Origin of the sequence: Pseudomonas sp. 21, from assembly GCF_000955805.1 — a bacterium.
In the GTDB taxonomy this organism is placed as follows: Bacteria; Pseudomonadota; Gammaproteobacteria; order Pseudomonadales; family Pseudomonadaceae; genus Pseudomonas.
In genome coordinates, this window is record NZ_JYOA01000011.1 from 1 (window position 1) to 91,513 (window position 91,513).

Annotated in this window: 84 protein-coding genes; 25 read left to right on the forward strand and 59 right to left on the reverse strand. The window is 66.8% G+C overall.

Features of this window, described 5'->3' with window-relative positions:
* Positions 1-512: 512 nt before the first annotated feature.
* The gene (locus UB43_RS25535) at positions 513-1,508 is read left to right on the forward strand and encodes an Ldh family oxidoreductase (protein ID WP_045217290.1); all 996 of its coding nucleotides are present in this window, start codon (positions 513-515) and stop codon (positions 1,506-1,508) included.
* Between the two features lie 308 nt (positions 1,509-1,816).
* On the opposite strand, the gene UB43_RS25540 is transcribed toward UB43_RS25535, so the two are convergent.
* The 9 genes from UB43_RS25540 to UB43_RS25580 form a co-directional block, all read right to left on the reverse strand.
* A complete protein-coding gene (locus tag UB43_RS25540; protein ID WP_045216983.1) occupies positions 1,817-3,394 on the reverse strand; it encodes an aldehyde dehydrogenase (NADP(+)) in 1,578 nt (525 codons plus the stop codon).
* Between the two features lie 230 nt (positions 3,395-3,624).
* A complete protein-coding gene (locus UB43_RS25545; RefSeq protein WP_045216985.1) occupies positions 3,625-4,542 on the reverse strand; it encodes a dihydrodipicolinate synthase family protein in 918 nt (305 codons plus the stop codon).
* 107 nt (positions 4,543-4,649) lie between these two features.
* On the reverse strand, positions 4,650-5,681 hold the full coding sequence (locus UB43_RS25550; protein ID WP_045216987.1) for a proline racemase family protein: 1,032 nt from the start codon (positions 5,679-5,681) through the stop codon (positions 4,650-4,652).
* A gap of 89 nt (positions 5,682-5,770) precedes the next feature.
* Positions 5,771-6,493, reverse strand: a complete 723-nt coding sequence (locus UB43_RS25555) for an amino acid ABC transporter ATP-binding protein (RefSeq protein WP_045216990.1) — start codon at positions 6,491-6,493, stop codon at positions 5,771-5,773.
* On the reverse strand, positions 6,486-7,136 hold the full coding sequence (locus UB43_RS25560) for an amino acid ABC transporter permease (protein WP_045216992.1): 651 nt from the start codon (positions 7,134-7,136) through the stop codon (positions 6,486-6,488). The genes UB43_RS25555 and UB43_RS25560 overlap by 8 nt, the downstream gene beginning before the upstream one ends.
* Positions 7,137-7,147: 11 nt before the next feature.
* The gene (locus tag UB43_RS25565; protein ID WP_045216994.1) at positions 7,148-7,813 is read right to left on the reverse strand and encodes an amino acid ABC transporter permease; all 666 of its coding nucleotides are present in this window, start codon (positions 7,811-7,813) and stop codon (positions 7,148-7,150) included.
* On the reverse strand, positions 7,813-9,531 hold the full coding sequence (locus tag UB43_RS25570; RefSeq protein ID WP_045216996.1) for an aconitase X: 1,719 nt from the start codon (positions 9,529-9,531) through the stop codon (positions 7,813-7,815). The genes UB43_RS25565 and UB43_RS25570 overlap by 1 nt, the downstream gene beginning before the upstream one ends.
* A 70-nt stretch (positions 9,532-9,601) precedes the next feature.
* Positions 9,602-10,408, reverse strand: coding sequence for a transporter substrate-binding domain-containing protein (locus tag UB43_RS25575; protein ID WP_045216998.1), 807 nt, complete (start codon positions 10,406-10,408; stop codon positions 9,602-9,604).
* A gap of 448 nt (positions 10,409-10,856) precedes the next feature.
* Entirely contained in the window at positions 10,857-11,636 is a 780-nt protein-coding gene (locus UB43_RS25580; protein ID WP_045217002.1) for an AraC family transcriptional regulator, read from the reverse strand.
* Positions 11,637-11,771: 135 nt separating this feature from the next.
* On the opposite strand from UB43_RS25580, the gene UB43_RS25585 reads away from it, so the two are divergent.
* Together UB43_RS25585 and UB43_RS25590 are read left to right on the forward strand one after the other, a co-directional pair.
* A complete protein-coding gene (locus UB43_RS25585; RefSeq protein WP_045217292.1) occupies positions 11,772-12,461 on the forward strand; it encodes a YafY family protein in 690 nt (229 codons plus the stop codon).
* A gap of 88 nt (positions 12,462-12,549) precedes the next feature.
* Positions 12,550-12,915, forward strand: coding sequence for a VOC family protein (locus UB43_RS25590; protein ID WP_045217295.1), 366 nt, complete (start codon positions 12,550-12,552; stop codon positions 12,913-12,915).
* 25 nt (positions 12,916-12,940) lie between these two features.
* Here UB43_RS25590 and UB43_RS25595 read toward each other — a convergent pair whose 3' ends face one another.
* The 23 genes from UB43_RS25595 to eat form a co-directional block, all read right to left on the reverse strand.
* Positions 12,941-14,188 (reverse strand): FAD/NAD(P)-binding oxidoreductase, encoded by a 1,248-nt coding sequence (locus UB43_RS25595; RefSeq protein WP_045217005.1) that lies wholly within the window; start codon positions 14,186-14,188, stop codon positions 12,941-12,943.
* Entirely contained in the window at positions 14,185-14,421 is a 237-nt protein-coding gene (locus UB43_RS25600; RefSeq protein ID WP_045217008.1) for a 2Fe-2S iron-sulfur cluster-binding protein, read from the reverse strand. Before UB43_RS25600 ends, UB43_RS25595 begins: the two co-directional genes overlap by 4 nt.
* The gene (locus UB43_RS25605; RefSeq protein ID WP_045217011.1) at positions 14,414-15,526 is read right to left on the reverse strand and encodes an FAD-binding oxidoreductase; all 1,113 of its coding nucleotides are present in this window, start codon (positions 15,524-15,526) and stop codon (positions 14,414-14,416) included. The genes UB43_RS25600 and UB43_RS25605 overlap by 8 nt, the downstream gene beginning before the upstream one ends.
* Entirely contained in the window at positions 15,523-16,467 is a 945-nt protein-coding gene (locus UB43_RS25610) for a 4-hydroxyproline epimerase (protein WP_045217014.1), read from the reverse strand. The genes UB43_RS25605 and UB43_RS25610 overlap by 4 nt, the downstream gene beginning before the upstream one ends.
* A gap of 112 nt (positions 16,468-16,579) precedes the next feature.
* A complete protein-coding gene (locus UB43_RS25615; RefSeq protein WP_045217017.1) occupies positions 16,580-17,254 on the reverse strand; it encodes a GntR family transcriptional regulator in 675 nt (224 codons plus the stop codon).
* 131 nt (positions 17,255-17,385) lie between these two features.
* Positions 17,386-18,273 (reverse strand): (2E,6E)-farnesyl diphosphate synthase, encoded by an 888-nt coding sequence (ispA, locus tag UB43_RS25620; protein ID WP_045217020.1) that lies wholly within the window; start codon positions 18,271-18,273, stop codon positions 17,386-17,388.
* On the reverse strand, positions 18,270-18,515 hold the full coding sequence (locus UB43_RS25625; protein WP_024764669.1) for an exodeoxyribonuclease VII small subunit: 246 nt from the start codon (positions 18,513-18,515) through the stop codon (positions 18,270-18,272). The genes ispA and UB43_RS25625 overlap by 4 nt, the downstream gene beginning before the upstream one ends.
* Before the next feature lie 128 nt (positions 18,516-18,643).
* Positions 18,644-19,273 carry an START domain-containing protein gene (locus UB43_RS25630; RefSeq protein WP_045217022.1) on the reverse strand — a complete coding sequence of 210 codons (630 nt, stop codon included), beginning with the start codon at positions 19,271-19,273 and terminating at the stop codon, positions 18,644-18,646.
* Positions 19,274-19,395: 122 nt separating this feature from the next.
* A complete protein-coding gene (locus UB43_RS25635) occupies positions 19,396-20,169 on the reverse strand; it encodes a hypothetical protein (protein WP_256205355.1) in 774 nt (257 codons plus the stop codon).
* A 468-nt stretch (positions 20,170-20,637) separates the two neighbouring features.
* The gene (gene ppa, locus UB43_RS25640; protein ID WP_017521720.1) at positions 20,638-21,168 is read right to left on the reverse strand and encodes an inorganic diphosphatase; all 531 of its coding nucleotides are present in this window, start codon (positions 21,166-21,168) and stop codon (positions 20,638-20,640) included.
* 80 nt (positions 21,169-21,248) lie between these two features.
* A complete protein-coding gene (locus UB43_RS25645; RefSeq protein WP_045217023.1) occupies positions 21,249-22,067 on the reverse strand; it encodes a zinc-dependent peptidase in 819 nt (272 codons plus the stop codon).
* A 7-nt stretch (positions 22,068-22,074) separates the two neighbouring features.
* Positions 22,075-22,734, reverse strand: coding sequence for a DedA family protein (locus UB43_RS25650; RefSeq protein WP_045217026.1), 660 nt, complete (start codon positions 22,732-22,734; stop codon positions 22,075-22,077).
* A 194-nt stretch (positions 22,735-22,928) separates the two neighbouring features.
* Positions 22,929-23,813: an ABC transporter substrate-binding protein gene (locus UB43_RS25655; protein WP_045217028.1), complete on the reverse strand. Its 885-nt coding sequence runs from the start codon at positions 23,811-23,813 to the stop codon at positions 22,929-22,931.
* A gap of 101 nt (positions 23,814-23,914) precedes the next feature.
* Positions 23,915-24,379 carry an N-acetyltransferase gene (locus UB43_RS25660; RefSeq protein WP_045217031.1) on the reverse strand — a complete coding sequence of 155 codons (465 nt, stop codon included), beginning with the start codon at positions 24,377-24,379 and terminating at the stop codon, positions 23,915-23,917.
* Positions 24,380-24,501: 122 nt separating this feature from the next.
* Complete coding sequence (locus UB43_RS25665) at positions 24,502-24,963, reverse strand: type IV pilin protein (protein ID WP_045217033.1); 462 nt, start codon at positions 24,961-24,963, stop codon at positions 24,502-24,504.
* A complete protein-coding gene (locus tag UB43_RS25670; protein WP_045217036.1) occupies positions 24,960-28,397 on the reverse strand; it encodes a pilus assembly protein in 3,438 nt (1,145 codons plus the stop codon). Before UB43_RS25670 ends, UB43_RS25665 begins: the two co-directional genes overlap by 4 nt.
* Positions 28,384-28,929, reverse strand: a complete 546-nt coding sequence (locus UB43_RS25675; RefSeq protein ID WP_045217038.1) for a hypothetical protein — start codon at positions 28,927-28,929, stop codon at positions 28,384-28,386. Before UB43_RS25675 ends, UB43_RS25670 begins: the two co-directional genes overlap by 14 nt.
* Entirely contained in the window at positions 28,926-29,672 is a 747-nt protein-coding gene (locus UB43_RS25680; protein ID WP_045217041.1) for a PilW family protein, read from the reverse strand. The genes UB43_RS25675 and UB43_RS25680 overlap by 4 nt, the downstream gene beginning before the upstream one ends.
* The gene (gene pilV / locus UB43_RS28895; protein WP_082085910.1) at positions 29,669-30,274 is read right to left on the reverse strand and encodes a type IV pilus modification protein PilV; all 606 of its coding nucleotides are present in this window, start codon (positions 30,272-30,274) and stop codon (positions 29,669-29,671) included. The genes UB43_RS25680 and pilV overlap by 4 nt, the downstream gene beginning before the upstream one ends.
* Entirely contained in the window at positions 30,265-30,783 is a 519-nt protein-coding gene (locus UB43_RS28900) for a GspH/FimT family pseudopilin (protein WP_082085911.1), read from the reverse strand. The genes pilV and UB43_RS28900 overlap by 10 nt, the downstream gene beginning before the upstream one ends.
* 189 nt (positions 30,784-30,972) lie before the next feature.
* Positions 30,973-31,779, reverse strand: a complete 807-nt coding sequence (gene eutC, locus UB43_RS25695) for an ethanolamine ammonia-lyase subunit EutC (RefSeq protein WP_045217043.1) — start codon at positions 31,777-31,779, stop codon at positions 30,973-30,975.
* Positions 31,780-31,804: 25 nt separating this feature from the next.
* The gene (locus UB43_RS25700) at positions 31,805-33,199 is read right to left on the reverse strand and encodes an ethanolamine ammonia-lyase subunit EutB (protein ID WP_045217046.1); all 1,395 of its coding nucleotides are present in this window, start codon (positions 33,197-33,199) and stop codon (positions 31,805-31,807) included.
* A gap of 11 nt (positions 33,200-33,210) precedes the next feature.
* Positions 33,211-34,575, reverse strand: coding sequence for an ethanolamine permease (gene eat, locus UB43_RS25705; protein WP_045217049.1), 1,365 nt, complete (start codon positions 34,573-34,575; stop codon positions 33,211-33,213).
* 361 nt (positions 34,576-34,936) lie between these two features.
* Here eat and UB43_RS25710 point away from each other — a divergent pair, with 361 nt between their 5' ends.
* On the forward strand, positions 34,937-35,989 hold the full coding sequence (locus UB43_RS25710) for an AraC family transcriptional regulator (RefSeq protein WP_045217051.1): 1,053 nt from the start codon (positions 34,937-34,939) through the stop codon (positions 35,987-35,989).
* Positions 35,990-36,192: 203 nt separating this feature from the next.
* On the opposite strand, the gene UB43_RS25715 is transcribed toward UB43_RS25710, so the two are convergent.
* Positions 36,193-37,713, reverse strand: a complete 1,521-nt coding sequence (locus tag UB43_RS25715; protein WP_045217053.1) for an aldehyde dehydrogenase family protein — start codon at positions 37,711-37,713, stop codon at positions 36,193-36,195.
* A gap of 323 nt (positions 37,714-38,036) precedes the next feature.
* Here UB43_RS25715 and UB43_RS25720 point away from each other — a divergent pair, with 323 nt between their 5' ends.
* The 4 genes from UB43_RS25720 to UB43_RS25735 all read left to right on the forward strand — a co-directional run bounded on the left by UB43_RS25720 (position 38,037) and on the right by UB43_RS25735 (position 42,611).
* Entirely contained in the window at positions 38,037-39,947 is a 1,911-nt protein-coding gene (locus UB43_RS25720) for a sigma-54-dependent Fis family transcriptional regulator (RefSeq protein WP_045217056.1), read from the forward strand.
* 402 nt (positions 39,948-40,349) lie between these two features.
* A complete protein-coding gene (mpl, locus tag UB43_RS25725) occupies positions 40,350-41,702 on the forward strand; it encodes a UDP-N-acetylmuramate:L-alanyl-gamma-D-glutamyl-meso-diaminopimelate ligase (RefSeq protein ID WP_045217059.1) in 1,353 nt (450 codons plus the stop codon).
* A 2-nt stretch (positions 41,703-41,704) separates the two neighbouring features.
* On the forward strand, positions 41,705-42,334 hold the full coding sequence (gene ubiX / locus UB43_RS25730; protein ID WP_017521701.1) for a flavin prenyltransferase UbiX: 630 nt from the start codon (positions 41,705-41,707) through the stop codon (positions 42,332-42,334).
* Entirely contained in the window at positions 42,324-42,611 is a 288-nt protein-coding gene (locus UB43_RS25735; RefSeq protein ID WP_024764688.1) for a YceK/YidQ family lipoprotein, read from the forward strand. The genes ubiX and UB43_RS25735 overlap by 11 nt, the downstream gene beginning before the upstream one ends.
* A 217-nt stretch (positions 42,612-42,828) precedes the next feature.
* On the opposite strand, the gene UB43_RS25740 is transcribed toward UB43_RS25735, so the two are convergent.
* From UB43_RS25740 to UB43_RS25750, 3 genes are all read right to left on the reverse strand, one after another.
* Entirely contained in the window at positions 42,829-43,470 is a 642-nt protein-coding gene (locus tag UB43_RS25740; RefSeq protein WP_045217062.1) for an oxidoreductase, read from the reverse strand.
* A gap of 30 nt (positions 43,471-43,500) precedes the next feature.
* Entirely contained in the window at positions 43,501-45,231 is a 1,731-nt protein-coding gene (locus tag UB43_RS25745) for a C13 family peptidase (protein ID WP_045217065.1), read from the reverse strand.
* Between the two features lie 93 nt (positions 45,232-45,324).
* Complete coding sequence (locus UB43_RS25750; RefSeq protein WP_045217066.1) at positions 45,325-45,780, reverse strand: MaoC family dehydratase; 456 nt, start codon at positions 45,778-45,780, stop codon at positions 45,325-45,327.
* Positions 45,781-45,959: 179 nt separating this feature from the next.
* Here UB43_RS25750 and UB43_RS25755 point away from each other — a divergent pair, with 179 nt between their 5' ends.
* The 3 genes from UB43_RS25755 to UB43_RS25765 are packed head-to-tail and all read left to right on the forward strand — an operon-like array spanning position 45,960 to position 47,644.
* Positions 45,960-46,322, forward strand: a complete 363-nt coding sequence (locus tag UB43_RS25755; RefSeq protein ID WP_045217069.1) for a CidA/LrgA family protein — start codon at positions 45,960-45,962, stop codon at positions 46,320-46,322.
* A complete protein-coding gene (locus UB43_RS25760) occupies positions 46,322-47,035 on the forward strand; it encodes an LrgB family protein (protein WP_082085912.1) in 714 nt (237 codons plus the stop codon). The genes UB43_RS25755 and UB43_RS25760 overlap by 1 nt, the downstream gene beginning before the upstream one ends.
* Before the next feature lie 18 nt (positions 47,036-47,053).
* The gene (locus UB43_RS25765) at positions 47,054-47,644 is read left to right on the forward strand and encodes an LON peptidase substrate-binding domain-containing protein (RefSeq protein WP_045217074.1); all 591 of its coding nucleotides are present in this window, start codon (positions 47,054-47,056) and stop codon (positions 47,642-47,644) included.
* Positions 47,645-47,901: 257 nt separating this feature from the next.
* Here UB43_RS25765 and prpF read toward each other — a convergent pair whose 3' ends face one another.
* The 5 genes from prpF to UB43_RS25790 all read right to left on the reverse strand — a co-directional run bounded on the left by prpF (position 47,902) and on the right by UB43_RS25790 (position 54,784).
* Positions 47,902-49,089: a 2-methylaconitate cis-trans isomerase PrpF gene (gene prpF, locus UB43_RS25770; RefSeq protein WP_045217077.1), complete on the reverse strand. Its 1,188-nt coding sequence runs from the start codon at positions 49,087-49,089 to the stop codon at positions 47,902-47,904.
* Between the two features lie 131 nt (positions 49,090-49,220).
* A complete protein-coding gene (gene acnD / locus UB43_RS25775; protein WP_045217080.1) occupies positions 49,221-51,830 on the reverse strand; it encodes a Fe/S-dependent 2-methylisocitrate dehydratase AcnD in 2,610 nt (869 codons plus the stop codon).
* Between the two features lie 2 nt (positions 51,831-51,832).
* A complete protein-coding gene (gene prpC / locus UB43_RS25780; RefSeq protein WP_045217082.1) occupies positions 51,833-52,993 on the reverse strand; it encodes a 2-methylcitrate synthase in 1,161 nt (386 codons plus the stop codon).
* 184 nt (positions 52,994-53,177) lie between these two features.
* Positions 53,178-54,065, reverse strand: coding sequence for a methylisocitrate lyase (prpB, locus tag UB43_RS25785; RefSeq protein WP_045217084.1), 888 nt, complete (start codon positions 54,063-54,065; stop codon positions 53,178-53,180).
* Complete coding sequence (locus UB43_RS25790; protein ID WP_045217085.1) at positions 54,062-54,784, reverse strand: GntR family transcriptional regulator; 723 nt, start codon at positions 54,782-54,784, stop codon at positions 54,062-54,064. The genes prpB and UB43_RS25790 overlap by 4 nt, the downstream gene beginning before the upstream one ends.
* Before the next feature lie 242 nt (positions 54,785-55,026).
* Here UB43_RS25790 and UB43_RS25795 point away from each other — a divergent pair, with 242 nt between their 5' ends.
* A complete protein-coding gene (locus UB43_RS25795; protein ID WP_045217087.1) occupies positions 55,027-55,638 on the forward strand; it encodes a class I SAM-dependent methyltransferase in 612 nt (203 codons plus the stop codon).
* On the opposite strand, the gene UB43_RS25800 is transcribed toward UB43_RS25795, so the two are convergent.
* The 3 genes from UB43_RS25800 to UB43_RS25810 all read right to left on the reverse strand — a co-directional run bounded on the left by UB43_RS25800 (position 55,617) and on the right by UB43_RS25810 (position 57,257).
* The gene (locus tag UB43_RS25800) at positions 55,617-55,874 is read right to left on the reverse strand and encodes a hypothetical protein (protein ID WP_045217089.1); all 258 of its coding nucleotides are present in this window, start codon (positions 55,872-55,874) and stop codon (positions 55,617-55,619) included. The two genes, UB43_RS25795 and UB43_RS25800, sit on opposite strands and share 22 nt — an antisense overlap.
* Before the next feature lie 125 nt (positions 55,875-55,999).
* On the reverse strand, positions 56,000-56,242 hold the full coding sequence (locus tag UB43_RS25805; protein WP_045217092.1) for a hypothetical protein: 243 nt from the start codon (positions 56,240-56,242) through the stop codon (positions 56,000-56,002).
* A 121-nt stretch (positions 56,243-56,363) separates the two neighbouring features.
* The gene (locus tag UB43_RS25810) at positions 56,364-57,257 is read right to left on the reverse strand and encodes an NmrA family NAD(P)-binding protein (protein WP_045217095.1); all 894 of its coding nucleotides are present in this window, start codon (positions 57,255-57,257) and stop codon (positions 56,364-56,366) included.
* A gap of 137 nt (positions 57,258-57,394) precedes the next feature.
* On the opposite strand from UB43_RS25810, the gene UB43_RS25815 reads away from it, so the two are divergent.
* Both UB43_RS25815 and UB43_RS25820 read left to right on the forward strand, forming a co-directional pair.
* Entirely contained in the window at positions 57,395-58,399 is a 1,005-nt protein-coding gene (locus tag UB43_RS25815) for an AraC family transcriptional regulator (RefSeq protein WP_256205356.1), read from the forward strand.
* A 176-nt stretch (positions 58,400-58,575) separates the two neighbouring features.
* Entirely contained in the window at positions 58,576-60,300 is a 1,725-nt protein-coding gene (locus tag UB43_RS25820) for a hypothetical protein (protein ID WP_218187705.1), read from the forward strand.
* A 69-nt stretch (positions 60,301-60,369) separates the two neighbouring features.
* On the opposite strand, the gene UB43_RS25825 is transcribed toward UB43_RS25820, so the two are convergent.
* From UB43_RS25825 to ada, 10 genes are all read right to left on the reverse strand, one after another.
* Positions 60,370-60,819 carry a hypothetical protein gene (locus tag UB43_RS25825; protein WP_045217097.1) on the reverse strand — a complete coding sequence of 150 codons (450 nt, stop codon included), beginning with the start codon at positions 60,817-60,819 and terminating at the stop codon, positions 60,370-60,372.
* A 223-nt stretch (positions 60,820-61,042) separates the two neighbouring features.
* Positions 61,043-62,377, reverse strand: coding sequence for a sigma-54 dependent transcriptional regulator (locus UB43_RS25830; protein ID WP_045217100.1), 1,335 nt, complete (start codon positions 62,375-62,377; stop codon positions 61,043-61,045).
* Positions 62,374-64,263 carry an ATP-binding protein gene (locus tag UB43_RS25835; protein ID WP_045217309.1) on the reverse strand — a complete coding sequence of 630 codons (1,890 nt, stop codon included), beginning with the start codon at positions 64,261-64,263 and terminating at the stop codon, positions 62,374-62,376. Before UB43_RS25835 ends, UB43_RS25830 begins: the two co-directional genes overlap by 4 nt.
* Before the next feature lie 347 nt (positions 64,264-64,610).
* Positions 64,611-66,284 carry a gamma-glutamyltransferase gene (ggt, locus tag UB43_RS25840; RefSeq protein ID WP_045217103.1) on the reverse strand — a complete coding sequence of 558 codons (1,674 nt, stop codon included), beginning with the start codon at positions 66,282-66,284 and terminating at the stop codon, positions 64,611-64,613.
* Between the two features lie 83 nt (positions 66,285-66,367).
* Entirely contained in the window at positions 66,368-67,102 is a 735-nt protein-coding gene (locus tag UB43_RS25845; RefSeq protein WP_045217106.1) for an amino acid ABC transporter ATP-binding protein, read from the reverse strand.
* Positions 67,099-67,767 (reverse strand): amino acid ABC transporter permease, encoded by a 669-nt coding sequence (locus UB43_RS25850; protein WP_139093055.1) that lies wholly within the window; start codon positions 67,765-67,767, stop codon positions 67,099-67,101. The genes UB43_RS25845 and UB43_RS25850 overlap by 4 nt, the downstream gene beginning before the upstream one ends.
* Entirely contained in the window at positions 67,764-68,510 is a 747-nt protein-coding gene (locus UB43_RS25855) for an amino acid ABC transporter permease (protein WP_045217112.1), read from the reverse strand. The genes UB43_RS25850 and UB43_RS25855 overlap by 4 nt, the downstream gene beginning before the upstream one ends.
* A 194-nt stretch (positions 68,511-68,704) precedes the next feature.
* The gene (locus tag UB43_RS25860; protein WP_045217115.1) at positions 68,705-69,613 is read right to left on the reverse strand and encodes a glutamate/aspartate ABC transporter substrate-binding protein; all 909 of its coding nucleotides are present in this window, start codon (positions 69,611-69,613) and stop codon (positions 68,705-68,707) included.
* 238 nt (positions 69,614-69,851) lie between these two features.
* Entirely contained in the window at positions 69,852-70,466 is a 615-nt protein-coding gene (locus tag UB43_RS25865; RefSeq protein WP_045217118.1) for a phosphatase PAP2 family protein, read from the reverse strand.
* Between the two features lie 70 nt (positions 70,467-70,536).
* Entirely contained in the window at positions 70,537-71,598 is a 1,062-nt protein-coding gene (gene ada, locus UB43_RS25870; protein WP_045217120.1) for a bifunctional DNA-binding transcriptional regulator/O6-methylguanine-DNA methyltransferase Ada, read from the reverse strand.
* A 135-nt stretch (positions 71,599-71,733) separates the two neighbouring features.
* Between ada and UB43_RS25875 the strand changes: the two genes are divergently transcribed.
* The 5 genes from UB43_RS25875 to UB43_RS25895 all read left to right on the forward strand — a co-directional run bounded on the left by UB43_RS25875 (position 71,734) and on the right by UB43_RS25895 (position 78,106).
* Positions 71,734-74,085 carry an ATP-binding protein gene (locus UB43_RS25875; protein ID WP_045217123.1) on the forward strand — a complete coding sequence of 784 codons (2,352 nt, stop codon included), beginning with the start codon at positions 71,734-71,736 and terminating at the stop codon, positions 74,083-74,085.
* Between the two features lie 99 nt (positions 74,086-74,184).
* The gene (locus tag UB43_RS25880) at positions 74,185-75,366 is read left to right on the forward strand and encodes a two-component system response regulator (protein WP_045217125.1); all 1,182 of its coding nucleotides are present in this window, start codon (positions 74,185-74,187) and stop codon (positions 75,364-75,366) included.
* A gap of 72 nt (positions 75,367-75,438) precedes the next feature.
* Positions 75,439-76,335, forward strand: coding sequence for a PA4780 family RIO1-like protein kinase (locus UB43_RS25885; RefSeq protein WP_045217128.1), 897 nt, complete (start codon positions 75,439-75,441; stop codon positions 76,333-76,335).
* Positions 76,336-76,340: 5 nt separating this feature from the next.
* On the forward strand, positions 76,341-76,892 hold the full coding sequence (locus UB43_RS25890; RefSeq protein ID WP_045217131.1) for a nucleotidyltransferase family protein: 552 nt from the start codon (positions 76,341-76,343) through the stop codon (positions 76,890-76,892).
* A gap of 329 nt (positions 76,893-77,221) precedes the next feature.
* Positions 77,222-78,106 (forward strand): EamA family transporter, encoded by an 885-nt coding sequence (locus tag UB43_RS25895; protein ID WP_045217134.1) that lies wholly within the window; start codon positions 77,222-77,224, stop codon positions 78,104-78,106.
* Positions 78,107-78,204: 98 nt separating this feature from the next.
* On the opposite strand, the gene cueR is transcribed toward UB43_RS25895, so the two are convergent.
* The 3 genes from cueR to UB43_RS25910 all read right to left on the reverse strand — a co-directional run bounded on the left by cueR (position 78,205) and on the right by UB43_RS25910 (position 81,643).
* Complete coding sequence (cueR, locus tag UB43_RS25900; protein WP_045217136.1) at positions 78,205-78,606, reverse strand: Cu(I)-responsive transcriptional regulator; 402 nt, start codon at positions 78,604-78,606, stop codon at positions 78,205-78,207.
* Positions 78,607-78,654: 48 nt separating this feature from the next.
* Complete coding sequence (locus UB43_RS25905; RefSeq protein ID WP_045217139.1) at positions 78,655-81,060, reverse strand: heavy metal translocating P-type ATPase; 2,406 nt, start codon at positions 81,058-81,060, stop codon at positions 78,655-78,657.
* Between the two features lie 103 nt (positions 81,061-81,163).
* Positions 81,164-81,643, reverse strand: a complete 480-nt coding sequence (locus UB43_RS25910; RefSeq protein ID WP_052969605.1) for a hypothetical protein — start codon at positions 81,641-81,643, stop codon at positions 81,164-81,166.
* Positions 81,644-81,796: 153 nt separating this feature from the next.
* Here UB43_RS25910 and UB43_RS25915 point away from each other — a divergent pair, with 153 nt between their 5' ends.
* Entirely contained in the window at positions 81,797-81,994 is a 198-nt protein-coding gene (locus UB43_RS25915) for a heavy-metal-associated domain-containing protein (protein WP_045217143.1), read from the forward strand.
* Positions 81,995-82,030: 36 nt separating this feature from the next.
* Here UB43_RS25915 and UB43_RS25920 read toward each other — a convergent pair whose 3' ends face one another.
* Positions 82,031-82,663, reverse strand: coding sequence for a TetR family transcriptional regulator (locus UB43_RS25920; RefSeq protein WP_045217146.1), 633 nt, complete (start codon positions 82,661-82,663; stop codon positions 82,031-82,033).
* A 155-nt stretch (positions 82,664-82,818) separates the two neighbouring features.
* Between UB43_RS25920 and UB43_RS25925 the strand changes: the two genes are divergently transcribed.
* The 3 genes from UB43_RS25925 (at position 82,819) to UB43_RS25935 (ending at position 88,543) form a co-directional block, all read left to right on the forward strand.
* Positions 82,819-84,003: an efflux RND transporter periplasmic adaptor subunit gene (locus tag UB43_RS25925; protein WP_045217148.1), complete on the forward strand. Its 1,185-nt coding sequence runs from the start codon at positions 82,819-82,821 to the stop codon at positions 84,001-84,003.
* A gap of 12 nt (positions 84,004-84,015) precedes the next feature.
* The gene (locus tag UB43_RS25930) at positions 84,016-87,168 is read left to right on the forward strand and encodes an efflux RND transporter permease subunit (RefSeq protein ID WP_045217151.1); all 3,153 of its coding nucleotides are present in this window, start codon (positions 84,016-84,018) and stop codon (positions 87,166-87,168) included.
* A 199-nt stretch (positions 87,169-87,367) separates the two neighbouring features.
* Positions 87,368-88,543 carry a multidrug effflux MFS transporter gene (locus UB43_RS25935; protein WP_045217154.1) on the forward strand — a complete coding sequence of 392 codons (1,176 nt, stop codon included), beginning with the start codon at positions 87,368-87,370 and terminating at the stop codon, positions 88,541-88,543.
* Here the strand turns inward: UB43_RS25935 and UB43_RS25940 are convergent, their stop codons facing one another.
* Entirely contained in the window at positions 88,544-88,723 is a 180-nt protein-coding gene (locus tag UB43_RS25940; RefSeq protein WP_045217315.1) for a hypothetical protein, read from the reverse strand.
* Between the two features lie 292 nt (positions 88,724-89,015).
* Between UB43_RS25940 and UB43_RS25945 the strand changes: the two genes are divergently transcribed.
* Both UB43_RS25945 and UB43_RS25950 read left to right on the forward strand, forming a co-directional pair.
* Entirely contained in the window at positions 89,016-90,911 is a 1,896-nt protein-coding gene (locus tag UB43_RS25945) for a propionyl-CoA synthetase (protein ID WP_045217157.1), read from the forward strand.
* A 155-nt stretch (positions 90,912-91,066) separates the two neighbouring features.
* Positions 91,067-91,501, forward strand: coding sequence for a response regulator (locus UB43_RS25950; protein ID WP_045217159.1), 435 nt, complete (start codon positions 91,067-91,069; stop codon positions 91,499-91,501).
* Positions 91,502-91,513: the final 12 nt, after the last annotated feature.

A 91,513-nucleotide genomic window follows, 5' to 3' on the forward strand; every position in this document is an offset into this window, starting at 1 on the left:
AGCTGGTAACGCCAGTTCCCTGATACGCCGGCCTCGATTCGTTGTCGATGGCGTCGTCCAGGGAGTAAAAGATGTTATGAGTGTTCCCTACAATATTATTCATAAACTCACAGTTCTATTTTGCTGGGTTTTAAGAATCAAGTGCTTGTATCGCGTGCCCGGATTCTTGTTCCGATCGTGGTTGTGGCGCGTGTTTCTCGCCCGGTAATACGGATATTGGGCAAGCCGAGATTCGCTATATGACCCGCAACGCCAGTAGCGGTGGTGCTTAGGCGAAAAGCGGTCGATGCCTAGGCTGTCACCTTCGTTTAACCGATCACTTCCAACCATTTAGTCACTACGCATTGATGCGTGGGATTTATCTGATGTGTTGGCCTGTGCCGCTTTCGTCATCCGGCATGGCGATTAGGCACAAGCGTCGCCGGCCTCTGCCCAGCACAGTGGGACGATTAGGTTCCTGATTGGGGGCCTGTTAACGACCCTTTCCGTCTAAGGAGAAGCCTGTGACCCATGTGACTGTGGAAGAACTGCGTCAATTGTCCGAGGCGATCCTGCGCCATCACGGTTTCAGCGAGCCCCATGTGCAGGGCGTGACCGAGACGGTGCTGGCGGGCGAACGCGATGGCTGCACGTCCCACGGCGTCTGGCGGCTGTTGGGCTGTATCCATACGGCGCGCGCCGGCAAGGTTTCGCTCGATGCCGTGCCGGAGCTGTCTGAACCGGCTCCGGCACTGGTGCGGGTGGACGCCAAGGGCGGGTTCTCGCAGTGCGCCTTCGACCTCGGGCTGCCGAAGCTGGTGGAGAAGGCGCGCAGCCAGGGGATCGCCGCGATGGCGGTCAACCATTGCGTGCACTTCTCGGCGCTGTGGGTGGAGATCGAGCGGATCGTTGCCCACGGCCTGGTCGCCCTGGCCGTTACGCCGGCCCAGGCCTATGTGGCGCCCGCGGGCGGGACGCGGCCGCTGTTCGGCACCAACCCCATCGCCTTCGGTTGGCCGCGTGTCGGGCAGAATCCCTATGTCTTCGATTTCGCCACCACGGTCGTGGCGCGCGGTGAAATCCAGCTGCACGAGCGCGAGGGCAAGTCCATTCCGCTGGGCTGGGGTATCGATGCGCAGGGCAACCCGAGCACCGATCCGAGCGCCGTGCTCGATGGCGCCATGCTGACTTTCGGCGGGCACAAGGGCTCGGCGCTGGCGACCATGGTCGAGCTGATCGCCGGCCCGCTGATCGGCGACCTGACGAGTGCCGAGTCCTCGGTGTTCGACGAGGGCACCAAGTCCTCGCCACACCACGGCGAACTGCTGATCGCGCTGGACCCGGCGCGCTTCCTCGGCGCGGACGCCCCGCAGCATCTGGCGCGGGCGGAGACGCTGTTCGAGTCCATCGTCAACATGGGCGCGCGCCTGCCGTCGCAACGCCGCTTCGCCGCGCGTGAGCGCAGCCTGAAAGAGGGCGTGGCGATCAGCGATTCGCTGTATGCCGATCTGCGCGCGCTGCTGGAATAGTTCGAGATCGGCTGGCCTTCACGCCTGCCCAACGCGTAGGGCGAATAACCTGGAACAGGTTATTCGCCGTTGGTTCGATGGCGGATAACGCTGGCGCGTTATTCGCCCTACGAGCGCGCTGCACGGCGCGGCTTTTGTAGGTGCGGACTTTGTCCGCGATGGGTTCCGGTGCGTGATGAGACCATCGCGGACGGAGTCCGCTCCTACGGGAGTCCCACTATCGAACGCATAAAAAAGCCCCGGCGCAAGGCCGGGGCTGAGCATCGGCGCGGGACTGGCCGACAGTTCACTCCCGCGCCGACGAACCCTCAGCGAGTCGCCGCGCTGCGGGTCGTCTCGCCCTCCACCAGCCGCGCGATGCCCAGCGGGTTGGCGTCCTTCAGTGCATCCGGCAGCAGCGCATCCGGGTAGTTCTGGTAGCACACCGGGCGCAGGAAGCGGTCGATGGCCAGGCTGCCGACTGATGTGCCGCGTGCATCGGAAGTCGCCGGGTACGGCCCGCCGTGGACCATCGCGTCGCAGACTTCCACGCCGGTCGGGTAGCCGTTGATCAGCAGGCGCCCGGCCTTGCGCTCCAGCACCGGCACCAGGGCGGCGAAACGCGAGAGGTCGTCCGGTTCGGCGATCAGCGTGGCGGTGAGCTGGCCGTGCAGGCCGTCCAGCGCGCGGCGCAGTTCGGCTTCATCGGCCACTTCGACGACGATGGTGGTCGGGCCGAAGACTTCTTCCTGCAGCAGCTCCTCGCCTTCCAGCAGCAGGCTGGCCTTGGCCTGGAACAGTTGCGGGAAAGCTTGCTTGCCTTCCTGCGGATGCCCGGCGAGGTGGCGCAGGCCGGGGTGGGTAAGCAGACGGGAAACGCCCTTTGCATAACTTTTAAGCGTGCCGGCGTTGAGCATGGTCTGCGCCGGGCGCTGGCCGATCTCGGCGATCAGGTTGGCGGTGAACAGGCTGAAGGCCGGCGAAGCGATACCGATCACCAGGCCGGGGTTGGTGCAGAACTGGCCGCAACCCATCACCACGGAATCGACCAGCTCGCGGGCGACTTTCTCGCCGCGCGCTTCCAGTGCGGCGGGCAGGACCAGCACCGGGTTGATGCTGCTCATCTCGGCGAATACCGGGATCGGCTGCGGGCGCGCGGCGGACAGGTCGCACAGTGCGCGACCGCCCTTGAGCGAGCCAGTGAAGCCGACCGCCTGGATCGCCGGGTGCTTGACCAGCGGCTCGCCGACGCCGGCGCCGTAGATCATGTTGAACACGCCGGCCGGCATGCCGGTGGATTCGGCGGCGCGAACGATGGCTTCACCGACGAACTCGGCGGTGGCCATGTGGCCGCTGTGGGCCTTTACCACCACCGGGCAACCGGCGGCCAGCGCGGCGGCGGTATCGCCACCGGCGGTGGAGAAGGCCAGCGGGAAGTTGCTGGCGCCGAACACGGCCACCGGGCCGACGCCGGTGCGGTACTGGCGCAGGTCCGGCCGGGGCAGCGGCTGGCGGTCGGGCAGGGCGCGGTCGATGCGCGCGCCGAAGAAGTCGCCACGGCGCAGCACCTTGGCGAACAGGCGCATCTGGTTGGCGGTGCGGCCGCGCTCGCCCTGGATGCGTGCGGCGGGCAGGGCTGTCTCGCGGCAAACGATGGCGATGAAATCGTCGCCGAGTGCTTCGAGTTCGCTGGCGATGGCGTCGAGGAACTGCGCGCGGCGTTCCGGCGACAGCGCATTGTAGGCCGGGAAGGCGGCTTCGGCGGCGCGGGCGGCGGCGTCGACTTCGGCCTCGGTGGCCTGGAGGAATTCGCGGGGCAGGGCTTCGCCGGTGCTGGCGTCGAGGCTCTGCAGGCGGATGCTGCCGGTGCCGACGCGCTGGCCGGCGATGAAGTTCTGGGCGGTCATGGGATGGGTTCCATAGTCTCCGGTGGGCTTTGTGCGGGAGCAAAGGCCCCTCTCCCTAACCCTCTCCCTGAAGGGAGAGGGGACTGGTTCAGCGTGATGCGCAACGGAGTGCTTCTCCTGATTCCACTGAGTCAGGAGAGCGGTGGAGCGTCATCTTGCTCGGACACTCCCTCTCCCTTCAGGGAGAGGGCGGGGGAGAGGGTTGCCCCGGGCACTCGGTACGACTCGGCTCAGAGCCCCACATCCGGCAGCTTCGGCCGATTCGCCAGTGCCTTGGCCATGATCGTTTCCACGTGCTGGCGATCCGCACCTTGCAGCGCCAGGCGCGGCGGGCGGGTGAGGGCGGTGCCGCGGCCGGCGATCTCTTCGCAGAGCTTGATGCACTGCACCAGGTCCGGACGGGCGTCGAGATGGAGGATCGGCATCAGCCATTCATAGATCGGCATGGCTTCTTCGTAACGGCCGGCCTTGCACAGGCGGAAGATGGTCTCGCCTTCCTGCGGGAAGACGTTGGACATCCCCGAGATCCAGCCTTCGGCACCCACGGCGATGCTTTCCAGCACCACGTCGTCGAGGCCGGCGAAGAGGATGAAGCGGTTGCCCACTTCATTGCGCACGTCGATGAAGCGGCGGGTGTCGCCGGAGCTGTCCTTGAAGCAGACGATGTTCTCGCAGTCGGCCAGGGAGATGAGGATGTCCGGGGTGACGTCGTTCTTGTAGATCGGCGGGTTGTTGTAGACCATCACCGGCAGGTCGGTGCTGGTGGCCACGCTGCGGAAGTGCGCGGCGGTCTCATGGGGCTTGGAGGAGTAGACCAGTGCGGGCATCACCATGATGCCGTCGACGCCGACCTTCTGCACCGCCTTGGCCACCTGCGAGGCGCCATGGCTGGTGAACTCGGCGATGCCGCAGATCACTGGCACGCGGCCGCCGGAGGCATCCTTGGCGACCTCGGTGACGGCCATCTTCTCCTCGATGGACAGCGAGGTGTTCTCGCCGACGCTGCCGCACACCACCAGGCCCGAGACGCCGTCGCGCACCAGGTTGGAGATCACCTTGTGGGTGGCTTCCAGGTTGACCGAGAAATCGTCGTTGAACTGAGTGGTCACCGCGGGGAAAACGCCACTCCAATTGACCTTCTTGCTCATGTTTTTCTCCAATTGTCGTATTTCGTATACGAAACATCTGAGGGAAATCCCGCAGCATTTCGTCGTCGGGTGCCGCTACGCGGCGAATCAGGGTTGAAAGGGGGAAATCAGTAACCGTTGGGCCAGGTGTCCGAGAGTCGATAACCCTCAGGCCAGGGATCGCTTGGGTCGAGCAGGTGCTGGTGGGTGCCGGTGATCCAGGCGCGGCCGGAAATGCGCGGGTGGATCGCCGGTTTGCCGCCGACGCTGGTCAGCCCGTCGATGCGACAGTGGAACTGGGAATCGATGATCGAGTGGCCGACGAAGCGCTCGCCGTCCTTCAGCTGGCCCTTGGCATGCAGCACCGCCATGCGCGCCGAGCAGCCGGTGCCGCAGGGCGAACGGTCGATCTTGCCGGGGCGGATGACCACGGCGTTGCGGCCGTGCAGAACGCCCTCTTTTCTTTCGACAGGCGCGGTCAGCTGGCAGAAGGAGATGTGCGCCCAGTCGTGGTTTTCCGGGTGCTTGAAGCCCAGTTGCTGGTTCGCCGCCTGGGTGATCTTCAGGCCGGTGGCGACCAGGTCGGCGGCCTCCGAGGCGTGCAGGGTGAAGCCCAGGGCATGGGCGTCGGCGAGGACGAAGCTGTCGCCGCCGTAGGCGGTGTCCACCTGCAGCGAACCGAGGCCTTCCACTTCGATCCAGGCATCGAGCTGGTCGGCGAAGGAGGGCAGGTTGCGTACTTCAACGCGCTGCACCTTGCCGTCCTTGCAGTCGGCCACGACCTCGATCAGGCCGCCGGGGGCTTCCAGGGTCAGGCGTGTCTGCGGCTCCTGCATCGGCAGGATGCCGCTGTCGAGCAGCACGGTGCTGACGCACAGCGAGTTGGAGCCGGACATGGGGGGCACGTCCGCCGGCTCCATGATGATCCAGGCCATCTGTGCGCGCGGGTCTTTCGGCGGCACCAGCAGGTTCACATGGCGGAACACGCCGCCGCGCGGTTCGTTGAGGACGAAGTTGCGCAGCACGTTGTCGCTGGCGATGAAGCGCGATTGCGCCCACACGGTGTCGCCCGGCGGCGGGGCGACGCCGCCGACGATGACATCGCCGACCTCGCCTTCGGCGTGGCAGCTGACGACGTGGATGATCTTGCTCGAACGCATGTCTGTCTCCTGGTTCTTTCGCGGCCCGTTTTTTCCCTCTCCCCCAACCCTCTCCCTTCAGGGATAGGGTTGGGGGAGAGGGGCTCTTGTCAGTTCACCGACCTCAGAAACTCCGCCGTCTCCGCCCGCTGCGGGTTGACGATCACCTGGTCCGGCGTGCCGATCTCGTGCACCAGGCCTTCGCGGAAGAACGCCACGCGGTCGGACACATCGCGGGCGAAGCGGATTTCGTGGGTCACCAGGACCATGGTCATGCCCTCTTCGGCGAGCAGGCGCATGGTGTCGAGCACCTCGCCCACCAGTTGCGGGTCGAGCGCCGAGGTGGCTTCGTCGAACAGCATGTAGTCCGGCGACATGGCCAGCGCGCGGGCGATCGCCATGCGCTGCTGCTGCCCGCCCGAGAGCTTCTGCGGGAACACCTTGAGCTTGTCGCCCAGGCCGACGTGCTTGAGCTGCTTCACCGCCATCGCCTCGGCTTCTTCCCTGGACAGGCCGAGCACCTTGCGCGGGGCGAGCATGACGTTCTCCAGCACGGTCAGGTGCGGGAAGGCGTTCCACTGCTGGAAGACGATGCCGATCTTCTGCCGCAGCTTGTTCAGGTCGGTGGTCTTGGCGTGGACCTCGATGCCGTCGACACGGATCTTGCCGCGCTGGATCGGTTCCAGGCCGTTGATGCACATCAGCAGGGTGGACTTGCCCGACCCCGAGCCGCCGATGATCGAGACCACCTCGCCCTTCTTCACGGTCAGGCTGACGCCCTTGACCACTTCCAGATCGCCGTAGGCTTTGTGCACGTTGTCGATTTCAATCATTTTCCTGCCACCTTTGTTCCAGCCGGGCGCCGAGGCGCGCCACGACCCAACTCATGAGGTAATAGATGACCCCGGCGATGCACAGCACCAGCAAGGGTTCCTGGATGCGCGTCACGATGGTCTGCGAGGCGCGGAGCAGTTCGACGATGCCGATCCACATGACCAGCGCGGTGTCCTTCATCACCCCCAGCACCAGGTTCAGCCAGCCGGGGAAGGCCACCCGCGCGGCCAGCGGCAGCACGATGTAGCGCAGGTCCTGCCAGTAGGTCAGGCCGAGCGAGCGGCTGGCGCGGCGGATGTTCGGGCCGACGGCGAGGATGCCGCTGCGGATGATCTCGGTGCAGAACGCCGCCGCGTACACGCCCAGTACCAGGCAGCCGACGGTGAAGGCGCTCCAGTTCAGGCCGACGATGCTTTTCAGCGAGTTGAACAGCACGAACTGGATCAGCAGCGGCACGCTGCGGAAGATGTCGAGGAACCAGCCGACCGGCATCGTGGCGCGCGGCAGGGTGGCGCGCAGCCAGCCCAGCACGACGCCGGCGAGGGTGCCGATGAGCATGGCGCCGACGGTCAGCTTGACGGTGACCCAGGCCCCTTGCAGCAGGAACATCAGGTCATTGACGGTGAAGCTCGTGGAAAACATGCGTGCTTCTCCTAGTAGCGGAACAGCCGCCAGCTCAACAGGCGGGCGACCGCCACGATGACCTTGGCGATGATGTAATAGAGCACCGCGGCCAGGGCGAAGTACTCGAAGGTGCGGAAGGTGCGCACGTTGAAGTCCTGGGTCACGCCGGTGAGGTCGTTGTTCAGGCCCACCACCACGCCCAGCGAAGTCATCAGCACCGCCCAGACCATCTGGTTCGTCAGCGGGTAATAGACGATGCGCAGCAGCTGCGGAACGATGATCATCCGGTACGCCTGGAAGGCGCTCATGCCCAGCGAACGCGCGGCGCGCATCTGGGTGTCCGGCACGGCCTTGAGGCCGCCACGGAAGTTCTCCGCGAGGTAGCCGGCGTTGTTGAAGGTGATCCCCGCCAGCAGCGCCACCCAGGAGCTGACGTGCAGGCCGAAGGAGCCCAGGCCGAAGTACAGGATGTAGATCTGGAACAGCGACGGGGTATTGCGCGCGATGGATACCCAGGTGTCGGCGAAGCCCTTGAGCAGCGGGTTCTTCATCTGCCGCATGACGGTCAGCAGCAGGGCGATGAGCACGCCGAGGATCATCGACAGCGCGGCGGTTTCCAGGGTTACCCAGGCGCCGCCGAGCATGTCCGGCAGGGCCTTGAAGGCGGAGCGCCAGTGGAAGCTGTAGTTGAACATCAGCGCACCCCCTCGCTCAGCCAGCTCGGCACACCAGCGTCACCGCGCCCGCTGCAGGCCGCCTCGACGCACGCGGCCAGGCTGCCGAAATGCACCTGGCGCCCGGCCAGGCCCGGACCGTAGTGGGCGTACTTCGCCGAATTGGTGATCAGCGTGGTGCAGGCCGGCGGGATCACCGGCTCGCCGATCATGCACCAGCAGGTGTCGTTGAGCAGTTGCGCGCCGAAGTCTTCCAGCACCTTCACGTCGCCGGCGGCGCGGGCCTTCTCCTGCACCGCGCGGCCGAGGGCGACGACTAGCGCGACGTCCGGATGCTTGCGGCGCCCGGCGACCAGCCTGGCCAGCTCGGCACACTCGCTGGCGGAGAAGTGCGGGTTGCCCAGGGACACCAGTTGCACGCTGGGTTCTGCCGCGTGGTCCAGCTCGCGCCAGGAGGCAATCAGGTCCGCCGGGGTGACGCGCAGGTGTTGCTGCGGTGCCTTGCCGCCCAGTGCGCTGGCGACGTCCGGCGCTTCCGGCGTAACGCCGACGATGTGGAACATCGGGGCGGCGGAGGTGGTGGCGAAGGCCGCGCCGAAGGCTTTCAGCGCGTCGCTGTCCGGCGCCAGCGGCTGCAGGCCGTCGACCACCGGGATGCGCGAGCCGCACAGCTCGCCGATGTGGTAGCCGAGCAGCGGGAAAATCGATTCGTCGTGTTCGGCTGGCAGCTCGACATCGATCCGCAGCACGGCCAGCCGGCCCTCGTCGCGGTGGCTGCCGACGTTCGGCGCGCGGCCGGTGAGGGCGATGCAGATATCGAGGTAATCCGGGTATTTCAGGGTGCGCGCGCCGAGCACGCTGTTGGCGTACACCACGGCGTTGGACTCGGCCCACACGACCTGTTCGCCGAGGCTCGGCTTGCTGTCCAGCAGGTAGGGGGCGCAGGTGTAGCTCATCTGCGCGCCCATCTCCATGTAGGCATCGCCCAGCGCGGCGGCAGGCTCGCCGAAGGCCTTGTCGACGCCCAGCTCGCGCCAGCGGCGGTGGTCCACGGAGATGGAGTTGAGGGTGGTCGGCACCCGCACCTGGCCGCCCCAGTCCGCCAGTTGGCGGGCGAAGCGCAGGCTGGCGGGGCCGGTATAGATGCAGCCGTCGATGTGCGCCTGGGCGATGTCCAGCAGGTCCTTCGCGCCTTGCAGCGCGGCCATGCGCAGGACGATCTGCATGGCGGCCTGGGCGGCCTTGCCGTGCTGGCCATCGAGCAGTTCATGGTCGCCGGCGGTGAGCGCCAGGCCTTCCGGCAACGGGCCGGCATCGCTGGCCATCACGCCCTGCCAGCCATCGGCAGGGCGCTCGGCGGTGAGTGTTACCTGTCCGTCTTCGACACGGGCCCAGCCGCCTGCGGACAACTGCTCGAAACCCTCGTGCCCCAGGCACAGCACTGGGATGGAGCGGCCGAACAACGCCTGCGCCACCAGCACACCCAGAGTGAGGATCTCGTCCGGCTCGGCCAGCAGCAGGGCTGCCGGCGCATGGCCATTGAGCAGTATTTCCAGCATCACGCTGCTGCCGGTACAGGAGCCGCGTCCGCTGGGAATCGCCAGCACCCGCCCGGGCAGGAAGCTGCCGGAGAGCGGATGGTGGCGGTCGATGACCTCGCCCGTGAAAGGCTCGACGCCTCCCCAGAAGCTCAGCCCGGTGTCGGCATGGAGTAGCGCCCCTTCGGCGCTACCCCCCATCAGGACCCGCCCTGTCAGGCGTGAGTCCCGCACCCGTGAAGCCTGCATCGAAGACATGTTGCGCCCGCCGTCAGTAGTACACGTGGGGAACGGTGAGATCGACCGGGGCGCCGCCGACCCACTTCTCGTACAGCTCGGCGTAGCGGCCGGTGCGGACCTGCTGGTTGACGAAGAGGTTGAGGTAGTGGATCAGGCCGTACTCGTTGCGCGCGGCGGCCAGCGAGACGTAGTCGATCACGTAGGGGGCGTTGCCGACGACCTTCAGGCCCTTGTACTTGCCGGACTTGAGGGTGGAGGCGGCGACGGTGTTGGTCACCACGGTGGCGTCGATGTGGCCCTGGGCGACGGCGAGGATGGTGTCGTTCTGGCTCTGGTAGGCGCGGAAGCTGCCCTTGCCGGCCCATTTCTTCACGTCCTTCTCCAGGGCGATGGCTTCATAGGTGCCGCTGGTATTGCCCACCGGGCGGTCCTTGAGGTCGTCGTACTTGGTGATGCCGGTGTCGTCGCGGGTCAGTACCACCATCTGGAAGGCGAAGTAGGGGATGGTCATGGCGACCGTCTTGGCGCGCTCGAGGGTGTCGGAAGTGGAGGCGACGATCACGTCGGCGCGACCGGACACCAGCGCGGGGATGCGGTCCGGGAACGGCGTCTCGACGACTTCGGCGGTAACACCGAGGACTTTCGCCAGGTCGTTGCAGTAATCCACGTCGAACCCGACCGGGTTGTTCTGCGCGTCGCGCGAACCCATGGGCGGGAAGTCCAGGGTCACGGCGCAGCGCAGCTTGCCGGATTCGATGATGTCGTCGAGCTTGTCGGCCTGGGCCTGGCCGACGAGAAACACAGCGGTGAGGGCTAGAGCAATTCGGGTGAATTTCATGGGGGCCTCTCTGAGTCAGTGTTGTGCAGCGATTTTTGTATTATGGATTTCGTATACGATATTTCTTAGAGCAAGGCATGTGCCAGAAATCACTCGGGTGTGACCCATGGGTCGCAAAGCCCGGTTTTCGCGGGGTTGGTTACTGGGAGCCTTCCGAATTAACTGTAGGCGGGTTCCGGGCGCTGTTACCAAATGAAGCAGGAACGTGTTTCGTTGCCCCGTATGGGAGCACTCGGTGGCGCAGCGGGCGCGACCTTGTCGGCACGGGTTTATTCGCGATGCTCTTGCGCGGCGGATACCGATCGCGGACGAAGTCCGCTCCCACGCACGGATGATGATTCGAGGCGGATTCAACTTGTAGGAGCGGGCCATGCCNNCGATCGCGCCCATGGGGCGCTCGTGCAGGGAGCATCGGTGCTGGTCGGGGCAGCGAGCGGGCAGGTGCTCGTCAGTTGGGTGCGGTTTGCGACTCGCGATACTGCGTCGGCGACAGCCCGGTCAGCGCGCGGAACTGCCGGCTGAAGGCGCTGTGATCGGTGTAGCCGCAGCGCAGGGCGATCTCGGTGATTGGCAGGTCTTCGCCCAGCAGGCGGGTCGCCGCGCCCAGGCGCGCCTTGTGGATCATCTGTCGCGGGGTGAGCTGGAAGATGCGCTTGCAGTGGCGCTCCAGTTGGGCGACGGAGAGGCCGGCCAGCTCGGTCAGCTCGGCGAGGTTGATCGGCTTGTCGAAGTGCTCGCGGATGTAGGCGTCCACCGCGGCCAGGCGCTGGTAAGCCGGGTGCGTGGACTGCGCCGCCTGCAGGTCGCTGGAAATCCCCGCCATGCCGATCACGACGCCTTGCGCATCGCGCAGCGCCAGCTTGTGGGTCAGGCACCAGCCCGGCAGCCGGCCGGGGTAGAGGTGCAGCTCCAGCTGGTCGCTGAGCTGGCCACCGGTTTCCAGCACGCGGCGGTCCTGCTCGGTGTAGATCGGGCCGAAGCGCGAGGGAAAGACTTCCTCGGCGGTGCGCCCGAGCAGCTCGCGGGCATCCTTCACGCCGCAGCGCCGCGCCAGGGTCTGGTTGACCAGCACGTAGCGCGCCGCGGTGTCCTTGATGAAGAACACCACGCCGGGCATGGCATCGAGCAGCGGGGAAATCTGCGCAAGGGTCTGCAGCAGGCTGTCCAGGTCGCGGGCGCCCTGGGGAATCAGGTCGTGCATCGGGAGGCGAGTCGGCTGTCGGAACATCGCGAGGATACGGGGCAATCAGGTTGTGGGAAAGGGCATCGCTGCGGCTGGGGCGAGAGCAGACGACGTTGCGGTTGTTGGCCGGGCCTCGGCGTGCTGGACTAGTCGGCCGACATTAGCCTTCGAGTGATCATCATGTCCCGAGCCCAGCGGCTGCTCGACCTTCTGCAGATACTGCGGCGCCATCGTCTTCCGGTGTCGGGCCGGCAACTGGCCGATGAGCTGGGCATCAGCCTGCGCACGCTGTACCGCGACATCGCCACCCTGCAGCAGCAGGGCGCCCATATCGAGGGTGAGGCCGGCGTTGGCTACGTGCTGCGCCCCGGTTTCGAGCTGCCGCCACTGATGTTCTCGCTGGAGGAGATCGAGGCGCTGGTGCTGGGCATGCGCTGGGTGAGCCGGCATGGCGACCAGGGCCTGGTATCGGCGGCGCGGGATGTGCTGGCGAAGGTCGGCTCGGTACTGCCGGCCAACCTGCGCCTGGAGTTGGAGAGCAATGCGCTGCTGGTGGGTAGCCGGCCATCCGAGCGAGTGGCGGACGGGTTGCTGGGCCAGGTTCGAGACAGCATTCGCCGGCAGGGCAAGCTGCAGTTCGCCTACCGGGATGCCGGCGGACAGTTCACCGAGCGGGTGGTCTGGCCGTTCGGCCTGGGCTACTTCGAGCAGGTGCGCGTGGTGATGGCCTGGTGCGAGCTGCGCCAGGACCTGCGGCACTTTCGGCTCGACCGCATGGAGCAGGTCAGCAGCCTGGCGGAGCGCTACCCGCGCCAGCGGCAGGCGTTGCTCAAGGACTGGTACGCGAGGCACGACATCCCCGCGCAGTGAATGACTGCTGCCGGAAACTGACACGGGTACGCCATAGCCTGCGATGACCGGCAACGAAGCCGGTTCATTCAACAGCAAGGAGTTTTCCATGGTCAGCCCGAACATGATCATTTTCTACGTCGACGATGCCCAGCGCAGCGCCGGTTTCTACGCGGAGCTGCTGCAGCGCGACCCGGTGGAAAACAGCGCGACCTTCGCCTTGTTCGTCTTCGACAATGGCCTGAAATTCGGCCTCTGGACTCGCGCTGGTGTGCAGCCGAACGCCGTAGGGCAGGCTGGTGGCAGCGAGCTGGGTATCCCCGCGCAGAGCCACGCCGACGTACTGCGACTGCACCGTGACTGGCAGCAGCACGGCGTTGAGATTATCCAGGCGCCGACCCAGATGGATTTCGGCTACACCTTCACCGCGCTCGATCCGGATGGTCATCGCCTGCGCGTCTTCTGCTTGAGCTGAGCATTCCCTGCCATGGCGGGTCCCTTCAGTCGTCGGCGAGCTGCAGCAGGGTTTCCACCCGCGCCGGGCTGAAGGGCGGGCGCGGCGCCGGTGGTTGCCAGCCGAACAGTTGCTTCACCGCCGCACCGCACACGCGGCCCTGGCAGGCGCCCATGCCGCAGCGGCTGGCGAGCTTGGCGGCGGTCCAGTCCGGTTTGCCGACGAGCGCCGAGTAGGGCACGTCTTCGCAGCGGCAGACGAGTGTGTCCGGTTGAGCGAGCTGGTTCAGATGCAGGCCGAGGGCGAAGTCGCGTTTCAGTGCGTCGGCGAAGCCCCGCCAGCGCTGGCGCTGTGACCAGAGTTCGCGGGCGCGGTCGTGTTCCCCCACGGCGGCGTGGCCGGCGATGCGGCCTTCCACCAGGGCTTTCTCCGAGCCGCCGAAGCCAGTGCATTCGCCCGCGGCGTAGACTCCCTCGCGGCTGCTTGCCTGCCAGGCGTCGACGCGGATCGCGCCGTCGTCCACCGTGCAACCCAGCGCCTGGCCGAGTTGCACGTTGGGGATCAGACCGAAGCCGCAGGCCAGCCGGTCGCAGGCGATTTCCTTCAGCTTGCCGCCCTGGTTGATGCGCACGCCCTCCAGGTGAGCGCTACCCAGGGCGGCGACCACATGGCTGTCGGCGCGGTAGGCCGGGTCGTACAGGCCGAAGGACTGCAGCAGCTTGTTCGGCCAGCGCGGCAGCTTCAGGGCGAAACGCGCAAGCGCCGGCCAGGACGCCTGTTCGGCGATGCGCAGGATCTTCGCGCCGTTGGCGCGGGCGGTGGCGGCGCTGGCGAGCAGCAAGGGGCCGCTGCCGGCGATCACCAGGCGCTGCCCGTCGACCGGCATGCCGCCCTTGACCAGCGCCTGCAGGCCGCCCGCGCCGGTGACACCGGGCAGCGTCCAGCCGGGGAAGGGCAGCAGCAGCTCGCGGGCGCCGGTGCAGAGGATCAGCTTGCGGTATTCCAGACGCCAACCGCGTTCGAAGTCTTCCAGCAACAGGCCGCGCTCGCCAGCCAGCGCGACCACGCGCGTGCCGTTGTGAATCTTGATGTTGGCGCAGGCGGCGACCTGCTCGCGCAGTTCGACGGCGGCGCGCGGCAGGTGCGCAGTGGGCCCGTCGCGCCAGATCTGCCCGCCAGGCAGCGGGTTGTCGTCGAGGATGACGATGCTGGCGCCGCTCGGCGCGGCAGCGAGGGCGGCGGACAGGCCCGCCGGCCCGGCGCCGATGATGACGATATCGGCCACAGCGATCATGGGCGCGTCTCCACCTGCATGCCGTCGCGGCACAGGGTCTGGCAGGCCAGGCGACGCTGGCCGTCGATGCTCACCCGGCACTCCTGGCAGACGCCCATGCCGCACAGCGGCGCGCGGCGCTGGCCGCTGACCGAGGTGCGGGTGGTGCCGTCGCCGCCTTGGGCGAGCGCTGCCGCCACCGTGGTGCCGGCGGCGACGCGCAGCGGGCGGCCATCGAGGATCAACTCAGGCATGGGCGGTGGCTCCGAGGAAACGGCGCGGGGAATAGGGTTCGGCCGGCAGCGGCAAGGGCTCGTCGCACAGCTGCGCGGCGAGCAGGTCGGCGGTGCCTGGCGCGGTGGTTACGCCCAGGCCTTCGTGGCCGACAGCGAGCCACAGGCCAGGGCGCTGTGGATGTTCGCCCACCAGCGGCATGCCGTCCGGGCTGGCGGCGCGGAAGCCCGCCCAGCTGCGGATCACGTTGAGGTGGGCCAGGCCGGGCATGTAGTCCACGGCGCGGCGCAGCATCTTCGCCAGCATCCAGCCTTCCACCTGCGGGTCGGTGGTGCCGAACTGCCGCGAGGCGCCGATGAACAGCTGCCCAGTGGGGCGCGGCTGGATGTTGCAGGCTACCGAGGGGCCACTGGCGTTGTGCGCGCTGGTCACGTAGCCCAGCTCGACCAGGGTGCGGCGCACCTTGCCGGGGTAGCGGTCGGTGATCAGCAGGTGGCCCTTCTTCGGCTCGATGGGCAGACCGGGACACAATTCGCCGGCCTGGATGCCGTTGGCCAGGACGATGGCCTTGGCGCTCAGCCACTGGCCGTTGTCGAGGCGCACGCGGGGTTCGTCGATTTCCACCACTTTCGCCTGACGCTGGCGAATCGGTTTCAGTGCCGAATCCAGCAGCCACGCGGCGGCGCGCGGGGCGTAGAGAATGCCGTCGCCGGTGATCTCCAGCCCGCCGTGCAGGTCGTTGCGCAGCTCGGGCTCTTCCTGTTGCAGCTCGGCGCTGTTCAGCAGCTTGGCGGCGACGCCGTGCTCGCGCAGTACGGCGTACTTGCGCTCGGCTTCGGCCATTTCTTCGTCATTGGCTGCCAGCCACATCGTGCCGTTGCTGCGGTACGCGCACTCGGCGGGCATGTCGTGGCCCCACTCGCGCCAGCGCTGCAGCGAGTAGTTGCTCAGCGCCAGTTCGGCGGCGTTGTCGTCGAGCACCAGCAGGTGGCCCATGCCGACGGCGGTGGCGCCGGGCAGGCGCGCGTCCAGCACCAGCACGTCCAGCCCGCGACGGGCAAGGGCGTGGGCGCAGGTGGCGCCGACGATGCCGGCGCCGATGACGATGACGTCCGCGTCGCTCACGGGCGGATGCCCCAGGCGAAGGGATCGTCCTCTTCCAGCAGCAGGGTGGCTTCGGCGCTGATGTTGGCGCGGCCACGGATGGTCGGGATGATGCGCCCTTCGGCCGGCTCGCCGACCCACTCGAAGAGCCCTTCGAACTGGCTGCCGATTACGCTGGCCTGGCGCCAGGCGGCCCCTGCGGCGAGCTTGCCGTCGGCGGCCAGGCACGCCAGCTTGGCGCTGGTGCCGGTGCCGCAGGGCGAGCGGTCGTAGGCCTTGCCGGGGCAGAGCACGTAGTTGCGGCTGTCTGCGTCGGGGTCGTCGGCGAACAGTTCGATGTGGTCGATCAGCCCGCCGTCTTCGCCACGGATGCCCTGGTCTTCCAGCGCCTTCTGCACGGCGACGGTGTAGGCGGTCAGCTCATCGAGATTGTCGCCGGCGACGCGCAGGCCATGCTCGGCAATCAGGAAGAACCAGTTGCCGCCCCAGGCGATGTCGCCGTGTACCCGTCCATGGCCGGGCACGTCGACGGGAACCTGCTTGCGGTAGCGATAGGAGGGGACGTTGCGCACGCTCACCGAGCGGTCGTCATGCAGCGTCGCTTCGACGGTGCCCACCGGCGTCTCGATCTTGTGCGTGCCGGGGCCGATGCGCCCCAGGTGCGCCAGCGAGACCACCAGGCCGATGGTGCCGTGACCGCACATGCCCAGGTAGCCGGTGTTGTTGAAGAAGATCACCCCGGCACAGGCGCTCGGGTCCACCGGCTCGCAGAGCAGCGCGCCGACCAGCACATCGCTGCCGCGTGGCTCCAGCACGGTCGCGGCGCGCCAGCTGTCGTGCTCCCTGGCCAGCAGCGCGCGGCGCTCGGCCATGCTGCCCTTGCCCAGATCGGGAAAGCCTTCGAGCACCAGGCGCGTGGGCTCGCCGCCGGTGTGGGAATCGAGAACCTGGATGCGTTTCATGCTGCCCCCTGGGGTGTCTTGTCGTTGACCCTAGGGTGGCGCGGGGCGGGAATCGGGGCTTGAGGGTTTTCCGCCGGGCCGATGATGAAATCGGCACAGCGGTACTTTTCGATCAGCTCGGCGTCGGCCGGTTTGGCAGGTGCTCGTAGAGCGTGCGGCAGACGCCGTTGATGTGCTCTTCCAGCAGGCGCGCGGCAAGGTCGGCGTTGCCGGCACGGCAGGCGTCGAGGATGTCGTGGTGCTCGTGGTCGGCGCGCTCCTTGCCGTCGGACATGCTCATCTGCAGGCGCAGGTAGCGTTCCACCTTGTCGTGGATCGAGCGGATCAGCCCCACCAGGTACGGCCGCTGTGCCGGCTCGTAGAGGCAGGCGTGCAGCTCCCAGTTCAGTTCGGCCCAGCGGCCGATGTCATCTTCGCCGACGAACTCGGCACAGATGCTCTCGGCACGGGCGAAGGTCTGTGCGCTCATGTTCGGGATCGCCAGGCGCAGTGCCTGGACTTCCAGGACCACGCGCACCTCGAACATCTGCGCCAGTTCCGGCTCGGAAATCTTCGTCACCAGCGCGCCCTTGTTGCGCTGGAACTCCACCAGACCCTCGGCTTCCAGGCGCTTGAGCGCCTCGCGCACGGGGATTTTGCTGACGTTGAAGATCTGCGCGATGTCGTCCTGGCGGATCGGCTCGTGTTCCGCCATCTGGCCGGAAATGATCGCTTCGCGCAGGTGCTTGGCGATGGTCTCCGAGGCGGAGGGGACGATACCCAGGTTGGGGGCGTTGCGTAGCGGCACGATGCGGTCCGGTCAGGTGGCTATTGTCGGATATGGTATACGAAATCCCTGTGATGCAGTGAAGCACCGGCAAGCGGTCATCGCAATGGGTGACTCACGGGATTTGCACACGCAATGCGCGTGCCGGGAAATCAGTGGCGGCGTTCGACGATATAGCGGGCGAGGGCGCGCAGCGGTTCGGCGTTGTCGCCAAAACCTTCCAGCGCGGCCAGTGCCTGGTCGCGTAGCGCCAGGGCATAGGCCTTGGCGGCGTCGAGGCCGAGCAGCGCGGGGTAGGTCGGCTTGTCGTGGGCCTGGTCCTTGCCCTGGGTCTTGCCGAGGGTGGCGGTGTCGCTTTCCACGTCGAGGATGTCGTCCTGCACCTGGAACGCCAGGCCCACGGCCTCGGCGTAACGGCGCAGGGCTTCCAGCGCATCGGCGTTGGCGCGGCCGCTGGCCAGGGCGCCGAGCTGCACGCTGGCCTCGATCAGCGCGCCGGTCTTGTGCCGGTGCATGGTTTCCAGCGCCGCCTGGTCGATCTTGCGGCCCACGGACTCCAGGTCGATCGCCTGGCCGCCGACCATGCCGGCGGAACCGGCGGCGCGGGTCAGGGCCAGCAGCATGTCCAGACGGGTCTGGGCATCCTGCGGATTGAGTCGTGCGTTACCGATCACCTCGAACGCCAGCGCCTGCAGGCCGTCGCCGGCGAGGATCGCGCAGGCTTCGTCGAAGGCGATGTGGGTGGTCGGCTGGCCGCGGCGCAGGTCGTCGTCGTCCATCGCCGGCAGGTCGTCGTGCACCAGGGAATAGGCGTGGATCAGCTCCACCGCGCAGGCCGCGCCATCGGCGCGTTCGGCCTCGCCACCCAGGGCTTCGCAGGCCGCGTAGGCCAGCAGCGGACGCACGCGCTTACCGCCGTTGACCACGCTGTAGCGCATGGCGGCATAGATACGGGTGAGTTCTTCACGGGGGGCGACGAAGAGTTTCTCCAGCGCAGCATCGACACGCGCCGTACAGCGCGCCTGGTACGCGGCGATCATGCGTCTTCGCCTTCCGGATCGAAGGGCGCTTCGCTCAGCTCGCCGTCGCGTTCCAGCAGGATCTGCACCTTCTGCTCCGCCTGGGTCAGCGCTGCCTGGCAGTCGCGTGTCAGGCGGATGCCCTGCTCGAAGGCACCCAGCGAGTCCTCCAGCGACAGCTCGCCGCTTTCCAGGCGCTCCACCAGCGTTTGCAGCTCGGCGAGGGACTGTTCGAAGTCGAGGGAAGCTTTCTTGCGGGCCATGCGGACATCTCGGCGGGGGTATTCGGAAACCTCGCGACACTAGCAGAGACGGGCTTTGCGGGCAAATCTTCGGTCATCTGACGGATGTCCGTGCAAGCGCCTCGGTCGGCGCCTTCCGGCAGGCTGCCCTAGTAGCCGCCGTCGCGGACGCCCTGGTGCTCCGCCACCAGTTTCAGCATGCGCAGCGACTCGAAGGGAGCGTCCACCACGAACTGGTTCGCCAGCCAGGACGGCACGCTGCCGCCAGGCTCGCCGCGCATTTCGTAGGTGACCTCGGTGAGCTTCGGGCCCTTGGGGACCATTTGCCAGGTGCCGGAGACGCTGGGCACGCGGATACGGTCCTTCACCTGTGGGATGTAGTCCGGCGCGGCCTGCAGGTGGCGGATCATGCCGCCGTCGGGAGTTTCCTCGGTGCTCACCTTCAACACCAGGTCGCGCGGAGCGGCGGGCCAGGGGAGTTTGGTATCGAGGTAGACCCAGATGGCTTCGTCGCTGTACTTGAGCAGGCGCATCTGCGCGCAGGCGTAGAGCCACGCGCAGGAGACGCGCAGGTTTTCCTGCAGGTGGCCGAGCGTGGCGACGTCGGCTTTCACCAGCGTCACGCCGCGAAAGCTCTTGTAGCGTGAACCGGGCACCTCGCTCAGGTAGACCTTCACGCCGTCTTCGTCTTTGGCGAGCTTCCAGTCAGCCGCTTGCGCATGGGCAAGCGCAGGGGCTGTAAGCACCAGGGCGAGCAGGAGGAACGAAGGGCGCGTCATGGCAGCGGACCGCGGAGGGAATGATCCGATCTTATGCCTGCCTCGTGACAGCGGCGCATTGGCCGGCGAGCGGTCTGGCGCCGTGTTCGACGCCTTCGGGCCAGGGGGTTCCCACTCGGAGATTACTGCAGGGCGACGTCGGTGAACTTGAGGATCTGGGTTTCGCTGTTCCGGTTGCTGAACACCAGTTTGATGGCGGGAGTGCGGGTCAGTTTGTCGTTCGCGCGCTGGAATGTGAGCGTGGCGCGGGTGGGGACATTGCGGACCAGTTGGAACTGCGACCCATAGTAGTCCTCGACCTGGCCGACCCGAATGCTGGCGGGTTGCAGCGGACCGCCAGTCTCATCGAACAGGCGAGTGGCCCCGTCGAAGCGGAAGTCCCTGTCGACATCCAGGTTGGTCAGTTCGAAGGTGCAGGTCGGCAGGCGGCCAATGTTCTCGCAGCCCGACAGCTCGACTCGCACATTGTCCAGCACCTCCATGCGCTTGCCGAGCAGGTTGGCACCTTCGTTCTCCACGATCTTCGATTGCACCTTGGCGAACTCGAAGGAGGGTTTGGCGTACTCGGTGCCCAGGATGAAGAAGATCGCCGATAGCCCTGTAATCAGCAAAAATTGCATCGAGCCGCGCAGCATTGCCGGCAGGTTGCGCATCTGCCAACTGATCGACAGGGCGCCCAGGACGGTGAAAGTGCTTACCAGAAGCACGACGTTCTTCCAGTTGATGAAGCTGAATCCGAAGACGCTGGGGTCGGGCACTACGTAGGTGATCAGTGCCCACATCAGGCCAAGGACGACCCCCAGGCCTGTCATGATCCGAGCGACCAGCGAGGCGACCTTGCTGGCGGGTGCCGGCGCGGAGGGGGCGGTGGGGAGGGGAAGATCCTGCTGCGTCATGTTGGGCTCCATTTCCATTCCTCGGGTCCTGTCCAGGTTCCCTTGCGGCAAAAGCTCGATACCGGGGTTGCCGCTGTGGTGGTCTGATTAGTGGCGGGTGGCCATTATCCAGTTGGAGGCGGATTGGTAAAGACTTGCCTGCCACTGCAGGGGGCGGAAAAGTGCCGGGACGCGGTAGCGCGCTCGAATGCCTTGGCGGTGAAGGAAGCTGCTGGTGCAATAGCGCGCGGCTGGCAGGAGGGATGGGCAGATTATCGCGGGCAATAAAAAAGCCGGCTTGTGGCCGGCTTTCAGGGGGTAGTCCAACCTTACTTCTGGTAGGGCGGACCGCCTTGATTCTGTGGCGATGCAGTGAGCTGCTCGCGGGGCGCAGATGGTAGCAAAGTCGGGACGAAAAGCCTAATCCCGGTCATGAAAAAGCCCCGCCGTGGCGGGGCTTTTTCGTGGCGCGGATAATCCGCGCCACCGTTACTTGGCCTGGAAGGCGGCAACGGCCTTGGTGATGTAGTCGTGAGCCTGGGCGGCGTCGCCCCAGCCTTCGACCTTCACCCACTTGCCCTTCTCGAGATCCTTGTAGTTCTCGAAGAAGTGCTTGATCTGCTCCAGCAGCAGGGCCGGCAGGTCGGTGTATTCCTTCACGTCCTTGTACAGGACGGTCAGCTTGTCGTGCGGTACGGCGATCAGCTTGGCGTCGCCGCCGGCTTCGTCGCTCATGTTCAGCACGCCAACCGGACGGGCGCGGATCACGGAGCCCGGAGCGACCGGATACGGGGTCACGACCAGCACGTCCAGGGGGTCACCGTCGTCGGCCAGGGTGTTCGGGATGAAGCCGTAGTTGGCCGGGTAGAACATCGGGGTGGCCATGAAACGGTCGACGAACAGGCAGTCGGTGTCCTTGTCGATCTCGTACTTGATCGGCGCGTGGTTGGCCGGGATCTCGATGGCGACGTAAATGTCGTTCGGCAGGTCTTTGCCAGCCGGGATGCTGCTGTAGCTCATGGACGACTCCAGATAGTGGTCGGGCCGAAAAAGTGCGGCGGATTATAGGCAGATTGCCGTGTCCAAGCCACAGACATCGCCTAGTGCGCCCGAGTTTCCTGATATTCGGGGTGCTCGGCCTGAAGCTTGTGCAGGCGCGAGAGCGGATCTTGCCGGTAGAACAGCGAAAGCTGCTCATAGACTTTGGGATAGGCCGCCTGAAGGAGGTCCGGAGCGGTAAAGAAGTACTCGCTGGTGACGGCGAAGAACTCGGCCGGATTCTCCGCCGCGTACGGGTCGATGGCGGTGTGCGCCTGCGGGTTGTGGTCGAGCTGGCGGTTCAGGTCGTCGTAGGCGGCCTGCATGGCGGCGGCCCAGTCGGCGACGCGCATGTCGCGGTGCAGCGGTGGCATGCCGTTGGCGTCGCCATTGAGCATGTCGAGCTTGTGTGCCAGTTCGTGGATCACCAGGTTGTAGGCTTCCCAGCCACCGCCGCTTTCCACGCCGGGCCAGGCGAGGATCACCGGGCCTTGCAGCGAGGTTTCGCCGGCGCGCTCGTCGTCGAACTCGTGCATGACGCCCGCTGGGTCGCGGTGCTTCTGCGGGCTGACGAAGTCGTCGGGATACAGGACCAGCTCATGGAAGCCGCCGTACCAGTTCAGGTCCGGGAGGTGCAGCAGCGGCAGTTCGGCCTGGGTGGCCAGCAGCAGGCGGCGGTAGTCGTCCAGTTCGATGCCTGGCAGCGGCGAGAGGCGCTTGTCGCGCAGGAACAGCAGCGCCCGCTCGCCGAGCCGGCGCAGCTCCTCTTCGCTCAGGCCGTCGAGGATCGGCAGGTGGCGGCGCACCTGCGCCCACAGCTGGGGCTCGAGCGGATAGCGGGCGAGGAAGCGCCGGCGGCGCCAGGCGCTGAACGACCACATGGGCGGATCAGTGCTCGCCGGGCTGGGCCTTGGCCGAGGGGCGCAGCTTGTGGCGGATGAAGCCGATCAGCATGGGCACCAGGGAGAAGGCGATGATGGCGACGATCATCACCGAGAGGTTCTGCTTGATGAACGGCACGTTGCCGAAGAAGAAGCCCAGGGTCACCAGGCCGCCGACCCAGGCGATGCTGCCGGCCACGCTGAAGAACAGGAAGCGCGCATAGGGCATGTAGGCCATGCCGGCAACGAAGGGGGCGAAGGTCCGCACGATAGGCAGGAAGCGCGCCAGGGTCACGGTCTTGCCGCCGTGGCGCTCGTAGAAGGCATGGGTCTGGTCCAGGTAGTCGCGGCGGAAGACCTTGGAGTTCGGGTTGCTGAACAGGCGCTTGCCCAGGGTTCGGCCGATCACGTAGTTGGTGCTGTCGCCGCTGATCGCCGCGAGCAGCAGCAGGCCGCCGAGCATCCACGGGTCCATGCCGCCGGTGGCGCAGATGGCGCCGGCGATGAAGAGCAGGGAGTCGCCCGGCAGGAAGGGCGTCACCACCAGGCCGGTTTCGCAGAAGATCACCAGGAAGAGGATGGCGTAGATCCAGGTGCCATAGTTGGCTACCGCCAGCGACAGGTAGGAGTCGAGGTGGAGAATCAGGTCGATCGGGTTGAATTCCATGAGAAGCCTGTCTGACAACAAGGTGAACGGCCGGGCCGCCCATTATAAGGCGCGGCCGGGCTGCCGGGGGCGCGCTCCGTCGAATCCTGCGACGGAGGTCCGCGGGAGGATATTACAGCTTCTGCGTGAAAATCCTGTCGCTGTGAGCGCGGCAACGCCTTGTGACAAATGCCGGGGCAGGGCCCTCTGGCACCTCAGAGCAGGCTCGCCTGCCAGCTCAGCAGGTCCGTTGTCGTCCGGGGCGCCAGGGCGGCCCCGTGCCGATCGCTGGTCGCCGGCAACTGCTCGGCCAGCGGATGCGCGGCGACTTCGCGGGTGTTCATCGCGCTTTCCAGATGGGCCTCGGCGATCAGTTGCTGAAGACGGCCACTGCGGCGCAGGGTGCGCAGGCCGCGATCGAGGCTGGCGGCCAGGGCTTCGCCTTCGGCGCGCTTCTTCGGCACCAGCACGTAGAGCGGCTTGACCTCCAGCGGCGGGTCGACGAACTCCAGTTGCTCGCGCAGCGCCGGGGCGTTCTGGCTGAGCAACTGGTAGCCGGTGTAGCGGTCCACCACGGCCAGGTCGATGCGCCCGCGCAGGAGTTTTTCCAGGTTCTGCCAGTCGCTGCTGACCACGTCCTTGTTGAGGAAGTCGGCGGCGTCGAAGCCTTCCTGGTTGACGTAACCACGCACCACGCCGATGCGGTAGGGGCGCAGGGTGTCGAGGTCGCGCGGGTTGATCGGCAGGGCGCGGTCGCGGCGGCGGAAGAAGCCGAGCTGGGAGTCCAGCAGCGGCATCGAGGTGTAGAAGTCCTGGCTGCGGTCTGGCGACAGGTAGGCCGGCATCAGTGCATCGAAGCGGCCTTCGCGGGTTTCGTTGAGGGCCCGTTGCCAGGGCAGGAAGACCAGTTCCGCCTTGTCGCCGTTGAGCGCCAGGGCTTCGTTGAGGATGCGGCTGGCCAGCCCGTTGCCCGGCAGGTCACTGCCGACGTAGGGCGCCCATTCCAGGGTGGCGACGCGCAGGGTCTGGGCCTGGCCGTTGGCGCCCAGGACGGCGAGACAGAGACAGGCGGTGCGCAGAACGAGCAGGGAAATACGCATGGGATCCCTTCATGCGGAGGCCGCGGCGATTCCGATGATGGCACTTTAATGCGCCCGGCCCGCCGATGCCAGCGGGCCGGTCTGCGGCCTTTACCGGAACGTCAGTTCAGGTCGTCGCTGATCGGCAGGATGTAGTTCTTGAACTCGCTGTCCTCGCGGAAACCGATGGACTCGTAGACCTTCTGCGCCACTTCGTTGTTGACGCTGGTGGACACGCGCATGCGCACGGCCTGGGTCTCGCGGGCCATCTGTCGGGCGGTCTGCAGCAAATGGTCGGCGACCAGCTGGCGGCGGGCCTCTTCGGCGACGTAGATGTCGTTGAGGATCCACACGCGCTTGAGTGACAGCGAGGAGTAGCTCGGATAGAGCTGGCAGAAACCCATCAGCTTGCTGTCGTCGTCGTCCGGCAGGGCCAGGTAGATCACCGATTCCTTGCGACGCAGGCGCTTCTCCAGAAATTTCCGCGAGGACTCGGGGTAGGGGAGCATGCCGTAGAACTCGCGGTATTTGACGAACAGCGGCGCGAGCAGGTCGAGATGGTCGAGCGTGGCTTGCACGATGCGCATAAGCGGGCCTCGGCGGGAGGTGAATGGGCTGGTATGGCAATGCAGGGGCTATGCCAGCGGATAGCCATTGGTCCGATGCTGCACCAGAAATTGTTGAAAGCGCAATCCAAGCGAGCGTTTGATCAACGCCAGCAGCTGTCGACGCTGCCCACGCTCACGCCGCGGGTGCCGTGTTCGTCCAGGGTGAAGTCGCCGCAGTCCGGATCGCGCAGTTGGGCGCCCCTTCGCTGGGCGGTCAGCCGGTAGCGGCGCATATCGCCGTCGGGATACTCGGCGGCCAGTTCGTACAATTGGCTGGTCGAGAGGCGCTTGCCGTCGGCCGTGAGCGGGTAGGTGAACGCCAGCTTCGCGGGATCGTCGGTGTACTTGCTGTATTGCGCCAGGTAGCGCTCCTGTTGGGCGGCGGCGTCGTGCAGCAGGCTCTGGGCCTCGCTGCGGTTGGCGCGCAGGACGAACTGGCGGTAGCTGGGTATGGCGATGCCGGCGAGCAGGGCCAGGATGGAAACGACCACCATCATTTCGACCAGGGTGAATCCGCCGGCGTTTGTGAGGTGCGGCGCAGGCGCTGGGGGCAGGGCTTTCATGGGTAACTCACGGGCAGGTTGTAGTTCATGATCCGCCAGTTGAAGCGGCCCTGGTTCACCGGGTTGAACAGCTGTACGGGAAGACGGTTGCCCTCGGGGGTGTAGAGGCTGTCGCCGATGCGCGTCACCGGGCCGTCGATGCGCACGCCGCTGGCGGTCTCGCTGAAGGAGCCGTCGCCCACCAGGTCGAACACGTTGAAGTCCAGTGCACCACCGGTCTTCGGGTTCACTGCCAGCAGCCAGTAGGTGATACCCGCGCTGCAGGGGTCGGCGTTGGGTTGGCCGATGGTGACGAACAACACGTCGCCGAGCATGAAGGGCTGATCAAGGACCCTCTCGCCATCGGCGAGGTCGACGTACCAGCCACGGATGCCGACGCCGCGTTTGCCGCTGCTGTCCCAGGCCACGGTGGTATTGCTCAGCTGACGGACTTCGCTGGTGCCGGCACTGTGGGCGACGGTTTCCTGTTTCAGCGTCTGAGCCTGCAGGTCGGCAAGTCTGGTCAGGGCTGCAGGGGCGCCGGCGCCCTCGACGTGGGCGAGGTAGTCGGTCTGGTCCCAGAAGCCGTAAAGGGACTGGCGGCTGGCGGCGCCTTCCTTGTCGCCCCCCTCGAAGTACTTGCCGGTGCCGGCGATCACCAGTTGTCCGCCACGTGGATGCTGGGTGACCTCGGCGGCAGCGCTCAGTGGCTGGCTGCGGCTGGCGGGGATGCTGGCGAGCAGGCTGGACGCGAGGTCGAGGCCGGCCTGCCGGTAGAGCCGGCCCTGCAGGCTGCCGTAGTAACGCTGGGCGAGTTCGCCGGGGCTGGCGGCGTGAGTCCAGGCGACCGTGCTGCCCACCTCGCCGTCGCCGGCGGCGGACTCGCTGGCGGCGCTGATGCGCCCGTCCTCCAGGCGGATCGACAGGGAGTAGCCCTTGGCGGTGTCGTAACCGTTGCCGGTGAGCACATAGGCAACACCGTCGGCGATCGTGATCACCGGGCGGTCGAGTACGTAGCCGAAGTCGATGTCCTTGTCGTTTTCGCTGCTGGCGCTGCCGGCATACTCCCAGAGCAGGCGTGGCTCGTCGGCGTCGGTGATGTCCAGGGCGAACAGACCGCGGCCGCCGCGTCCGGGCGCCATGACCAGTACGGTGTGCCAGCTGCCATCGAAATGGACATCGCGGGTGACCGCGCTGCCGTCGACGTAGAAGCGGTGCAGGCTGTTGGTGTTTTCCTCTTCCGAGCGCGCGGCGTAGTTGGAGTCGGAGAGGTAGTTGAGCTGCCCGTACACGGCGGCGGGAATGAAGGCCCAGCGTTCCCGGCCGGTCTCGTCGAAGGCGTGCAGCATGCCGTCGTTGGCGCCGACGTAGAGACGACTTTCGCGGTTGGCGTTGGCCCGCCGGAACGCGTCGTAGCCGGTCGCACCGGAGGCTTTCTCCAGGTAGTAGGTGACGGACGACGGCGCGCCGACGACCACGGGCGAGGAGTAGATGATGTCGCCCAGCAGGTGGTTGCGGGCGCGGAAGGTGTTGCCTTCGTCACTGCGATCGCCGCGCAGCCAGGCGACGCGCTTTGCCCCCAGCTTGTCCTCGCGCTGGGTGCCCGGTGCGCGGTCGAGCATCTGCTGCTGTTCTGCTGCGAGGTGGCTCCAGGTGAAGGCCTGCAGGTTGCCCTTGGCGCTGTCCGGCGCGGTATTGGTGTAGATGCTGCGGCTGGCGGGCGCGCGCAGGTTGAGCTGGTTGCGGAACGACAGCGCGGAATTCGCCTGCGCATTGCCGTTGGCGTCCAGGCGGTATTGCAGGATGTCGCCGCTCCAGTCGGTAGGTTGATAGCTGGCGCGGTAGAGATGGGTGTCGGTGCTCAGCGAGGTAGAGCTGGCGCCCGCGGCGGCCACCGCCAACTGGTTGCTGGAGATGCTGCTGACGATCGCCTGGAAGGCCTTGACCAGTTCGCTGGTGGAGTCGGCGCTGAAGAACTCGCCGCGGGAGTTCAGCGCGCCGTGCCAGAGCGCGGCCACCTTGCCCTCGTTCGCGGTGACGGTCATGCCGTCGAGGCTGGTGCTGGCGCTGGGGTTCGGCCAGCTCCTGGTGCCATCGAGCAGTCGCGGATAGGAGCCGGAATAGGTGTCGCCGTCCCATTGCAGGTACTTCAGCGTCGGGCCGAGCCCCAGGCCTACGGTGTAGGTGACCACGTGTTGCCAGGTGGCTGGGTCGTTCTTCGGATTCCAGTAGTCGTTGCCGTCGCGAAAGCGCGGCGGAACCTTGTTGTCCAGGTCGGTGCGGGCATCGGTGGCCCAGCCGAGGAAGATGTTGTCGGCCAGTGTGTTCGACCATTTGTCCTGGTAGGGCGCCGTCGCGGCGAAGGCCGTGCCGTCGGGCAGGGTTCGCGCGGTGCCGTCTGCATTGCTGCCACCGGAGCCATCGCCGAAGCCGTCGGTCATCAGCAGGTGGTAGCTGGGCCGGCAAGCGTACTCGGTCTTTACGTCGCGGGTGCTGCCCGGCACACGGGCATAGGGGTTATAGGCGGTGGTGTTGCTCAGGTAGTTGTTGACCCGGTTCTGCGCCGTACCCAGCGGTGTGCCGCCGCTGGCGGCCAGGCGGCTGGTGAAGTTGAAGAAGTCGGCCTTGTGCTGGCCGGCGAAGGCCGCGAGCGTCTGGTTGCCGCAGGCCGTGGAACTCATGCTGAAGTTGGTGTTGTAGCAGCTGTTGAGCGCCTGCCAGGTCACCCGGATGTGCTCGGGCAGGTCGAACAGCGCCAGGTTGGCGGCGGTGCGCGTGGCAAGCTGGCGGGTGCGGTAGAAGGAAAACCAGTTGGCGTAGTTCTGCTTCTCCTCCGCGCTGGTGACCCAGTGCGGGGTGAAGCAGGTCCGGGTGCAGGCGCTGGCGCTGGTGAACGACGAGTCCGCCGCGCAGTTCTGCACGGCGCTGAGGCTGCTGGTGGCCACATTGCGCGCGTGCGGGCAGGACGCATCGAACTGGTAGTAGTGGGCGTAGCGCTGGTAACTGTCGGTGCTGTTGACCGCCTGGGTCGCGTTCTGGCTGTAGCCGTTGCCGGTATTCCGGTCGAGGTCGACGGTGCCGGTCTGGTTGGTGAGAAACCCGTCGTAGTAGGCCTTGTCGAAGCTCGTGGTGTAGCGCTCGCTGACGATCCGGCCGCCGCTGAACGTGACCTTCCACGGCGCCTCGTAGGTGATGTCCGGGTTGTAGTACATCGGGTTGTAGGCGGTGGATCGGTTGGCGATGCTGTAGGAGCTCATGCCATCCGGGGTGTAGGCGCTGGTCATGCTGCCGGAGTCGTCGAGGGTGACGATCAGGTTGGGGGCGACGCCTTCCACCAGGAACAGCGGTGCCTGGCTGGGCGTTGCGGCGCGGGCTCCCGTGCAGGCGAACAGCAGCGCCAGGCTGGCCAGCGCGGCGCGGCGGGACGGCGAGTGGAAGCTGTCAGCGCTGGACACGGGCGTACTCCTGAAGTCGGACCAGGGCCTGGTCGGTGATGCCGGTCGAGAGCGCGTTCATCTGCAGCAGCAAGGTGCCGCTGCCCGCCAGGCAGTCGGACAGGCCGCTGGAAGAGCGGCTCTCGCATTGCGCGGCAACGTACCAGCGGGGCGCGCTGCTCAGTTCAGCCAGTTGGTCGGGAGTGGCCAGGTCGTTGCCCCGGTAGGTGCGTGCCCGGGTCAGCAGTGCGCTGCTGGCGGCGTTCTCCGGTTCGAGCCAGAGCCGGTCGCAGAGCAACACCTCTTGCTGGTTCTGCGCGGTGCTGATGCAGGTGTCGGCTTCGCCCACGGCCATCGACGGGCTGTAGCGGGTCCGGTCGAGGGCTTCGCTGATCGCCGAGTCGGCGCCACCCAGCGCCGCCTGGTAGTCCCTGGACTCGGCCAGGCTGTTGTCCAGCAGCAGGCCGCTGCGCAGGTTGCCCAGGGTCAGGATGCTCAGCGCCAGCAGCAGGAGCAGGGCGATCAGCAGGGTCTGGCCACGTTGCCGGTTCATGGCTGGTTCCTCAGGTAGAGCGTCTGCGTGAAGGCGTTGCACAGGCCGCGCGCACCGGTGCTTTGCGTCGTCGCGGGGTTCAGCGGGTCCTGGTAGGTGCAGTTCTCGGACAGCAGCGCGCGGCTGGAGGTGAGCACCAGGCCGGCGCGGAGCTGGTTGGTCGAGCCGACCGCGAACATCAGGTCGTGGATGCCGCTGGCCAGGGCGACCTCGCCGGTGGAGAGGGCGTTGTTGGTCTTGCACAGCAGCTCGCCGTCGACCAGGCGCAGGTGGCTGACCAACACCTGCGGGTTGCCCGCATCGTCATCGCTGTAGAGGGGAGCGCCGGTGCAATCCTGGTGTACCTGCGCCTCGCTGCGCTGAGGGCGCTGGTAGCGCAGGCACAGGCCGCGGCCGCCGGCATCCAGGCTGGTGCCCTTGCCTGCGTCGAAGGTGCACCCGGTGGCTGAGTCGGTCAGGGCCGGAAAGGGCCCCTCGCGGTCAATGACGAAGTCGTACTGCTGGTCATCGGCGGCAGTGGCGTGGCGCACCCAGGCGCTGTAGCCGGCACGCCCGCTCTCGCGCTGCAGCAGGTCGAGAATGAAGCGGGCATTGGCCTGGTTCTGCTGCTGCGCGTGATTGAAGGCAGCGTTGTCGCTGCCTGACAGGTAAATCTGCAGCACCCCGAACAGCACCATCACGCCCAGTGCGATGGCGACCATCAGTTCGATCAGGGACAGGCCGGTCTGGCGGTGCGCGGTCATGGCTGGAAGCTCAGGCGATAGCGCTCGACGCCACCGCCATCGCTGCCGGAAAGGCAGGCGGCGTCGTCATCGTCGGCAGTGGTCGGACTGCCGGCCTGGCAATTGCGGCTGTGCCAGGCCAGCTGGATCAGCAGCAGCGGCTGGCGCGAACTGGCGTCGCAGGTCTTGCCGTCGCGGCTGGGGCAGATGAAGGTGGCGTCGCTCAACAGCGCATCGTCGGTGTTGAGCTTCAGGCGCAACTGCTCGACCCAGCAGGCCAGCTCACGACGGGCCCTGTCCGACTTGCCCAGGCCGCTGGTGGCGCAGCTCTGGCCGCTGCCCAGGCTGGGAAAGCCGGTGCCGGCCGGGACCAGGTAGGCCGCGTCCGCAGTGAGCTTGCCCTTGCTGACCAGCGCCTCGCGATTGGCCTGGATGCTGCGGGCGAGGTCCGCAGCCAGCAGCAGGGCGTTCTGCCGCTGCTGGCTATCGTGGCTGTAGGCGATGGAGCGGCTCTGCAGGGCTAGCATGCCGAGCAGGGCGACGCTGGTGAGCATCACCGCGACCATGACCTCGATCAGATAGAAGCCCCGCTGGGCCACAGGGGATCGGCGTATCAGTCGCATGGGGCCACCGCTCCGCCGCGCTGCAGGCAGACCTTGCTCGAGTAGCGGCCGGCGGTCAGGGTGAAGACACGCGGGAAGCTGCCGCTGCCCATGGCGATGCCGTTGCCGTCGAATGCCAGCGACCCCGCCTGCTCCTGGGTGACGAGCACATTGCCGGAATCGTCGAGACGGGTCCTGCGTAACTCGATCTCCCGGTGACCCTCCAGTTCACCGCCGCGCAGTCGCCCCACGCTCAGCACGGAGGTCCAGTCGCCGCTGCTCTGCGGCGTCACCTGCACCGGCTGGCGACCGATCTGCGCCTGGGCGCGGGCGTACTGCAATACCGCGACCAGTTGCTTGCTGGTGCTCTGGGCGCGATTGCGGTTGATCAGCAGGTCGAAGGAGGGCACCGCGATGCCCAGCAGAATCGCCAGGATCGCGATGGTCACCATCGCTTCGATCAGGGTGAAACCGTGCTGAACCCGTTGGGGACATGCAGGGGCGTGCAACTGAGTCTTGGGTGAATCCATCTTCTCGCCATCGACATGAAGCGCCGTGTTCTGGTGCTTCCTTTCGTGCCAGGGGCACGGTCCTTGATGGCGTGGTTTTTATCGCGGCGAGCGGCAGAGGCGATTTAAGACGATTCTTAAAGACGGCGGCGCGCTGCGCGGCATGTGGTCGCGTTCACGCTGTGGGCGGTCTGGCCAGCCGCCGATGAGTCAACCACTGATAAGAAAATTGCCATGCACTCCACTGCTGTCGCCCTCCAGTGCCGGAAGCTGCGCCTCGTCCTTCAGGTTCACTCCCGACAGCTGCCGGCGGCACGCCTCGCGCATCAGGTAGAGCAGGCGGTGCGTGGCGAGGCCGTAGCTCAGGCCCTCCAGTCGGACGTTGGAGATGCAGTTGCGGTAGGCGTCGTTCAGGCCGACCTTCGGCGCCCAGGTGAAGTACAGGCCGAGGCTGTCCGGCGAGGAAAGGCCGGGGCGCTCGCCGATCAGGATCACCACCATCTTCGCCCGCAGCAGCTCGGCAACTTCGTCGGCCACGGCGACCCGGCCCTGTTGCACCAGTGCGACCGGCGACAGGCTCCAGCCCTCGTTGCGCGCCTGTTCCTCCATGCGTTCGAGGAAGGGCAGGCTGTGGCGCTGCACGGCCAGTGAGGAGAGCCCGTCGGCGATCACCACGGCGAGGTCGTAGCCTTGCGGATGGCGGTCGGCATGGCGGCGCAGGATCTCTACCGAATCTTCGCTCAGGCGGCGGCCGAGATCGGGGCGTTGCAGATAGGTGTCGCGGTCGTCGGCGGCGCTATGCAGCAGCAGCGTCTCGCGGCCGCGTTCGGCCAGTTGCGCGGCGAGGCCATCGCGGTCGAACGGCAGGTGCACGGCGTCACGCGCCTGGGCGTGGGCGAACTGGAAATCCAGCTGCGCGCCGGTCGGCAGGCTGGTGCCGGCGCGGCCCAGGGCGATGCGCGCGGAGGTCAGCCGGCGCAGCTCCTGCCAGGGGTTGGGGGTGAAGCTGTCGCTCATCGAAAACTCCTCAGGCGATTGGCCCTCAGGCCAGTTGCGCAAGCGCGTGGCGGAAGGCGCCGGGAAGCTGGCCGGCCATTTCGATCCGGCCATCGTGCTGGCGGAGGATTTCCATGCGCTCCAGCCACGCCTCGAACTCCGGCGCCGGCCGCAGGCCCAGCGTCTGGCGCGCGTAGAGCGCGTCGTGGAAGGAGGTGGTCTGGTAGTTGAGCATCACGTCGTCGGAACCGGGGATGCCCATGATGAAGTTGATGCCGGCCACGCCCAGCAGCGTCAGGAGCATGTCCATGTCGTCCTGGTCGGCCTCGGCGTGGTTGGTGTAGCAGATGTCGCAGCCCATGGGCACGCCGAGCAGCTTGGCGCAGAAGTGGTCTTCCAGCCCGGCGCGGATGATCTGCTTGCCGTTGTACAGGTACTCCGGGCCGATGAAGCCGACCACGGTGTTCACCAGGAACGGCTTGAAGTGCCGCGCCACCGCGTAGGCGCGGGTTTCGCAGGTCTGCTGGTCGACGCCGTGGTGGGCGTTGGCGGATAGCGCGCTGCCCTGGCCGGTCTCGAAGTACATGAGGTTGTCGCCGAGCGTCCCGCGTTTCTGCGACAGCCCGGCCTCGTAGCCTTCCTGGAGGATCGACAGGCTCACGCCGAAGCTGGCGTTGGCGGCCTCGGTGCCGGCGATGGACTGAAACACCAGGTCCAGCGGCGCCCCGCGGTTGATCGCCTCGATGGAACTGGTGACGTGGGTGAGCACGCAGGACTGGGTGGGAATCTCGTAGCGCTGGATGATCGCGTCGAGCATCTCCAGCAGCGTGCAGATCGATTGCAGGCTGTCGGTGGCCGGGTTGATGCCGAGCATGGCGTCGCCGTTGCCGTAGAGCAGGCCGTCGAGCACGCTGGCGGCGATGCCGGCCGGGTCGTCCGTGGGGTGGTTGGGTTGCAGCCGCGTGGACATGCGCCCGCGCAGGCCCATGGTGTTGCGGAAGCGGGTGACCACGCGGATTTTCTGCGCGACCAGCACCAGGTCCTGCACGCGCATGATCTTCGACACCGCCGCCGCCATCTCCGGCGTCAGGCCCGGCGCCAGGGCGCGCAGGCTGGTTTCGTCGGCTGCATCGCCGAGCAGCCAGTCGCGCAGGCCACCCACCGTGAGGTGGCTGACCGGCGCAAAGGCCTGGCGATCGTGAGTGTCGATGATCAGCCGGGTGACCTCGTCGCTCTCGTAGGGAATCAGCGCCTCGTCGAGGAAGTGCTTGAGCGGGATGTCGGCCAGCGCCATCTGCGCGGCGACGCGCTCGGCATCGCTGCCGGCGGCGACCCCGGCGAGGCGGTCGCCGGAGCGCGCCGGGCTGGCCTTGGCCATCACCTCGCGCAGGCTGTCGAAGCGCCAGGTCTGGCCACCGACGCTGTGGACGAATCCGGACATGGCGCTACTCCTCAGCCCTGGCTGGCGAACGATGCATCGGTGCCGCGGTTGAGGCTGATGACGATGCTGCAGATGGAGCAGCCACCGATCATCAGCACCAGGAACACCGAGGCGATGACGCCGTTGAACCAGAGCATGGCGGCCAGGCACACCAGCGCCAGGGCCAGCGCGATGGCCGGCACCACCGGGTAGCCCGGCGCGCGGAAGCTGCGCTCCAGGTCCGGCTCGCTGCGGCGCAGCTTGAACAGGCTGAACATGCTCATGATGTACATGACGATGGCGCCGAACACGCTCATGGTGATCATCGCCGCGGTCAGGGTCATGCCCTGCAGGCTGATCAGGCCGTCGCTGAAGATCGCCGCGATGCCCACGGCGCCGCCGGCAAGAATCGCCCGGTGCGGGGTCTGGAAGCGCGACAGCTTGGCCAGGCTGCGCGGCAGGAAGCCGGCACGGGCGAGGGCGAAGAACTGCCGCGAGTAGCCGAGGATGATGCCGTGGAAGCTCGCCACGAGGCCGAACAGGCCGATCCACACCAGCATGTGCATCCAGGTGGAGTTGTTGCCGACCACGGCCTTCATCGCCTGTGGCAGCGGGTCGTTGATGTTCGACAGGGCGCGCCAGTCACCCACGCCGCCGGCGAAGATCATCACGCCGATGGCCAGGGTCACCAGGGTCAGGATGCCGGCGATGTAGGCGCGCGGGATGGTGCGTTTCGGGTCTTTCGCCTCCTCGGCAGCCATGGCCGCGCCCTCGATGGCGAGGAAGAACCAGATGGCGAACGGAATGGCGGCGAAGATGCCGGCCATGGCGGTGGAGCCGAACACGTCGGAGCCGGCCCAGCCGTTGAGCACGAAGTTGCTGAAGCTGAAGCCTGGCGCCACCACGCCCATGAACACCAGCAGCTCGGCTACCGCCAGCACGGTCACCACCAGTTCGAAGGTGGCGGCGATGCTCACGCCGAGGATGTTCAGGGTCATGAAGATCACATAGGCACCAGTGGCCGCCCACTTCGGATCGAGGCCGGGGAACTGCACGTTGAGGTAGGCGCCGATGGCCATGGCGATGGCCGGCGGGGCGAAGACGAACTCGATCAACGTGGCGATGCCGGCGACCATCCCGCCGGTCTTGCCGAACGCCCGCAGGCTGTAGGCGAACGGCCCGCCGGCATGGGGAATGGCGGTGGTCAGCTCGGTGTAGCTGAAGATGAAGCAGGTGTACATCACCGCGACGATCAGCGTGGTGACGAGGAAACCCAGGGTGCCGGCGGCGGCCCAGCCGTAGCTCCAGCCGAAGTACTCGCCGGAGATCACCAGGCCCACGGCGAGCCCCCAGAGGTGCAGGGTGCCAAGCGTTGGTTTGAGTTGTGATGCGCTCATTGTTGTTATTCCTCTCTCCGCAAGGGATAGGCCGCAGTGGGGCGGGCCGCAGGGGCGTGGACGGATACCTGAGCTTCGATGGTAGTGGCGCACCGCCGTGCAAGACTTGACCGCTGGAACCGGCTTTCGCCGTGCAGGGTCAACTGGTTGTTACCCATTGCCCCACACGTCACCCGGTGCTCGCTTCTGGTGCCGGAAATCGCCTGCCTGCCCCGTGCTGTGGCAGCTGCAGGCCAGGCGTGGCGCCGTGTCCGGCTGATCGGTAATGCATGGCGAGGCACGGGAATTGCTTTGTTTATTCGTTCCCTTGTTTCCGGGAGCCTTGTGCCTTGCGCGTCTCAAAACAAGATCGGTAACCGACATGAGCCAGCCCCTGTTTTCCCCATCCGGCCTGAGCCTGCCCCTGGCCAGCAACATCGGCGTGCTGTCCGCCGCCGCCAGCGGCCTGGGTCGCTTCATCGGCGACCAGGGCGGCGACATCGATCGCGTCTTCGGCCGCGCCGGCATCGACCCGGAGCGCCTGCTGCATCCGACCCTGAGCCTGGCGCTGACCAACTACTGCCAGGTGCTGGAAGAAGCCGCGCGACAGTCGGGCTGTGACAACTTCGGGCTGCGTTACGGCGAGCAGTTCCGCCCGCGCGAACTGGGCCTGCTGGGCTACGTCGGGCTGTGCTCGGAGACGCTGGAGGACGCGCTGAAGAACTTCGCCGCCGCCTTCCCCTATCACCAGCACGACACCCTGATCCGCCTGGTGGATTGCGGCGAGTGCTATCGCTTCGACTACCAGGTCCGCCACGGCGCGATCCTCGATCGCCGCCAGGACGCCGAGCTGACCCTGGGCATGGCGCTGAACCTGATGCGCCACGCGCTCGGCCCCGAGTGGGCGCCCCGTGCGGTGAGTTTCGAGCATGCACGGCCCGAAGGCTGGCAGGAACATGGCCGGGTGTTCGACGCGCCGGTGCTGTTCCAGCGCGGCTGCAACTCGATGCTGATTCCCAAGCGTGATCTCTATGGCCGGCAGATGCCCGAGCGCGACGCCAACCTGCTGTTCCTGGTACAGGACGTGATCCGCCGCCTGGGCGAGCAGGGCGGTGCGCCCAACCTGGTCGAAGATGCCGGCACGCAGATTCGCCTGGCTCTCAGTGACGGCGAGCCCTCGCTGGAGCTGATCGCCGAGCAGCTGGAACTCACCACCGCGGGCTTGCAGCGCCGCCTGCGCGAGGCCGGGCTGAGCTTCAGCCAACTGGTGGAAAATACCCGCCGCGAGCTGGCGCTGCATTATCTGCGTCAGCCGCAACGGCCGATTTCCGAGCTGGCGCCGTTGCTCGGCTACTCCGAGACCAGCGCCTTTTCCCGCGCCTTCCGCCGCTGGTTCGGCGTGAGCCCGCGGCAGTGGCGCAGCGACGCGAGCTGAGCATTCGCATGTAGGAGCGGGCCATGCCCGCGATCGCCGGCTATGCCGGCGGCCTGCATACGGATCGCGGGCATGGCCCGCTCCTACAAGAGCACTCTTCCTGTTTTCTCCGGGCATAAAAAAGCGCGGCCCGTGGGCCGCGCAAAGATCGATTCGGGGGAGACCGCCCGGCGAGCCGGGCGGGGTCAATCAGCAGCGCGCAATCAGAAGAAGCCCAGCGGGTTGATGTCGTAGCTCACCAGCAGGTTCTTGGTCTGCTGATAGTGGTCGAGCATCATCTTGTGGGTCTCGCGGCCCACGCCGGATTTCTTGTAGCCACCGAAGGCGGCGTGCGCCGGGTACAGGTGGTAGCAGTTGGTCCACACGCGGCCGGCCTTGATGCCGCGGCCCATGCGGTAGGCGCGGTTGATGTCGCGGGTCCAGACGCCGGCGCCGAGGCCGTACTCGGTGTCGTTGGCAATCGCCAGTGCTTCGGCTTCGTCCTTGAAGGTGGTGACGCCCACCACCGGTCCGAAGATTTCTTCCTGGAACACGCGCATCTTGTTGCTGCCCTTGAGCAGCGTCGGCTGGATGTAATAGCCGGTGGACAGGTTGCCATCGAGCTTCTCGACCGAGCCGCCGACCAGGATCTGCGCGCCTTCCTGCTGGGCGATGTCGAGGTAGGAGAGGATCTTCTCGTACTGCTGCTGCGAGGCCTGGGCGCCGACCATGGTGTCGGTGTCCAGCGGGTCGCCGCGCTTGATCGCCTTCACCTTCTTCATCACCACGTCCATGAACTGCGGGTAGATGGACTCCTGCACCAGCGCGCGGGACGGGCAGGTGCAAACCTCGCCCTGGTTGAAGAAGGCCAGCACCAGGCCTTCGGCGGCCTTCTCGATGAAGGTCGGCTCGGCCTGCATGATGTCTTCGAAGTAGATGTTCGGGCTCTTGCCGCCCAGTTCCACGGTGGACGGGATGATGTTCTCCGCGGCGCACTTGAGGATGTGCGAGCCCACCGGGGTCGAGCCGGTGAAGGCGATCTTGGCGATGCGCTTGCTGGTGGCCAGCGCTTCACCGGCCTCCTTGCCGAAGCCCTGGACGACGTTGAGCACGCCCTTGGGCAGCAGGTCGCCGATCAGTTCCATCAGCACGCAGATGCCCAGCGGGGTCTGCTCGGCCGGCTTGAGCACGATGCAGTTGCCGGCGGCCAGGGCCGGGGCGAGTTTCCACGCGGCCATCAGCAGCGGGAAGTTCCACGGGATGATCTGCCCGACCACGCCCAGCGGTTCATGGATGTGGTACGCGACGGTGCTGTCGTTGATCTCGGCGGCGCTGCCTTCCTGTGCGCGGATGCAGCCGGCGAAGTAGCGGAAGTGGTCCGCCGCCAGCGGGATGTCGGCGTTGAGGGTTTCGCGCACCGGCTTGCCGTTGTCCCAGGTCTCGGTGACGGCCAGCAGTTCCAGGTTCTGTTCGATGCGGTCGGCGATCTTCAGCAGTACCAGCGAGCGGTCCTGCACCGAGGTGCGGCCCCAGGCGTCGGCGGCGGCATGGGCGGCGTCCAGCGCCTTGTCGATGTCTTCGGCGGTGGAGCGGGGGAATTCGGCGATGGGCTGGCCATTCACCGGCGAGGTGTTGGTGAAGTACTGACCCTTCACCGGCGGGACGAACTCGCCGCCGATGTAGTTGCCGTAGCGCGCCTTGAACGAAACGATGGCGCCTTCGCTACCGGGATGGGCATAACGCATGGTCGGATCTCCTGGGTCTTGTGCTTGTTGGGGAGGACGTTGAACAAGCGTAGAGCAAGGGCCGGGCCATGCCAGTGAAAGCCCCGCGCCGCTTGGGTTGCGGCGAATCGAGCCGGGCGCCGGAAATCGCCCTGTAACGGCCCTGGCACAGGGCTGGGTGACACTTTGTCCCGTATTCGTGACAGTCGTGACCTGACGGTCGGACAGGCGTTGCATTGGGGTGGCGCGTGGGGGATGCTGTCCTGCGTTTCGGCGAATTGTCTGACAAACAGTCGCAGGAATCCGGGGCTGCCTCCCCGTCCCCCAAGCGGAGAACAACAAGAATGCGCGCCAACGATTTGAGCCGCCACGCCCGCCAGGTCATGACCGTGGCCGAGGGCAAGGCCCGCGCCGGAGCACCCGGTGCGGACCCGTCGATCGCCCGCTCCTGGATGCGCTGCCTGGAGCAGTACCACCTCGACCCGGCGCAACCCATGGCGCCGACGGTGCTGGAACATGCGCGCATGCTCGAAGTCCGCGAGCACCATCGCCAGGTGCTGGAAATCGCCAGCGGCGAGATGAACAGCCTGCACCAGCAGCTCTCCGGCGCCGGCCATGCGGTGCTGCTCACCGATTCCCGTGGCGTCATTCTCAATTGCGTGAGCGAAGCCGCCGAGCGCCGCACCTTCGAGCAGGCCGGGCTGTGGCTGGGCGCGGATTGGAGCGAGGCGCGCGAGGGCACCAACGGCATCGGTACCTGCCTGGTGGAACGCCAGGCGCTGACCATCCACCAGGACGAACACTTCCGCAGCCGCCACACCGGGCTGACCTGCTCGGCCAGCCCGGTGTTCGACCCGCAGGGCGAACTGCTGGCGGTGCTCGACGTTTCCTCCGCGCGCCGCGACGTGTCGCGGCAGAGCCAGTTCCACACCATGGCGCTGGTCAACCTGTCGGCCAAGGCCATCGAGAGCTGCTACTTCCTGCGGCATTTCGAGGACCAGTGGTTGCTGCGCTTCCACCTGCAACCGGACGGCCTCGGCCTGTTCAGCGAAGGCCTGCTGGCCTTCGGCGCTGACGGGCGAATCCGCGCGGCGAACCAGAGCGCGATCAACCTGCTCGGCAGCCGCCGGGACAGCCTCATTGGGCGCTCCCTGGAGCAATTCTTCGATTGCCGGCTGGACGACCTGTTCAGCCGCGCCGACCCGCAGCCCAATGCCAGTTGGCCGTTGCGCACCCACGCTGGCCGCACTCTCTATGCGCTGCTGCGTGGCCAGCGTCCGATCGCCGCCGCGCCGGTGCTGCCGCGTGCGCCGCTGGCGAAAGGGCTGTGCATCGACGATCCGCAACTGGCCCATGATTTCCGCCGCGCGCTGAAGGTCTACGCCCACGACGTGCCGCTGCTGCTGCAGGGCGAGACCGGCACCGGCAAGGAAGCTTTCGCCCGCGCCGTGCACCTGGGCGGCGAGCGTGCCGGCAAGGCCTTCGTCGCGCTGAACTGCGCGGCGATCCCCGAGACCCTGATCGAGAGCGAACTGTTCGGCTACCGCGGAGGCAGCTTCACCGGCGCCCGCAAGGAGGGCATGCGCGGCAAGTTGCAGCAGGCCGACGGCGGCACGCTGTTCCTCGACGAGATCGGCGACATGCCGCTGGCGTTGCAGACCCGCCTGCTGCGCGTGCTGGAAGAGCGCCAGGTAGTGCCCATCGGCGGCGAGCCGCAGGATGTGGACATCCGCCTGATCAGCGCCAGCCACCGCGACCTGGAAGCGCTGGTGGCCGCCGGGCAGTTCCGCGAAGACCTCTACTACCGCCTCAACGGTTTGGTCGTCGCATTGCCGCCGCTGCGCGAGCGCGATGACCGCGGTGCGTTGCTCGATCACCTGCTGGCCGAGGAGAGCAAGGGCCGCGCGGTGCGACTGGACGACGACGTGCGCCGGCACCTGCTGGACTTTCCCTGGCCGGGCAACGTGCGCCAGCTGCGCAACGTGCTGCGCACGCTCTGCGCGCTATGCGATGGCGGGCGGGTTCAGATGGCCGACCTGCCGCCGGACCTGCGCCGTACTTCGGCTCCCGCCGTTGTTGCGTTACCGGTGAGCGAGGAGGGCGGCGACACCCTCGGCGCCGCCGAGCGCGACGCGCTGCTGGCCGTCCTGGAAGCGCAGCGCTGGCACGTCAGCCGCGCCGCGCAGCAGCTGGGCATCAGCCGCAACACGCTGTACCGCAAGCTCAATCGCCATGGGTTGCGGCGGCAGGTCTGAGCCTTGGCGGTTCGCGAGCAAGCTCGCTCCTACAACAAGCCTGCGCCCCGGCTGCTCTTCGTAGGACCGAGGGGGGCGCCTAGCCCTTGCTCGCGAACGGATGCCCGGATCGTTCGGTGGTTGGGCGGTGCTCCGCTCCCTCTCCCTGACCTGGCCCTCTGGGAGAGGGCTGGGGTGAGGGGACAGAGCGCCTGGCAAGCTGGAGCCGGGCTCTGAAACCGCATGGGTATCGCTTCGCTCCACCCATCCTACGGTCCTTGCCTGTGACGGCTTTCGCTGCTCACCGGGAACCGTCTCCCCACCTCGTCGTCTGATGCCCCGGCGGCCGGCCGCGCGGGGGCGCGCTGTGCTACTCTGCCGCCCATTCGAAGCGCCTGGAAAGGCTTGATTGCAGGAGTCTGCATGCATATCCACATCCTCGGCATCTGCGGCACCTTCATGGGCTCGCTGGCCGTCCTGGCCAAGGAGCTGGGCCACCGCGTGACCGGTTCCGACGCCAACGTCTACCCGCCCATGAGCACCCAGCTGCAAGCCCAGGGCATCGAGCTGATGCAGGGCTACGACCCCGCGCACCTGGAGCCGGCCCCGGACCTGGTGGTGGTCGGCAACGCGCTGTCGCGCGGCAACCCCGCCGTGGAATACGTCCTCAACAAGGGCCTGCCCTATGTGTCCGGTCCGCAGTGGCTGGCTGACCACGTGCTGCAGGGCCGCTGGGTCCTGGCGGCTGCCGGCACCCACGGCAAGACCACCACCAGCAGCATGCTGGCCTGGGTGCTGGAGCATGCCGGCATGAGCCCGGGCTTCCTGATCGGCGGTGTGCCGCAGAACTTCGGCGTCTCCGCGCGACTGGGCGGCACGCCGTTCTTCGTGGTCGAGGCCGACGAGTACGACAGCGCCTTCTTCGACAAGCGCTCCAAGTTCGTCCACTACCACCCGCGCACGGCGATCCTCAACAACCTGGAATTCGACCACGCGGATATCTTCCCCGACCTGGCCGCCATCGAGCGGCAGTTCCACCACCTGGTGCGGACCATCCCCGGCGAAGGCCTGGTCATCCACCCCACCTCCGAAACCGCGCTCAAGCGCGTGATCGGCATGGGCTGCTGGACGCCGGTACAGACCACCGGCGAAGGCGGCCAGTGGCAGGCGCGCCTGCTCAGCGAAGACGGCTCGCACTTCGAAGTCCTGTTCGACGGCAAACCCCAGGGCACCGTGGACTGGGAACTGACCGGCCAGCACAACGTCGCCAACGCCCTGGCCTGCCTCGCGGCGGCCCGCCATGTCGGCGTGGTGCCGGAGCTGGGCTGCGCCGCGCTGTCGGCCTTCAAGAGCGTCAAGCGACGCATGGAGAAGGTTGCCGAGGTCAAGGGCATCACCATCTATGACGACTTCGCCCACCACCCGACCGCCATCGCCACCACCCTCGACGGCCTGCGCAAGCGCGTCGGTGATGCGAAGGTGATCGCCGTGGTCGAGCCACGCTCCAACTCCATGAAGCTCGGCGCCCACCGCGACGGCCTGCCGGAGTCCGTGGTGCAGGCCGACAACGTGTTCTGGTACGCCCCGCCGAACCTCGGCTGGGACCTGGCCGCCACCGTCGCCGGCTCCACCGTGCCCACGCAAGTGTGCGACTCGCTGGAAGCCATCATCGAGGGCGTGAAGGCCATCGCCACGCCGGGCACCCAGGTGGTGGTCATGAGCAACGGCGGCTTCGGCGGCCTGCACGGCAAGCTGGCCCAGGCACTGGAGGGCTGAGCATGGCCGGAGCCGAACGCGTCACCCTCGCCATGACCGGTGCCTCGGGCGCCCAGTACGGCCTGCGCCTGCTCGACTGCCTGGTGCAGGAAGACCGCGAGGTGCACTTCCTCATCTCCAAGGCCGCGCAACTGGTGGTGGCCACCGAGACCGACGTGACCCTGCCGAGCAAGCCGCAGGCGATGCAGGCTTTCTTGAGCGAATACACCGGCGCCGCGCCGGGGCAGATCCGCGTGTACGGCAAGGAAGACTGGATGGCCCCGGTGGCCTCCGGCTCCGGCGCACCGAGTGCGATGGTGGTGGTGCCCTGCTCGACGGGGACGCTCTCGGCCATCGCCACCGGCGCCTGCAACAACCTGATCGAACGCGCCGCCGATGTGGCGCTGAAGGAGCGCCGCCAGCTGATCCTGGTGCCGCGCGAGGCGCCGTTCTCCAGCATCCACCTGGAGAACATGCTCAAGCTGTCCAATATGGGCGCAGTGATCCTGCCGGCTGCTCCGGGCTTCTATCACCAGCCGCAGACGGTGGACGACCTGATCGACTTCGTCGTCGCGCGCATCCTCAATCAGCTGGGCATTCCCCAGGACATGCTGCCGCGCTGGGGCGAACACCATCTTGTCAGTGACGAATAAGCTCCTCGCCGCCCTGCTGCTGTTGCAACTGGGCGGCTGCGCCACCGTGAAGACCCTCAACGACAGCCGCCCCGGCGATCCGCTGATCTACGCCGGCACCCGGCTGGACTGGTATTCGCTCAATGGCGGCTGTTGCCCGAAGGATCACTTTGGCACCGACGCGCCGGCCTATCCCGGCCTCGACCTGCCGGGCAGTGCGCTACTGGATACCTTGCTGCTGCCGCTGTCGATCGCCGCGGAACTGGGGGTTGGCCTGCAGGTGTGGGGCGGGAACTAGCCCCGCTCCGACGCTGGCGCCCGTGTACCCGGCCGGCAGGGGTTACCTGTAGGAGCGGGCCACGCCCGCGATCACGGACAAAGTCCGCGCCCACATGCGCGCACGATGCGGACCGGCTGGATGGCAACTCCCCTGCAATGGCGCCTGCCGGCGCCTTCGCGGGCATGGCCCGCTCCTACAGGGTGCGCTGTCTCGCGAAGGCCGGGGAGGATGGTGGTTACTTGCCGAGCTTGCGCAATTCGTCCGATTCGACGACGCGGGTGCCCTTGCCGGTTTCCAGCGCCAGGCGCCAGAGCGCGCGGGCCAGGGCGATGGCTTCGATGCCGTGCAGCTTGCCCGGCAGGATGCGCGAGAAGGGCGCGGCGAGCAGTTCGGCGAGGCGGATTTCCTCGCGCTGCCCCAGCAGCAGTGACGGCCGCGCGATGGTCAGTTGCTGCCAGCCTTGCTGGCGCAGGGCATCTTCCAGTTCGCCCTTGACCCGGCTGTAGAAGATCGACGACTTGCTGTCCGCACCCAGCGCGCTGACCACGATGTAGTGCCGCGCGCCGAGGGCCAGGCCGCGCTCGCCCAGGGCCAGCGGCAGGTCGTAGTCGACACTGCGGAAAGCTTCCTCGGAGCCGGCCTCCTTGAGCGTGGTGCCCAGGCAGCAGAACACCGTGTCCACCGGCTGGACCAGGTGCGGGATGAGCTCGGCCAGCGGGCCGATGGGATTGTCCAGGCGTGGATGCTCCGCCAGCTTCCTTCGGGCCGGGGCGATGACGCGCTTGACCGTGGGTTCGTTGAGCATGCGGTCGAGCAGGTGCTCACCGGTCAGGCCGGTGGCGCCAGCTAGCAGGATATTCGTCGGTTTCGAGTACATCTGTGTTTCCCCTCTGACACACTTTCCAGCTTAGTTGTCGCCTTGTCCTTTTGCCTGCGCATCGTTGCTGCCGAGCGCCAGGGCTCCGTGCGACTGCTGTGCACGCAGGGCCTGCCAGCGAGTAATGACCGCTTCCGGTGCCCAGAGTTGCGGCTCCGATGGCTCGAACTCTTCCTCCTTCTCGCGCTGGGCCACGGTGGCGCTGGCCAGCTTGAACGCCTGCCGGAGGTCGTCGGTCTGCTGGAAGGCCTTGGCAAAGAGCGCATCGCCGAAGTAAGTGAAGTCCGCCTCCTCGGAGCAGCCGAAGGACACCCGGTCGCTGCGCGCGGCGGTCATGATCAGGGTCTTGTCGTCCTTGAGCGCGGGGATGAAACCGCCGCTGTAGCAGGCGGAGATCACCAGTACCTTGTAGCGGTCCTTGAGCGGGGCGAGCAGCGTGGCCAGCTCGCTGGCCGGCAGGTCGTCGAGCTTCAGGCCCGGCATGTCGAGCACCAGCTGATGGTCATGGGAGCCGTGGCTGGTCAGGTAGATGAACACCAGGTCCTCCGGGCCGCTGCGCTCGGCAATGGTGCGCAGGGTGCGGGCGAGGGTTTCGCGGGTGGCCATGGGGCGGTCGGCCAGGTGATCGCGGTGGTTCACCAGGCGTACCACGCCGCGCGCACCGAAGCGATTACCGAGCAGGTTGGCGACGTAGTCGGCCTCACGCAGGAACACGCTCTGCTTGCCGTCGCCGCCCAGGCTGACGCCGTAGAGCTCGATCGCAGGCGTGGACGCGGGGACGGCCGCCAGCGCCTTGTCCAGCAGCGCGCCTTGCTCCAGCAGGCCCACTTCCAGAGGGTTGGGCAGCCGCTTGCCAGCGGCGTCCTGGCGTAGCTGGCCGGCATTCCAGGTGCCTTTCTGCACACTGCCGTCGCGGCGGGTGAGGGTGCCTTCTCCGGAGTATTCGCCACGGGCAAAGCCGCCGGTGTAGACCTGGCCATCGGCGCGGGTCAGCGTGCCCTGGCCGTCGAAGCGCCAGAAGCGGAAGTCGCCCCGGTAGCGGCTGCCGTCGGCACCGATGAACTCGCCCGGCCCGCTCAGCGCGCCGGCCTTGAAGCGGCCGAACCAGACATCGCCGTCGGCGTTCTGGAAGCGTCCGGTTCCGTCGAACTGGTCGTTGCGGAACTCGCCGCTGTACTGGTCGCCCGCGTCGTCGCGGAAGATGCCCTTGCCTTCGAGCACGCCGTTCTTGAACGGGCCGCTGTACTGGTTGCCCAGGCTGTCGCGGCGAGCCCCTTCGCCGTTGGCTTCGCCCCTGGCGAAGGCACCCTGATGGCGGGTGCCATCGGGCTGCTCGAGGCTGCCCAGGCCTTCGTAACGCCCCTTGCGGAAGCCGCCGCTGTAGGTGGTGCCGCCCTGGGAAATCCGCCCTTCGCCGTCGAATTCGCCGCGCTTGAACTGGCCTTCGTAGAAGCTGCCGTCGGCATATTGCAGGCGGCCGCGACCGTCGAACAGGCCGTCGCGGAACTCACCTTCGTAGCTCGTGCCGTTGCCGTCGTTCCACTTGCCCTGGCCGCTCTGCAGGCCCTTGTCGAAGCCGCCCTCGTACCAGGCGCCATTGCTGTAGTCCAGCCGACCCGGCCCTTGCAGCTGGCCGTTCACCAGCTCGCCACGGTAGCGCGCGCCGTCGGGCAGGCGGGCGTCCGGGGGCGTCAGCGGTTCGCCTTCGCCGCAGGCGGTCAGGAGCAGGGCGAGGCTCAAGGGCAGGAGTTGGCGTGGCATCGGGACTCTCGAATCGACGGTGGGGCGTAGATTGAGTGTGACGTAAAAAAGCCCGCGGACGCGGGCTTTTTTCTCAGCGTTGTGCCCGATCCGTCAGACGAAGCACAGGCTCAGCGATTCGGCGATGTAGGCTGGCTTGGGCAGCCCTTCGATCTCCAGGGTGCAGCGCGCCTTGATCAGCCACTGGCCGGGATTCTTCTCGGTGATGTCGGTGATGGTCACCTGCAGGCGCACGCGCGAATCCACCGGTACCGGCTGGATGAAACGCACGCTGTCCAGGCCGTAGTTGACCACCATCTTGGGGTTCTCCGGCAGGACCAGCAGGCCCTCGCAGAGCTTGGGGATCAGCGACAGCGACAGGAAACCGTGGGCGATGGTGCCGCCGAAGGGCGTCTTCTTCGCCTTCTCCGGGTCGACGTGGATGAACTGGTGGTCCTCGGTGCACTCGGCGAACTGGTTGATGCGCTGTTGATCGACGGTGATCCACTGCGAATGGCCCAGGTCCTTGCCGATGTAGTCCTTCAGTGCGCTTACGGGTACGAATGCCATGTTTCCTCCGGGGATATCGTTGTTCTTCTAGTGCGGCCTGCGTAAGAGTCCGACAACAGATCAGCATGGGGTCCGCGGCCGGTCAAGCCGCAGCGGCATTCATGCTTTGGGCGAATGCCGAGCCATAGCGGGCGCCGGGCGGGCATAATGGCGGCTCCTTGCGCTGGAGATGTTCCCTGATGTTGCTACGCGGCCTGACCTGGCTGGTGCTGTTCCAACTGCTCGGCACGGGCCTGAATGCTCTCATCCTGCACATGATCCCCGGCCCGATCATTGGGCTGGTGCTGCTGTTCGCCTTCCTGGTGTGGAACGGCGAGGTGAGCAAGCCGGTGAACGAGGCGGCCGCTTCGCTGCTGCGCTACCTGCCGTTGTTGCTGGTGCCGGCGGCGGTGGGGGTGATGGCCTATGCGAAGCAGATCGCCGCGGACTTCTGGGCGATCGCCGGGGCGCTGGCGCTGTCGCTGCTGGTGTCCTTCGTGTTCGCCGGCTGGCTGATGCAGAAGCTCATCGACCGCCAGCGCAAGCAGAAGGAGGGCGCGTGATGTTCGACTGGCAAGGCGCGCTCGACTCCGTCATCCACCATCCCCTGTTCTGCGTCGGCGTGACCCTCGGCGCCTACCAGCTGGCGCTGGCCGCCTACGAGCGCACGCGCTGGGTGTTCCTGCAGCCGGTGCTGGTGTCGATGCTGATCGTCATCGCGGTGCTGCTGGCCTGCGGCATCGACTACGCGGAATACAGCAACAGCGCCAAGGTGCTGACCATCCTCCTCGGCCCCGCGACCGTCGCGCTGGCGGTGCCGCTGTTCCTCAACCTGAAACGCATCCGCCAGCTGTTCTGGCCGACGCTGATCACCCTGCTGGTTGGTGGGCTGTTCGCCACCGCGCTGGGTATCGGCCTGGGCTGGCTGTTCGGCGTCGACCACGAATTGCTGATGAGCCTGGCGCCCAAGTCGGTGACCTCGCCCATCGCCATGCTGGTGGCCAGCCAGATCGGCGGCGTGGCGGCGCTGGCGGCGGTGTTCGTGCTGATCACCGGCGTGCTCGGCGCCATCCTCGGCCCGGAACTGCTGCGCCGCTTCGGCATCCACCATCCGGCTGCGCAAGGCATGGCGCTGGGCATGACCGCCCACGCCGTAGGCACCTCCCGCGCCCTGCAGGAGGGCGAGGAATGCGGTGCCTTCGCCGCCCTGGCGATGAGCCTGATGGGCGTGGCCACCGCTGTGCTGCTACCGTTGGCGGTAGCACTGATCGCCTGATTGCCCAATGGAGTACCCATGAGTTTCCCGCTCTTCCCCCTCAATACCGTGCTGTTCCCCGGCTGCCGCCTCGACCTGCAGATATTCGAGGCGCGCTACCTGGACATGATCGGCCGCTGCATGAAGAAGAACGGCGGGTTCGGCGTGGTGGCCATCGTCGAGGGCGAGGAAGTCGGCGATGCGCCGGAGCGCTACAGCCTGGTTGGCTGCGAAGCACACATCAAGGACTGGAAGCAGCAGTCCAACGGCCTGCTGGGCATCCGGGTCGAGGGCGGGCGGCGCTTTCGTGTGCTTTCCGCCAATGTGCAGACGGACCAGCTGACGGTGGCTGAAGTGGCGTGGCTGGACGAGCAGCCGGACCGGCCGCTGACCAAGGAACACGACGACCTCGCCGCACTGCTCGAAGCGCTGTCCATGCACCCCATGGTCTCGGCGCTGGAGATGGGGGGCGAGGTCAACGGCCAGCAGGAACTGGCCTGCCAGCTCGCCTACCTGCTGCCCTTCGAGCGCGACCAGAAGCAGGTGCTGCTGGAAATGGGCGATCCGACGGTGCGTCTGGCGCGCATCCAGGTGCTGCTGGAGCAGTTGCAGGGCGATTTCGTCGCCTGACACGCCGGCTCACTCTTCACGCTTGCCTACCCTGTAGGAGCGGGCCATGCCCGCGAATGCGCCGGTAGGCGCCGCTGCATGGGATTCCCGTTCAACCTGTCGGCACGGTGCGTTCATGGCAACGCGGACCTTGTCCGCGATCGCGGGCGCGGCCCGCTCCTACAAGGGAACGCTGTGCGGATGAATCCGCTCCTGCGTGACCTGAAACGACAAGGCCCGCTGATGCGGGCCTTGTACTTTACGGGTAGGGCGAGCGCTCAGAACGAATCGCCCGGCACTCGTACCCAACCTTCCATGAGGATGCGCGAGCTGCGGCTCATGATGGCCTTGGTCACGGTCCACTCGCCGTTCACCTGCCTGGCCTCGGCGCCCACGCGCAGGGTGCCGGAAGGGTGGCCGAAGCGCACGGCGCTGCGCTCGCCACCGCCGGCGGCGAGGTTCACCAGGGTGCCGGGGATGGCGGCGGCGGTGCCGATGGCCACGGCCGCGGTGCCCATCATGGCGTGGTGCAGCTTGCCCATGGACAACGCGCGTACCAGCAGGTCGATGTCGCCGGCCTGGACTTCCTTGCCGCTGGAGGTGACGTAGTTCTTCGCCGGCGCGACGAAGGCGATCTTCGGCGTGTGCTGGCGGGTCGCGGCTTCTTCAGGGGTCTTGATCAGGCCCATGCGCAGGGCGCCGGCGATGCGGAACTTCTCGAAGCGCGCCAGTTGCTCGGGGTCGCCATTGATCGCTTCGCGCAGCTCGGCGCCGGTGTAGCCGATGTCCTGGGCGTTGACGAAGATGGTGGGGATGCCGGCGGTGATCATGGTCGCCTTGAAGGTGCCGATGCCGGGCACTTCCAGGTCGTCCACCAGGTTGCCGGTGGGGAACATCGAGCCGCCGTCCTCGCCATCGTCGGACGGGTCGAGGAACTCCAGCACGATCTCGGCGGCGGGGAAGGTCACGCCGTCCAGTTCGAAGTCACCGGTTTCCTGGACCTGGCCGTTGCTGATCGGCACGTGGGCGATGATGGTCTTCTGGATATTCGCCTGCCAGATACGCACTACGCAGGTGCCGTTGTCCGGGATGCGCGAGGGATCGACCAGGCCGGCGTGAATGGCGAAGGAGCCGGCGGCGGTGGAGAGGTTGCCGCAGTTGCCGCTCCAGTCGACGAAGGCCTTGTCGATGGAAATCTGCCCGTAGAGGTAGTCGACGTCGTGATCGGGCTGGGTGCTTTTCGACAGGATCACGCACTTGCTGGTGCTGGAGGTCGCGCCGCCCATGCCGTCGATGTGCGCGCTGTACGGGTCGGGGCTGCCGATCACGCGCATGAACAGCTGGTCACGGGCTTCACCGGGCACCTGGCAACGCTCGGGCAGGTCCTGCAGGCGGAAGAACACGCCCTTGCTGGTGCCGCCGCGGATGTAGGTGGCGGGGATCTTCACTTGGGGTACGTGGGGCATGGGGTACGTCCTGACAGATCAGTTGTAGGAGCGGGCCATGCCCGCGAAATCCCCGCGCGGAGGAAGGTCGCGGGCATGGCCCGCTCCTACAGGGTTCGATCCGGCACGCCGCGGGGCGTGCCGGAGTTACATCACGCTACCGCGCCTTCCAGGAAGTCCTTGGCGAAGCGCTGCAGCACGCCGCCGGCGTTGTACACCTTCACTTCGGCGGCGGTGTCCAGGCGGCAGGTGACCGGGACCTCGACGACTTCACCGTTGCGGCGGTTGACCACCAGGGTCAGGTCGCAGCGCGGCGAGACGTCGCCCTTGATGTCGTAGGTCTCGGTGCCGTCCAGGCCCAGGGTCAGGCGCGTGGTGCCCGGCTTGAACTCCACCGGCAGCACGCCCATGCCCACCAGGTTGGTGCGGTGGATGCGCTCGAAGCCTTCGGCGACGATCACTTCCACGCCCGCCAGGCGAACGCCCTTGGCCGCCCAGTCGCGGGACGAGCCCTGGCCGTAGTCGGCGCCAGCGACGATGATCAGGTTCTGCTTGCGGTTCATGTAGGTTTCGATGGCTTCCCACATGCGCATCACCTTGCCCTCCGGTTCCACGCGGGCCAGCGAGCCTTTCTTCACTTCACCGTTGACCACGGCCATTTCATTGACCAGCTGCGGGTTGGCGAAGGTGGCGCGCTGGGCGGTCAGGTGGTCGCCGCGGTGGGTGGCGTAGGAGTTGAAGTCCTCTTCCGGCAGGCCCATTTTCGCCAGGTATTCGCCGGCCGCGCTGTCCAGCAGGATGGCGTTGGACGGCGACAGGTGATCGGTGGTGATGTTGTCCGGCAGGATCGCCAGCGGCAGCATGCCCTTGAGCGTGCGTTCGCCGGCCAGCGCGCCTTCCCAGTACGGCGGACGACGGATGTAGGTGGACATCGGGCGCCAGTCGTACAGCGGGCTTTCGGCTTCCTGCACGCTGCCCAGGTCGAACATCGGAATGTAGACCTGCTTGAACTGCTCGGGCTTCACGCTGGAAGCGACGATGGCGTCGATCTCTTCGTCCGACGGCCAGAGGTCCTTCAGGGTGACCGGGTTGCCTTGACTGTCGGTGCCCAGCGGGTCCTGCTCGATGTCGAAGCGCACGGTGCCGGCGATGGCGTAGGCGACCACCAGCGGCGGCGAGGCGAGGAAGGCCTGCTTGGCGTAGGGGTGGATACGCCCGTCGAAGTTGCGGTTGCCCGAGAGCACGGCGGTGGCGTAGAGGTCGCGGTCGATGATCTCTTTCTGGATCGCCGGGTCCAGCGCGCCGGACATGCCGTTACAGGTGGTGCAGGCATAGGCGACGATGCCGAAGCCGAGCTTCTCCAGCTCCGGCAGCAGGCCGGCTTCTTCCAGGTACAGCTTGGCGACCTTCGACCCGGGAGCGAACGACGTCTTCACCCACGGCTTGCGGATCATGCCCAGCGCGTTGGCCTTCTTCGCCACCAGGCCGGCGGCGATGACGTTGCGCGGGTTGGAGGTGTTGGTGCAGCTGGTGATGGCGGCGATGATCACCGCGCCATCGGGCATCAGGCCTTCGGCTTCCTCGACGCGGCCGGACTCCAGCTTGGCTTCGTCGGCGATGCCGCGTTCGGCCAGTGCCGAAGTCGGCAGGCGGCGGTGCGGGTTGGACGGGCCGGCCATGTTGCGCACCACGCTGCCCAGGTCGAACTCCAGCACGCGCTCGTACTCGGCGGTTTCCAGCGCGGTGCTCCACAGGCCGAGGGTCTTCGCGTAGTTCTCCACCAGCTCCACCTGCTCGGGCTCGCGGCCGGTGAGCTTGAGGTAGTCGATGGTCTGGCCGTCGATGTAGAACATCGAGGCGGTGGCGCCGTATTCCGGGCACATGTTGGAGATGGTCGCACGGTCGCCGATGGACAGGCTGTCTGCACCCTCGCCGAAGAACTCGACGTAGGCGCCGACCACGCGTTCCTTGCGCAGGAACTCGGTGATCGCCAGGACGATGTCGGTGGCGGTGATGCCGGGTTTGCGCTTGCCGGTGAGCTTCACGCCGACGATGTCGGGCAGGCGCATCATCGACGGGTGGCCGAGCATCACGGTCTCGGCTTCGAGGCCGCCGACGCCGATGGCGATCACGCCCAGGGCGTCCACGTGCGGGGTGTGCGAGTCGGTGCCGACGCAGGTGTCGGGGAACGCGATGCCGCCGCGCGCCTGGATCACCGGGCTCATTTTCTCCAGGTTGATCTGGTGCATGATGCCGTTGCCGGCCGGGATCACGTCGACGTTCTTGAACGCGGTCTTGGTCCAGTCGATGAAGTGGAAGCGATCCTCGTTGCGGCGGTCTTCGATGGCGCGGTTCTTCTCGAATGCGTCCGGGTCGAAGCCGGCGGCTTCCACGGCCAGCGAGTGGTCGACGATCAACTGGGTCGGTACCACCGGGTTGACCTTGGACGGATCGCCGCCTTTCTCGGCGATGGCGTCACGCAGGCCGGCGAGGTCGACCAGCGCGGTCTGGCCGAGGATGTCGTGGCAGACCACGCGCGCCGGGTACCAGGGGAAGTCGAGGTCGCGCTTGCGGTAGACCAGCTGCTCCAGCGAAGCCGTCAGGTCCGCCGGCTCGCAGCGGCGCACCAGCTGTTCGGCCAGTACGCGGGAGGTGTAGGGGAGTTTGTCCCAGGCGCCGGCCTGGATCGCCTCGACCGCCTCGCGGGCGTCGAAGTAATCCAGTGCGGTGCCGGGCAGGCGTTTACGGTAGTTGGTGTTCATGGTTATTTACGGTCCTTGAGCGGCACGAACTTCAGGTCTTCAGGGCCTGTGTAGTTGGCGCTCGGGCGGATGATCTTGCCGTCGATGCGTTGCTCGATGACGTGGGCGGACCAGCCAGCGGTACGGGCGATGACGAACAGCGGGGTGAACATCGCGGTGGGCACGCCCATCATGTGGTAGCTCACGGCGCTGAACCAATCGAGGTTGGGGAACATCTTCTTGATGTCCCACATGATGGTCTCCAGGCGCTCGGCGATGTCGTACATCTTGGTGTTGGACTGCTCGTTCGACAGCTGGTGGGCGACTTCCTTGATCACCTTGTTGCGCGGGTCGGACACGGTGTAGACCGGGTGGCCGAAGCCGATCACCACTTCCTTGCGCTCGACGCGGGCACGGATGTCCGCCTCGGCTTCGTCCGGGTTGTCGTAGCGCTTCTGGATCTCGAAGGCCACTTCGTTGGCGCCGCCGTGTTTCGGGCCGCGCAGCGCGCCGATGGCGCCGGCGATGCAGGAGAACATGTCCGAGCCGGTGCCGGCGATCACGCGGGAGGTGAAGGTCGAGGCGTTGAATTCGTGCTCGGCATACAGGTTCAGCGAGGTGTGCATGGCGCGCACCCAGGACTCGCGCGGCTTCTGCCCGTGCAGCAGGTGCAGGAAGTGGCCGCCGATGGAGTCGTCGTCGGTCTCGACGTCGATGCGCTTGCCGTTGTGGCTGAAGTGGTACCAGTAGAGCAGCGCAGAGCCCAGGGAAGCCATCAGCTTGTCGGCAATGTCGCGGGCGCCCGGATGGTTGTGGTCGTCCTTCTCCGGCGACAGGCAGCCGAGCACGGACACGGCGGTGCGCATCACGTCCATCGGGTGCGCCGAGGGCGGCAGGGTTTCCAGGGCGGCTTTCACGCCGGCGGGCAGGCCGCGCAGGGCTTTCAGCTTGGCCTTGTAGCCGGCCAGTTCGGCGACGTTGGGCAGCTTGCCGTGGACCAGCAGGTGGGCGATTTCCTCGAATTCGCAACGGTTGGCGAAATCCAGTACGTCATAGCCACGGTAGTGCAGGTCGTTGCCGGTGCGGCCGACGGTGCACAGGGCGGTGTTGCCAGCGGCGGTGCCACTCAGGGCCACGGACTTCTTGGGTTTGAAGGCGGTGGTGGTTTCTGCGGTAGCGCTCATCGCGTGTCTCCTCATCAAATCCGGTTGCTTGTTCTTGTTCCGCCGGCATGGGCCGTGCGGTCGGTTCGAATCTGGTTTGGCGGATAACGCGAAGCGTTATCCGCCGTCATAGCCAAGGGTGGATAACGCCTGGGGCGTTATGCACCCTACGATTCGTTCAGGCCGGGCCCGAACGATCGGGAAATCACTTCTTGCCGGCAGCGAACAGCGCGTCGAGCTTCTGCTCGAAGGCGTGGTAGCCGATGCGGTCGTACAGCTCGGCGCGGGTCTGCATCAGCTCGATCACGTTCTGCTGGTGGCCTTCCTCGCGGATCGCGGTGTACACGGCTTCGGCGGCCTTGTTGGCGGCGCGGAAGGCGGACAGCGGGTAGAGCTGGATGGCCACGCCGACCGAGGCCAGCTCGTCGCGGGTGAACAGCGGGGTGGCGCCGAACTCGGTGATGTTGGCCAGGATCGGCACGTTCAGCGCATCGACGAAGCGCTTGTAGGTCGGCAGGTCGTAGGCGGCTTCGGCGAAGATCGCATCGGCGCCGGCCTCGACGTAGCGCAGGCAACGCTCGATGGCGGCGTCCACGCCTTCGGCCTGGATGGCGTCGGTGCGGGCGATGAGGAAGAAGTTCGGGTCGGTCTTGGCATCGGCGGCGGCTTTCACGCGGTCGGCCATTTCATCGACGGAGACGATCTCCTTGCCCGGACGGTGGCCGCAACGCTTGGCGCCGACCTGGTCCTCGATGTGGGCAGCGGCAGCGCCGGCCTTGATCAGGCTCTTCACGGTGCGCTCGATGTTGAAGGCGCTGGGGCCGAAGCCGGTGTCGATGTCGACCAGCAGCGGCAGGTCGCAGACGTCGGTGATGCGGCGCACGTCGGTGAGCACGTCATCCAGGGTGTTGATGCCCAGGTCCGGCAGGCCGAGGGAACCCGCCGCCACGCCGCCACCGGAGAGGTAGATGGCCTTGAAGCCGGCGCGCTTGGCCAGCAGCGCGTGGTTGGCGTTGATCGCGCCGATCACCTGCAGCGGCTTTTCTTCGGCAAGGGCTTCGCGGAAACGTTGGCCGGCGGTCTTGTAGCTCATTGTTCACCTCGTTCGTTGGCGGTCTTGGCTTGGGCGTCCAGGTAGTGGCGCTCCATATTGCGTTTCGAGGCGCCGATGTGACGGCGCATCAGCAACTCGGCCAGTTCGCCGTCACGATCGGCGATGGCATCGAGAATCCGGTGGTGTTCGGCGAAGGCCTGGCGCGGCCGGTTGGGCGTCGCCGAGAACTGCAGGCGGTACATGCGCACCAGCTGGTACAGCTCGCCGCAGAGCATGCGGGTGAGGGTGCGGTTGCCGCTGCCCTGGATGATCCGGTAGTGGAAGTCGTAGTCGCCTTCCTGCTGGTAGTAGCCACGGCCGGCCTGGAAGGCCTCGTCGCGCTCGTGGGTGTCGAGCACCCGGCGCAGTTCGTCGATCTCGGCCGGCGTCATGCGTTCGGCGGCCAGGCGGCAGGCCATGCCTTCGAGGGATTCGCGGATCTCGTAGAGTTCCAGCAGCTCCTCGTGGCTGAGCGAGACCACGCGGGCGCCGACGTGCGGCACGCGCACCAGCAGCTTCTGGCCTTCCAGGCGGTGGATCGCTTCGCGCAGCGGGCCCCGGCTGATGCCATAGGTGCGCGCCAGCTCCGGCTCGGAAATCTTGCTGCCGGGGGCGATGTCGCCCTTGACGATGGCCGACTGGATCTTGCGGAACACGTGTTCCGACAGGGTCTCGCCGTCGTCGCTGGCAGGGGTGGGCAGAATCAGGTTATCGCTCATGGTGTCGACAATCTTCTTGATGTGCGGCGAAAGCTACCCCCGTAGAGCCGTCTGGTCAATCGAGATCTGATGAATTGTCGACAATCGTCTAATGGGGACCGTTGGTTATGCCGAGCCGGGCGGCTCGCTGGGGCCGGTGCACGGGAGAATGGTGCGCGAGAATGGCGGATATCCCCTCGTCGGCCGCTGTGCCGGCGCGCTGCAGGCCCGCTAGGATCGGGGAAACGACGGAAGAATCGCCCATGCAACTCTATGATCGCTATGTGCTGCCCCGCCTGATCGACTTCGCCTGTGGCATGGGCGATGTGATGAAGCAGCGCTCGCTGCTGGTGCCCCGTGCCCGCGGCCGGGTATTGGAGATCGGCATGGGCACCGGCCTGAACCTGTCCTTCTACGATCCGGCGAAAGTGTCGACAATCGTCGGCGTCGACCCGGCGGCGCAAATGCAGAAGCTCGCCCGCAGCCGTGCCGAGGCCATCGGCATTCCGGTGGAAATGGTGGCGCTGGAACTGGGGCAGATCCGTGCCGACGCCGGCAGCTTCGACAGCATCGTCTGCACTTTCACCCTGTGCAGCATCCCCGATGCGGTGGCGGCGCTGAAGGAAATGCGCCGGGTGCTAAAGCCCGGTGGCGAGTTCCTCTTCTGCGAGCATGGCCTGGCGCCGGATGCGGGCGTGCGCGCCTGGCAGCACCGCCTGACGCCGGTCTGGAGGCCGCTGGCCGGCGGCTGCCACCTGGACCGCGACATGCCGGCACTGATCGAATCCGGCGGCTTCCACCTGCGCGAACTGATCCAGGACTACCTGCCGGGCCCGCGGCCAATGACCTACGTCTACCGTGGCATGGCCGACTGACGCGTGGGCAGGCGGTCGAGCAGTTCGATGCTGAGGATGTAGGCGCTGCGCACGTAGATGTCTTCAGGGCGTTCGAGCAGGCCCATGTCCGACTGGCAGTCATTCATGCGCACCACGAAAGGCGCATCGCCGGCGCACAGCGCGCTGTAGTCGCCCTGGCTGATCCAGCCCTGGAGGACCGAAGACTCGCGGTTGTGCGCGCGAACCACGACTTCGACCTTGAGATGTTCGTTCATTGCCACGCTGCTCCGCTGAAGGTGGGAAAAGGTGGCAAACCTTAACGTCCGTCCCACGCGGTCTCTGTCAGGTTCCTCTGAATGGGCTGTGGGACTATCCCCCCTGAGTTTCCAGCCCTCGTCCTTCAGGCCACCCGCTCGGTCGGGGTGACATTGAGGATGTGCGTGCCGCTGAGGAACAGGTCCTGTACCGGGCCGGTGGGGCAGTGGCGGCTCTGGCAGTTCCCCAGGCGTACTTCGGCTGGGGCATGGCCGGCGCGCAGGGCCTGGAAGTCGGCGAGGCTGATGCGGCCGTGGAGGATGCGTTGTGGGCGGTAGGGAGACCAGGTCTCCACATCGACCCAGAGACTGTCGGGAGCGTGGCTCATGGCGGTTGGTCCGGCTGAATGGAAATGGGCGAATACTCTAGACAGCGGACCAACGCCGAATTCATCAGAGGCCTCTGAGAAATTTGTAGGAAATTGTTTAGTTCTGACTGAAGGCCTTGCTTTACGACAAGGCCCGATAGGCTTTGGCCCAGTCCTCGGCGAAGTCCTCGAACGGCGTCGCCGTGGTATTGCGTGGCGAGCGGACTTCCTGCGCGCGTACGCGGCCGCTGCTGATCGCCTCCCCCAGTTCCGCGTAGCAGGCGGCGACGCTGGCGGAATAGCCGGCCTCCTGCAGGGCGCCCTCCAGTTCTTCCGACGACACCTGAACGTAGGGCAATGCGGGCCGGCCAATGGCCTTGCCGAGCAGGCGCGTCGCCTCGGCATAGCTGATATCGCGCTGGCCGAGTACTTCGCGGGTCAGCACGCCCCGCCAATTACGGTCCAGCAGGGCTTGGCCGGCGGCATCGGCGACATCTTGCGTAGCGACCATCGGCACCGGCACATCCGGCGCCACCGCATCGCTGTAGCAGTCGTAGGCGCGGACGATCTCCAGCGCGCCGTAGAGGTTCTCGAACAGCGCGCCGGAGCGCAGCATCAGCACGTTCACTTCCGGGGGGAGCTGGCGCAGGCGCTGCTCCTGGTCGTGCATGCTGATGATCGGCCCGGTGCCGGAGGCCACCTCGGCGCCCACGCTGCTGAGGAATACCACCCGGCGCACAGCGCTGGCGCGAATGGCCTGGAGAATCGCTTCCCCTTGGGCGGCCTGCTGCTGGCGGTAGTCCTCGGTGTCGGGCCCGTAGGCGAGCAGGGTGTAGACCGCGTCGGCGCCTCGGAACGCGTCGCTCAGGAAGCTGGCGTCGTCCGGCTCGCCCACGGCGATCCGCGCGCCGGCTTTGGCCAGCGCTTCCAGGCGTTCGGCGTTGCGGCCGAGGGCAAGTACCGGCACGCCGGCATCCAGCAGGGTCTGGCAGATTCTCGAACCGGTGCGGCCGGTGGCTCCCATTACGGTGATCATGGCAGTGTCCTCGCTTTGGCCGTCCCGCGGCGCCCGCCGTGGGTTCGTTGGCCTGGGTTCAGTCTGCAGCTGAGGTGTTGGACGGTTAATGCCAGGAAGTCGTCGCTTTATGCTCATTCGTCCAAAAGTGCTGGACGATGCCGTTCCGCAAGGCCAGTCTCGAAGGCATGAACACCGCTTCCGTTCCCGACCTGACCGATGCCTGGGCCTCTACCGATCCGCTGGGCGAGGCCCTGCATTTCCTGCGCATGAGCGGCACCTTCTACTGCCGCTCGGAGTTCACCGCACCCTGGGGGCTGGACCTGCCGGCCATGCCGCAGTGCCTGATGTTCCACGTGCTCACCGTTGGCGAATGCTGGCTGGAGGCCGCGGGCGACTCGCCACGCCGGCTGGCGCCGGGCGACCTGGTGCTGGTACCCCATGGCGAAGGGCACCGGCTGGTGAGTTCGCCGGGCGAGACGGCGGCGGGGCTGTTCGACCTGCCGCGCGCCTACGCCAGCGACCGTTATGAGGTGCTGCGCCAGGGCGGCGGTGGCGAGCCGACGGCGATGATCTGCGGCGCGGTGCGCTTCGACCATCCCGCCGCGTTGCAGCTGGTGCGCCTGCTGCCGCGCGTGCTGGAAGCACGGGTGCGTGACCCCGGCCAGCGCGACTGGCTGATGAGCACCCTGCAGTTGATGGAGAACGAGGCAAGGGCCATGCGCCCCGGCGGTGAGACGGTGATCACCCGCCTGGCCGACATCCTGGTGATCCAGGCCATCCGCGCCTGGATCGAGCAGGACCCCGCTGCCCAGTCGGGCTGGCTCGGCGCCCTGCAGGATCGCCAATTGGGCCGCGCACTGAGCCTGATCCATCGCGAGCCGGCGCGGGACTGGAGCCTGCCGGCGCTGGCGGAGGCGGCGGCCATGTCGCGCTCGGCCTTTGCCGCGCGCTTCGCCGAGCGGGTCGGCGTGCCGCCCATGCAGTACGTCACCCGCTGGCGCATGCACGTGGCGCTGGGCTGGCTGCAGGAGCGCGAGATCGCAGTGGCGGAACTGGCCGAGCGCCTCGGTTACCAGTCCGAGGCGGCCTTCAGCCGGGCGTTCAAGCGCTGCATCGGGATTGCTCCCGGCAGCGTGAGGCGTGCTGCTTCGCGAGCCTGATGAAGGCAGCCGTCTGACGGACGAATGTCTCCGCGCGACCGGACGTGTCGTTTTCCGCTCTGCTCCCTGATTCGGGTGGTCACTACCCGTTTGCAGCACCCGTACGGTGATTCGGTCCGTCGGCGCTCGCCCTTCCGAAGTGATCCATGGCGCCGCTCATTCGCAGGAGTCCGTCGATGTCCCGTCGTTGCATGCCTTCCCTTCGTCTGCTTCCGTTCTCCATTGCGCTCGCCCTGTGCGGCGGCCTGGCCCACGCCGCCGAACCGGCGTGGCCTGCGCAGAATCCGTACCTCGCCCAGTCCTATAACAACCAGACGCACTGGAACGATGGCGCCACCGACAGCGTCGGCTTCCCGGTGGCCCGTGGTGCCTACGACGTCACGCCCGATTCGGTGCAGTTCCTGCCCGGCGAAGGCGTGGGCCTGCCGATTTTCTCCGATACAGTGGACGGCAAGCCGGTGTATTTCTGGTGGTCGGGCTTTGCGTTGCGCAAGGTCAGCCTGGAGGGCGGCAAGCTCACCGAGCTGGCGCGTGCCGATATTCCGGTCAAGCTGCCCAACTACACGCCCGTGACTGCCCAGCAGCGCGTCGATCAGTCCCGGGCGGTGCAGAAGTTCCTCGATGCGAAGGACGAGAAGGGCCTGCTCGACTACATGAAGACGCAGCCGAACCGCATGCTCAGCGCGGCCTCGGACCAGGCACTCAATGGTTCGGTCTACGCGTTGCTGACCCGTGAAGATGCTTTCGTCGGCTGCAATGCCCGCCAGGTATTCCGCATCGATCAGGTCGATCCCAAACGGGCCGACTCGGCGATGAAGCTGGGTAAGGCCAGCGCGATTCCCGCAAACCTGTTCGACAACGAGAAGGTCAAGCGCGGAACCCGCTTCCCCGGTGACATGCTGTTCGGCATGAGCATGAGCTACAACGGCTTCATCGTGGTCAACACGCTGGGCGGCAAGATCATCACGCTGAATCGCGACACGCTGGAGGTGATCGACACCTACGCAGTGGCCGGCAATGACGAGCTGTTCCTCAACAGCTTCGCGACTGGCCCGGAAGCCAACGGCGGGGCGATCTACGTCGCCTCGAACACCACCATGTATCGCCTGGTGGTGGACAGCGACGGCAAGATCCACGACGACGAAGCCCACGGGGCCTGGAAGGCAGGCTATGAGCGCGGCATCCGCATGCCGGCACCGAAGATCGCCGACGGCACCGGTGCCACGCCGACGCTGATGGGCTTCGGGCCCGATGAAGACAAGCTGGTGGTGATCACCGACGGCGCGAAGAACATGAGCATGGTCGCCTTCTGGCGCGACCAGATTCCCGCCGGCTGGAAGCAGAAGCCGGGCACCGCCAGCCCGCGCATCGCCGATCAGCGCAAGGTGGAGATCCCCGGTACCGATACGGTGCAGTCGGAGCAGTCGGTGGCCGTGTACGGCGATTACGCCTTCGTGGTGAACAACATCCGCAGCGCCGACGAGAAGACCCTCGACCCGAGCCCCTACTACGTCAGCACCCTGCTCGGCGCGACGCGTCCGGGGCCACTGGGCGCAGCGAGCTTCCGCTGGAACAGCCAGACCCATGAGTGGAAGCAGCTGTGGGGCCGCAACGACGTATCGTCGATTTCCGTGGTGCCGATGATTTCCGGCGAAGGCCACATGGCGCTGATCGACGGCTATTTCAGCAAGGCCTGGAATGACCGCTATCACATCGGCATGGACCTGGACACCGGCAAGACCGTGCTGACCATCCGCGAGGGCAGCGACCCGATCTACAACGGCATGTACGCGCCGATCAAGGTCGATACCAACGGCAACATCTTCTATGGCACCGCGTTCGGCCTGCTGCACCTGGACACCAGCAAGATGAAGCAGGACCAGTTGTCGGCCAACCGCTGAAGGCGCTCCGCGCGCCGACAAAAAAGCCCGTTCGGTTGAACGGGCTTTTTTCATTGGTCGGGCGGGGCGTCAGAGCTGGATATCGTCGCGGATCAGCACGCAGGTGCAGCCGTCTTCGTCTTCGCGCCAGTCGTGGAGGAAGTACATCTGGATCTTGCCGCCGTCCATCACCGCCAGGTAGTCGCCCACCTCAGGGACGAAGAACGCGGAGGTGCCCGGCTGGGCTTCGCATTCGATGCGGACGCTGAAGAACAGCGCCGGGTCGGCGTCGTCGAAGAAGTCTTCGCGCTCGGCGGCGTCCCATTCGACGGGAGCTTCGAAGGGCCCGAGGAACAGGACCTTGGCGTCGCCCATGTCCAGTTCTTCGGCGTCCGGGTCGTTGTCGTCCGGGCGGTAGACGGTGGCGTCCAGCGCGCTGCTGTCCGCGAGGACGGCCTGGCGTGCGGCCATGCGCTGCTGCGGGTCGACGCCGGCGTCGGCGCAGAGCTGGTTCCAGAGGGTTTCGGCTTGGGTGGACATGGTGGCTCCCGCTCGTGCGGCCGGTTCAAAGGTGGGTAGTGTCCGGGACCGGACGGCGCAGATCAATGGGAGCGGCCCTTGCAGGTGATTCCGGCCCCAGCGGGAATGTAGGAGCGGACTCCGTCCGCGATTGGTCCGAATCGCGCTGGACACCATCGCGGACAGAGTCCGCTCCTACGCGACGGGGCATCACGGAGCTAGCCTGCAGGTTCGCGGGCGTGGCTCACTCGCCCTTCAGGCCGTACTTCTTCACCTTGTCGAACAGCGTGGTCTTGGCCATGCCCAGGGCGTGGGCGGCCTGGCTGAGGTTGCCGGCGTGGCGTTCCAGGGCGGTGGACAGCAGGCTCTTCTCGAAGGCTTCCACGGCTTCGGCGAAGCGCGGCTCGCCGGCGTCCGGGCCGAGGTTGCCGCCGGCCAGCACCGGCAGGCCGAGGGCGAAGCGTTCGGCGACGTTGCGCAGTTCGCGTACGTTGCCCGGCCAGTCGTGGGCCATCAGGGTGGCGGCGGTGGCGTTGTCGATGGCGGGCGCCGGGCGGTCGAAGCGCAGCGAGGACTGCTGCAGGAAGTGCTCGAAGAGCATCAGGATGTCTTCGCGGCGTTCGCGCAGCGGCGGCAGGTTCAGGGTGATGACGTTGAGGCGGTAGTAGAGGTCGCTGCGGAAGGCGCCTTCGCGGCCCATGACGGCGAGGTCGGATTTGGTCGCGGCGATTATCCGGCAGTCCACGCGGATCAGTTCATTGGAGCCCAGGCGTTCCAGCTGCTGTTCCTGCAGCACGCGCAGCAGCTTGATCTGCAGGTTCAGCGGCATGCTCTCGATCTCGTCGAGGAACAGGCTGCCGCCGTCGGCGTGCTCGATCTTGCCGATCCGGCGCTTGCCGGCGCCGGTGAAGGCGTGGGCCTCATGGCCGAAGATTTCGCTGTCGATCAGGCTTTCCGGCAGGCCGCCGCAGTTGAGCGCGACGAAGGGCTTGGGCTGGCGCCGGCTGGAGTCGTGCAGGCAGCGCGCGACCAGTTCCTTGCCGGTGCCGGTCTCGCCTTCGATGAGCACGTTGGCGGAGGTGTCGGCGACGTTGGCGATCAGCTCGCGCAGCGCCTGCATGGCCGGCGAGCGGCCGATCAGCCGGCTTTCCAGGGCCTGCTTGCCGGCGAGCTGGCGGCGCAGCTGGCTGACTTCGCGGGTCAGCGCGCGCTGGGCCAGGGCGCGGCGTGCGGTGTCGACCAGCTTCTCCGGGGAGAAGGGCTTCTCCATGAAGTCATAGGCGCCGTCGCGCATGGCCTTGACCGCCATGGCGATGTCGCCATGGCCGGTGATCAGCACCACCGGCAGGCTGGGGTCGCGTTCCTTGAGCTTTTCCAGCAATTGCAGGCCGTCCATGCCGGGCATGCGGATGTCGCTGACGACGATGCCGGGGAAGTCGGCGCCGACTTTCTTCAGCGCTTCCTCGGCGCTGCCCACGCTGTCGGTCTCGATGTCCTCCAGGGCCAGCGCCTGCTGGCAGCCGAGCCGTACGTGCGGGTCGTCCTCGACGATCAGGACGCGCAGGGATGGATCGCTCATGCGGGTGTCTCCAGGGCGGGCAGCAGCGGCAGGTGCAGCTCGAACGCGGTGCCGCCGGTTTCCGGGTAGGCCACGCCCAGGGAACCGCCGGCGGCGGTGGCGAGGCTGGCGGAAAGGGTCAGGCCCAGGCCCAGGCCGAGTTCGCCGGGCTTGGTGGTGAAGAAGGGCTCGAACAGGTGCACGCGGGCATCCGGCGGAATGCCGGGTCCGTTGTCGCGCACCACCAGGCGGTAGTGGCCGTCGCCTTCGCTGCGGCCTTCCAGCCAGAGCTGGCGGTCGGCTTGCGGGCCCATGGCGTCCAGGGCGTTGGCGATCAGATTGACCAGGATCTGTTCCAGGCGCGTCTGGTCGATGGCCAGGTGCGCATCGGGGTAGTCGCGGTGCAGGATCACCGGCACTTCGGAAAGCCGCCCCTGCAGCACCATCACGGCGGCGTCCACCGCCTTGCTCAAGGTCGCCTGGCCGTGGTCGTCGGCGCGCCGGGCGAAGGCGCGCAGGCTGGCGGTGATGCGGCCCATGCGGTCGACCATCTCGGCGATGGCTTCGAGGTTGCTGCTGGCGACGTCGAGCTTGCCGCGCTCAAGGAAGCGCACGCTGTTGCTCGACAGGGTGCGCAGTGCCGCCAGCGGCTGGTTGAGTTCGTGGGCGATGCTGGTGGACATCTGCCCGATCACCGCCAGCTTGCCGGCCTGCACCAGGCGGTCCTGGGCCTTGCGCAGGGTGTCCTCGGCCTGCCGGCGTTCGCGGATCTGTTCGCGCAGGTGCTGGTTGCTGGCGCGCAGGTCGGCGGTGCGCTCGGCGATGCGGCGCTCCAGGGCGTTGTTGGCCTGCTCCAGTGCCTCACGGGCGGCGAGGCGGGTGGCGATGACCTTGCGCCGCTCGTTCCAGGCGATCAGCAGGAAGGCGAACAGGGCGAAGCCGACGGCGGCCAGCACGCCGTGCATCAGCGCTTCGCGGCGCAGGTCGGCCAGCGGGGTGAGCAGGGTGAAGTTCCACGGCGTGTCGCTGAGCTGGCGCGTCTGCATCAGGTAGCTGAGCGGCTTGTGGCTGTCGGCGTGCTCGCCGGGCGGGAAGCTGATTTCCTCGACGCCGTCGCCCAGTGGCTGGCGCGACAGCGGCTGCCATTCGTTGAGCGCCCACCAGTAGTACTGCAGGCTGCGGGCGAGGCGTTCCTTGTCCTGGTCGCTGAGCGGACGCACGGCCTTCAGGCGCAGGGCGGGGTCGCTGGAGAGGATGATGATGCCGTTCTCGTCGCTGACGAAGGCTTGCAGGCGCGCCTTCTCCCAGCGCTCCTCGAGGGATTCCATGCGCACCTTGACCACCGCCACGCCGACGATCCTGCCGCCATGCACCAGGCCGTGGGCGAGGTAGTAACCGGGCTCGCCGGTGGTGCTGCCGATGCCGTAGAAGCGGCCGGGGCGGCCATTCACCGCTTCCTGGAAATAGGCGCGGAAGGACAGGTCTTCCCCCAGGTAGCTGTCGGCGTCCTGCCAGTTGCTGGTGGCCAGCACGCGGCCGGAGGTGTCCAGCAGGTAGACGGCGCGGCTGCCGGCGCGGCGGTTGAGGCCTTCCAGGTAATGGTTGACGCGGTCGCGGTGCAGCGGCGTCGGGTCTACCAGCAGGCGGCTGACGCTGCCTTCGAGTTCCAGCAGGCTGGGCAGGTAGGTGTAGCGGCTGATCTCGCTTTCCACGCCGCGGGCGTGCAGCTCCAACTGGCGCTCGCCGGATTCGATCAGGCTGCGGGTGCCGGCGCCTTCGCTGATCAGGTAGCCGCCGTAGCCGAAGCCCAGGGTGAGCAGGAGCAGCAGGAAGGGCAACAGGTAGTTGCGCACGAGGCGTGGCTTCACGGTGAGCGGCGGCGGCAATGGGCTGGAAGCGCATTGCAGCACAGTCGCCGGGGCCGAGCCAGCCCAACGCCGGGGGGCGGCGATGGACTGGCTCGGGTACCACACGGTGCGCGCTCGCGGGCTTAGGGTTTGTTGGTGTTTCGGCGCGAGCCGCGTTGCTGCGCCAAATCACGCCAGGCTAGACGCGGGACGCCGGCAATGGCCATTCCCTTGCCTAGTCCCGCAACGACGCCTGGCGTGATTTGCCGCGCAACCCGAAGGGACGGAGCGGATTTTGCGCAGCGGCGTTCAATCAGTCGTTCGGATGTAATAACCATGCTTCTTCCTCGCGCCTTGCCCTGCGCAAAATTCGCTCCGTCGCGGCCGCGACGAAGCACCAACAGACCCTACTGCTTGACCACCAGCCCGACGCCGCGGCCGCGCGGATCGGAGGCGGTTTCCAGGGCGTTGCCGTTCACACGGATGGCCTGGATGTCACCCATGTTCCAGCCCTGGTCTTCCAGGGTGTAGCCCATGGCCTTGAGCTCGTCGGCGACCTTGCCGGTGAGCGGTGCGTACGCGTCGTAATAGATAGTGTCTTTCGGCAGCAGTTGGTGATGCACACGCTGCGCGGCCACGGCCTTCTCCAGGGGCAGGTGGAAGTCGTAGACGTTGTTCAGCACCTGGAAGATCGAAGTGAAGATCCGCGAACCGCCGGGCGTGCCGAGCACCAGGCTGACATGACCGTCGCGGGTGACGATGCTCGGGCTCATGGAGGAGAGCATGCGCTTGCCCGGCTCGATGGCGTTGGCGTCGCTGCCCACTACGCCGAAGGCGTTGGCCACGCCCGGCTTGGAGCTGAAGTCGTCCATCTCGTCGTTGAGCAGGAAGCCGGCGCCCTTGACCACCACGCCGCTGCCGAAGTCCCAGTTGAGGGTGTAGGTGTTGCTGACGGCGTTGCCGTCCTTGTCGACGATGGAGAAGTGCGTGGTCTGGTGCGGTTCCAGGCCCGGGCGGACTTTCTCGGTGGCCGAGATGGCGTCCGGATTCACTTCCCCGGCGCGCTTGGCGATGTATTTCGGGTCGGTCAGCTGGGCCACCGGCACCTTGGAGAACTGCGGGTCGCCCAGGTAGTCGGCACGGTCGGCGAACACGCGCTTCTCGATCTCCGAGAGCAGGTGGATGTACTTGGCGGAGTTCAGTTCCACGCCCTTGAAGTCGGCGGCGCGCTGTTCCTTGATGCCGATCAGCTGGGCCAGGGCGATGCCGCCGGAGCTGGGCAGCGGCGCGGTGTAGAGGGTATTGCCCTGCCAGTCGATGCGCATCGGCTCGCGCCACTGGGCCTTGTAGTCGACGAGGTCGTCGGCGGTGATCAGGCCGCCATCCTGCTTCATCTGCGCGATGAGCAGCTTGGCGGTCTCGCCCTTGTAGAAATCGTCCGGGCCGTTGCCTGCGATGCGTTCCAGGGTCTTGGCCAGTTCCGGCTGCTTGAACACTTCGCCCGGCTTCATGGTGCCGAAGTAGTCGCCGAAGTTGGTCTTGCCGTTGAACAGCGCGATGGCGTCCTGGCGGTACTGGTACTGCTGGTCGGCGACCTTGAAGCCGCTCTGTGCGTAGCCAATGGCCGGGGTCAGCAGCTCGCTCCACTTCAGCTTGCCGAAGCGCTTGTGCGCCTCCCACAGGCCCATCACCGTACCCGGCACGCCGGCGGCCTTGGCGCCGACCAGGCTGAGGTTCTCGATCACCTCGCCTTTCTCGTTCAGGTACATGGTCTTGGTCGCGGCCTTCGGCGCGATCTCGCGGTAGTCGAGGAAGTACGGCTTGCCGTCGACGTACAGGGTCATGAAACCGCCGCCGCCGATGTTGCCGGCCTCGGGGTAGGTGACCGCGAGGGTGAAGGCGGTGGCGACCGCGGCGTCGACGGCGTTGCCGCCCTTCTTGAGGATCTCGGCGGCGACTTTCGCACCGTACTGGTCGGGGGAGGCGACCGCGCCGCCGTCGAGGGTGACGGCGAACACCGAAGAACTCGCCGCGAGGATCGCGACGCCCAGGGGCAGCTTGCTGAAGTGGAACACGCGCATGGAACTTCCTTATTTATTCTTGTGCTTGCGGTGAGGTTGAGTGCCCCGGCGAACCCGGGCACTCGGGTGGAACAACAGCGGGATCAGTGCGGCAGGATCTTGGCGAGGAACTGCTGGGTGCGCTCGGCGCGGTTCTGCAGGTCGCCGAAGAATTCCTCCTTCGGGCAGTCCTCGACGATCTGCCCGCGGTCCATGAAGATCACCCGGTCGGCGACCTTGCGCGCGAAGCCCATCTCGTGGGTCACGCACATCATGGTCATGCCTTCGTGGGCGAGCTGGACCATCACGTCGAGCACCTCGTTGACCATCTCCGGGTCGAGCGCCGAGGTGGGTTCGTCGAACAGCATGACGATCGGGTCCATGGCCAGCGCGCGGGCGATCGCCACGCGCTGCTGCTGGCCGCCGGAGAGCTGGCCGGGGTGCTTGTGCGCATGGGCCTTGAGGCCGACGCGGTCGAGCAGCTTCATGCCCTTGTCCATCGCCTCTTCCTTGCTCCGCCCCAGCACCTTGCGCTGGGCGATGGTGAGGTTTTCGGTGATGGTCAGGTGCGGGAACAGCTCGAAGTGCTGGAACACCATGCCGACCCGCGAGCGCAGCTTGGGCAGGTCGGTCTTGGGGTTGGCGATGGAGGTGCCGTCGACGGTGATGTCGCCCTTCTGGAAGGGCTCCAGCGCGTTGACGCACTTGATCAGGGTCGACTTGCCCGAGCCGGACGGCCCGCAGACCACCACCACTTCACCCTTGGCGACCTGGGTGTTGCAGTCGGTGAGAACCTGGAAGTCGCCGTACCACTTGCTGACGTTATCGATGGAGATCATACGGTTAACCTTTTCTGCAGGCGCTTCACGCAGAGGGACGCGGCGAAGCTGATGACGAAGTAGACGAGACCGGCGAAGATCAGGAATTCATGGGGCTGGCCGATGATGTCGCCACGGGAGCGGGCGGCGTTGAGGAAGTCCATCAGGCCCACCGAGTACACCAGCGAGGTGTCCTGGAACAGGATGATGCTCTGCTGCAGCAGCAGCGGGGTCATCTTGCGGAACGCCTGGGGCAGGATGATCAGGCGCATGGACTGGCCGTAGGTCATGCCCAGCGCATACGACGCGCCGATCTGGCCCTTCGGGATGGCCTGGATGCCGGCGCGGACGATCTCGCAGTAGTAGGCCGCCTCGAACATCATGAAGGCCACCAGGCACGAGGTGAACGCGCCCACGGGGGTGTCCTGGCCGGTGATCCAGCGCAGGATGAAGGGCACCGCGAAGTAGAACCAGGTGATCACCAGCAGCAGCGGGATCGAGCGGAAGTAGTTCACGTAGAAGCCGGCGATGTTCGACAGCAGCTTGCTGCTGGACAGGCGCATCAGCGCCAGGATGGTGCCCAGCACCACGCCGCCCAGCACACCCAGCGCCATCAGCTGCAGGGTGGTGATCATGCCTTCCCACAGGCCGGGGAGGGCGGGGACGATCTGGCTGAAGTCCATCATTTACCTCCCACGGAGATCAGGCCCGGCACAGCGACTTTCTTCTCGACCATGCGCATGATCAGCATCAGGCTCATGTTCAGGGTGAAGTAGATCGCGGTGGCGAGGGTGAAGGCCTCGAACAGGTTGGCGCTGAACTCGGCGGTCTGCTTGGTCTGCGCCAGCAGTTCCATGAGGCCGATCAGCGAGGCCACCGAGGAGTTCTTGAAGACGTTGAGGAATTCCGAGGTCAGCGGCGGAATGATGATCCGGAAGGCCTGCGGCAGCAGCACGTAGCGGTACACCGCCGGCAGGCGGAAGCCCACGGCGCTGGCGGCGGCGAGCTGACCCTTGGGCAGCGCCTGGATGCCGGTGCGCACCTGCTCGCAGACCCGCGCGGCGGTGAACAGGCCCAGGCACACGACGACGCTGATGAAGGCCGAGGTTTCCGGGGCGATGCCCAGCTTGAACCAGTCCTGGATCGGCTGCGGCAGGTAGTCCGGCACCAGGAAGTACCAGAGGAACAGCTGCACCAGTAGCGGCACGTTGCGGAACAGCTCCACGTAGGCGGTGGCGATGCCCGACAACCAGCGGTTGGGCAGGGTGCGCATCACGCCCAGCAGCGAGCCGAGCGCCAGGGCGATGACCCAGGCCGCGAGCGACACGGCGATGGTCCAGCCCAGGCCGGTGATGTACCAGTCCAGGTAGCGTTCGTCGCCGATCCCGGTGGACTTGAAGAACACGCCCCAGTCCCAGTTGTAATCCATGACGGGTTTCCCCTCGATTGCTTTGCACGGTGGCTTGGTACGGTACGGGGCCGGATGCGGGCGCAAGGCCGCCCGCCACCCGCGGGTAGCGGGTGTTCCGGCATCGTCAGATTGGAAGTTGGGCCGGGAGCGCATGGCTTGCGCTCCCGATCCCCCGCGTGGCTACGCCTTGTGGGCGCAGCCGCGCGCGACCGTTACATCTGCTCGGCAGACTTGTCGGTCGGATTGGCGATCAGCTTCTTGAGCTCATCACTCATCGGGAAGTTGAGGTTCAGGTTCTTCGGCGGGATGGGCTGCATGAACCACTTGTCGTAGATCTTGTTGACCTCACCCGAGGCGAAGGTGTCGGAGATGGCCTTGTCGACCACCTTCTTGAACGGCGCGTCGCCCTTGCGAACCATGCACGCGTAGATCTCGTAGGACTGCGGCTTGCCGACCACGTGCCAGTCGTCGGGCTTCTTGGCCTTGGCCATTTCACCGTAGAGCAGCGCGTCGTCCATCATGAAGGCCACGGCACGGCCGGATTCGAGCATCAGGAAGGACTCGCCGTGGTCCTTGGCCGAGATGATGTTCATGCCCATCTTCTGGTCGGCGTTCATCTGCTTGAGCAGGCGCTCGGAAGTGGTGCCGGCGGTGGTCACCACGTTCTTGCCCTTGAGGTCCGGGAAGTCGTTGATGCCGGAGCTGGTCTTGGTCAGCAGGCGGGTGCCGACCTCGAAGATGCCGACGGAGAAGTCGACCTGCTTCTGGCGCTCGAGGTTGTTGGTGGTGGAGCCGCACTCGATGTCCACGGTGCCGTTCTGCACCAGCGGGATACGGGTCTGGGAGGTCACCAGGTTGTAGCGGACCTTCAGGTCAGGAACGTTCAGCTCTTTCTTCAGGGCTTCGACGACCTTGATCTGCAGGTCGTGGGAATAACCTTCCGGCTGACGCGGGTCGCTGCCGAGGTAGGAGAAGGGGATGGAGGCGTCACGGTGGCCGAGAACGATGGTGCCGGAGTCCTTGATCTTCTTCAGGGTACCGGTGAGTTCTTCGGCGACGACGGGAGTGGCGAGCAGGGCCGCGACAATGGCGACGCCCAACGCACGGGGTGCGAAACGCATGGAGACTACCTCGACTGGTTGTGTTTGTTATTCAGTCCTGCGCCGACGAGGCTCACTCCAGGCCGGTCGCATGTTCGAGGTGGAGCAGAGCAGGCTCCGTGCCAAGGCTGTCTTTTTTATTTAACTATTTGAATTTAAACAATTATTTTTCGAGCGGCGGTGCTCGAAAAGTCCCCCGTCATTCGGATATCCGGATTTTCCCGGATTCCTCGTTCGGAAAACCGAACGACAGACAGGGTCAGACGTCCGGCTGGCCGCCCCATTGGCCGCGCTGGAACGGCTGGTCACGATCGGCCAGGTGCGCGGCGATGCGCTCGAGCAATTGGTGCGTCGGAGCGCGCACACCAGTGGCCGTCTGCCCGAGAGCCAGCGCGACGACCAGCAGCAGGGCGGCCGGATGGAAGGCCGGCAACTGCGCACGGGTGGCGGCGAGGAAGGCTGCGCTGGTGCCCAGGCCCAGCGCCAGCCCTGCGTAGACCTCGGCCGGCGAATGCACGTGGATCGCCAGCCGGGACAGTCCCACCAGCACGGCAACCACCGCCGCCAGTGCGGCAGCGGCGAGGCCGGCGCGGCGCGAGGTGAAGAGCTGGGCGGCCAGCGTCGGCAGCACGGCACCGGCGAGCATGCTGTGCCCGGAGATGCCGGTGAAGTTGAGGTTCGGAATTCCGATTCCCCAGCCCATGAACGCCAGCTTCGAACCCACCACCAGCGCGGTCGAGAATCCGAACAGCAGCAGCCACAGCCCGGCCTTCGCGGGCTCTCGGCGATATGCCAGCCAGCAGAAGACGAACACGGCGACAGGCGCCAGCAGGGAGCTGTCGCCCAGGCGGGTGATCAGGGGCCAGAAATCCATGGTGTTGGGACGGTGCAGGGAAAGGCTGGAACCATAGCACGGCGCCCCTGCGCGCCGTGCGTGACCGGGTTCATTCCCGCTCGTTGGACTGACCGGCGGCACGTTCCTCGCGGCGCAGCAGTTCGCGCTTGCGCGGCAGCCCCCAGCGATAGCCGCCTTCGCCGCTACCGCCGACCACGCGGTGGCAGGGCACCAGCAGGCCGACGTTGTTGCTGGCGCAGGCGCGGGCAATGGCGCGCGGGTGCGTGCCCAGTTCCTCCGCCAGCTCGCCGTAGCGCCGCGTCTCGCCGCTGGGAATGCGCGTGAGGGCACGCCAGACGCGCAGCTGGAAGGCGCTGCCGTGCAGGTCCAGCGGCAGGTGCGCGGCCTGTTCGGGTTCTTTCAGCTGGGTGATCACCTCGCGCAGCCAGTCGCCCAGGCCGGCGTCGTCGCGGCGGCGTTCGGCGGCGGTGAAGCGCTCGGCCAACTGGCGTTCCAGTTCGCCGGCATCGTCGGCGAAGAGCAGGGCGCAGACGCCCTTGTCGGTGGCTGCCAGCAGCACCAGCCCGAGCGGGCAGGGCGCGATGGCGTAGCGCAGGTGCTCGCCGGCGCCTTTCTGCCGGCGTTGCCCGGGGCTCAGCGGCGTGGCGCTTTCGTACAGGGCACGGGTGCCGGAGTAGCCGGCCTCCAATGCGGCATCGAGCACCGAGCGAGCTTGCGGCAGGGCCGCGGCCAGGCGCTGCTCGCGGCGGGATTCCGCCCAGGCTCTGGGCGTGAGGCCGGTGCGGGCCTTGAAGGCGCGGGCCAGGTGCGAGGCGGAGAGGCCGATGCGGCTGGCCAGTTCGTCCAGGGTCAGGGGCTTCTCGGCCTTGTCGAGCAGCTCGCAGGCCGCGGCAACCAGCGCGTCGAGCTGCTGGCGCGGGCTCGGGCCGCGCGGCGAGCAGCGTTTGCACGGGCGGAAGCCGGCGGCCTCGGCCGCTTCGGGCGCGGCGTGGAAGGCCACGTTCTCCCGCGATGGCCGGCGGGCCGGGCAGTTCGGCCGGCAGTAGACGCCGGTGGAGCGCACGCTGAAGACGAAGCGCCCCTCGTAGCGCTCATCGCGCTCGCAGACCGCCTGCCAGCAGCGCTCGGGGTCAAGTCGGGTAGTCGTCATGGCCGCTCTCCGGGGCAATGGCTGTTGGGGCGATTGTCCGTCCCGACACGAAGTGCAGCAATCCGCATCGCGTTTTCAAACTCGAAGCGCGGCGGCAGGGGCTACGCTTGCTGGGTATTCCCTGAAGAAGATCCCATGCCCTTGCGCCGATTCTGCCTGTGCTGCCTTCTGCTGCTCCTCGCGCTGAGTGCCCAGACCCGTGCCGCGAGCCTGGCGCTGAGCGAGCAGGAGCGAGCCTTCATCTCAGCCCACGAGCCGATCCGTGTCGGCCTGTTCCGTGCCGGCTGGCCGCCGTTCGAGGTGATCGACGAGTTCGACCAGTTCCACGGCATCAGCGCCGACTACCTGCAGTTGATCTCCGAGCGCCTGGGCATGAAGGTCCAGCCGGTGCTGTACAACACCTGGGAAGAGGTGCTGGCCGCGGTGAAGGCCGGCGAGGTGGACCTGCTGCCGTCCATGGCGGCCACCGAGGAACGCCAGCATTTCCTGAGTTTCACCCAGCCCTACGTCACCACCAGCAGCCTGATCTTCGCCCGGCGCGACAGCACCATCCGCACGCTGGACGACCTGTCCGGTCGCCGCGTGGCCGTGGAGCAGGGCTATGCCGTCCATGAATTGCTGACCAAGGCGGTGCCGGGGATCGACTTCGTGCTGGTGGAGGATTCCCCCAGCGCGCTCAAGGCGGTCTCCACCGGGCGCGCCGATGCCTATGTCGGCAACCTCATCACCACCACTTTTCTGATCGAGCAGCTCAGCCTGTCCAACATGGAGGTGCGCGGCGACAGCGGGCTGGGCAACAGCCAGGTACGCTTTGCTACGCGCAAGGCGCTGGAGCCTCTGGTGCCGCTGCTGGACCGCGCGCTGGGCAACATTACCCGCAACGAGCAGGAGGCGATCCAGGCGCGCTGGTTGCCGTCGCTGGATGTCTTCGACTGGATGAACCTGCTGCAGATCGCCTGGCCGTGGGTGGTGGGTTTCCTCGCCCTGCTGACCTTCGTGCTGGTGTGGAACCGCCGGCTGTCGATCCAGGTGGCCGAGCGCGCCCGCGCCGAAGCGGAGGAACGGCGCCAGCGCAGCACGCTGCTGGCACTGATCAACTCGATCCCCGATCCGATCTGGTTCAAGGACACCCAGGGCCGCTACCTGGGAGTCAACCAGGCGTTCGCCGACTGCCTGGGGCGCGCGCCGGAGGACATAGTCGGGCGCAGCGACCAGCAGATGTTCAGCCGTGCCGCCGGCACCGGACGCCAGGAACGCGACCGCCAGGCGCTGACCGAGAGCGAGCCCTTCGCCAGCGAAGGTTGGGTGGTCTATCCCGATGGTCGGCGGGTGCTCTTCGATACCCTGCGCAGCGCCTTCCACGACGACCAGGGGCGGTTGCTCGGTCTGGTGGGCGTCAGCCGTGACGTCACCGCGCGCAAGTCCACCGAGCTGGCGCTGGCCGAGGCCCGCGACCTCGCGGAAGAGGCCGCGCAACTCAAGAGCGACTTCCTGGCCAACATGAGCCATGAGATCCGCACGCCGCTGAACATCATCATCGGCCTGGCGCACCTGCTCCAGGAAACCACCCTGGACCCGCAGCAGGTGGACTACCTGGGCAAGATCCAGGGCTCGGGCCAGTACCTGCTGGAGCTGATCAGCGACATCCTCGACCTGTCCCGCGTGGAAGCCGGAAAGCTGGAGTTCGAGCACATCGGCTTCGACCTGGAGCGCCTGCTCGGCGAGCTGTTCGACCTGTTCAACATCCGCGCGGCGAGCAAGGGCCTGGCGGTGCGCTGCGAGATCGACCCAAGGGTGCCCGCCCAGGTGGTGGGGGATTCGCTGCGCCTGCGACAGATCCTGATGAACTACGGCAACAACGCGCTGAAGTTCACCGAGCAGGGCGAGGTGGTGCTGATCGTCCGCCTGGAAGACGAGGACGAAGACAGCCTGCAGCTGTACTTCGCCTTCCGCGACACCGGCATCGGCATCACCGAGCCGCAGCAGGAGCGCCTGTTCGAATCCTTCCAGCAGGCGGACAGCTCGATCACCCGCCGTTATGGCGGCTCCGGCCTGGGCCTGGCGATCTGCAAGAAGCTGGCGGAGGCGATGGGCGGCAGCGTCGGGGTGGAGAGCGAGCCGAACCGCGGCAGCCTGTTCTGGTGCCGGCTGCCCATGGGACGGGTGGATGACTCGGTCAGCCTGAGCCTGCAGAACATCAGCCACGAACCGCTGCCGGTGCCCGTGCTGCCGGCGGCCGCAGCGGCACCGGCGCTGCTGGAAAGCGGCAACGACGCCGAGGTGGAACAGGTCTGTCGGCGCCTGGCGCACCTGCTGGCGGCGGACGATCCGCGCGCCGGGCGGTTGCTCGGCGAGCGTGCAAGCCTGCTGCGCAGCGTCTTCAATGAGGGCTACGAGGGCATCGCCACGAGCGTGCGGCGCTTCGAGTTCGAGCGGGCCCTGGAAAGTCTGGTGAATCTCGCGAGGGAGCGCGACATCCGTATATGACCGGGCGGATATGGAAAGGCGGGGTATGAACACGCGGGCAAGGCCGTGGTCCGATCCCCCAATGGCATGTCACGAATCTGACCGATGCGAGGAGTTGCAATGGATAGCATGCTGGACCGCCCGGAGCAGGAAATGATCCTGGTGGTGGACGATCAGCCCGACAACCTGATGCTCATGAGCGAGCTGCTCATGGACCGCTACCAGGTGCGTGTCGCCGCCAGCGGGCCGAAGGCGCTGCGCCTGATGCAGAGCGACCCGCGCCCGGACCTGGTGCTGCTCGACATCATGATGCCGGAGATGGACGGCTACGAAGTCTGCCGCCAGCTCAAGGCCGACCCGTTGACCCGCGACATCCCGGTGATCTTCCTCACCGGCATGGTCAGCGCCGCCGACGAACAGAAGGGCCTGGACCTGGGTGCGGTGGACTACCTGACCAAGCCGATCAGCCCGCCGGTCACCCTGGCGCGCATCCGCGCCCACCTGAACCTCAAGGCCAACTCCGACTTCCTGCGCGACAAGAGCGAATACCTGGAGCTGGAAGTGCGCCGCCGCGCGCGCGAACTGCAGGCCATCCAGGACGCCACCCTGGAAGCCATGGCGACCCTCTGCGACCTGCGCGACAACCCTCACAGCAACCATCTGGTGCGAATCGAGCACTACATGCGCCTGCTGGGTAGTGCGCTGTCCCTGCACGACGAGTTCGCCGCCGAGCTGTCGGTGGAGAACATCGAGTTGCTGGTGCGCTCGGCGCAGCTGCACGATATCGGCAAGGTCGCCGTGCCCGACCGTATCCTGCACAGCCCCGGCCAGCTGGAAGAGGCCGACCGGCTGATCCTCGAGAGCCACACCACCGTCGGTCGCGACGCCCTGGCGGCAGCCGAACGCAAGCTGGGCTCGCCGGCGGAGTTTCTGCGATTCGCCAAGGAAATAGCCTACAGCCACCACGAACACTGGGACGGCAGCGGATTCCCCGAGGGCCTGGCCGGCGAGCAGATTCCCCTGGGTGCGCGGATGCTGGCGCTGATCGACTGCTATGACGAACTCACCTGCCGCCACGCCTACCGCACCTCGCTGACCCCGGAGGAGGCCGCCGGGCGCATCAAGGCCGGCGCCGGCAACCAGTTCGACCCGCGCGTGGCCGAAGCCTTCGGCGAGGTCGCCGAAGGCTTCGCCAACATCGCCCAGCGCTACGCCGACAGCGACGAGGCGCTGGGGCTGGAATTGCAGCGGCTGGAAGATGCGGTGGTGGAAAGCATCGAGCTGACGCCGCCTGAACCCTGATCGCGCTGGGCGGTTGTCGAGGATTGCCGTATAAGGAGCGCAGCGCCCCAGAGAGGTACGCCAGGAAGCCTGATGAAAACCCCGAAACGCCTGGAGCCGTTGATCGAAGACGGCCTGATCGATGAAGTATTGCGCCCGCTGATGAGCGGCAAGGAAGCAGCGGTCTACGTGGTGCGCTGCGGCGCCGAGTTGCGCTGCGCCAAGGTCTACAAGGAAGCCAACAAGCGCAGCTTCCGCCAGGCCGCCGAGTACCAGGAAGGCCGCAAGGTACGCAACAGCCGCCAGGCCCGCGCCATGGCCAAGGGCACCAAGTACGGCCGCAAGGAACAGGAAGACGCCTGGCAGAACGCCGAGGTGGCTGCGCTGTTCCGCCTGGCCAATGCCGGGGTACGCGTACCCAAGCCTTATGATTTCCTCGACGGCGTACTGCTGATGGAGATGGTCGCCGACGAAGAGGGCGACGCCGCGCCGCGCCTGAACGACGTGGTGATGGAGCCCGAGCTGGCCCGCGACTTCCACGAATTCCTCATCCGCCAGATCGTCATGATGCTCTGCGCGGGCCTGGTGCACGGCGACCTGTCGGAATTCAACGTGCTGGTCGGCCCGGACGGCCCGGTGATCATCGACCTGCCGCAGGCCGTGGACGCCGCCGGCAACAACCACGCCTTCCGCATGCTCGAGCGCGACGTGGGCAACATGGCCGCCTACTTCGGCCGCTTCGCCCCGGAGCTCAAGTACACCCACTACGCCAAGGAAATGTGGGCCCTCTACGAGGACGGCAAGCTGCAGCCGGACACCCCGCTGACCGGGCACTTCGATGATCCGGAAGACGAGGCGGACGTGGATTCGGTGCTGCGGGAAATTGCCGAGGCCATGCGCGAGCAGGAACGCCGCGAAGCCGGCCGTGCCGCCCAGGACGCCCCGCAGCAACGCGACGAGCCGCCGCCCCCGCCGTGGGAGCAGGCCTGAGCCCATTGCCCGGCGAGTCGGAGCTTCTTGCACTGATCGCCGGGCAACCCGAACGCCTGCACCTGCTGCGCGTGGTGCGCGATCACGGCCCGGCGGGCGCCTGGATTGCGGCGGGTTTCGTGCGCAATGCCGTGTGGGACGCCTTGCATGGCTATAACGAACCCACGCCATTCAGCGATATCGACGTGCTGTATTTCTCTGCCGACTGCCTGGAGCCCGAGGCGGATTACGCCTGGGAGCGCCGGTTGCAGGAAGCCTGCCCCGGCGTGCCCTGGTCCGTGCGTAACCAGGCGCGGATGCATCTGCGCAACGGCGATTCGCCCTACCGCGATTGCGCCGACGCAATGTGCCATTGGCCAGAAGTCTGTACCGCTGTGGCCGTTCGGCTGAGCGACGAGTCCCTGCAATTGCTGGCGCCACTGGGCATCGACGATATCCGGGCGCTACGCGTCCGGCCTACCGAGCACTTCCGCCGCAAGCCAGACATCTACCGCGCACGCCTCGCTGCCAAGAACTGGCCGGTGCGCTGGCCGAAGCTACGTATCGAGCCCCTGTAGGAGCGAGCTTGCTCGCGAACCAGATTTTCCGACGCGGTTCCGGCATTAGGCAGTTCGCGAGCAAGCTCGCTCCTACAGGTCAGCGCCGTCGCTCCCGTTCTCGTAGGAGTGGATTCGTCCGCGACGTCTCAGAGCCCTTTCCCGCGTTCGGGGTGTTCTCGGGCGTAAGGAGCGCGGAATGGAGGGTAGGTCGGGCTAGCTCCGCTCCTACAAAACCCTTCTCCACGGACTACCGAGAGCTGCCCGGAAAACTGTAAGGCCGCAACTGTATCCATACATTTCAGGCGTGGACTGGTAATTTTCCTTCATCCCACCCCGAGCGCTCTGACATGCCCCTTCGCCACGTCCTCCTCGCCTTGCTGGTCACCCTGATCTGGGGTGTCAACTTCGTCGTGATCAAGGTCGGCCTGCATGACTTCCCGCCTCTGCTGTTCTGCGCCCTGCGCTTCGCCCTGGCAGCGCTGCCGCTGATCTTCCTGCGTGGTCCGCTGCCGGCAGCGTTCTGGCGCATCGTGCAGATCGGCGTGCTGCTGGGCGTGGTCAAGTTCGGCCTGTTGTTCGTCGGCATGCACATCGGCATGCCGGCAGGCCTGTCGTCGCTGGTGCTGCAGAGCCAGGTGTTCTTCACCGTGCTGATCGCCGCCGCCTTCCTCGGTGAGCGTCCCAGCGCGCGCGCTCTGATCGGCCTGGCGCTGGCTGCCGGCGGCCTGCTGCTGATCGGCCTGGAGCGCCCCATGGGCGATAGTCTGGTGGCCTTCCTGCTGGTGATCGCTGCCGCTCTGGCCTGGGCCTTCTCCAACATCGCCACCAAGCGCTCCGGCGCCAGTGACATGCTGCGCCTGATCAGCTGGGTCAGCCTGATCCCACCGTTGCCGCTGCTGGTGCTGTCGTGGATCTTCGAAGGTCCGGAAGCCATCGAGCACGCCGTGCTGAACATCAACTGGACCGGCGCTGGCGCGCTGCTCTATATCGCCTTCCTCGCCACCACCGTCGGCTTCGGCCTGTGGAGCTTCCTGCTGCGCCGCTACCCGGCCAGCCAGGTCACGCCCTTCGCGCTGGCCGTGCCGGTGTCCGGGCTGCTGTCGGGCTGGCTGTTCCTCGGCGAAGACCTCACCACCCAGGACTGGATGGCCTGCGTGCTGGTCTTCATCGGCCTCGCCGTGACGGTGCTGCCGGCCTCGCTATGGCGGCGCCGCGCGGTGGCGAACGCCTAGGGAGCATCCCTTACCTGTAGGCGCGAGCTTGCTTGCGAACCGGCTCAGCGTCGCAGCAGGCTCTGTTCGCGAGCGAGCTCGCTCCTACGAAAAGCAGATCAGTGACAGCACGTCCCCGACTCCAGGTCCTTGAGAATCGGGCAGTCCGGCCGGTGGTCGCCCTGGCAGTGGTCGCTCAGCTCCTGCAGCGTGTCGCGCAGGCTGCTCAGTTCGGCGATCTTGCGGTTGAGTTCGTCGATGTGCCGGGCGGCCAGGGCCTTGACGTCGGCGCTGGCGCGCTGGCGATCCTGCCAGAGGGCGAGCAGGTGGCCGACTTCCTCCAGGGAGAAGCCGAAGTCCCGCGAGCGGCGGATGAAGGCCAGGGTGTGCAGGTCCTGCTCGCTGTAGTGCCGGTAGCCGCTGGCGCTGCGGCCGGCGGGGGCGAGCAGGCCGGTGGATTCGTAGTAGCGGATCATCTTCGCGGTCAGGCCGCTCTTCTTCGCCGCTTCGCCGATGTTCATGCCGATTCCTCTTGAACGGCCGCCCCCGATGGTTCGGGGGCGGCAAGGTCATTTCTGATCCTGTGGCTTCCAGCGCTTGAGCAGCAGGGCGTTGCTCACCACGCTGACGCTGGAGGCGGCCATCGCCGCGCCGGCGACCATGGGGTTGAGCAGGCCGAAGGCGGCCAGCGGGATGCCCACCAGGTTGTAGATGAAGGCCCAGAACAGGTTCTGGCGGATTTTCGCGTAGGTGCGCCGGGAGATGTCCAGCGCCGCCGGAACCAGGCGCGGGTCGCCGCGCATCAGGGTGATGCCGGCGGCGTGCATGGCGACGTCGGTGCCGCCGCCCATGGCGATGCCCACGTCTGCGGCGGCCAGTGCCGGGGCGTCGTTGATGCCGTCGCCGACCATCGCCACGACTTTCCCTTCCTTGCGCAGCGCGCCGACCACGGCGGCCTTGTCGCCGGGCAGTACTTCGGCGTGCACATCGTCCAGGCCCAGGGCATCGGCCACGACCTTGGCGCTGCCACGGTTGTCGCCGGTGATCAGGTGGCTGCCGATACCGCGTTCGCGCAGGGCGTCGATGGCGGTTTTCGCGCCTTCCTTGAGGCTGTCGCCGAAGGCGAACAGGGCGATTACGCGGGCGTGCGGTTCGCGCTCGATGAGCCAGGACAAGGTGCGGCCCTCTGCTTCCCACTGCGTGGCGGAGTCGGCCAACCCGCCGGGTGGCAGTTGCGCTTCGTCGAGCATCCGCCGGTTGCCCAGGGCGAGCAGGCGGTCTCCCACGCGACCCTGGATGCCGCGCCCGGTGAGCGCCTGGGTAGCCTCGGCGGCAGCGGGGCTCAGCCCGCGCGCGGCGCACTCATCCAGCACGGCCTTGGCCAGCGGATGCTCGCTGCCGCGTTGCAGGGCGCCGGCCAGGGCCAGGGCTTCGGCCTCGTCGCCTTGCGCCGCGAGATTGGTGATGCGCGGCTGGCCGGAGGTGAGGGTGCCGGTCTTGTCGAAGGCCACGGCAGTCACGGCGTGGGCGACTTCCAGGGCTTCGGCGTCCTTGATCAGGATGCCGTGCCTGGCTGCCACGCCGGTGCCGGCCATGATCGCGGTCGGTGTGGCCAGGCCAAGGGCACAGGGGCAGGCGATGACCAGCACGGCCACGGCGTTGATCAGCGCCTGTTCCCAGCCGGCGCCGGCGATCAGCCAGCCGACCAGGGTGACCAGCGCGATGCCGATCACCACCGGGACGAACACGTTGCTGACCTTGTCCACCAGCTTCTGGATCGGCGCCTTGGCCGCCTGGGCGTCTTCCACCAGGCGGATGATGCGCGCCAGCACGGTCTCGCCGCCCAGCGCGGTGGTCTTCACGCGCAGCACGCCTTCGCCATTGATGGCGCCGCCGGTGACCGGATCGCCGACGTCCTTGGGCACCGGCAGGCTTTCGCCGGTGATCAGGGCTTCGTCGGCGTGGCTCTGCCCGGCGAGGACTTCGCCGTCCACCGGGAAGCGTTCACCGGGACGCACCAGCACTTCGTCACCCAGGCGCAGTTCGGCGATGGCGACGTCCTCCTCTACGCCGTCACGCACGCGGGTGGCGCGCTCCGGGCGCAGGGCTTCCAGGGCGCGGATGGCGGCGGCGGTCTGGCGCTTGGCGCGGCTTTCCAGGTACTTGCCGAGCAGGATCAGGGTAATGACCACGGCGCTGGCTTCGAAGTACAGGTGCGGCATTTGCCCGGGAGCCGCGGCGTACCAGAGGTACAGGCTCAGGCCATAGCCGGCGCTGGTGCCGAGGGCGACCAGCAGGTCCATGTTGCCACTGCGGGCGCGCACGGCCTTGTAGGCGGACACGTAGAAGCGCGCGCCGATAAGGAACTGCACGGGCGTGGCGAGGAGGAATTGCGCCCAGGCCGGCAGCATCCAGTGCTGGCCGAACCAGTCGCCGATCATCGGCAGCACCAGCGGCAGGGACAGCAGGATGGCAGCAGCCAGCCACCAGCGCTCGCGCGCCAGGCGTGCCACGGCCGGGTCCACGGCGGGCTGATCGGGTTCGATGGGGCGGGCCTTGTAGCCGGCCTTGTCGACGGCGGCGATCAGCGTGGCGGTGTCCAGCGCGCCGAGCAGTTCGACATGGGCGCGCTCGCTGGCCAGGTTGACGCTGGCCGAGCGCACGCCGGGAACCTTGTTCAGGGCGCGCTCGACACGGCCGACGCAGCTGGCGCAGGTCATGCCTTCGATGGCCAGTTCCAGGCTGTGGGCGGGTACCTGGTAGCCGGCCTGTTCGACGGCAGCCACCAGCGCCGGCAGGGTGTCACCGCCGGATGGGCCGGCCAGCTGCACGCGGGCCTGTTCGCTGGCGAGGTTGACGCTGGCGTCCTGCACGCCGGGCACTTTGCGCAGGGCGCGCTCGACCCGGCCTGCGCAACTGGCGCAGGTCATCCCGGAAACGGGCAGGTCAAGTTCGATGGGGCTGGCGCTGTTCATGGGGCTTCTCCCTGAAGTTCCCCGATAGCATCAACCTTGACACGAGGGCAAGGTCAACCCTCGTTCGCTGCCAGCTTGCCGCAGGTCAAAGCCGAGGCCGGGATCAGCCGCCGCTGGAGACCGGCATGAGATACAGCCCGCTCTCGCTGTTGGCGATACGGAACTTGCGTACCTCGCCGGCATGGAGCTGCACGGATTGGGCACGCAGCGGCTGGATGCCGCTGCGGCAGAGGCCGGAGTTGGCGGTCTGCAGGCGCAGGGAGACCTCGCCCGGCGGCAGGTTGAGGGCGATTTCGCCTTCGGGTTGCAGGCGCGAGACCTTTTCGTCCTGCACATACAGGTCGATGTCGCAGGCGGTGCCGGTATCCAGCCGTTCGCGGCTGACGATCAGCACGGCATAGGCCACCGGCTGGGCGTCGGGCACCGGCCAGGAGCCGGGCGTACTTGGTGGCGTGGCCGGGGAAGTGGGCACGGGCGGCGCCGAGGGCTCCTCGGGCATGCCATCGGCCCAGGCACCCAAAGGCAGGCCGGCGAAGGGCAGGGCGGCGGCGAAGCCGGCGGCGATTAAAAGGGAACGGCGCATGGCGTTCTCCGACGAGTCAGCTGTTTCCGCAGCTTGGCTGAGAGCCTGACGTAGGACAAGTGCAAGACGAGTGCAACGCGAGAGGCTTGACCTTGCCACGGTGGCAAGGTCGAGACTGCATCCAATGCTTCAACCCATCAGAGGAGAGATTCCATGCATACCTTCACTGTCAAAGGCATGAGTTGCGGCCACTGCGTGCGGGCCATCACCCAGGCGGTACAGGCGCTGGACGCCGCGGCGGACGTGCAGGTCGACTTGGGCGCCGGTGAAGTCCGCGTCGCCAGCCGACTGGACGAACCCGCGATCCTCGCGGCGATCCGCGAGGAAGGCTACGAGGCCGAGGCGGCCTGAGGTTTCATCCCCGCCGGGCCGGCGTTCCGCCGGCCCTTACGCCTGTGCCGGGTGCCAGTCGCGCACCAGGCCACGGAACACGGCGTCGAACAGTTCGCGGGTTTCCTGCAGTGGGTCGAACAGGGCCGGGTCGCGCAGCCAGTCGCTGAGCAGGCCGAAGATCATCGCGTGCACCGCGCGCGAGGCAATCTTGGGCGTCACGCCGGGCATCAGCCGCGTGCGGCAATCCTCGCGGTTGAACAGCTGCTCGCAAAGCTCGATGAACTGCCGGACAAACTGGTTGTGGCGCTCCTCGGCGTCGCGCAGTTCATCGGTGAACTCGCAGCGCTGCAGGAGGATGGTGAGGATGCGCCGCCGCTGCTCGTCGCGGGCGAGGTTCTCGACCACTTCCACACTGAGCTGGAACAGCGATTCGATCGGGTCGTGACCGTCGCAACCGGACAGCCGTTGCGCCAGTTGCTCGGGCGGCAGGCGGACCTGGTTGAGCATGTCGTTGAACAGGTGCGCCTTGTTCTGGAAGTGCCAGTACACCGCTCCGCGGGTAACGCCAGCGGCGCGCGCGATCTCTTCCAGACTCGTATTTGAGACGCCTTTCGCAAAGAAAAGGCCTTCAGCCGAGTCGAGAATCGTCTGACGGGTTCGTTCCGAATCTTCTTTAGTTCTTCGCATGGCGCTTGCTGGTATACAGGCTAGGATCACTGGGTGACAGCCAGTTTACTGATTTTATTGCGCTAACAGTGCTTTACAGACACTGACGCAGGTAAAAGCCACACCGTCGTCGTCCCTTGGGGTTCCGCCGTCAGTCATTTCCATGGAGAGGTTACATGCCGTTTGCCCGTCGTTTGCCCGCCGCGTTTGTCGTCGTTGGGTTGCCAGTCCTGTTCGCTGCCTGGGCCCAGGCCGAAGACAAACCGGCTACGACAGCGCCTCCGCCCCCGGCAGTGACAGTCGAAGTGGCCAAGAGCGCACCGGTACCCCTGACGTTCGAATACGCCGCGCGGACCGCCGGCTACCGCGAAGTAGAAGTGCGCGCCCAGGTCAGCGGCATCCTGCAGCGTCGCACCTACGAGGAAGGTCGGCCGGTGAAGGAAGGCCAGGTGCTGTTCCGCATCGACCCGCGCCCCTATCAGGCTGCGCTGGCCCAGGCCAAGGGCTCGCTGGCGCAGACCCAGGCGCGCTACCGGCAGACCGAGCGTGACCTCAAGCGTATCCGCGAACTGCAGGCCAAGGGCTTCGCCAGCGAAAGCGAACTGGATCGCTACGTCTCCGATTTCGAACAGGCCAAGGCCGACGTCGAGGCTGCCAAGGCCAACGTCCAGGCCAAGCAGATCGACCTGAACTACACCACGGTCACCGCGCCGATCTCCGGCATGGCGAGCAAGGAGGTGCGTTCGGAAGGTAGCCTGGTCGCGGCCAGCGATCCGAACTCCAGCCTGTTGACCAAGCTCACCCAGCTCGACCCGGTGTACGTCAATTTCGCCTATCCCGACACCCAGGCCGCGCAGATGAACGACGGCGTGAAGAGCGGACGCTACATCCTGCCCAAGGACGGCAAGCTGACTGCCGAGCTGCGTTTTGGCGACGGCAGCAAGTACCCCATCGAAGGTGTCGTCGATTTCACCGACAGCTTCGTCAACACCGGCACCGGCACCGTGAATGCCCGCGCCGTGGTGCCCAATCCGCATAACCTGCTGATCCCCGGCCAGTTCGTGCGCATCCTGATCACCGGCATCACCCAGAGCAACGCCGTGACCCTGCCCGAGCGTGCTCTGGCCCAGGGCCCGCGCGGCACCTTCGTCTACGTGGTGGACAAGGACGGCTTTGCCCGCGTGCGCCAGGTGACCACCTCAAAGACCGTGAACGGCCGCTGGATCATCGATGCCGGCGTGGACGACGGCGACCACGTGATCGTCGAAGGCATCCCCAAGGTGAAACCGGATCAGCCGGTGAAAGCCAGCGAGGCAGCGCCAGAGGCGCCCGCGACGCAACCCGCCCAGGCACAGTCCTAAGGAGCGCCCATCGTGATCTCGCGCTTCTTCATCGAACGTCCTGTGTTCGCGATGGTGATTTCCATCGTGATCCTGCTCGCGGGCCTTGTTGCCATGCGAGCGCTGCCCATCGCCCAGTACCCGGAAATCGTACCGCCGCAGGTGTCGGTTTCCGCCGCGTACCCCGGCGCCAGCTCCCAGGTGATTGCCGAAACCGTGGCCGCTCCGCTGGAGCAGGAAATCAACGGCGTGGAGGGCATGATCTACCAGCTGTCCAACTCCGACAGCAGTGGCGCCATGAGCCTGACCGTGTACTTCGAGGTGGGCACTGACCCTGACCAGGCCACCATCGACGTCAACAACAAGGTGCAGGCCGCGCTGGCCAAGCTGCCTGAAGAAGTCCGTCGGCAGGGCGTGCAGGTGGAGAAGAAGTCCTCCGACATCCTGCAGGTGGTGACCCTGTTCTCGCCGGACAACTCCCGCGACCCGATCTTCATCAGCAACTACGCGCTGATCAACGTGATCGACGACCTCAAGCGGATTCCCGGCGTCGGCGACGTCAGCCAGTTCGGCTCCAAGGACTACTCCATGCGCATCTGGCTGCGGCCGGACAAGCTGGCGCAATACAACATGACGCCTTCGGACGTGGCGAGCGCGATCCGCGAACAGAACTCGCAGTTCGCCGCCGGCAGCTTTGGCCAGCAGCCGATGAAGGAGCCGCAGGACTTCACCTACATGGCCACCGCCCAGGGGCGGTTCACCGATCCCAAGGAGTTCGAGAGCATCATCCTGCGCAGCGACTCCACCGGCGCCAGCCTGCTGCTCAAGGACGTGGCGCGGGTCGAGCTGGGGGCGCAGGACTACTCCCTGGTGACTTCCCTGAACGGCCAGCAGAACGCCGCCTTCGGTATCTACCTGCAGCCGGGCGCCAACGCGCTGGATACCGCCCAGGCCGTGCGCGACCACATGGACGCCATGGCCAAGCGCTTCCCCCAGGGCATCACCTACAAGATTCCCTACGACACCACCATCTTCGTGCAGGTCTCCATCGAGGAGGTGATCCACACCTTCATCGAGGCGCTGATCCTGGTGATGGTCGTGGTCTTCGTGTTCCTGCAGAGCATCCGCGCCACGCTGATCCCTGTGCTGGCGATTCCCGTCTCGCTGGTCGGCACCTTCGCCGGCATGTACCTGATGGGCTTCTCCATCAACCTGCTGTCGCTGTTCGGCATGGTGCTGGCGATCGGCATCGTGGTGGACGACGCCATCGTGGTGCTGGAGAACGTCGAGCGGGTGATGCGAACCGAGAAGCTCGGACCCAAGGAGGCGGCGATCAAGGCGATGGAGGAAGTGACCGGGCCGATCGTCGCCATCGTGCTGGTGCTCTGCGCGGTGTTCATTCCCGTCGGGTTCCTCGGCGGCCTGGCCGGGCAGATGTACAAACAGTTCGCGATCACTATCGCCGTGTCGGTGGTGATTTCCGGCATCGTCGCGTTGACGCTTTCGCCGGCGCTCTGCGCGCTGATCCTCAAGCCCGAGCACAAGGAGCCGGCCGCGCCGTTCCGCTGGTTCAACCGCATGTTCGAGAGCGCCACCAATGGTTATGGCGCCGGCGTGCAGTTCTTCCTCAAGCGCGCGGCGCTCGGCCTGCTGCTGTTTGGCGGGATGATCGCCCTGCTGGTCATCCTGTTCGGCCGGGTGCCCGGCTCGCTCGTCCCCGACGAAGACCAGGGCTACGTGCTCAATGCCTACTTCCTGCCGCCGGCGGCTTCGCTGACCCGTACCGAGAAACTCACCAGCGATGTGACCCACGAGCTGATGAAGCACCCGGCGGTGCAGGACGTGGTGACCTTCGCCGGCTTCGACATCCTGACCTTCGGCACGCGCAGCAACGCCGGGGTGTCCTTCGTACCGCTCAAGGACTGGAAGGAGCGCACCACTCCCGAGTTGGACGCGCGCAACCTGACCCATGAATTCATGAAGATGGGCGCGGGCCAGGAAGACGGCGTGGTGATGTCGTTCAACCCGCCGCCGATCACCGGCATGAGTACCACTGGCGGCTTCGAAGCCTACATCCAGGATCGCAGTGGCGGCACCTCCGAGCAGTTGGAAGAGGTGACCATGAAGTTCCTCGCCGCCGCGGCCAAGCGTCCGGAACTGGCGGGGGTCAATACCACCTTCAACGCCAACGTGCCGCAGTACTACATCGACCTGGACCGCACCAAGGCGCGCTCCCTGGGCGTGGCGATCAACGACGTGTTCACCGCCATGCAGTCCACCTTCGGCAGTTACTACGTCAACGACTTCACCCTCTACGGGCGCACCTGGCAGGTCACCCTGGAGTCGGAGCCGGAGTTCCGCCGCAAGCCGGACGACCTGAGCCAGGTCTTCGTGCGGTCGTCCACGGGCGACCTGGTGCCGTTGACCACCCTGGTCTCGGTCAAGCGCATCCTCGGTCCGGACTCCTACGCACGCTTCAACGTATTCCCGGCGGCCAAGCTGCTCGGCGGCCCGGCTCCGGGCTACAGCTCCGGCCAGTCGCTGGCGGCGATGCAGGAAGTGGCCAACCAGGTACTGGGGCAGGACTACACCCTGGCCTGGATCGGCTCGGCCTACCAGGAGTTGGCGACCCAGGGCTCGGGCAGTACCGCGTTCATCTTCGGCCTGATCCTGGTGTTCCTCATCCTCGCGGCGCAGTACGAGCGCTGGACCCTGCCGCTGGCGGTGGTCACCGCGGTGCCCTTCGCGGTGTTCGGAGCGATCCTGGCGATCTGGCTGCGCGGGCTGGATAACGACGTCTACTTCCAGGTCGGCCTGGTGACCCTGATCGGCCTGGCGGCGAAGAACGCCATCCTGATCATCGAGTTCGCCGTGCTGTGCCGCGAAGAGCAGGGCATGGGCCCGGTCGAAGCCGCGCTGGAGGCGGCCAAGCTGCGCTTCCGCCCGATCGTGATGACCTCGCTGGCCTTCATCCTGGGTTGCGTGCCGCTGGCCATCAGCACCGGCGCCGGCTCCGCGAGCCGTCACTCCATCGGCACCGGGGTGATCGGCGGGATGCTCGCCGCGACCCTGCTGGCGACCTTCCTCATCCCGATGTTCTACATGCTCGTGGAGTCGGCCGCCGACAAGCTCAGCGGCCGCAAGAGCAAGGCCAAGCCCGAGCCAGAGGGTGCGCACGAAGGCTGATGCGAAAGCGGGTTCGGCCGGCGCGGCCGGACCCGCTTCTCCCTTTGTTTCGGGAGTTGCTTAGGGAGCTTGCTAATTTTTTGGTGAACGCCACAATGCATGGCTTCGCCGCGCCATCATTGCGCACCAATCCGTTAGCCACACCTGCCTGCCCGCGGCTTCAGCCGTCCTTCGGCGGAGGCGTGTGACCAGGTGATCCATGAACCTCCGCATCCTGCTGATCCTCGGCGCCCTCAGCGCCTTCGGGCCCATGGCCATCGACTTCTACCTGCCCAGCTTCCCGGCGCTGGCGCAGGCCTTCGGTACCGACGTCGAACACATCCAGCTGAGCCTGTCGGCGTACTTCGCCGGCCTCGCCATCGGCCAGCTGCTCTATGGCCCGCTGGCCGACCGCATCGGCCGGCGCATCCCGCTGCTGCTGGGGGTGAGCATCTTCACCCTGGCGTCGCTCGCCTGCGCCTTCGCGCCCAACCTGGAATGGCTGATCGGCGCGCGCTTCGTCCAGGCCCTGGGTGGTTGCGCGGGAATGGTGATCTCGCGGGCTGTGGTGCGCGACCTGTGCGACCCGATTGCCGCCGCCAAGGCCTTCTCGCAACTGATGCTGGTGATGGGCCTGGCGCCGATCCTCGCGCCGCTGGGCGGCGGGCTGCTGCTGAGCCTGTCCGGCTGGCAGTCGATCTTCTACACCCTGACGCTGTTCAGCGCCCTGGCTGGCGGCGCTATTGCGCTGTGGCTGCCGGAGACCATCCCGAGCGGGCCGCGCCCGCCGCTGCGCGGCGCTCTGAAGCAGTATCGCGCGCTGTTCCGTGACCGTTCCTTCATCACCTATGCGCTCACCGGCGGGGTCGCCATTGCCGGGATGTTCTCCTACATCGCCGGTTCGCCCTTCGTCTTCATCGAACTCTACGGTGTGCCGGCCGAGCATTACGGCTGGATCTTCGGCAGTAACGCCGCGGGCTTCATCCTGATGGCGCAGGTCAACGCGCGGCTGCTGCGCTATCGCGGGCCGGGATTCTGGCTGCGCCGGGCGGTGTGGGTGTACTTCGGCTGCGGCGTGGCACTGCTGGCGATCACCCTGGCCAAGCCTGAACACCTGTGGCCGCTGCTGGTGCCGCTGTTCGGCGCCATCGCCAGCCTGGGCTTCCTGATGCCCAACTCGTCGGCCTGCGCCATGGCCAGCCAGGGTCGGCACGCGGGCAGCGCTTCGGCGCTGATGGGCAGCCTGCAGTTCACTGTCGCGGCTGGCGCTTCGGCGCTGGTCGGTGCATTGCACGACGGCTCGGCACTGCCGATGGCGGTGGTCATCACCGTCTGCGGCCTGGTGGCCGCGGTGCTCGGCTGGCTGAGCGGGCAGATCAGCGAACGCGCGGCCTGATCAGCTGGCGGCGCGCTGCACCAGCTCGGGTAGTCGGTGCGGGGCCTTCAGGCGTGCTTCGAGGGTAGCGACGAAGCTGCGCGCCTCGAGTTCGCTGCGGAAGCCCACGGCCTGCTGGTCGAGGCAGACTTCCCACGGCTGGTCTTTGCGCAAGCGGGACGGACGGACGAGGATGTTCACAGTGCTCACCCCTGTGCTGTCAGGTGAAAAGGGACTCTCAGTGTAGTCCTGTCACATGGCGGCAGCGGGTGCGACTTGTGGTCGCCGACATGCGGTGGCGGCGCTGCCGGAATAACCTCCAGCCATCGTGCCAGAGCGTCCCGTCCGCCGTTGCGCCGCTTCGCTGAAAAATCCTGCAAAGCATTACTGCCGGGGCGCGCGGCAGGACTACGACCAAAGGTTGATGGTGGGGTGGCGATCCCCGTCCATACTCGTTGTTCGACCTCGATAACAACAATAAGAGGCAGTGACGATGAGTTACCGGCAGTCCCATGACCGCTCCATCGCGGAGCCTTCCGCCTTCTGGGCCGAGCAGGCCGGCCGCGTGGCCTGGTACCGCGCGCCGCAGGAAACCCTGCAAGCCCTGCCCGACGGCAGCCACCGCTGGTTCGCCGATGGTCGCCTGAATACCTGCTACCTCGCCCTCGACCGGCAGATCGAACTGGGCCGCGGCAACCAGGCCGCGCTGATCTACGACTCCCCCGTGACCACGACCCAGCAGCGCTTCAGCTATCTGGAGCTGCGCGATGAAGTCGCACGCCTGGCTGGCGCGCTGCGCGCGCTGGGGGTGGAGAAGGGCGACGGGGTGATCATCTACATGCCAATGGTGCCCCAGGCGGCCATGGCCATGCTCGCCTGTGCCCGGCTCGGTGCGGTGCACTCGGTGGTCTTCGGCGGCTTTGCGCCCCACGAACTGGCGCTGCGCATCGACGATGCCAGGCCCAAGCTGGTGCTGACCGCCTCCTGCGGCCTGGAGTTCGAGCGAGTGATTGAATACAAGCCGCTGGTGGACAAGGCCCTGGAACTGGCCACCCACAAGCCGGCTCACGTGCTGGTGCTGCAACGCCCGCAGGCGATGGCCGAGTTGCAGGTCGGCCGCGACCTCGACTGGCGCGAAACCCTGGCCCATGCGCAACCGGCCGACCCGGTGGAAGTCGCCAGTGGCGACCCGCTGTACATCATGTACACCTCCGGCACCACGGGAAAACCCAAGGGCATCGTGCGCGACAACGGCGGCCACGCGGTGGCGCTGAGTTACGCGCTGCCGACCATCTTCGGCCTGCAGCCGGGGGATGTCTGGTGGGGTGTTTCCGACGTCGGCTGGGTGGTCGGTCATTCGCTGATCGTTTACGGGCCATTGATGAACGGCTGCACCACGGTGTTCTACGAGGGCAAGCCGGTGCGCACGCCCGACGCCGGCAGTTACTGGCGGGTGATCGAGGAGCACAAGGTCAACAGCCTGTTCTGCGCGCCCACGGCGATCCGCGCGATCCGCAAGGAGGACCCGCAAGGCGAACTGCTCAGGCGCTACGACCTGAGCTCGCTGCGCCACCTGTTCCTGGCCGGCGAGAAACTCGACAGCAGCACCCAGCACTGGCTGGAGGAACTCACCGGCAAGCCGGTACACGACCACTGGTGGCAGACCGAGACCGGCTGGCCGGTGACCGCGCCCTGCACCGGCCTGGGCGACCACGACCTGCGCGCCGGCTCCACCAACCGCGCGGTGCCCGGTTACCACGTGCAGGTGGTGGACGACGAGGGCCGGCTGCTCGGGCCGAACGAGCAGGGCTCCATCGTCATTGCCCTGCCACTGCCGCCCGGCTGCGCGCAGACGCTGTGGAACGACCACCCGCGCTACCTGCAGGCGTACCTGAAGACTTACCCCGGCTACTACCACACCGGCGACGGCGGCTATGTGGACGAGGAGGGCTTCGTCTACATCATGGGCCGCACCGACGACGTGATTAACGTCTCCGGCCACCGCCTTTCCACCGGCGAGATGGAAGAGCTGCTGGCGCTGCACGAGGCGGTCGCCGAGTGTGCGGTGATCGCCGTGCAGGACGACCTCAAGGGCCATGTGCCGTTGGGGCTGGTGGTGCTCAAGGATGGCGCGCAGGCGACCGAGGCCAACCTGCAGCGCGAGCTGGTGGCGCTGGTGCGCGAGCGCATCGGCGCGCTGGCCTGCTTCCAGCGCGCGGTAGTGGTCAAGCGCCTGCCCAAGACCCGCTCGGGCAAGATTCTGCGCGCCGTGCTGCGCAAGATCGCCGACGGCGAGAACTATGCGCCACCTTCCACCATCGACGACCCGGCGATCCTCGGCGAGATAGCCGAACGCCTCGGTCAGGCCGGCCTCGCCAAGGCGGGCTGATATCCCACGACGCCGGCACTGCCGGCGTATTTCCAGGGCCGCACTCGTTGCGGCCCTTTTTTATACGTCTATCGCCAAACCTTGGTCCGGCAGGAATTCCGGCTGTTCGTCATCTAGAATGATGTCACCTGGCCTCTATCGGTAGTATTGCGCCCATGTCCAAGCGCGTTGTCCTCAATGACGAGGAGCTTCAGGCTCTGCGCGATATAACGGCGCGTGCGCCCAGGCGGCCCGTGGTGCTGTTGGTGGATGACGACCGTGCGGTGCTGGCCCGAACCCGCCGCCTGATCGAACGGGCCAACCTGCGTTGCCTGACTGCCAGCAGCGCCGCATTGGCATTGCGACGCATCCAGCGGGAAGAAGCGGCTATCGATCTGCTGATTAGTGGCCTGGGGTTGGAGCGTGACGGACCGGGGCGGGCATTTATCCAGAAGTTGAACGAGTCCGGCACTTTCCTGCCGATCATCATGCTGTCAGCGCGGACTGATCTTGGGGAGGACCTCTTCGAGGCGTCGTTGAACGTACTGGATTTCCTGCCAAAACCCGTTGATCCGGCAAGCTTTCTACATGTACTCAGCCACAGCCTGTAGGAGCGGGCCATG

Excerpts from the sequence above, each read along its gene's own strand:
- UB43_RS25945 (WP_045217157.1), top strand. The coding sequence starts at position 89,016 with ATGAGTTACCGGCAGTCCCATGACCGCTCCATCGCGGAGCCTTCCGCC.
- UB43_RS25675 (WP_045217038.1), bottom strand. The coding sequence starts at position 28,929 with ATGAACCGGCAACGTGGCCAGACCCTGCTGATCGCCCTGCTCCTGCTG.
- UB43_RS25885 (WP_045217128.1), top strand. The coding sequence starts at position 75,439 with ATGAAAACCCCGAAACGCCTGGAGCCGTTGATCGAAGACGGCCTGATC.
- UB43_RS25845 (WP_045217106.1), bottom strand. The coding sequence starts at position 67,102 with ATGATCTCCATCGATAACGTCAGCAAGTGGTACGGCGACTTCCAGGTT.
- UB43_RS25935 (WP_045217154.1), top strand. The coding sequence starts at position 87,368 with ATGAACCTCCGCATCCTGCTGATCCTCGGCGCCCTCAGCGCCTTCGGG.
- UB43_RS25910 (WP_052969605.1), bottom strand. The coding sequence starts at position 81,643 with ATGCGCCGTTCCCTTTTAATCGCCGCCGGCTTCGCCGCCGCCCTGCCC.
- UB43_RS25540 (WP_045216983.1), bottom strand. The coding sequence starts at position 3,394 with ATGACCGCCCAGAACTTCATCGCCGGCCAGCGCGTCGGCACCGGCAGC.
- prpC (WP_045217082.1), bottom strand. The coding sequence starts at position 52,993 with ATGAGCGCTACCGCAGAAACCACCACCGCCTTCAAACCCAAGAAGTCC.
- UB43_RS25665 (WP_045217033.1), bottom strand. The coding sequence starts at position 24,963 with ATGAAAGCCCTGCCCCCAGCGCCTGCGCCGCACCTCACAAACGCCGGC.
- UB43_RS25715 (WP_045217053.1), bottom strand. The coding sequence starts at position 37,713 with ATGCGTTATGCCCATCCCGGTAGCGAAGGCGCCATCGTTTCGTTCAAG.
- UB43_RS25760 (WP_082085912.1), top strand. The coding sequence starts at position 46,322 with ATGTTCGACTGGCAAGGCGCGCTCGACTCCGTCATCCACCATCCCCTG.
- UB43_RS25595 (WP_045217005.1), bottom strand. The coding sequence starts at position 14,188 with ATGATCGCTGTGGCCGATATCGTCATCATCGGCGCCGGGCCGGCGGGC.
- ppa (WP_017521720.1), bottom strand. The coding sequence starts at position 21,168 with ATGAGCTACAGCAGCATCCCGGCTGGCAAAGACCTGCCGAACGACATT.
- UB43_RS25580 (WP_045217002.1), bottom strand. The coding sequence starts at position 11,636 with ATGTTCCGACAGCCGACTCGCCTCCCGATGCACGACCTGATTCCCCAG.
- UB43_RS25805 (WP_045217092.1), bottom strand. The coding sequence starts at position 56,242 with ATGAGCCACGCTCCCGACAGTCTCTGGGTCGATGTGGAGACCTGGTCT.
- UB43_RS25590 (WP_045217295.1), top strand. The coding sequence starts at position 12,550 with ATGGTCAGCCCGAACATGATCATTTTCTACGTCGACGATGCCCAGCGC.
- UB43_RS25550 (WP_045216987.1), bottom strand. The coding sequence starts at position 5,681 with ATGCGTTCGAGCAAGATCATCCACGTCGTCAGCTGCCACGCCGAAGGC.
- ada (WP_045217120.1), bottom strand. The coding sequence starts at position 71,598 with ATGACGACTACCCGACTTGACCCCGAGCGCTGCTGGCAGGCGGTCTGC.
- UB43_RS25895 (WP_045217134.1), top strand. The coding sequence starts at position 77,222 with ATGCCCCTTCGCCACGTCCTCCTCGCCTTGCTGGTCACCCTGATCTGG.
- UB43_RS25860 (WP_045217115.1), bottom strand. The coding sequence starts at position 69,613 with ATGCGTTTCGCACCCCGTGCGTTGGGCGTCGCCATTGTCGCGGCCCTG.
- UB43_RS25790 (WP_045217085.1), bottom strand. The coding sequence starts at position 54,784 with ATGAGCGATAACCTGATTCTGCCCACCCCTGCCAGCGACGACGGCGAG.
- UB43_RS25630 (WP_045217022.1), bottom strand. The coding sequence starts at position 19,273 with ATGACGCGCCCTTCGTTCCTCCTGCTCGCCCTGGTGCTTACAGCCCCT.
- UB43_RS25850 (WP_139093055.1), bottom strand. The coding sequence starts at position 67,767 with ATGATGGACTTCAGCCAGATCGTCCCCGCCCTCCCCGGCCTGTGGGAA.
- cueR (WP_045217136.1), bottom strand. The coding sequence starts at position 78,606 with ATGAACATCGGCGAAGCGGCGAAGAAGAGCGGCCTGACCGCGAAGATG.
- mpl (WP_045217059.1), top strand. The coding sequence starts at position 40,350 with ATGCATATCCACATCCTCGGCATCTGCGGCACCTTCATGGGCTCGCTG.
- eat (WP_045217049.1), bottom strand. The coding sequence starts at position 34,575 with ATGAGCGCATCACAACTCAAACCAACGCTTGGCACCCTGCACCTCTGG.
- UB43_RS25915 (WP_045217143.1), top strand. The coding sequence starts at position 81,797 with ATGCATACCTTCACTGTCAAAGGCATGAGTTGCGGCCACTGCGTGCGG.
- UB43_RS25570 (WP_045216996.1), bottom strand. The coding sequence starts at position 9,531 with ATGGGGGGTAGCGCCGAAGGGGCGCTACTCCATGCCGACACCGGGCTG.
- UB43_RS25625 (WP_024764669.1), bottom strand. The coding sequence starts at position 18,515 with ATGGCCCGCAAGAAAGCTTCCCTCGACTTCGAACAGTCCCTCGCCGAG.
- pilV (WP_082085910.1), bottom strand. The coding sequence starts at position 30,274 with ATGCGACTGATACGCCGATCCCCTGTGGCCCAGCGGGGCTTCTATCTG.
- UB43_RS25680 (WP_045217041.1), bottom strand. The coding sequence starts at position 29,672 with ATGACCGCGCACCGCCAGACCGGCCTGTCCCTGATCGAACTGATGGTC.
- UB43_RS25755 (WP_045217069.1), top strand. The coding sequence starts at position 45,960 with ATGTTGCTACGCGGCCTGACCTGGCTGGTGCTGTTCCAACTGCTCGGC.
- UB43_RS25740 (WP_045217062.1), bottom strand. The coding sequence starts at position 43,470 with ATGTACTCGAAACCGACGAATATCCTGCTAGCTGGCGCCACCGGCCTG.
- ggt (WP_045217103.1), bottom strand. The coding sequence starts at position 66,284 with ATGCGCGTGTTCCACTTCAGCAAGCTGCCCCTGGGCGTCGCGATCCTC.
- UB43_RS28900 (WP_082085911.1), bottom strand. The coding sequence starts at position 30,783 with ATGGATTCACCCAAGACTCAGTTGCACGCCCCTGCATGTCCCCAACGG.
- UB43_RS25610 (WP_045217014.1), bottom strand. The coding sequence starts at position 16,467 with ATGAAACGCATCCAGGTTCTCGATTCCCACACCGGCGGCGAGCCCACG.
- UB43_RS25700 (WP_045217046.1), bottom strand. The coding sequence starts at position 33,199 with ATGTCCGGATTCGTCCACAGCGTCGGTGGCCAGACCTGGCGCTTCGAC.
- UB43_RS25820 (WP_218187705.1), top strand. The coding sequence starts at position 58,576 with ATGTCCCGTCGTTGCATGCCTTCCCTTCGTCTGCTTCCGTTCTCCATT.
- UB43_RS25710 (WP_045217051.1), top strand. The coding sequence starts at position 34,937 with ATGAGCCAGCCCCTGTTTTCCCCATCCGGCCTGAGCCTGCCCCTGGCC.
- UB43_RS25830 (WP_045217100.1), bottom strand. The coding sequence starts at position 62,377 with ATGAGCGATCCATCCCTGCGCGTCCTGATCGTCGAGGACGACCCGCAC.
- UB43_RS25810 (WP_045217095.1), bottom strand. The coding sequence starts at position 57,257 with ATGATCACCGTAATGGGAGCCACCGGCCGCACCGGTTCGAGAATCTGC.
- UB43_RS25565 (WP_045216994.1), bottom strand. The coding sequence starts at position 7,813 with ATGTTCAACTACAGCTTCCACTGGCGCTCCGCCTTCAAGGCCCTGCCG.
- eutC (WP_045217043.1), bottom strand. The coding sequence starts at position 31,779 with ATGAGCGACAGCTTCACCCCCAACCCCTGGCAGGAGCTGCGCCGGCTG.
- prpF (WP_045217077.1), bottom strand. The coding sequence starts at position 49,089 with ATGCCCCACGTACCCCAAGTGAAGATCCCCGCCACCTACATCCGCGGC.
- UB43_RS25650 (WP_045217026.1), bottom strand. The coding sequence starts at position 22,734 with ATGGAATTCAACCCGATCGACCTGATTCTCCACCTCGACTCCTACCTG.
- UB43_RS25585 (WP_045217292.1), top strand. The coding sequence starts at position 11,772 with ATGTCCCGAGCCCAGCGGCTGCTCGACCTTCTGCAGATACTGCGGCGC.
- UB43_RS25645 (WP_045217023.1), bottom strand. The coding sequence starts at position 22,067 with ATGTGGTCGTTCAGCGCCTGGCGCCGCCGGCGCTTCCTCGCCCGCTAT.
- UB43_RS25855 (WP_045217112.1), bottom strand. The coding sequence starts at position 68,510 with ATGGATTACAACTGGGACTGGGGCGTGTTCTTCAAGTCCACCGGGATC.
- ispA (WP_045217020.1), bottom strand. The coding sequence starts at position 18,273 with ATGATCGCCGCGTACCAGGCGCGCTGTACGGCGCGTGTCGATGCTGCG.
- UB43_RS25920 (WP_045217146.1), bottom strand. The coding sequence starts at position 82,663 with ATGCGAAGAACTAAAGAAGATTCGGAACGAACCCGTCAGACGATTCTC.
- UB43_RS25545 (WP_045216985.1), bottom strand. The coding sequence starts at position 4,542 with ATGAGCAAGAAGGTCAATTGGAGTGGCGTTTTCCCCGCGGTGACCACT.
- UB43_RS25600 (WP_045217008.1), bottom strand. The coding sequence starts at position 14,421 with ATGCCTGAGTTGATCCTCGATGGCCGCCCGCTGCGCGTCGCCGCCGGC.
- UB43_RS25660 (WP_045217031.1), bottom strand. The coding sequence starts at position 24,379 with ATGCGCATCGTGCAAGCCACGCTCGACCATCTCGACCTGCTCGCGCCG.
- UB43_RS25800 (WP_045217089.1), bottom strand. The coding sequence starts at position 55,874 with ATGAACGAACATCTCAAGGTCGAAGTCGTGGTTCGCGCGCACAACCGC.
- UB43_RS25815 (WP_256205356.1), top strand. The coding sequence starts at position 57,395 with ATGCCGTTCCGCAAGGCCAGTCTCGAAGGCATGAACACCGCTTCCGTT.
- UB43_RS25950 (WP_045217159.1), top strand. The coding sequence starts at position 91,067 with ATGTCCAAGCGCGTTGTCCTCAATGACGAGGAGCTTCAGGCTCTGCGC.
- UB43_RS25925 (WP_045217148.1), top strand. The coding sequence starts at position 82,819 with ATGCCGTTTGCCCGTCGTTTGCCCGCCGCGTTTGTCGTCGTTGGGTTG.
- UB43_RS25635 (WP_256205355.1), bottom strand. The coding sequence starts at position 20,169 with ATGACGCAGCAGGATCTTCCCCTCCCCACCGCCCCCTCCGCGCCGGCA.
- prpB (WP_045217084.1), bottom strand. The coding sequence starts at position 54,065 with ATGAGCTACAAGACCGCCGGCCAACGTTTCCGCGAAGCCCTTGCCGAA.
- acnD (WP_045217080.1), bottom strand. The coding sequence starts at position 51,830 with ATGAACACCAACTACCGTAAACGCCTGCCCGGCACCGCACTGGATTAC.
- UB43_RS25575 (WP_045216998.1), bottom strand. The coding sequence starts at position 10,408 with ATGAAATTCACCCGAATTGCTCTAGCCCTCACCGCTGTGTTTCTCGTC.
- ubiX (WP_017521701.1), top strand. The coding sequence starts at position 41,705 with ATGGCCGGAGCCGAACGCGTCACCCTCGCCATGACCGGTGCCTCGGGC.
- UB43_RS25750 (WP_045217066.1), bottom strand. The coding sequence starts at position 45,780 with ATGGCATTCGTACCCGTAAGCGCACTGAAGGACTACATCGGCAAGGAC.
- UB43_RS25765 (WP_045217074.1), top strand. The coding sequence starts at position 47,054 with ATGAGTTTCCCGCTCTTCCCCCTCAATACCGTGCTGTTCCCCGGCTGC.
- UB43_RS25745 (WP_045217065.1), bottom strand. The coding sequence starts at position 45,231 with ATGCCACGCCAACTCCTGCCCTTGAGCCTCGCCCTGCTCCTGACCGCC.
- UB43_RS25555 (WP_045216990.1), bottom strand. The coding sequence starts at position 6,493 with ATGATTGAAATCGACAACGTGCACAAAGCCTACGGCGATCTGGAAGTG.
- UB43_RS25795 (WP_045217087.1), top strand. The coding sequence starts at position 55,027 with ATGCAACTCTATGATCGCTATGTGCTGCCCCGCCTGATCGACTTCGCC.
- UB43_RS25825 (WP_045217097.1), bottom strand. The coding sequence starts at position 60,819 with ATGTCCACCCAAGCCGAAACCCTCTGGAACCAGCTCTGCGCCGACGCC.
- UB43_RS25905 (WP_045217139.1), bottom strand. The coding sequence starts at position 81,060 with ATGAACAGCGCCAGCCCCATCGAACTTGACCTGCCCGTTTCCGGGATG.
- UB43_RS25655 (WP_045217028.1), bottom strand. The coding sequence starts at position 23,813 with ATGCGTATTTCCCTGCTCGTTCTGCGCACCGCCTGTCTCTGTCTCGCC.
- UB43_RS25880 (WP_045217125.1), top strand. The coding sequence starts at position 74,185 with ATGGATAGCATGCTGGACCGCCCGGAGCAGGAAATGATCCTGGTGGTG.
- UB43_RS25560 (WP_045216992.1), bottom strand. The coding sequence starts at position 7,136 with ATGTTTTCCACGAGCTTCACCGTCAATGACCTGATGTTCCTGCTGCAA.
- UB43_RS25720 (WP_045217056.1), top strand. The coding sequence starts at position 38,037 with ATGCGCGCCAACGATTTGAGCCGCCACGCCCGCCAGGTCATGACCGTG.
- UB43_RS25875 (WP_045217123.1), top strand. The coding sequence starts at position 71,734 with ATGCCCTTGCGCCGATTCTGCCTGTGCTGCCTTCTGCTGCTCCTCGCG.
- UB43_RS25865 (WP_045217118.1), bottom strand. The coding sequence starts at position 70,466 with ATGGATTTCTGGCCCCTGATCACCCGCCTGGGCGACAGCTCCCTGCTG.